Below are 82,162 nucleotides of genomic sequence, written 5' to 3'. Positions count from 1 at the left end.
CCCTAAGAGCAAACCACCCTTTTTAAGGGTGGTTCTGATTCAATGGAGCCAGCGACCGGGCTCGAACCGGTGACCCCCGCTTTACGAGAGCGGTGCTCTACCAACTGAGCTACGCTGGCGGCCATGTGGTGACGCAACTGAGGCGTCAACGGCTGTCTATAATACGGGACATCGCACATCCGCGCAAGTGTTCTGACGGCTTTTCTCACTTTAAATGCACTAATATTGGAGACGTGATGTCTGCGGCGTCCATTTGGCGCTTGACCTGCTATTGAGCTGGTGGCCGACGTCCCGCTCATATGGGTCTCAAACAGAATGGGGCAGCCATGGCTCAGCCCAAGATCCTTCTCACGCGTATTGATGACCGTTTCATTTACGGGCAAGACGTTGAGCTGTGGAACGAGACTGTGGGTTCCAATCTTGTCTTAATCGTCAACGATGAGATCGCGGCAGATTCGCGCCAATGGGCACCCATGAGGGTCGCGGCGCCCGATGGCGTGTGGACGCGGTTTTTCTCGGTACAAAGGACTGTCGACATCATTCATACTGCAACGCCGCGCCAATGGATTCTCATCATGGTGGCGTCGCCCGCCGATGCGCTCACGCTGGTCAAGGGCGGTGTGCCGATCACCAAGATTAGCATTGGCCATATGCAAGCAGGGGAGGGCAAGCGTCCCACAACGCCCGCAGTCGCCATAGACGATGCAGACGTCGCCGCCTTCAGAGAGTTGCAAAAGCTCGGCATAGAACTAGAAATCCGCTATCTCCCCAGTTCCGCCCCCGACCCCATCGGCAATCTGTTCAACTGATCCCTTGGGGACGGAGGAAAACGGATCATTTTGCCCTTGCGAGGGACGCGCGCGATACCGCCTGTTAAAAACTATGTCCATTTACTACGTTTGATCGGCTATCGCCGAGCATGTCGAATTTGAGAAAAACAAAACCGCAGGTAGACGGCTCGCGAATTTAACAAAAACCGGTGCATGGTCGAGCAACCCGGGCTAAAAGTAGTAAATGGGCATAGTTTTGATATGTCACTCATACAGTCACAGCGAAAATGAGCCCAAAAGATGAAAAAGCGCCCGTCGGCGGTGGTGCCGGCGGGCGCTGCTGTGCGATATGTTGTGTTATGGGCTTAGTGCCTCATAAAGTGGTATTCGATCACATTGCTGTAGGGGTGACCCGGGCCCACAATGCCCTGCGGGAACAGCGGCTGGTGCGGCGTGTCGGGGTACATCTCTGCCTCGAGGGCAAAGCCGGCGCCCCAGCTATAGTTGGCATCGTCCTTGGCGTGCTCGTCGCCCAGCCAATTGCCAGTGTAGAGCTGCACGCCCGGGGCGGTGGTGTAGTAGTCCAGCTCGCGGCCGGTCCACATCTCCTCGACATGCAGGGCGCGGCGCAGGTTGCGACCGTACTGATAGTCATCGATGCACAGGCAGTGGTCGTAGCCGCGTGCCTGCTTAATCTGTGGATCGTCGGCCTCCATGCCAGGCGCGACGGGGCGCAGCTCACGGAAGTCAAACGGCGTGCCCTCGACCGGAGCAATCTCGCCGGTGGGAATGTTCTGGTCATCAATGGGCAGGTAGTGGGCGGCGTTGGCGACAAAGAAATGTTCGCAGTCCATGCCGGCGTTATGGCCGGCAAGGTTAAAGTACGTGTGGTTGGTCATGGACACGTAGGTGGCGCGGTCGCTCTCGCAGCTATACTCGATGCGGAAGACGCCGGTGCGCGTAACGGTAAACACGGCCGTAAAGGTTCGGTTGCCGGGCAGGCCCAGCTCGCCATCCTTAAGCGAGGTGGTCATGCGCACAGCGTTATGGACCTCGTCGAGCTCAACATCCCACACGCGTTTATGCAGGCCGTGCTCAAGATCGCTGTGTAGGTTATTGGCGCCCTCGTTGGCGGGCATATGCCAGTCCGTGCCGTCGATGGTGATCGTGGCGCCCGCGGTGCGGTTTGCCACGGGGCCGATGGTCGCGCCAAAGCAGGCGGGGTTGTCAAAGTAATCCTCGAGCTTATCGAAGCCCAGCACCACATCGCGCACGTTGCCGGGAATGTCGGGCACATCGATACCCAGCACGGTGGCGCCATAGTCCATAATGCGAACGTAGATCTCGGGCCCGTTGAGGGTGTAACGATGAACGGGGGTACCGCACGGCGCGGTGCCGAAAAGCTCGGAAGTGATCATTTGGTTCCTAACATCGAGATATTTCGGACAAACTGTAGCGCGAACAGGCGAGATTATCACTACACCCCACTAAAGCTGGGGGTATTTTTCTCAAAAAAGTGATGATTGACTTACTGTGACGAAAAAAAGAAACCCGCCGGGATGCGACGGGTTTCTTCCACAGGGGATATGTGGCAATGAGTTAGGCGTTTGCCTTTGCGGACTCGGCTTCCTTGGCAGCCTTGAGGTCCTCCTCGGTAAACTTGCCGGTGGTGAGCGGCGAGAGGGTGCACTTGTCCTGCTTCGCGTACTCGATGTTACGAGCGATCATCTGCTTGCGATACCAAGCGAAGAGCGCGACGTACACGACGATGGCAACGACAGTGGCGATGATCATGGTCACATCGCCCGTGGTCGCCTTGCCCACGAAGAAGGCCAGGAACTTCTCGACAGGTCCTTCCATGGTGGTCTGAGAAATCAGGCCGGTAACGCCATCGGGGAAAGCGCCGACAGTCTTAGCGGTAAAGGTAACGAAATCGGCGACGAGGGTGCCAGCGCCCAGGAAGACGGGCAGCAGGACAGCGCCAATGACGACCATGCGAATCACGCGGCCGCGGGTGACAACGAGCAGTGCCGGCGTCAGACCCATGGCGATGATGCCACCGAGCGGCAGCAGGCCGTTCCAAGTGCCAGTCGGGGAGAAGGGGAAGGGAACGTTGGCGAGCAGCAGTGCCTCACCCAGCATGACGGGGGCAAGGATGTTGGCAGCAGCCCAGATCTCGGCGCGGCCGGCGATGAAGGGCCAGTCGAGGCCGACGTTGAGGGTACGGCCCTGGAGCCACTTGCTGTTGTTGGCAAAGTCGGAGATGCCCTGAGACAGCGGCTCGACGGCTGCGATGAACCAAGAACCGATCATGGAGAACAGCTCAAGGCAGGTTGCGGCGGTAAAGGCGAGCGTGCAGATCTGCTGCGGGGTCTGGTGCGAAAGAAGGCCGACGAAGACGCCCAGGTAGATACCAATAGCAAACTTGGAGCCCCAGAAGCCGATCATGTTGTTGAGCTTGGCAGCGTCGAAGTCGTACTTATCGAGGAAGGGGAGCACCTTGTCGATGATCTTGTTGAGCAGCATGGCCAGCGGGTTCATCATGTAGTTCATGTGAGTCGTGGTCATGGGGTTCTCCTCGGGAGCACCCAAAAGATCGTTGAACGTGGGCTTCATAAGGTCGGAGTTCATGATCTTCATAACGCCGACGAAGACGACGAGCAGCGTGGCGACGACGATGTTGGCGCCAAAGTAGATGCAGGCAAGGCCGACAAAGGCGAGGTGCCAAACGTCAAAGATGTCGACGTCGATGGTGTTGGTCTTGGCGAGCACGATCATCACGATGTTGACGATGACGAGGACCATCAAGAAGTACAGCGTGTAGGGAGAACCCCAGGTGATGGTGGCCAGCGGTGCCCAACCCACGTCGGTAACGGTGAGCTGAAGGCCGGTGGACTCAACGAACGTCGTCATGGCGCTCGAGAAAGCCGTCGTCAGAATGTTGATGATGGCGCCGATGCCGGTAATGGCGATGCCGAGCTTAAGACCGCCCTCGAGGGCCTTGGTAAACTTAACTTTGAAGAGAAGGGCAATAACCGTCAAAACGATGGTCATCATAGGGGCTGCGCCAAGGTCGATCAGCGGCTGAAAGACGGCATTAGCAAACCCGATTACTGCGTCCATGTCTCCCTCTTTCCTAAAAGAGTGTTTCCTTTTCCGTATGTTGCCTTAAAAAAGGAAGATGCCGTTCCCGGTCGTCATCTTCCTTAAAGCCAAAGATTGTGCAGAGCGAAGCTGCAAATGATTAGTTGAGACCCTTTTCCTTGATAATGGCCTCAATCTTGTCGTAAACCGGCTTAGCCATAGCAGGCATGCGATAGAGGATCGGGCCGGCGTCGACGATCGGAGTCTTAACCTCAAAGCCAAAATCGGTCTTGGCGATCTGGGCGAAGATGTCGTACTGAGAGAGCATCTCCTCGTTAACGTCCTTGATCATCACGGCGTCGCAGTGCAGGTTGTAGCCGCGATTCTTGAACTCGGACTCGATGGCGTCCTTGATCTGATGGCTGGAGTTAACACCGGCGCCACAAGCTGCGAGAACCTTAATCATGATGAATTCCTTTCTCTATGCGGGTTATTCCGCGGATTCCTAAGGGTGGTTGGCTAGTCGGCAGGAAAGTTGTCGACCAAGAACTGGTAGATGGCCTTGGCGTCGGTCATGGAGAACAGCTCCTTGACGCGATCGGTGCCAAGAGCGTTAACGAAGTCCATGATCTTGGCGAGGATGCCCACCTGGGCCTCCTTGTCGTCGTTGAGAATCATGAACAGGAACGAGACGGGGAAGGTCTGCGAGGGGTCGATCATAGAGTGCCACTCGACGGGGGTCGTCAGCTTGACGGGGACGATGCGACGGGTGTGAACGAACTCGACCTCGGTGTGAGGAACGGCAAAGCTGGGCAACTCGGGGTCGACGACGGACATATCCATGCCGGTGGGGTAGCCCTTTTCGCGCTCGATGATGTTCTCGAGAAACGCGGGCGCCACATAGTTTTTGAGTGACAACTTATTGGCGATCTCGGTAAAGACCTCTTCTTGCGTGGTGCGGTCGCAAACAAACACGGTGTCTTCGAAGAACAGATTGCTCTCTGCGGACATGTCTGCAACTCCTTCCGTTCCATGCAGATCGAACATGTTCGAATCTGTTTGTTTAAGTTCTCTGTTATTTAAGTCTAAGAGAATTAGTGTGTCAATCTGTTTTCTATTGTTCGGCAAAGTTCAATTTGCTTTATTGAGGCAACATTGGATTGAAATGATTTTAAAATCGCAGCTTTTTGCCTATGTATAGCTGAAGTTGATGTGTCGGATACATTCGATATTCAACGTTTGGCGTTTACTATCCTACCGTTCACCGGGAAAAACCGACCGTTTAGGGTGAGTGAGCATAAATGTTCGATTACTATAAATGCGAACAAAACCACTCAAAGGAGTAAAAATGATCAAGGCGGAGCGTCAGGATAAGGTTCGTCAGCTGCTCGAGGAACAGGGGACGGTCTCGGTAAAAGAGATTTCTGATGCGTTAGGTGTCTCGGACATGACGATCCGCCGCGACCTTGAGGAACTTGCGAGCCTAGGCGAGATCGAGCGCGTGCACGGCGGAGCCCGCAGTGCACAGGGCCGTCCCCACGCTATGCTGCGCCATGAGTATTCGCACAGCGAAAAGCGCACTAAGCATGCCGAGGAAAAGCTGCAGATCGCGCGCCGCGCTGTGGAGCTTATCGAGGAAGGCTCGACCATCTTCTTGGGTACGGGCACCACGGTTGAGCAGATGGCCTCGATGCTGCCGGCGTTTCGCCTGCGTATCGTGACCAATTCGCTTTCGGTGTTCAACCTGCTCGAGGAGCGCGAGGACTGCGAGCTGTGCCTCGTGGGCGGTATGTACCGCCGCCGCACTGCCGCTTTTGTGGGGCCGACGGCCGAGGATACCCTACGTGCGCTGGGCATCGATGCGGCGTTTATCGGCGCCAACGGTATCTTGGACGGTGACGTATCCACGTCCAACATGGACGAGGGCCGTATCCAGCAGCTCGCCTTTAGCAAGGCGGACTCGCGCTATCTGATCGCCGACTCCAGCAAGATCGGCAAGCGCGATTTCTATACCTTCTGTCGCCTGGACAGTTTAGACGCCGTGGTGTGCGAACCGGGTATTGCTGATGGAGATCGCGCCGCCATCGAGGAGCACACGCAGGTCATCTGCTAGTTCGTACTGCGGGAGATATCTTAGACCAAGCGGGCGTAGTCCTGTGACTGGTGAAAGACGTGGGCAATATAGATTGTTTCGTGCTCAAACTTGTATAGACACACGTAGTTGTTGACGGGAAACGATCGGTAATTACGTGCCGCCAGCTCTTGCATGTGTGAGAGAGGTCGTAGGAGCGGCTGCTCGCGAAGCAAATCAAGCTGATATTCAAACTCAGCGACAAAATTGCCCGCTGCGCGCGGATTCTTGAGGATTTGGGCAAGGTATCCGACGATACTCTCGTACTCATATCGCGCGCTTTTGAGTATTACGACGTTATAGGCCATATTTGTCTCGTATCGAGGTCACGAAGGTGTCATAGTCGCTGTAGTCGCCTTGCGATATTTCGTCTTCTGCCAACATCATACGAGACAACAGTTTTGCCTTGGCGATTTCTTCTTGCATGAGGCGATACTGGTCGCTGCTGATGCAGTGCATGGCCTCGTAGCCGTTCTTAGTTACGGTGACGTCGCGCTCAGACTCAACAAGTGCGGTGAATGTGGCAGTGTCCTTCATGTCTCGGACGGGCACACAAACTGACATGGGTACCTCCTTTGCGTTGGGACACAATTGTACCACGCCGTATCAAATAATCGGTACCGTCGAATTGTCTCAATCTGTAACAGTTGGGAGTAGAAAACCGGGTTAGATGTTACAGATCGAGACGGTGAGGCATAGCATCCGTTATGCGTAAAGCTCGGTATTACTGTATGTCTCAACCATTGCAATGGTCGGTATTTTTGTAGCTATAAGCTCATTTAAAGCTCGGTATTTTTGTATTATTAGATATATCTGAAGGTCGGTATTTTTGTAAACTAGCACGTAAATTATGCTGAGGTGAGATTATGTTTAAACGGAAGGCATATGATCGTCTGCAGGAGTGGAAAGAACGCTCGCAAGGGCGCACTGCGGTGCTTATTGAGGGTGCAAGACGCGTTGGCAAAACGACGCTCGTCAAGTGCTTCGCGCAAAATGAATACAAGGATTATCTGTACATTGACTTTTCGGCTGCTAGCAAAGCCACGCTCGATATATTTCTGAACCATCGTGAAGATGTCGATCTTTTTTTACGCATGCTTCAGCTGCAGTATGGTAAGGCCCTCGAACCGAGAGAGTCGCTGGTCATTTTTGATGAAGTGCAGCGGTTTCCCATCGCGCGCGAATACATAAAGCATCTTGTAGAAGACGGCAGATTTGATTACATCGAGACAGGCTCTCTTGTCTCCATCAAAAAGAATGTCGATAGCATTGTCATACCGTCAGAGGAAGAAAGGATCCCTCTCGAGCCCCTCGATTTTGAGGAGTATCTTTGGGCGACCGGAAAAGATCTTTATGCAGAAGAGATCCGTAAAGCGCGCGAATCTCGGACCGCGCTTCCGGACGGCGTTCATGCGACGTGCATGAGATTATTTGATGAGTATATGCTTGTCGGTGGTATGCCTCAGTCGGTCGACTCCTTTGTGGCAGAGAATGATTTTAGAGGATGCGACAGGGTTAAACGGCAGATTATCGCACTGTACAGGGAGGACATTGCCAAGTTTGGAGGTTCGGACGCTAGACGTGCGCGGGCGGTTTATGACGATATTCCGGGTCAATTATCTGCGGCAAATAAACGGTTCAAATTTGACAGCTTGGAGAAGGGGTCCCGTTTTGAGACATATGAGTCGGCGTTAATCTGGCTTGAGGATGCGCGACTGATTAACCGTTGCTATTTATGCAGTGATCCGAGCGTGGGTTACCGCCTGCACGAGGACGCGTCTTCGCTTAAATGCTATATGGCGGACACGGGATTGCTCGTGAGCTTGGCGTTTGATGATGGTCCGGACCTTATGGATGTTCATAGAGACATTCAATTTGGAAGAATTTCAATTAATAAAGGAATGCTAATCGAGAACATCGTGGCGCAGCAGCTTAAGGGTCTGGGGCATTCGCTTTTTTATTACAGCTGGCAGGAGCCTTCCAAAACAGAGGGGAGTCGGCCCAGAACGCGTGAAATTGATTTTCTTGTTTCGCGCGGCTTTGAAGACGCGGCTGGAAAACCGCGGGTCACTCCTGTTGAAGTTAAATCTTCCAAATCGTATTCAACAATCTCGCTTGACGATTTCGGCAGACGATTCGAACGACGAGTCGGAGAAGAGATAGTTCTTCACCCAAAACAGCTCAGGGCTGAAGGGCATAGGATATATCTACCTCTGTATATGACGATCTTTATCTGATCGACGGTATGCGGCCAAAAGGGGGCATGCGGCTGAGATTGTCAGCCCGGTCTATTTCATTTGTCTCGATCTGTAACAGCTAGGGGCGAAAACACAAGCTAGTTGTTACAGATTTAGATTGAAGGGATTGGCTCGCACGTTTATCTAAATCTGTAACAACTAGACGTCCAAAACCGGGTTAAGTGTTACAGATTTAGATATTTCGGCCCGGCCTCCACGTTTGTCTCAATCTGTAACAGGTGGGACCGAAAAACTCAGCTAGATGTTACAGATCGAGACAAATGGTTGCCGACCCGCTCAAAAACAAAAAGACCGGGGGCGGCGCGCCGCGTGACGTGCCGCCCCCGGCTGAGAAATGGGGACAAGTTATGTGAGCGGGGCAATTCCGCTCGTCGCAAGTCGCTAGTCCAGACGACGGGTCTGCGCCACGTGCTTGTACCAGTAGGCGCTTGCCTTGGGCGTGCGCTTTTGGGTTTCAAAGTCTACGTAGAAGAAGCCATAGCGCTTGTTGTAGCCGTTGGTCCAGGAGAACTGGTCCTGTAGACTCCACAGGAAGTAGCCGCCCACGTTGACGCCCACCTCTATGGCCTTGAGCAACCAGCGCAGGTGCTGCTCGATGTAGTCGATGCGCGGCTGGTCGTCCACAAAACCGTCCTTGTAGGGGTCCTTGTAGCCCATGCCGTTCTCGGTGATGAAGATCTGCTTGTAGTTGGGGTAGCGCTGCTTAATGTAGACGAGCAGATCGAACAGGCCCTCGGGATAGATGATCCAGTCCCAGTCGGTGGTGGGGATGCCGGGCTTGTTCACGTGCTCGCCAATGCCCTTGACGCGCCAGCGGCCGGTACCCTTCTCGCCCGTGCCGTTGTGGTGCAGGTCGTTCTCGCCGTCGTAAGCCTTGAGGAAGCGGCACTGGTAGTTGTTGACACCCAGGTAATCGTTGTAGAGCGCAGCCTCGCGCATGATTTCCAGATCCTCGTCCAGGATCTGGATGGTGCCGCCCGAGATGGCGGCCAGGCGGTTGGCGCACTCGAGGGTGTCGGGAGCATAGTCCCCGCGGAAGGTGGCGTCGAGCAGGAACTGGTTTTGCAGCACGTGCTCGTTATTGGCGGCCTTGATGTCGGCGGGGTCGTTCTCGTTGAGCGGATACTTAAACTCCAGCGATTGAATGACGCCGATCTTGCCCTTAAAACCGCCGTTGTGGAAGGCCAGCACGGCCTTGGCGTGGGCGAGCATCATGTTGTGCTCGCACTGGAAGGCCTCGGCCAGATGAGCTTTGACGCCGCCGGGGAAGGTACCCTCGATGTAGGTGTTGGAGGCGTCGGCCCAGATCTCGTTAAAGGTGAACCAATAGGTCACCTGGTCGGCGTACTCCTTAAAGCAGAAGGTGGCAAAGTCCACAAAGGCGTCGATGGTCTCGCGGTTGAGGAAGTCGCCCTTCTCAAAGAGGGGCAGCGGCGTGTCGAAGTGATGCAGCGTGACAAACGGCTCAACGTGGTGCTTGTGGCACTCGGCAAAGAGGTCGTGGTAGAACTGCACGCCCTCGGGGTTCACCTTGCCGGTGCCCTCGGGGAAGATGCGGCTCCAGGCAATGGAGAGGCGAATGCCGTTGATACCGAACTCCTCGCACAGCTCCAGGTCCACCGGATACTGGTTGTAGAAGTCGGAGGCGGGATCGGGAGAGAAGCGGCCCTGGGCCTCCAAGAAGTCGTCCCAGGCGACCTTGCCCTTACCGTGGGTGCGGGTCTCGCCCTCTACCTGGTAGGCAGCAGTGGCGCCGCCAAAGACAAAGTCCTCGGGGAACTGCGCGGGCGGGTTGGTGACGCTGGCGGGGTTAACGGACATGATGATCCAATCGTTTAAATCGAAGGGCCAGCCGGTCTTGGATAGTCGGCTGGCCCTAAGCGTTACTTACTTCGACAGCTGCTCGGAGACGAAGGCGAGAGACTTGTCGCCGTTCTGGGAGAGCTCGATGTACTGCTTACCACGGCAGGCGACGCACTTGTTGCCCACACGCTCGCAGTCCTTCTGCAGGTCGGCCAGGTAGCTGGCAGCCTGCGGGGCCAGGACGACCAGGTCAAAGTCGGGGAGCATGTCCACGTGGTTGCCATAGGCATCGGCAGCGGTCTCAAGATCGATGCCGCGCTCCTTGGCGGCCTTGGCCAGCGCGTTGGCGAGCAGGCCCGAGGTGCCGCCGCCCTGGCAGAGCACGAGTACGCGCTTGCCGTTGAGGTCGCTGGCGGCCGTAGCCTCGGTGGCGGCAGCAGCGGGGGCGGCGTCGGTCTTTACGACCTCGGCAGCGGCGCCGGCGGCAACACTCTTGGCGTCGGCCTTACCCTGGAAGGCGTCGTTGAGCTTGGCGGCCTTCTCGGCGTTCTTGGCGGCGAGCTCCTCCTGGGAGATCTCGGCCTCCTCGGCGCACTTCTGGGCGTCATAGGCACGGAAGAACGGATAGTACAGGACAAAGTCGACGACTAGGATGATGGCGAGCATCACAAAGGCGAGCGGCTGGAAGCCCAGGCCCATGATGGTGCCGATGGGGCCGGGGACGGTCCAGGGCAGGGTGTACATAAAGCCGTTCATGCCCAAGAAGTCGATAAAGACCTTGAGGATCCAGATGTTGGCGATCGGGGCAAAGACAAACGGGACAAAGAAGACGGGATTGAGCACGATAGGTGCGGCGAACAGCAGCGGCTCGTTGACGGCAAAGCACACGGGGACGATGGCGGCCTTACCGACGGCGCGCATCTCCTGGGACTTGGCCAGGAAGCAGAACATAAAGACCAGGACAAGCGTGGCGCCGGTACCGCCCATGCAGACGACGAAGTACTGGGCGCCCTGCGTCAGGACGGCGGTGGCGTGCTCGCCGGCCTGGAATGCAGCCAGGTTGTCGGTCATGTTGGCAACGAGAGCGGCGGCGATGGCGGGCTCGACGATCGAGGGGCCGTGGACGCCGACGAACCAGAAGAGGCTCATGGCACCGTAGATCACAGCGAGACCGATGTAGCCGTCGGCAGCGGTGAACAGGGGCTGGAACACCTGGATGACGCCCTGGGCAAAGCAGAAGCCAAAGGCAGCGCGGAAGACGATGTCAAAGACCCAAAAGACGGTGATGCAGACGGAGAAGGGGATGATGTCCTTAAAGGTCTGCGAGATGTTGGGCGGAACCTGCTCGGGCATCTTGACGGTGATGTTGCGCTTAATGAAGAACTTGTAGATGATGCCGGTCACAAACGCAGCGATGAAGGCAGTCAGCAGGCCCTTGGAACCAAGGTAGGTGGTGTTGAAGCCGCTGGCGGCGTCCGTGGCGATGGTGTCGCTCGAAAGGAGCAAGAAGCCGATGATGGCCGCGCACATGCACGAGATAAAGTTGATCTGGTTGTTCTTGGGCAGGTCGCGGTTCTGGGCGTCGGCGAAGTGCTTGGCCGTGGTGGCGGCACAGGCGATAGCCAGGATGCCCATGGAGTAGTTGTAGCACTTCCACAGGGCGTTGTTGATGTCATCGGGCCAGTAGAAACCCCAGATGTTGGGGACCGAGGCTACCAGGCAGAAGATGGACGAGAAGATGATGATGGGGATGACGGAGATAAAGCCGTCGCGAATCGCCTTGAGGTACTTGTTGCGGGCGATCGCGTTGAAAAAGGGCTGGCCTTTTTCGATGGTGGCGATGAGTTGCTCCATGCAATGCTCCTAAGAGTCGGTGGGTTAGCAACGATGGTAGCTTTTGACGTCTGGTTGCCAAAATGTTGACGTTGCCATTTTGCGACACAAAAAAGATGTGAATCGGTGGCCCCTGTGCCTGTAGACCGTCGATTCCTTGCGTGTAAACGATTGAGCCGCCCGGTGGCTCTGTGTTTGCACAATGGCAACGTTAACATTTGGGCGACAAAAGCCGTTCGGCGAAGCAGAATTGTCGGTGAACGGTAGGTTTTGGGTGGTAAGCGTATCGTTGGAGAGACGTTGGATATACTTAAATGTGTTCAAAATGACTGCGCAGGATGCCGTCAATGGCATCGTTGACATAGAAAGATCGACCTATGGCCGCTGTTAAAAAATCGGTTTCCGTTAAGGATGTGGCACGCCTCGCGGGCGTCTCGGAACAGACGGTCTCGCGCACCGTGCACGATTCGCCCAGCGTGCGCCCCGAGACCAAGGAGCGCGTGCGCGCCGCCATGCGCGAGCTGGGGTATCGCCCCAATTTTGCCGGTCGATCGCTGCGCCGCGGCAAGTTTAAGACCGTCGGCGTCGCCATGTTCAACATTACCGGCACCGGCAACCTCGACCGTATGGAGGGCTTTGCCGCCGCGGCCGACAAACATGGCTATGCCATCACCCTCACTAAAGTAGACGGGCATCCGTATACCCTCGAGAGCGCATCGTCGCGCATGAGCGCGCTGCCGGTGGATGGCATGGTTGTGATCATGAATCGCATGCCGGCGGACTTTGGCACCTTCGAGCCGCTGCCCGGTATGCAGACGGTGCTCGTTACCATGCTGGAGCACCCGCTGTGCTCGACGGTCGATAACGATCAGTTCGATTGCTCGCGCCAGGTGGTCGAGTACTTGCTGGAGCAGGGGCACAAGACCGTGCACTTTATCTCGTGCCCCGAGCGCTCACTTTCGGGCATGCGTCGCGAGGAGGGCTGGCGCGAGACATTGCGCGCGCATGGTATTGAGCCGCCGCGACTCGTCCGTGGCGATTGGACGGCACAGAGCGGATATGCCGCCGGCCAGGTGCTTGCGGACGATCCGAACTGCACAGCCATTTATGCTTCCAACGATGCCATGGCCTACGGCTGCATTCGCGGGCTCGAGTCGCGCGGGAAGCACGTGCCCCAGGACGTAAGCGTGGTGGGTGTTGACGATAGTTTGGGCGATATCGTGCCCGATCGTCGCCTGACTACGGTGCGCTTTAACAACAAGCGCGTCGGCATGTGGGCGGTCGACAAGATTGCCGGCGCCGAGGGCGCTGCACCCGGTGTGGAGCACATGCTGTTTCCGGGTGTGCTCGTCGAGGGCGATACGGTGCGCGATGTACGCTAGGGTACGGACCTGTTTGGGTTGCCGCTAATTGTGTTCGAGAATGTTCAGATTGGTTTAAAAACCGTTCACGGGTGAAAAGCAACCGTTCACAGCTCGAAATTACGTTTTGCGCTGTTCTTTTTTGTTTGAATGTTAATGTTCCTGCCATACACAGCGCAGCGCGTATGCCCGGACGCGATGCTCTCCGTTGGTTCATATGTGAAAGGAACGCAATATGGCAACCAAAGAAGAAATCTCGATGGTTGGATTCGAGATTGTCGCATACGCGGGCGACGCCCAGACCGATCTGCTTGCAGCGCTCGATGCTGCTCGCGAGGGTGATTTTGAGAAGGCCGAGCAGCTGCACAAGGATGCCAGCGATGCACTTATCGGCGCCCACGACACGCAGACCAAGCTGCTTTCGCAGGAGGCCGGCGGCGGTGAGATGGAGATGACCTTCATCATGGCTCACGCTCAGGATACTCTCATGACCACCATGATCCTGGAGAAGCAGACCCGCTTTACCATCGATGCCTATAAGCGCATCGCCGCACTCGAGGCTAAGCTCGCCTAACGAGCCTTCACAACCAAGTCCCCTTCCAAAAGCTCTGCCGCTACCCGCGACAGGGCTTTTTCTATATCCCATCTGTCTTGGTTGCGGTGAAATTTGGGTTGACAGGCCAAGATGCCCCGCTGTCCTCCGTCCCCCGAGGGGTAGTGGCGACGCTCGCCACGAAAATGGCCCATCTACTACGTTTAACCCGATACCCCCGAACACACCCGCGTTTCATGAAAAACCGCAAGCGTTCTACCTGCGGTTTTGTTTTTACGCCACGGGGCATGGTCGGGGATGGGCAGTTAAACGTAGTAGATGGGCCCATTTCGTGGCAAGCGGGTCATGCGGCGGCTCGTTGCGCCTCCTGTCGTTCGGTTTTTCGCTCGGTGGGTATACTTCCTTTCGCATTAAACGCTGGACTGGGGAGGTATCCAAATGCCGGATAACGGGTCAATACAAAAAAGAGATGCGCACGAGATGGCTCATGGGCGTCCTGTCCAGATAACCGAGCACACGACGGTAACCGAGCTGCAGCCCAGCCTGTCCGATGTCGTGTGCGCAAACAAAAAGCTGCAGATTGGCTTTATCGTTGCGCTCGTGGTGCTGGCGTTGCTGTCGGGATTTGTCGCACGCCCACATTTTGCCGATACCAAGACTTGGGACTCCACCATCGAGGTCATCGACCAAAAGAAAGGCAACGTACTGGCGCTCACGACCTCGTGCGTGGCGCTGTCTGCGGGCATTACCGCGCTGCCGGGTGATACGGGAACGCCGGTTGCCGAGCAGCTTGCGCAGCTTTCAGGCAACCTTGGTATCGTGCTTGCCGTGCTATACCTAGAGAAATACTTGCTCACGATTTTGTGGTCGGTTGGCTTGGGCATCTTAATCCCGTTTGCGTTGGTGCTCTTTGCGGTGTCGCTTGGCATTCACGGGCGCTGGAGCACGAGCGCCGTCCTGCGCCGTGTGGCGACGCGCGTGTTGGTGGTTGCCGTAATCGGCATGGCGCTTGTGCCCGCGAGCGTATGGGTGTCGCAGAAGGTCGATGAAACGTATCGCGTTAGCATCGAGGTGGCCGAGCAAAAGTCGGCCGACGCTGCGAGTGCGGCAGATAGCGACAGCTCCAAGGCAAGCAAGAAAAAGACCGAGTCCACAGAGTCCAAGAACGTGCTTGAACAGCTTGCCGACGGTGCCTCGAGCCTGGTCACGTCGGTAACCAGTGGTGCCAAGCAAATGACCGACGAGATCGTGCAACAGGTGACCGACCTAATTGAAGGCGTCATCGTGATGATCGTGACCTCGTGCGTTATCCCGCTGCTGGTGCTTGTGGCGTTTCTGTGGCTGGGCCACACCCTGCTGGGGATTGATATCTCCGGTCCCGCGAACTATCTGACGGGTCGTTTCTTGAGCGCTCCGTCCAAACATGCCAAGAAGAACAGGCAGTCTGAGTAGCTAAAACAGCTGTATATACCGGGGAATACCGCCGAAGGGGCGGCCGAGACACGTTCTCGGCCGCCCTTTTGTTTGTTGAACACATGGTCGCTACGTCTGCGCCGGGCTCAAACGGTCGGCAATCATCCGTGAACGGTATTTGTTCAAAAAAGAACAAAGTTAAACAAATAATGGTTGCACCCGATGTTTGAATGTGTTCAAATAAACATGAACAGTGAAGAACCGCACATTCAGATGCCCGGACCTGAGCGCGATTCAACACTTCCAAACAGAAACTACGCACCTGCGTATCTCTCAAGGAGGATGTCATGAGGGTTGTAATCGCTTCCGATGCCGACGGTATGTCGATGAAGGAGTCCATCAAGGAGATGCTCATCGCCGACGGTCACGAGGTCGTCGACTATTCCGAGACCCCTGCCGCGGACTTTGTCGATTCCGCGACCGCCGTTGCCAAGGACCTGCTGGAGCACAAGGATTCCCAGGGCTTCGCATTCGATAAGTACGGCGTCGGCTCCTATATGGCCGCCGTCAAGATCAAGGGCATGGTCGTCGCCAACATTTCCGACGAGCGTTCCGCCTACATGACCCGCGAGCACAACGGCTCGCGCATGGTCACCATGGGCCCGGGCGTTGTGGGCACCGAGGTCGCCAAGAAGATCGCCCGCGAGTTCCTGCGCGCCCAGTACGCCGGCGGCCGTCACCAGATCCGTGTCGACATGCTCAACAAGATGGCCTAACGAGAGCCACCGAGAACTCGAACTTCTATCTCAACTTGTGAATTCAGACGAAAGGACGTTCTGATGAAGAAGACCATCGCAATCGGTTGCGACCATATCGTTACGGACGAGAAGATCTATCTGGCCGACCGCCTGGAGCAGGCTGGCTACAAGGTGCTCGACTGCGGCACCTACAGCCACACCCGTACGCACTATCCCATCTACGGTAAGGCCGTGGGCGAGGCTGTTGCCAGCGGCAAGGCCGACTTTGGCGTGGCCCTGTGCGGCACCGGCATCGGCATCACCAACGCCGTCAACAAGGTTCCCGGCGCCCGCTGCGCCCTGGTTCGCGACATGACCTCTGCCCTCTATGCCCGTCGCGAGCTCAACGCCAACATCGTGGGCTTTGGCGGCAAGATCACCGGCGAGTTCCTGATGGCCGACATCATGCTTGCCTTCCTGGAGGAGCCCTACGAGAAGACTCCCGAGCACGACGCCCTGATCGCCAAGATCGACGCCTGCAACAAGGCCGACGCCGAGGCTCAGGCCGACCCGCACTTCTTTGACGAGTTCCTCGAGAAGTGGGACCGCGGCGAATACCACGACTAAGGGGTTCCGGCGTTCTACCGAACGCCGGACCGGCCGACGCTGCGCGGCGCTCAGGCACCCCATCTCGCTGCTCAAACCGTCGCTCGCGTACATGAAGTACGCGTCGCTCCTCTTTCGCGGCGACCTGGGGCACCTGAGCGCCGCTCGCTGACGTTGGGGGTATCTGCAGGGTTACCGCTGTTGTTGCGAAGCTTTCTGGTTCGGTAAGCTGCTCCGATAACACGTTTGCTTGCTTGGCTTGAGTGCTTCGCTCTCGGCTGTATTTGGCGATTTGCAGCTTTTCAATTGACGGCTCGCGTTTCTGTGAGGGGGCGCGGGCCGGTTTTCTATCAGCCCCACTGACTCGGCGGGCTGGCGTACGAAAGGGAAGGCTCCTATGGAGTTTGTTCTTGATAACGGTTCTGTTCGCGTGGCGTTGAGCGCGGCGGGCGGGTCGTTCACTTCTATTGCGGCCAACGGCCGTGAGTACCTGTGGCAGGGTGACCCGGCGGTCTGGTCGGGCCAGGCACCCATTTGCTTCCCGATTTGCGGCGGCCTTCGTGACGGTCGCGCGATGACCATGGGCGGCCGCGAGGTAAACCTCGCCCGCCACGGCTTTGCGCGCAAACAGGAGTGGAAGCTCGAGGAACAGAGCGACAACATGGTTGCGCTGAGCCTAAGCTCTGCCGACCATGCCGAGTTGCTCGAGCAGTACCCGTATCCGTTTAAGATCGTTGCTCGTTACACGATCGATTCGAAAAAGGTGGCCGTGTCGTACGAGGTGACCAATGAGGGCACCGAGGACATGCCGTTCTTTGTGGGCGGTCACCCCGGCTTTAAGTGCCCGCTCGACGAGGGCGAGTCCTATGACGATTATGAGCTTCGTTTTGAGCAGCGTGAGGCCACCGAGCTCTGTACTGCCGTTCCCTCGACGGGCCTGATTGATGTTGAGCATCGCAGCAAGAACCCCATGATCGGCCAGAACCTGCCGCTTACTCACGAACTCTTCGACTTTGCGGAGACCATCTTTGACGTGCTCGAGAGCCGTGTGGTTACGCTGACCAAGAAAACCGAGGACAAGGGCGTGCGCCTGACGTTCCCCGATATGCCGTACCTGATTGTGTGGAGCAAGCCCGAGGGCGACTTTGTGGCTGTTGAACCGTGGGGCGGCCTGTCCACCTGCTCCGACGAGGACGATATTCTGGAGCACAAGCGTGGCTGCCTGGTGGCCAAGCCGGGAGAGACCGTCACTCGCGGCTTTGAGATCGAGATCCTTTAACGAGTTATCGTATGTTTGGGGCGAGTTATGCCGCCCCGGAACAGGAGTTCAACATGATTCTGACCGTTACCATGAACCCGTCGATTGATACGCGCTATCAACTCGACAAGCTGATCATCGACGATGTTAACCGCGTGACGCCCGAAAAGACCGCTGGCGGCAAGGGCCTCAACGTGAGCCGTGTGCTGCTGCAGTTGGGCGACGATGTGCTCGCGACCGGTCTGCTCGGCGGCCACATGGGTGCCTATATGGCCGAGCTTATGGATGCCGACGGCGTCAAGAACGACTTTGTGCCCATCGCCGGTGAGACGCGCATCTGCCTGAATATCCTGCACGAGGGAAATCAGACCGAGCTGCTGGAGAGCGGCCCGCAAATCGCCCCGGCCGAGCTCGAGGCCTTTACGGCCAAGTTCGCCGAGCTTGCAGCGAAGGCGGACGTCGTGACGCTTTCGGGCTCGCTGCCGCGTGGCGTCGATGCCGGCTACTATGCCGAGCTCGTCAAGATCGCCGAGGAGGCGGGCGCCAAGGTGCTGCTCGACACCTCGGGTGCATCGCTGGAGGCTGCGCTGGAATCTGACGCTAAGCCTGAGCTCGTGAAGCCCAACCTGACCGAGATTAACGGCCTGCTGGGTACGTCCTTTACGACCGATGATGTCGATGCCCTGCGCGAGGCGCTTGCCGCCGATGGCCGCTTTGCCGGTATTCCCGGGGTCGTCGTCTCGATGGGCGCTGCCGGTTCGGTGGGCTTCCATGAGGGCCGCGCGTTCCGCGCCAAGACGCCCGCGATTGCGGCTGTGAACGCGACGGGTTCCGGTGACTCGACCATCGCCGGCTTTGCGCATGCCATTGCTGCTGGTGCCGACGACGTCACGGTGCTCAAGACCGCCAATACCTGCGGCAAGCTCAACGCCATGGATCCCAAGACCGGCCACCTGGTCATGGACCGCTGGGACGAGATCTACAGCAACGTTGAGGTCGTAGAGTTGTAGCGGTTGCGACTCCTAATAGAATGAGCGTGGATAATCTCCTGCTTTTGGTGCCCATGCGAGCTCAAAGTGGGAGATTTTCCACGCTCGAGTCATTAGCCATTGGGGACGTTCTTGTTTGACTAGTCGTTTAAGAACGTCCCCAATGGCTACACTCAAAAACGGCGCCCGTCGGCGATGTTGCCGGCGGGCGCCGTTGTCTTGAAGACGAAATAGTCCGTTTTCCTCCGTCCCCAAGGGATCATTACAGTGAGTCGATAAAGCGCTGTTGGGCGGCGCGGCCGGCTTCGTCCCACTTAAAGACGCCGGCGTTGTCGAGCACGTGGCCAAACACTACGCCGACTTCCTCGTGCAGGATGCCGATGGCGCTATCCGCCGTAAGCTCGTCGGCGCGGCGGGCATAGACGTCCTCGGCCCATGCGGCATGGCTGCGGCAAAGGTCGTCGCCCTCGAGCGCACTGGCAAGGTCGTAGCTGGTATCGGCTTTGGCTGCCAGCAGGTGCTCGCGGACAGCGCCGAGCTCGGGAACCAGGCGCGGCGGCAGAATGGCCAGGCCCATGACCTCGATCAGGCCGATGTTCTCCTTCTTAATGTGGTGATACTCGGCATGCGGGTGGAAAACGCCCAGCGGATGCTCGTCGGTCGTGATATTGCAGCGAAGCGCCAGGTAGGCCTCGTAAATCTCGCCGCCGGCGTTGCCGCGGGAGTCGACGCGGCGGATGACGGGCGTCACGGTGTTGTGCGCTACGCCGTCGGCCGTGTGCGCGATAACGCCCACAGACTCGTCGGTCCACTCGCGCCAGGCGAGGATAATCTTCTCGGCAGCGTCGAGCAGCTGAGCGCGGTCATGCGAGCGCAGGCGCAGCACCGAGAGCGGCCACTGCAGCACAGTGCCGGTGACCTGGTCAAAACCGGGCACGCTAAACTGCGAGACCTCGGCGGCATGCATCATGGGGAACTCGTGCGCGCCGCCCTGGAAGTGGTCGTGCGACAGAATCGAGCCGCCCACGATAGGCAGGTCGGCGTTGGAGCCGATGAAGTAATGCGGGAACAGGTCCACAAAGTCGAGCAGGCAGGTCAGGCCCTTGCGGTCGACGTGCATCGGACGATGCTCGGAGCTCATGGCAATGCAATGCTCGTTAAAGTACGCGTACGGGCTGTACTGGAAACCCCAGCGCTCGCCGTTGAGCTGGATGGGGATAATGCGCAGGTTCTGGCGAGCGGGGTGAGCGCCGCCGTCGGCTGCAGCGGAGCGTCCGGGATAGCCCTCGTTTTCGATGCAGAGCTGGCAGGCGGGATACTTCTCGCCCGTGTTCTTGGCGGCACCTGCCGCGGCGATATCGCGCGGGTCCTTCTCAGGCTTGGAGAGGTTGATGGTGATCTCAAGATCGCCCCAGTTGGTGGGGGTGCTCCATTTGATGTTGCGCGCGATGGCGGCACGGCGCACGTAGCCGGCGCCGCAGCACAGGCCGTAGAACCAGTCGGTTGCGGCGCGGGGCTCGTTGACGCCCATACGTCCGTTGAACTCCTCGTTTACAACCGAAGGCCTCGGCATGAGCGCACCCATGATGCGCATGGCGATGCGGTCGCGGCCTGACGCCGTGTCCTCGGCGGCACCGTTGGTAACGGCGGCCTCGGAAAGCGCGGCAAGCGTGCCTTCAAGATCAAAGTCGGGCAGGGTATTGGGGTGCAAGAGCGAGAGTTTCTCAACCTGGAGCGCCCAGGCCATATCGAGCGCGGGACCCGTAGCGCCGATGCACTCCAAAATGGTGTTGTATGCCCAGATGCGGTCGTCCTGTCCGATCATCGATCGGTGGATGGCGTACTCGATCAGGTTCTGCGCGGCCTCTCGCACGTCAGTCATTACAGCCATGCCGCGTAAGCCCCCTTGTCAGAGATGGCGTAGTGACGGGCAGAGCCCTCGCCCAGCCAGCCGTTCATCTTGGCAATGAAGGTGTCGACCAGATCGAGCGGCACGAAGGCCTGGATGGTGCCACCAAAGCCGCCACCGTGGATACGGACGGCGCCGCGGCCGTCGAGCACGTGCTCGGCCAGCGCCAGGGCATACATGGAAGGCTGCTCGGAACCCAGCTTGGCAACAACATTTTGCAGGTACATGGCAGAGCTGGCGCCGGACTCGCGCGTCAGGACCAGGAACTGGTCAATGTCGCCGGCGTTGAGCGCTGCCCAGCGCTTATCGACCAGGCCGTTCTCGTACCAGTAGTGAACGGCGCGCAGGCAGGCGCGGTCGCCCAGCTTGGCGCGCAGCTCGGGGAGCTTAGCGTCAAAGTCGGCAACGTCGACCTCGCACAGGCGCGCCTTGCCAAACTCGGCAGCGACGTCTTGCATCTCGCGCGGAACGGCGGCGTAGTCATCGGTGGCTGCCACGTGGTCGGCGCCCACTTTAACGAGCACAAGCGCATAACCGTGATCCTCAAAGTTGAGCTCGAGCTTCTGGGTCTTAGGCTGAGCCTGGTCCTCAAAGTCCATGTAGGCGAGGCCACCCAGGCACACGGCGGCCTGGTCCATCAGACCGCAGGGCTTGCCGTAGTAGTTGTTCTCGGTGCGCTGGCTCATCTGCGCGAGCGCGACGGGCTCAATGGCGGGCGCGCCCCAGAGCGTCTCCATGGCGCGGCCGTATGCGGCCTCGACGGCAGCGGAGCTGGAAAGGCCGCCGCCCGAGGGGACGGAGCAGGTGAAGGCGAAATCGAAGCCGTGAGGCTCAACGCCAAGGGCTGCAATCTCGTGGGCCATACCGCGCACGAGGCTTGCGGACGTGCCCTTCTCGGACTCCCGAACGTCTAGCGTGCCGGGCGCGATTTCAAACGTGGGATAGCCCTCGTCGGCTACGCGAACCTTGTTGGAATCGGTTGCCACGGCGATGCCGTCGACAGCGACATCGAGCGAGCCGGCGATAACGTGGCCACCCTCGTGGTCGGTGTGGTTGCCGCTGATCTCGGAGCGGCCGGGCGCGTGCACATAGAGCACCTGGCGATCGCCGATGGGGCCAAACTCCTCCTCAAACAGCTTGGTGAGCGTGGCGAGTGTCTTTTCGTCGGAGGTGGTCATGAGGGTCCTTTCCTTGGCGCGCACGGGTGAGTTTTGCGTTGTTATGAGTACGTTAACAACTTGAAGCGGCATGAACCAAGTGTTCACGATGCCGCACGTTACGGGCTATGTTAACGTACTCATAACACAACGCTTATCACTTTTTGAGAATCTGGTAATCGGTAGAAATTCAGCCGTGAACGGTATTGCCGTATGGACTTATAGAGCAGAAGAGTTGCGGATTGAAAAAGTAGAGTACGTTAACATGCGTCCGACGATAGCGGGCTTCGGCGCGGGGTGTGTTTCTGCCCGGGTCGGCATGCACGCTATTCAGATCTCGCAAGTGTGAAGGTGATCCTGTGGCAAGGCGCCCGTCCAACGATACAGGTACGCGTCCGGTCTCCATGGCCGACGTCGCCCGCGCTGCTGGCGTTTCGCAGCAGACGGTCTCGCGCGTCGCCAACGGCTTGCCCAACGTTAACGAGCAGACGCGCCAGCGCGTGCAGGCCGCTATGCAAGAGCTCGGCTTTCGTCCGAGTTATGCCGGTCGCTCGCTGCGCGACGGCCGTTACCATTCGGTCGGCCTATGCATCAACGATGTCACCAAGTTTGGCAACCTCTCAATGATCGACGGCATCGCCAGCGCTGCTCGTGAGCATAATTGCGCCATCACGCTGGTCGAGATGTCCAAGACCGAAGAGTTTTCGCTTGCCGAGGCCACGCGTCGTATGGCCGCACTGCCGGTGGACGGCATCATCATCGGCATGAGTCGTATGGCGCCCGATTTTGAGACGTTTGATCCGTTGCCGGGTATCGGCACGGTTATCGTCACCATGTATGCGCACCCACGGGTGACTACGGTCGACTCCGATCATTACGGCTGCTCGCTGCTGCTCATGGATCATCTGCTTGAGCTGGGACACGAGCAGATTCGCTTTATCGGCGGTCCGTCTTTCTCGGTCGACGAGCAATTTCGTCGCGCCGGTTGGCAGGATGCGCTCGAGCGTAAACACATCGAGCCGGCAGAGCCGCTCGAGGGCGACTGGTCTGCTAACAGCGGTTACGAGGCCGGCAGGTACCTGGCCGAGCATGACCGCGCCATGACGGCGATTTACGCGGCAAACGACCAGATGGCAAACGGCGCTATTGCAGCGCTGCGCGATAGCGGCCTGCGCGTGCCCGAGGATGTGAGCGTAGTGGGCGTCGACGATTCACTCGATGATTTTGTGGCACACAACGAGCTCACGACCGTGCGATTCGATCTACATCAGCGCGGACGCGAGGTGTTTGAGCATGCGGTTCCCGAGGCGGGTACGGCGGGCAAAACTGTTGCCATTCGTATTCCCGGTCAGCTCATCGTTCGACATAGTACGGCGGCACCGCGCGCATAGTTTCTGCAGGTCAACGGTGATATGTTGAACATCAATAACAATCGGTAAGGATGTCGGTAGATAGCTGTTGGGATGTAGCCGAGTGCTATGATAGACGGGCTCTTTTGTCTATCTAGGAGGCTTTGCCTGATGGAGATCACCAAGGATATCCGCTACGTTGGCGTCGACGATCACGACATTGACCTGTTCGAGGGCCAGTACGATGTGTCCGAGAACGGTATGGCATACAACAGCTACGTTATCTTGGGCGAAAAGATTGCTGTCGCCGATTCAGTCGACGGCGGTTTTGTCGACGAGTGGCTCGGTAACATCGAAGCCGTGCTCGACGGTCGCACGCCCGACTACCTGGTTGTCCATCATATGGAGCCCGATCACTCCGCTGGCATCGCCGCCTTTATGGAGCGCTATCCCCAGGCACAGATCGTGGCAAGCATGGGCGCTTTCCGCATGATGGTCAACTTCTTTGGCACCGATTTCCCCGAGCGCAAGATAGTCGTCAAAGAGGGCGACGTGCTCGATCTGGGCGGTCACAGCCTAACGTTTGTCGGCGCCCCCAACGTGCACTGGCCCGAGGTACTCTTCTCCTACGAGTCCACCGATAAGGTGCTCTTTAGCGCCGACGGCTTTGGAAAGTTTGGCGCCAACGACATCGAGGACCCCGAGGGTTGGGCTTGCGAAGCGCGCCGCTACTACTTTGGCATCGTCGGTAAGTTCGGCAAGTTCGTGCAGGCCGTGCTCAAGAAGGCCGCCGACCTGGACATCCAGATCATCTGCCCGCTTCACGGCCCCGTACTGACCGAGAACCTGGGCTACTACCTCGACACCTACAACACCTGGTCGAGCTATCAGCCCGAGGACGAGGGCATCACCATTGCCTATGCGAGCGTCTACGGCCATCTGAAGGCCGCCGTCGAGGAGCTCGCCGCAGCGCTCGAGGCTCGCGGCCAGAAGGTCTCCGTCTTTGACCTGGCTCGCGACGACATGGCCGAGGCCGTTGAGGATGCGTTCCGCTATGACCGCCTGGTGCTCGCCTCCATTACCTATCAGGGCGAGGTTTTCCCGTTCATGAGCACCTTTATCCACACGCTCGCCGAGCATGCCTACCAGAACCGTACCGTGGCGCTTGTCGAGGCCGGTTCCTGGGCGCCTGCAGCTGCCAAGGTTATGACCAAGGAGCTCGAGGGCATGAAGGACATCACCCTGGCGCAGAATAAGGTGACCGTCCTGGGTTCGCTCAACGACGCCTCGCGCGCTCAGATCGAGGCCCTCGCCGACGAGCTTTCCAAGTAGCGACACGTTCACTTTTGACGCTCAACCATCACAACCACCACAAAGGGGACAGGCACCTTTGTGGTGGTTTTTGTTTAAGCGCCGGCGATGACGAGATTTGGGCGGGCGTCGTCGGCGGTCTCGGCGATTGAGGTGGCGACGGCGCCATCGGGATCACGGTCCATCACGATGGTGTCGACATCGGTCAGCTCGGCAAAGCGGTACATGCCGCGTCCGTTAACCTTGCTGGCGTCCATAAGGGCGACGCTTTGACGGGCGGCACCGACCATAGCCGCTTTGGTCTCGGCCATCTGCGGAAAGTCGGTCGTAAAGCCGCAGCCGGGAACAAAAGCTCCAGGGCACATGACGGCAAGATCGGCGTGGACCATTTGGAGCGCCTGCATAGTGAGCGGTCCGTACAGATAACGATGGCCTTTGCGCAGCGCCCCGCCCGGCATGACGACATCGACTGAGGGCATGCTCTCGTCGATGTAATCGGCAATGGTAATGTCGGCCGTGATGACGGTGATACCATCGCGCTGATCGAGGAGCCGGACGAACTCGAGCGCCGTGGTGCCCGAGTCGACGAGCAGGGTGTCACCGCTGCCGACGAGTTCGATGGCACTTTGTGCGATGGCCTGCTTGGCGGCGACATTTACGTTGATGCGGCGATCTTGCGTGGAGACAGTTAGGCGTTTGTGGAGCGACACGGCGCCGCCATGCGTGCGACGCAGCTTGCCGGATTCGGCGAGCGCGTCCAGGTCGGCGCGGGCGGTGACGGAGGACACGCCAAAGGTTTGGGCGATGTCTGCCACCTGAACGGAGGCGTTATGCTCGAGCATTTCCATGATGGCGGCGCGGCGCTCATCGGCGAAAGCCCGGGTTGTTGCGTGGGCCATAGCTGCTCCATCCTCAACCTAAATTTGCAGGAATTGTGTTGAGTCTATTTTCGTTCATTTTCTTTTTAAGTAAGAAAACACCTTTCGATTACTTATCTTTTCTATAAAAGAAAGACAATTCGTGTGAAAACTTCAGTGTCGGATAGAGGAATTTGGTCCGAATCCCTTCCGTTTGCTTTTCAAAATCGAGCGTCTTGACCTGCGTGCCGGCGATATCTCATGCATGTAACACGAACGATTTTCATACAATGGGGGCAGCAAAACGCAAGGTAAAACGCCTTGCGGACACGTACGCCCGATGTCCAGATGCGGGCGAGGGAGAGGAGCAAACGCTCATGGCACTTGTTACCACCGAAAAGATGCTCAAGGACGCTCAGGCCGGCCACTACGCTGTTGGCGCTTTCAACGTCGAGAACCTCGAGTTTGTTATGGCCGTTCTAGCCGCTGCCGAGGAGACCAAGTCCCCCGTCATCATGCAGACCACCCCGGGCACCATTAAGACCGCTGGCCTGGACTACTTCTACGGCATGGTCAAGGCTGCCGCCGAGCGCGCTTCCGTGCCCGTCGCCCTGCACCTCGATCACGGCGATGGCTATGACCGCTGCATGCAGGCTTTCCGCACTGGCTACACCTCTGTCATGATCGACGGTTCGCATGAGTCCTTCGAGGACAACATCGCCCTGACCAAGTCCGTTGCCGACGCTGGCCGCGCCATGGGCGTGCCCGTCGAGGCTGAGCTCGGCAAGGTCGGCGGCAAGGAGGACGACGGTCCCGCGGTTGAGGGTGAGAGCCCCTACACCGATCCGGCCGAGGCCAAGGAGTTCGTCGAGCGCACCGGCTGCACCTCTCTCGCTATTGGCGTTGGCACCAGCCACGGCGTGTACACGAGCGATCCGCACATCGAGCAGTCCGTGGTCAAGGCCATCCGCGACGCCGTCGACGTGCCGCTGGTTCTGCACGGCACCTCCGGTGTGCCCGATGAGCAGGTTGCCGAGGCTGTGAAGAACGGCATCTGCAAGGTTAACTACGCCACCGAGCTGCGTCAGGCCTACACCAAGGGCTTCATGGCCTACATGGCCGAGAACCCTGCCTGCTTCGATCCCAAGAAGCCGGCCAAGGAGGGCATGCGTGAGATCACCGAGCTGGTTAAGATTCGCATGACCAACCTCAACTCTGTGGGCAAAGCAGAGTAACTGCAAGGGTACTCCGACTCGCTACATATCCCGGGGAGGGACGAGGACTTAGTTCCCCAATCGTCCTCGGGCATGCAAAAAGCCTCGCTGCGCACTTCGTGCGGCGAGGCTTTTTGCCCCCTGCGGAAAGATTGGAGAACTAAGCCCTCGTCCCTCCCAGGTTGACCTACTCGAGGTCGTCGCCCTTGTGGCGTTAGGTCTGAAAATAATAAGAAGCCTTCGCGCTGCGGAATGATTTTGGAAACTAAGTACGGGGACCCGCCCAAGCCGTCCTGCTCAATCGCCCTTGTGGCGTTGGGGCTGAAAGGGTGGGGCGCGGGGGTTACTTGGTTGTTAGGGTTAGTAGGTCGTTGGGGGTTTTGAGGTTGTAGGTGGCGTTTGGGATATCTTGGTGTGATCCCCATGCTGCTCGGGCAAAACTGACCCCTGCCGAAGTTGCGCATTGTTCGTCGTAGACGGTGTCGCCAACGTAGACGACGTTGCCAGGATTCGCGCCCGTACGCCGGAGATATTCGAGCATGGGAGCGGGTGCGGGTTTATGTTCGGTTGTGTCTTCGACAAGGATGATGTGCTCAAAATACTTATCGAAACCAAGGGGTGCAATTTCTTTTGCGTATTCGTCGCGCGCACGTGAGGAGACGATGCCAAGTTTGCAGCCGCTATCGGCGAGTGTTGCGATGACTTCAAGCAAACCTGGAAACACGCTGATGGTGCTTTTAAAGCTGGCGGCAACTTGGCACCAGCGATCCAACGTTGCCTGCGAGTAGATTCCAAGTTTCTCAAGGGCATCCTTGCCGGGTATGCCGAGGGCAAATTCAAGCTCGTGTCGGGGGAGCGTTTTGCCGGTCTCTTCTTGGACAATCTGGACAAGTGATGATAGAACGCTTTCTTCTGTATCTGCCAATGTCCCATCAACGTCAAATACGATATGGTCAAAGTGCTTCATATGATTGCTCCTCTCTGTTGTTTGCCTGCAAGTTTGATGCGGTGACAGAAGAAAGGCTAGCGGGATTTCTGCCTGGTGCTATCGAGATTCTGCCTCGCTGCTCGATAGCTCGAAGGAGTGCATCCCATTTGTTCTTTAAATACCTGGCCAAGATGGCTTGCTGTCGCAAAGCCGCATTGGCGCGCGACTGTCTGGACCGTTCGCGTGGTGTGTGTCAAAAGTTCGCAAGCACGGTTTACGCGGTATGCGCGCAAATATGCCGCCGGGGTCGTTCCTGCGCAAGCTTCGATAATGCGGTAACACTCTCTTTCGCTTACGCCGGCTGCAGATGCCATCTGGGGCACATCTATAGCGGCTGCATAGTTCGCGCGGATATAGTCCAGGATTGCCTTGAACTGTACGTCGCGGTTGGTCATCCAAGAGGCGTTGTCGGAGGAAAAGAGCGGTTCGGCCTTGGCGTAAATCTGAATCCAGAGCTCTGACAAGCTATTCCGAAGCGCCATCTCGTTCTGCGGCCGTTGAAGGTCGTGGTTAAAGGAACTCTTTAGCAAATCGATAAAGGGCATATCGTCGGGGTTGGTGGGCGACCATTTGAGCACATCGACGCCTCGACATTGCAGTAAAGGATTGATATAGCGCTTTTGAAGGCGTCCCGCGGGATCGCCGAGCATCGACGGCTGAAAGATATGCAACATTTGAATGGCTGGTGCCGAATTGGGTGATTGCAGCGTGCTGTGCAAAACGCCGCCGTTGATAAAGCCGGCGGACCCTTCCTCAAAGCGTACGTGCTCATGAGCCGCGCGCGTTCGATAGTCAATCGCTCCCTGCTCCATGTAGAAAAGCTCAACTTCGGAATGCCAGTGCCAGGGGACGGAATTGCCCGGATAGCGAGCGAATTCTGCGCGTTCGGCAATATAGGGCCAGTCATCGGCGGTCTCGGGAAACGCTTCCTCGCGTCCTCCGCGGTGCAATTCTATGTGATCCATGTTTCGCATGGCATCAGTATAAAGCGCGATGGGCTTAGATTGCTCTTGCCTGTTCGGGGAACGCCTTGTTTAGGGATGCTTGGAGCTTTTCGAACGATGCTCGCAAGTTGAGGTTCTGGTCGGTTGAGCGTTTTGCTTTTGTGGTGGGGGAGTCGAGGAGGCCATTTCTCTGTGTCGGGGGGAAGGAGAAAAGGTCTGCATGTGTTAGGGATGGCTGCTGTGTTGCGTCATTGGAAGAATGCATGCTTATGCGGCCTCCTCGATGTCCACCAAAAGGTTGCGCACAGGGTGTGCTGCTAGGTCCCGTGCGTTGGCAGTATTATGCAGCGGACCGTTCAAAGAAGCGCTAAAGAAAGGCTTAACCTGGTTTGGTGTTACGATGAAACCGCAGGTCAAGGCTATTGAGTAACACTCTTGAAAGGTTTTGGGCTTAAGGGCTTTCTAAGGTTTGTGACGTGGATGTGGCTCGCCTGTGTGGGGCGTGTGAATGCTCGCTGTTAGCGCTGCGGCTCTGCAGCCCGTACCTGCTCGATGACCTTTTCCATCGTGGCGTCGATGCGGTCTTTTTTGAGCTCGCATTCCCAGATGGTTATGGGTGTCCAGCCCATTTGAGTGAGTGCCGCCACGGCAGCGCGGTCGCGCTCGACGTTGCGACGGAACTTTGCCTCCCAAAAATCAACATTGCGCTTGGGCTGGCTCGGGTTGCACTTGGGGCAGCGGTGCCAAAAGCAGCCGTTGACGAAGATGGCGATCTTGCGCCCGGGAAAGGCGATGTCGGGCTTGCCGGGCACCTTCCATTCCAAACGATAGCCCGTGAGGCCGGCGGCCCGTAGGCGCTGGCGAACGAGCAGCTCGGGCTTGGTGTTGGCGCGTTTGTTGCCCTTCATGGACTTTTTGATGGCGGCTCGACGGCGGACCAGTTCGCGCTCGTCAGCGGAGAGGTCCGAGGTATCGATGCCGTCCAGCAGGCCGGGCTTGGGGCGCTTTTTGCTGTGGCGCTTAGGCTTGCGCTTGGGTTTGGTAGCGGGCTCGTCGGCCGTGGTCTCGGTATCGTTGGCAGCGCCATTAGCCTCAAGCCGGTCTTCCTTCAGCTCAATCAGCGCATCAATGAGCCCCTTGTCGGCGGGCATCCATTCCACCGTGGCAAGCGAGGTGCGCGGAATCCAGCGGATATCGAGCTGGCGGTCGTGCTTCTGGGGCTCATCGGATTCATCAGCCAGCGAGCAGTAGTAACACTCCATTGAGAGATGAAAATCGGGGTAGTCATACTCAACGGTGTAGAAATCACGTAGGTTGGTGACCTTTACCTGTAGCTCTTCCATAAGCTCGCGGCGCACAGCGTCTTCGGGTGTTTCGCCGCGCATGAGCTTGCCACCTGGGAACTCCCACAGTCCCTGCATGTCGCCGTAGCCGCGCTGCACGGCAAGCAGCTCGTCAGATCCATCCTTGCGAATGATCCCAGCGGCAACATGAACAGTCTTCAACAGGAGTCCTCTCTCCACATCAACACATGGCAGGCTACCCTTACCTTACACAACGGTAAGGCAAGCGTAAGCCATATCGATGGTAGCCGACTCGGCTCCTTGCGACTATAGATGCCGTAGACTAATCGCAAGAAAGGACTCGGTATGCAAACCACCCAAATGGCGACCCCGGTACTGGAGGTCGCGCATCTCGAAAAGGTATATGGAGCGCTGGGCAACGTGACCCGCGCGCTCAACGACGTCAACTTTACCGTCAACCGCGGCGAATTCGTCGGCATCATGGGAGCCTCGGGCTCGGGCAAGTCGACGTTGCTCAACTGCGTGTCGACCATCGATGCCGCCACGAGTGGCGCCATCCGCATCAACGGCCAGGATGTGACGCGCATGAAGCAGGCCAAGCTCTCGCAGTTCCGCCGCGAGGAGCTGGGCTTTATCTTCCAGGATTCCAACCTGCTCGATACGCTCACGGCACGCGAGAACATCGCCCTGCCGCTCACCATCGCCCGCGCAAACTCGGCAGAGATTTCGACCCGCGTGCAGGATGTGGCAGCGCGCCTGTCCATCAGCCAGGTGCTCGACAAGTATCCCTACCAGATGTCCGGTGGTCAGCAGCAGCGCGTTGCCGCGGCTCGCGCGCTCGTCACCGACCCCACTATGATTATGGCCGACGAGCCCACCGGCGCCCTCGACTCCAAAAGCGCTCGTCTGCTGCTCGAGAGCCTGGAGGCCCTGAATCGCCGCCTGCGCGCCACGGTACTCATGGTCACGCACGACAGCTTTGCCGCCAGCTACACGAGCCGTGTGCTGTTTATTCGCGACGGCAAGATCTTCACCGAGCTGCGCCGCGGCGATACCGACCGCCGAGAGTTCTTCGACCGCATTATGGAGGTCGTTGCCATGATGGGCGGTGAGGGCTCCGATGCTCTGTAAACTCGCTTGGGGCAACGTCCGCCGCGCCGGCCGCGATTACCTCGTCTACTTGCTGACGCTCACCCTAGGCGTCACGGTCTTCTATGCTTTCAACACCGTCTCGATGCAGGTCGACATTGCCGGCATCGAGGAAGAGGGACTGTCCGAGCTCATGGGCACCATGCTCGGTTACCTTACTTACTTTTTGGCTGGCGTCATGGCCTTTTTGATGGTGTATGCCAATAACTTCATCATGAAACGCCGTAAGAAGGAGTTTGGCCTGTACCAGGTGCTTGGCATGGGGCGCGGGCGCGTCGCCACGATCATGGCGCTCGAGACCGTGATCGTTTCGGTCGGCGCCTTTGTCGCCGGCATTGTGCTGGGCGTGGGGCTCTCCCAGCTCATGACGTTCTTTACGGCTTCGCTCTTTAAGACGCAGATCGCCGATTTTCACTTCTTTTTCTCGGTGCATGCGTTCAACCTGACCCTTGCCTGCATGCTCGTAATGTTTGTGCTCACGCTACTGCTGAACCTGCGCGCCGTGCGTCGTACCAAACTCATCGAGCTTATGGGTGCCGAGCGTCGCAACGAGAGCATCAAGACACGCAACCCCTGGATCGCGATTGCCATCTTTACCGTGGGCGTGCTACTTGTGGGCGTGGCCTATTACCGTCTGCTGCGTGATGGGTTCCCGCTAACCGAGACGGGCGACAAGCTGGACGGGGCCATGAGCCAGTTTGGCATTACGACCGCTATGGTTACGGTGGGCACCTTTGCCCTGTTCTGGGGACTCTCGGGCATGCTCATCAAGCTGCTGCAGAGCTTGCGCGGCGTGTATTGGCGCGGCCTCAATATGTTTACCGTGCGTCAGCTTTCGGCCAAGGTCAATACGGTGTGCTTTTCGATGGGCGTCATCGCGATGATTCTGTTCCTTGCCATTACCTCGGTGACGTGCGGTATGTCGATTGCCAACGTGATGAACGAGAATCTGGAGCGCTATAACCCTGTTGACGTGTCTCAGACGTATGTCTATTACACGCCCGAAACGCTCGACTACTACAAGGAGTATGTCAATCCGTCTGAGGCCGATCGCATGGTGCTGGCCGATGCAACGGTCGATTTGTACGCTGCATGGCATGGCGATCGTAAAGATCCCGATAACGTTGCAGACGGTATTAAGGGCAAGTCGGCGGACAACAACGACGAGACCGGCAAGAAGGTCAATATCGCCGATGTTGCCGGTGAGCATGTGCAGATCGATTCGTATCTGAGTTATCCGCTTGGCGGCTCGGGCCCCTCGGTGGTGGCGGGTGAGATGTGCAAGGCCATGGGCGAAAAGCTTCTCAAGGCGCTCGAGGGAAGCAACGCCGATGCGATGGGTCTGTATGTGACGCCGGCGAGCCAGTACAACAAGCTGCGCCAGATGATGGGCGAGGAGCCGGTGAGCATTGGCCGCGACCAGTACGTGCTTACGTGTGATATGGGCGGTGAGCTGGGCGACCTGTACACCAAGTATATGGCTGGCGGCCATACCCTCACCTTGGACGGGCATGAGCTCAAGCCCGCAACCGATAAGTCGGACGAGGACACGGCGGCCATCGCCAACTCGGCGATGGGCAGCAATCCCGGTACCGTGGTCGTAGCCGATGAGCTGCTGTCCCAGCTTAATCTGCAGCCGTATTCCAGTAATCTGCTCGTTAATTACAAACAGGGTATGGATACGACCGAGGCAGACGAGAGCATTAAATACACCTTGCTCGATAATCTGCTCGTTGACGGCAAGGAGCCGGGGTCGTGGGGAGTCTTCATCATGCGTTCCGAGATGTACACGCAAGCAGCGCAGATGAACGGCATGATTAGCTATCTGGCCATCTACATTGGCTTTGTACTGGTCGTTGCGTGCGCGGCGATACTGTCGATCCAGCAGCTCTCCAATGTGGCCGACGGCAGCCGCAGCTATCGTGTGCTGGCACAGATTGGCTGTGACGACCGCCAGATTCGCCATTCGGTGATGGCGCAGCAAGCGGTGTTCTTCCTATTCCCGCTGGCAGTGGGTCTGGCGCACTCCTTTGTGGCGCTTAAGGTGATCATCGAGCTGGTGAGCACGTTTGGCAACATGAGCATCGGCGGTACCGTGGGCCTCACCTGTGCGATCTTCCTGGCGGCCTATGGTGGTTACTTCCTGGTGACCTACCTCATGAGCACCGGCATGGTACAAGCTGCCATCGCCACCCGTTACAGCGAGTAGCAGACGGGCAAAACCGTCGCAAAACCAACGCAAACAACCGCCGCGGAGGGAGTCGGCCCCCTTCCGCGGCGGTTTTTGCCTTTCCGGTACGCCTCAGATGCAAGTGAGTAGACTTTTTTGGATCTGCCGAGCACATCGCGACAAATGCTCGGTAAAACCGCAGGTCAGCGCTGTGGCGATTTGGGGTGTGCTCTGCCTCCTGCAAGAAGTCTACTCACTTGGTTTTTGCTGCTAGAAGACCGCTGCGAGGGAAGGCAACTCCCTCGCAGCGGCCGACGTTTGTCCAGATAAAACCTGCCAAAATAAACCTGTCCCTTTTTGGTAGGTTATCGCTTCCAAAAGTGGAGGATCAACGTCGTGCGGTTTTGCTGCTCGGTTTTGACCAGGATGTTGTGGATGTGGGTCTTGACGGTGCCCACGGCAAGGAATAGCTCGTCAGCGATCTCTTGGTTCGATTTGCCCAGCACAACCAGACGCATAACTTCGGTCTCACGGTTGGAGAGCTTGTAGGCGTTGCGATAGAAGGGCATCTGCTCTTCGATGTGTCGATCAAGATCGCTGACGTTCTTTTCCTCGGGCGCCTCCTGCATGCGGATTGAAAGCACGTGGTAGGAGTGGATGATCAGCAGAATCGCAAAGTAGCAGGCAAAGACGTTTTCGCTAAAGTTGCGCTCGGACAGATATAGTTGCAGCCAAGAGGGCGCCAGACTCATGGGGACAATCAGAATGTTGTAGAAATCCTCGGCGACGATGCATCCGACCAGAATAGCGCCGATAATCAGGTGCTTTCGTTGGTTGTTAACGCGTGCCTTCAGCTCGACTTGTGTGCTCTTGCGTGCCGTCCAAAAGATATAGAGCCCCACAAATACAAGGAATGCCTGACGCATCGTGTAGTAGAGCCATTGATGCATGGGGCCGTAGGGGACAGCGACAATGATCAGCAGCTCGCTCAGGAAGAACGTTGCGACGGGAATAACAAACTGCTTTTTAGAATGCTTATCGAGCAGGTCCATGGCAATCAGCCAAATAAAAGCCTGTGAAGCGGTCGCCACAAGGGTCCGCATTACAGGCATGGTAATTGAGTAATAGTCACTGGCCGGAAAACTCTGGTTTTGCAACGTGTATTCAAAAAAGAAGATCTCGGTCATCTCGATGGCATAGCAAATAAAAACGCCGCTGCCATAGATAAAGAATCGGCGACGGGACGAGGCATAGGCGGCAAGCGAAAGCACTGCCGTCACAATACAGATCACGAGTATCGCTAGGGTATAGAAGAACATCAGAGTGTTCATCTGTCACCGTCCCATCTCATTTAATCTATGGCAAAGCCCTGTATGCCTTGTGGGGTATAGACGTCTCAACCCTTCGTTTCATTGCGGATTAGGCGCCGAGATACAGCATAGCCGTATACCGTTCGCGGTTCTAGATAGTAAACCCCCTGCAATCCCGCTACCTGCGGGTTTATATTGGTTTAGAGGGGGTGTAACTCCGTGAACGGTCTTTAATCCCGAATAAACTAGGTAAAAATTGCATACGGGTGAATGATGGTCTTGTCAACACGAGGCGTGATGTTCGAGCGCCTCATAGTAATAGTCGGCACGACCGGCGGAAAGGAAATCGACATGGCACTGCCTAAGGATTTCATCGACACCAACGACTTCACCAAAGAGCAGATCCTGGCTATCGAGGATCTTGGCCTGGCAATGAAGAAGGCCATCAAGGTTGACGGTTATTATCCGCACCTGCTCCGCAACAAGAGCCTTGGCATGATCTTCCAGCAGGTCTCCACCCGCACTCGTCTTTCCTTCGAGACCGCTATGACCGACCTCGGCGGCCATGCTCAGTTCTATGGCCCTGGCACCATCCAGCTCGGCGGTCACGAGTCCCTGGGCGACACCGCTCGCGTTATGGGCTCGCTGCTCGACATCATGATGGCTCGCGTTGACCGTCACAAGGACGTCGTCGGCCTCGCCGAGGGCTCCGCTGTGCCCGTCATCAACGGCATGTCCGAGTTCAACCATCCCACGCAGGAGATGGGCGACCTCATGACCATGCTCGAGAACCTCCCCGAGGGCAAGAAGATCGAGGACTGCACCCTGGCCTTCATCGGCGACGCCACCCAGGTCTGCGTCTCCCTCATGTTCATCGCCTCCAAGGTCGGCATGAAGTTCGTCCAGTTTGGACCTAAGGGCCACCAGATCCCCGACGGCGGCCTGCACGTTGGCACCGTCGAGGAGCGCGCCGAGTTCGGCAAGCAGATGATGGCCATCGCCGAGGAGAACTGCAAGGTCTCCGGCGGCTCTGTCGTCATCTCCGACGACATCGAGTGCATCAAGGGCGCCGACTTCATCTACACCGACGTGTGGTATGGCCTGTACGACGAGGAGGTCTCGGGCGAGAACTACATGGACGTGTTCTATCCCAAGTATCAGGTCACCATGGACATGATGAACTTCGCCGGCCCCAACTCCAAGTTCATGCACTGCCTGCCGGCCACCCGCAACGAGGAGGTCGTCGACGAGGTCATGGACGATCCCGAGCGCTCCCTGTGCTGGGTCGAGGCCGAGAACCGCAAGCACTCCATCCGTGCTCTCCTTGCCGCCCTGGGCAAGCGCACCCCGCTCAACGACGAGGGTGTCGAGTACTCCGCCAAGGCTGAGCTCCACGCCGCTCTCGAGGCTCTCGAGCAGCTCTAAGCCTCAAGGCTTCTAAAAGCACGTTTGCGGGCGGCGGATGCTCGTCTCCTGTCGCCCGCTCACCGAGGCCCAAGCAATTGCCTTAATACCTTAGGGCCTCGGATCTGTCCAAGACTGAGCGAAGGAGCTCATCATGAGCGACGGAAAGAAAAAGCTTTCCTTCTTGACGGTCATTTCGACCATCATCTGCGTCGTCTTCGTTTGCGAGGCCGCCGCTCCTGCTGCCGCCATTGGCAACCAGCAGTTCTTCTGGTGGATCTTCCTGATCCTGACCTTCCTGCTTCCCTACGGCATGGTTGTCGCCGAGCTCGGTACCACCTATGACGGCGAGGGCGGCATTTACGACTGGGTACGCGATGGCCTGGGCGACAAATGGGGCGCCCGCATCTCGTACTACTACTGGGTCAACTACCCGCTGTGGATCGCCTCGCTGGCTACCATGTTCCCCGACATTTTGGGCATGGTCTTTGGCATCGAGTTCAACTTGATCGCCAAGATGGGTATCGATCTTGCCTTTGTGTGGATCGTCTACCTCATGGGCCGCTCCAAGGCGGCCGACTCCGAGTGGGTCCTTAACGGTGGCGCCATCATCAAGGTCGCCGTCGCCGTTATCGTTGGCGCTTTGGGCATTTGGTATGCCATGGAGAACGGTTTTGCGAACGACATGTCCGCTGCCACCTTCCTGCCCGAGCTCACCAACACCAACGCTCTCGGCTACCTGTCGATCATCATCTTTAACTTCATGGGCTTCGAGGTCATCTGCACCATGACCGACGACATGGCCGATCCCGCTCGCGATATCCCCAAGGCTATTATCGTCGGTGGCCTGTCCATCGCCGTGATCTATCTGTTCGCTGGCTTTGGCATCGGCGCTGCTGTGCCGGCCGATTCCATCGACCCCGACTACGGCATGATCGTCGCAGTCCAGACCATGGTGGGCGACTCCATGATCTTTAAGGTCATCTGCATCGCCTTCCTGATCACCCTGTTCGCCAACATGGCCGCTTGGTCCTTCGGCGTTAACTCCGTTGCTCGCTACGCTGCCGAGCACGGCAACATGCCCAAGGTCTTCGCCTCGATGATCTCGGATGACGACATGCCCAACGGCGCCAACCTGGTCAACGCTGTCGTTGCCTCCCTGGTGCTGTGCCTGCAGCTCGTTCCCATCGACGCCATCTCCAACGGTGTCTTCTGGATGCTCTTTGGCACCTCTGTCGTCTTCCTGCTGTTGACCTACATCCCGATGTTCCCGGCGTTCCTCAACCTTCGTAAGAACGACCCCAACCGTGAGCGCATCTTCACGTTCCCGTTTAAGGGCGCCATGATGAAGGTCATGCTGGCCATCCCCTGCATCGAGCTGGTTCTTGCCATCGTTGCCACGCTGATCCCGTTCTCCGCTGCTGAAATTGGCGACAAGGTCCCGATGATCGTTATCTTCATCGTGCTCGTGCTCATCGGCGAGGTCGTCCGCGTCGTCAGCGCTAAGGGCCGCGAGACCGAGTACAAGGGTCTGACCCCTGAGCTCGCAGCCCAGCGTCTCGCTGAGGAGGCCGCCGAGGCCGAGGAGAACTAGAGCACCCGGTTCTGGGGCTCCAACCCTCCTCGTGTACCAACGCGCGCTTCGTCGGGCTTGTCGCTCCCGACTCCGGGCACTCTAGCCTCTTCGGAGGCGTGTCCAAGCGACAGGTTTGCTAACCATTCCCCCGGGGTGGGTGTGAGCGATAGCTCCGGTAACCACCGCCCACCCCAATCTCTCTTCCGTATCCTTCGTGCGTTTTGTCTCCGCGCACTTGGTTACGTCGTCGCTTGCCGGTGCGATTCCGTGAAAACCGGCACCGGGCGCCCCGACCTTTGCCGGGGAACGGGCGCCTACCATCTCTTGGTTTTAGGCTGCGGGTAACCCGCCCGCAGCAAGCGATCGTTCGATTTGGAGGAAATCTTATGCGTACGATCACCGAGTCCGAGTCCACCCCCAAGGCCGACGGCTTCTTCATGCCCGCCGAGTTCGCCCCGCAGGATCGCGTGTGGATGGGCTGGCCCCACCGCACCGACACCTGGGCCCACGGCGCCAAGCCGGCCCAGAAGCAGTATGCCGCCATCGCCCGCGCCATCTCCGAGTTCACCCCGGTCTATATGTGCGCCAACCAGGTCGACTACGCCAACTGCAAGGCCGTCTTCGAGAACGACGAGAACGTCACCGTCATCGAGATGACCACCGACGACGCCTGGTTCCGCGACACTGCCGCCACCTACGTCATCAACGGCAAGGGCGAGAAGCGCGCCAACCACTGGCACTTCAACGCCTACGGCGGCCTCGTCGACGGCCTGTACTTCCCGTGGGACAAGGACGAGCAGATCGCCCTCAAGATGGCTGAGCTCTCCGGCTGCTGCCGCTATCGTCCCGACGACATGATCCTCGAGGGCGGCTCCATCACCGTCGACGGCGAGGGCACCCTTGTCGTGACCGACCAGTGCCTGCTTTCCCCGGGCCGCACCTGCTCTGCGGTTCTGGAGGAGGAAGAGGATCCCGAGTCCATCTGGCCCAAGTACCGCAAGAAGTTTGAGCCCTGGAGCGAGGAGCTTCGCGCCTACATGGACGAGCACCTCAAGGATTACCTGGGTATCGAGAAGGTCATCTGGGTCAAGGAGGGCATCGACCCCGAGGAGACCAACGGCCACATCGATGACGTCGCCACGTTCATCGCTCCGGGCGTCATGGCCTGCATCTGGACCGACGATCCCGAGTATCCGTTCTACGAGCAGTGCCACGCTGCCTACGAGACCCTCTCCAACGCCGTTGACGCTAAGGGCCGCAAGATGAAGGTCTACAAGCTCTGCATGCCCGTGAACCCGCTGTTCATGGACCAGGCTTCCTGCGACACCATCGACGCCGACGAGAACGCCGAGCCGCGCGTCCCCGACGAGCCGCTGATCGCCTCTTACATGAACTACCTGGTCACCAACCACGGCGTTATCGTCCCGCAGTACGGCGACGAGAACGACCAGCTGGCCGTCGACACGCTCCAGAAGATCTACGACGAGGTCTGGGGCGAGGGCGTCTACAAGTGCGTCGGCGTCCAGTCCGAGCAGGTCGTCTTCGGTGGCGGCAACATCCACTGCATTACCCAGCAGGAGCCCTCGGCGTAACTCAGGCACGCCACCTTGGCGTTCACTCGTCGCTTACGTAGCGTCAGTACGCTACGCTCCTCGTTCGCGCCAATCTGGCGCACCTGAGCACGCCGAGTAAACGTCTGACTTTCCGAGCCGTGATGCTTCGGGAACCCAGCCGATCAATCGGACGGTCGGTGAATCGGACCATCTCGGGGCATTGATGGTCGGTTTATTCGATGTCTTGGTCGGTTGGGTTTTTCTTTGGGCACTCCGTTGCCTCCACTTCGGAGTGCCCTTTTCTTTGATTGAGTACGCGTCTGGCCTGGGATTTTTTGCGGGTTAGGCCAATTGTTCGCTTGAATTTCCCAGGTCAGACGCGTCTTCAATTGCCGAAAGTTATCGGTCGTGAACGCGGCCGTTTTGATCGGAGTATCTATGTACCAGCGTATCGTTATCTACACGCGCCTGTTCCGCGAGCGTTGGTCCAACAAATGCATCCTCTCCTCTCTCTGGGATGGCACCTGCACCGGTGACGCGGCCTGCAACCCTACCTTGGGCTGCGCCTTCGGTACAGATGCCATCCTTTTTGCTGTAGGGGGCGCGCGCCATGGCAGGTAAAAAGTTCTCCCTGATCGAGGTCATCCTTTCGGTTATCTGCGTCGTGTTTACCATCGAGGCGGCGGCTCCGGCATCTGCCATGGGTAACGTACAGTTCTTCTGGTGGATTTTCCTTATCATTACGTTTTTGCTTCCCTATGGTCTGGTGGTGGCCGAGCTGGGTACGGCGTTTGATTCCGAGGGCGGCCTGTACGATTGGGTTCGCTTGGGCCTGGGCGACCGTTGGGGCGCCCGTTGCTCTTGGTGCTACTGGGTTAACTTTCCGCTGTGGGTGGCAAGTATCGCCTGCATGTTCCCCAGTGTCATTAATGCGGTGTGGGGTATCGAGTTTTCACTCGGGATCCGAATTGCCATCGAGATTGCCTTTGTGTGGGGCGTCACGGTCATGGCAATGCAGCCGGTGGCGGAGGCCGATTGGGTTATGGACGGCGGCGCCGTCATCAAGGTGCTCATTACCGCTGCGGTGGGAATCGTCGGCATTTGGTTTGCCTGCAATAACGGCTTTGCCAACGACATGTCGTTTAAGACCTTCATTCCAGATCTGGGCGACACCAATTCGTTGACGTACCTATCGATTATCCTGTTCAACTTTATGGGCTTCGAAGTGGTCGCGACCTTTGCCAGCACGATGAAGAACCCGTCGCGTGATATCCCCAAGGCGGTTATTGCCGGTGGCGTGGCCATTGCGGCGATCTACATCATCTGTGGCATTGGCATTGGAGCCGCGGTTCCCACCGAGCAGCTTTCACTCGATTCGGGCATTGTGGACGCAGTCGCCGCTATGGTGGGGCGCACCCACCCGCTGACGATGGTCGTGGGCGTGGCCTTTTTGGTGACGCTGTTCGCCAACATGATCTGCTGGAGTTTTGGCGTCAACAACGTGGCGAGCTATGCCGCGCGCCACGGCAACATGCCGCGCCCCTTTGCGCTGGTGTCCAAGAAGACCGGCATGCCCAACGGCTCAGCACTCATTAACGGTTGTTTTGCCAGCTTGGTGCTGCTTCTTCAGATTCCGCTGGGCGAAGGTTCCGACGTCTTTTGGGTTTTCTTCTCGATGAACGTCGTCTTTCTGCTCATGAGCTATATCCCGATGTTCCCGGCGTTTTGGCGTCTGTGTAAATACGACGGTCGCCCGCGTGTGTTCCGCGCGCCCTTCGAGGGCAAGGTGCTTGCGGTAGCGCTTGCGGTGCCGGTGGTAGAGCTCGTGCTTTCGATTGTTGCGACAATCGTGCCGCTTAACAGCTCGCCCGCCGAGATGTCAAAGTTGCCGATCCTCATGGGTGTGGTGATCGGCGTGTTGCTGGGCGAGGTTTCGCGCCTCATATCGCGCCGCGGCCGCAGCATCGACAATCCCGGCGTTGGCGCAAGGGGGACAGGTCGCTTTGCACCAAAACAGTAGCGCCGCGAGTTGTGCGGTGCTAGATGCATCTTGGATTACTGCTCACGCTGCTCGGGATCAGATGCGAGCTTGGGTGCAAAGTAGGGGACGTGGCCCAGGTAGGGGCAGCTGTCCTCGCGTGATTCGACGACGCAGGGGATATCTTCGTAGGTGAGTGAGTCGCTCAGGCGGGCGATGGTCTTGGCGGCAGGAGCGACGAGCATCTTGAGCGGTGCGATAGGCGCCATGGCATCTCCTTTCCTGTATGCGACCCGTGCTTTGGCGCGAATGTATATGCCGCAAGTCTAGCATCCCGCCCAGGAGAGCTTCAAACCACCACAAAGGGGACAGGCGCCTTTGTGGTGGTTTTGGCGTTTGCCCAGATGAAACCCGCCAAAATGAACCGGTCACCAGGAGAGGAAATGGCGTTGGGCGAGAATTTGGTTTGTTAAATAGGGTCCCGACCTGGGCTACTTATAGATTGTGGAAAACTCTACTGTCAGATTATGGCGAATGCTGCTGTAGGATTATGACATGCGCTACTACAGCCTATGGCAACGTACCTCATGAGCGCCGGTATGGTGCGAGTTGCCATCGCCACTCGCTACAGCGAGTAGCAGGCGGGCAAAACCACCGCAAAACCGTCGCAAAACCGCGATGAACAACCGCCGCGAAGGGGGACGGGCCCCTTTCGCGGCGGTTTTTTGCCTGCCTGGTGCGTCTCGGATGCAAGTGAGTAGACTTTTTGGGATCTGCCGAGCACATCGCGACAAACGCTCGATAAAACCGCAGGCCAGAGCTGCGGCGTTTTGGGGTGTGCTCGGGATCCCGCCAAAAGCCTACTCACTTGGTTTTCACGGTTAGTAAACCGCCGCGAGGGAAAGCAGCTCCCCCGCGGTGGTCTTAACGTTCGCCCAGATACAACCTGTCACCACAAGGGGGATGGGCGCCTTTTGTGGTGGTTTTGGTACTTGCTTAGCGGGTTATCCCTGCGTGTCGCCTCCGTACATGTAGACGATAAAACCGTCGCCGGTGTCTTGACTGTGATCCTCCAGGATGCGCTTCATGTTGAGGTGCTCGTAGAACTGCCAGTCGGAGTTGCAGTCGCTCATCAGGAAGAACTTGGTGCAGCCTGCCTTGGCGAGCTCGGCGCGCGCAAGGTCGATAAGCGCGCGGCCGAGCCCCTTGCCCTGCCACTCGGGCACGATGATGATCAGGTTGAGCTGGCCCTGGGCATACTCGTTGCCTGTGGCGGCAAAGCGATCCGCCGTGGCCTTTTCGCGACTGTCGCCGAAGAGCGAGCCCTCGAGCTTGGCGTCGGCAGCCTTTGCCATTTCGGTTGCCTGGGCGAGCATCTCGTTGTAGCAGGACTCCCACGTGGGGTTGGTGCGCGGCTTGCCGTTCTCGAAGATGCCGATGCAGCAGGCGGCGATAATGCGGCCCTCGGCCTCGGCGACAAGCGCGATAGGTGAGCGTTGCAGCTGCATAGCGATGTTAAAGCGCGCGCAGAAATCGGCAGCTTCGACGTCGCCGCGGTTGCGCAGCGTGTTGCACCACAGCTGGTTGTAGATGGCGGCGATGCCGGTCAGGTCATCAAGTGTGGTGGCGCGCAGGGCTACGTTGTCAAGGCTCATGGAGGCTCCTTCCGGGTTGGGTCAGGCCACCTCTGAGTGTGACATGGCCGCAGGGCCGCCGCATCAACCATTCGGTAGACGACCCCCGATCCCACGGGGGCGGAGAGATAGTCATTGGGGACGTTCTTAAACGACTGGTCAAACAAGAGCGTCCCCAACGACTACCTCAAGGAATGTCCCAGACTGCCGGCAGAAAAGGAACGTCCCCAACTGCCGCATCCGGAGCAAGACAACGCCGCAGGTAGAGGACGGACAGCGAGCGGGTTGCATTTGAGACAAGGTGACGTGAAACGAAAGGGCGCCGACCTTCTGGTTGCGCCCTTGAAGTTGAACGTCAGATTGTCCAAATGCGGCCCGCGTAACTAAATACGCTCTGCGATCTCGTGGATGAGGTAGTCGGTCTTTTCCCAGCCTAGGCACGGGTCGGTGATCGACTTGCCAAAGACGCCGCCGTCGACCGGCTGGTTGCCGTCCTCCAGGTAAGACTCGATCATAAAGCCCTTGACCAGCTTGGAGATGGACTCGTTGCGGCGGCAGCTGTCGAGCACTTCCTTGCAAATGCGATACTGCTCCAGCGGACGCTTGCCCGAGTTGTCATGGTTGCAGTCGATGATCGCTGCCGGATTGGCATAGCCGGCATGCTCGGTATAGCGCTCGGCCAGGCGCTCCAGGTGCTCGTAGTGGTAATTGGGGTAGGTGCGCCCATCGAGGCCGATGTAGCCGCGCATGACGGCGTGCGCGAGCGGGTTGCCATCGCACTCGACCTCCCAGTTGCGGAAGATGAAGCTCTGGTGCGCCTGCGCGGCGTAAATAGAGTTGAGCATGACGGTGGTGGAACCGGCGGTGGGGTTCTTCATGCCCACGGGCACCGAAATGCCGCTCGACACCAGGCGATGCTCCTGGTTTTCGACCGAGCGCGCGCCCACGGCAACATAGCTCAACAGGTCAACGAGGTACTGGTAGTTGGACGGATAGAGCATCTCGTCGGCGGTGAAGAAGCCCGTTTCCTCAATAACACGCAGATGCATATGGCGGATGGCCTTGACGCCCTCGAGCAGGTCGTCGGGAGCCTCGGGGTTGGGGTTGTGCAGAAGGCCCTTGTAGCCGGTGCCCTTGGTACGCGGCTTATTGGTGTAGACGCGCGGAATGATGATGAGCTTGTCCTTGACCTCCTCGGCGGTCTTGACCAGGCGGTTCATGTACTCAAGCACCGAATCCTCGCGGTCGGCAGAGCACGGGCCGATGATGAGCACCTTACGTGCGTCCTCGCCGGTAAAGACTTTGGCGACCTCGGCGTCAAATGCCTGCTTTTTGGCGGTAAGCTCGGCAGAAAGCGGCATTTCCTCGCGGATCTCCATGGGAATCGGCAGCCTGCGTTTGAATTCCATGGCCATACGGGGCCTCCTTTATCAATTAACAGCAACAATTGGCGAATTCTCGAATGCTCGGCATTATCCGCTGTCGCACGCTAAAGTGCAAGCGAAACCTGCCGAAAAGGGACAGGTTTATTTTGGTCGGTTTTATCTGGGGAAATGTCGGCACTCGCCGGAAGGGGGGACCGGCGTACGACATGCTGGAGCAAGTTGGATCTTCTGCGGCATACCCCGTGGACAAAAAATGGCAAATATGAGTACTGTTGCTAGCTTAGTATCATATCGACCTTATAAGATATTAGACACAACAGTAAATATGTTTATTAACGTTGGCACACAGAAGCATGCTACCGGGCATTTTGATCAATTTGAAGGCATATCTAGGCCGCAATGAGGTCGTTTGGGGCAGTTTTGGCTGTTACTAAAAAGGTGACAGTACTCATATTTGCCATTTTTTGTCCACGGGGCCTTGAGGGAGGGCGTCAATCAGGTCCCAGGGGAGGCGGTTCGAGGGCCGCAGAATAAAAAACGGGGGCGCAGGCTGTCCTGCGCCCCCGTTCTCGGGCGTTATTCGTTCCCTGCGGCAGAATTTACGCCGCTTCGTCGAACTGCGAATTGTACAGGTCGGCGTAGAAGCCGCCTTGGGCGAGCAGCTCGTCGTGCGTGCCCTTCTCGACGATGTCGCCGTCGCGAATCACCAAGATCACGTCGGCGTTGCGGATCGTGGACAGGCGATGCGCGATGACAAAGCTCGTGCGGCCCTGCATCAGCGCATCCATGGCGCGCTGAATAAGCTCCTCGGTACGGGTATCGACGTTGGAAGTCGCCTCGTCCAAAATCAGCGCCGGACGGTCGGCCAAAATGGCGCGGGCGATGGTCACGAGTTGGCGCTGGCCCTGTGAGAGGTTGGTGCCCTCCTCATTGATCATAAAGTCGTAGCCGCCGGCGAGCGTATGGATAAAGTGGTCGCAGCGTGCGGCGCGTGCGGCGGCCTCGACCTCGGCGTCGGTCGCATCGGGGCGTCCGTAGCGGATGTTCTCGCGGATGGTGCCGTTAAACAGCCAGGTGTCCTGCAGCACCATGGCAAACTCGCCGCGCAGCGCCGCGCGGTCCCAGTCGCGCACGTCGACGCCTTCGATGCGCAGCGAACCGCCGTCCACGTCGTAAAAGCGCTGCAGCAGCTTAATGAGCGTGGTCTTGCCGGCGCCGGTGGGGCCGACGATGGCAATGGTTTGGCCGGGCTGCGCCTCGCAGCTAAAGTCGTGGATGATGGTCTTGTCGGGCGTGTAGCCAAACTTGACGTGGTCGAACTCAACGTGGCCGGGGCGCTTCTCGGGAATCTGCGCGTCGGCCTTCTGCTCCTCCTCGGGCGCGGCCAGGAACTCAAACACGCGCTCGGTGGCGGCGGCCATCGACTGCATCGTGTTGCTCACGTTGCCCAGCTGCTGCACCGGCTGCGTAAAGTTGCGAACGTACTGGATAAAGCTCTGGATGTCGCCGGGCGTGGCATTGCCGGTCAGCGCGAGCTGTGCGCCCACCACGACAACGCCCACGTAGCCCATGTTGCCCACCAAGCTCATAAGCGGCATCATCAGGCCCGATAGGAACTGCGAGCGCCAGCCACTAATAAAGAGACGGTCGTTTTGACGGTCGAACTCCTCGATTGAGGCCTCGGCGCGGTCGAACACCTGAATAACGTTCTGGCCGGCAAAGTCCTCCTCGATAATGCCGTTGACGGCGCCCAGGACTTGCTGTTGCTCGCGGAAGTACGGCTGCGAGAAGTGAATCATCACGGTCAGGATAATCGCGGCAGCCGGCAGCGTGAGCACGGTGACGCCGGTGAGCGGCAGACTGATCGACAGCATCATGACGAGCACGCCGATAATCTGCGTCACCGATGTGATGAGTTGTGTCACGCTCTGGTTGAGTGACTGACCCAGCGTGTCGACATCGTTGGTGATGCGGCTGAGCACGTCGCCCTTGCTGTGGCCGTTGAAGTAGCTCATCGGCACGACAGCGATCTTGGCGGCGATCTCCTTGCGCATGCGGTAGCAAATCTTTTGCGTGACGCCGGTCATGAGCCAGCCCTGGATGAGGCCGCAGACAGAGCTTGCCAGATACAGGCAGAGCAAAAAGCCGAGCGTCTTGGCGATCCAGGCAAAGTCAACGTCGCCGGTACCGTTGACCTTGGCAACCAGGCCCTCGAACAGCTTGGTCGTAACCTGGCCGAGCACCTTGGGCCCCACAATGTTAAAGATGACCGAGCATACGGCAAAGGCGACGGCGGCAAACACGGCAATCTTGTGCTGGCCGATATAGCCGAGCAGCTGCCTCATGGTGCCCTTAAAGTCCTTGGCCTTTTCGCCGCGGCCCATACCACCCATGCGGCCCATGGGACCGCGCCGGCGGGTGGGCTTGGGAATCTGAGTCTTGGTCTCGTCTGCCATTAGCGCTCGCCTCCTTCCATGACGGCTTCAATCTCTTCTTGGGTAAGCCCCAACTCCTCGGCGGAAAGCTGCGACTGTGCGATCTCCAGGTATGCCGGGCAGTTGTGCAGCAGTTCCTCGTGCGTGCCGGTGCCCACTACGTGGCCGTCGTCGAGCACGATGATCTGATCGGCGTGCATGATGGTCGCGATGCGCTGGGCCACGACCACGAGCGCGGCGTCGGTAACGTTTTTGGCAAGCTCCTCGCGCAGGCGCGCGTCGGTCTTGTAGTCGAGGGCGCTAAACGAGTCATCGAACACCACGACCTCGGGCTTTTTGGCCAACGCGCGGGCGATGGCCAGGCGCTGGCGCTGACCGCCCGAGACATTGGAGCCGCCCTGGCTGATGGGGGAGTCGTAGCCGCCCTCGCGCTCGGCGATAAAGTCCTCGGCCTGTGCGATGCGTGCCGCCTGGCGCATGTCATCATCGCTCACCATGTCGCCGGCAAATTTGAGGTTGCTCTCGACAGTGCCCGAGAACAGACGCCCCTGCTGCGGGATATAGCCAATGCGGCGGCGAAGCTCGGAAAGGGTCATATCGCGCACGTCGATGCCGTCGAGCGAAATGCTGCCGCCGGTGACGTCGTACAGGCGCGGGATGAGCTGCACAAGCGTGGACTTGCCCGAACCCGTGGAGCCGATGATGCCGAGCATCTGGCCGGCGTGCGTGGTGAAGTTCACACCGCTGATGACATCGGCGTGGGCATCGGGATACTGGAAGCTCACGTCGTGGAAGGCGAGCTCACCGCGCGGCGCGTTGGCCGCGGGCAGTTTGGGCGAGACGGGGTCGTTGATGCTCGTGGGACAGGTGATGACCTCTTCCACGCGCTCGGCTGCGACCTCGGCGCGGGGCAGGATGACCGAAACCATGGTGAGGATCATAAACGCCATGACGATCTGCATGGTGTAGGAGATAAACGCCATCATGTTGCCGACCTGCATCACGCCGTCGGACACGCCCTGCGCACCAAACCAGACGATAAGCACGGTGATGCAGTTCATGACGAGCATCATGAGCGGCATCATAAAGCTCATGGCGCGGTTGGTGTAGAGCTGCGTGGTCATCAGGTCGAGGGACGCCTGGTCAAAGCGCTCGAGCTCATGCTCCTCGCGGTTAAACGAGCGGATGGGCATAAGGCCGTCGAGCAGCTCGCGGGCGGTAAGGTTCACGCGGTCCACAAAGCTCTGCATCTTTTTGAACTTGGGCATGGTGAGGCCCATAAGCACGCCGACGACGGCCGAGACCGCGATGATGGCCACGGCGATGGTCCACTCCAGGCCGGTGTGGTTGGCCAGGACGCGCATGACGGCGACGATGCCCATGACGGGCGCCATGAGGCACATGCGGATAAACAGGGTTGCGGCCATCTGAATCTGCTGAATGTCGTTGGTGCAGCGGGTGATGAGCGAGGCCTGGCTAAACTTGCCCACCTCGGCCGGCGAGAAGTGCATAACCTTGTTGAAGGTCTCGCGGCGCAGGTCGCGGGCGATGGAGCAGGCGGTGCGCGAAGCCACGGCACCGGTCAGGATGGTGGCGACCAGCGACACCAGACACAGACCAAACATCGTGGTCGCCATGCGGCCCAGGTAGGCGTTCTGCACGTCGGCGGGGTCGATACCCTGTGCCTTGTACTCGTCCTGCACATAGCTCACGGCGCGTTGGGTCACGATGGAGCCCGACATGGAGCCCATTTTGTCCGCCATACCGTTGGCGCCCTCGACGAGCTTGCCTTGGTCGATTAGGCCGCCTTCAACGCCTAGACGCAGGCTCTTCATGGTGATCTTGCCGCCGTCGGCATCAATCTGCTTTTGCATATTCTGCGCCGCTGCGGCCTTTTGCTGCATCTTGGCGAGCTGGTCGGGCGTCATCGCTGCCATTTGCTCGGGCGTGGGCATGGCTTGGGCGTCGCTGTTGCCTTTCTCGCTGGACGCGCCCATCATGTCGCCCATGGAGCTGGCGTCGATGCCTTGGTTGAGCGAAAGGACGACGGTCTCGGGCAGGCTCATGATATCGGCAATCTTGCCGCCGTCGGCGCGCTCATCCTCGGTTCCCCTGTACGTGCGAATGCCGTTTTTGTCTGCCCTGCCAAACGCAGCTTCTACTGTCTTGGCGTCTTTGGCGCTCATAAAGAGTTCGAGGTCGTCGAGCGATTCGGCACGAATGGTGTCGGGCACGGGCGAGGCGATGCCGCCTTGCTGCACACCCACGTCGACGATGTCGCTCATATAGGTAGGCAGTGCCAGGTCGGCGTTGCAGCTGATTACGATAAGTACGATAGCTGTGAACAGTGCCGGAATATGCTTTTTAAAGAGCTTGAGAATCCTCACTCGGCATCTCTCCTTTCTTGATTGCGGTCGATAATTTCGTTGGCACGTCTAAGAAGGCGCACCATCTCTTGGGTATCTGTTTCGCCGAGCTGCTCGAGGAAAGCCGCGGTGCGGTTCTCGAATTCCCGACGTTTGATTTCGAGATCCTGGAATCCCTTGTCGGTCACCGTGACGTGTACGCGACGACGGTCGGTCTTTGAGTGTTCGCGCTCGACCCAGCCCTTGGCTTCGAGAGCGCGTAGGATATTGGCGATGCGGGCGCTCGAGACCCAGGCGCGATCGGCGAGTTCGCTCGGCGTGAGCGAGCCGCCAGCGAGCATGAGGGCGCGCATGACAGCCATCTCGCCGCCGAGAGCTTTGTCCGCAAAGCGCGAAATGCGCTGATGCATGCTGCCAAACTCAGTTAAGAGCTGACGCCCAAGCTCATGGAAATCGGTATCTTCCACCGAAAACCCCTAACACTAGAAACTATTTTCGGTGAAAGATGATACCCACATACGCGGGCCTCATGCGGTGAGCAATTTAAAGAGCGCATAAAGAATTAAAATCTTTCAAGAATTGCAGCGTTTCAAAGAATTATCATGCACGCGGTTAGGCGAGGGGTTGTCACCACCATGACGACTGGGACTCATTTATCGCCACGTGCGATGCTCCAACTTCCCGCAAGGAGACACCTTATATAAAGGGGGATGGAGTCATGGCATTTGACTTCACGGGCAAGACCGCGATTGTCACGGGTGGCACTCAGGGCATTGGCCTCGAGATCGCCAAGGGCATCGTCGCGGGCGGCGGACACGTCGCGCTCATCGCAAGGAACGCTGCCAAGGGCGAGGCCGCTGTGGCCGAGCTTGGCGAGGGCAACAAGTTCTATCAGCTCGATGTTGCCGATGCGCCTAAGGCGCGTGAGACCGTCGAGCAGATTTTTACGGACCTGCCGCAAACCAACATCCTGATCAACTGCGCTGGCGTCATCAGCACCAAGAAGTTCGACGAGATCGATGACACCGAGTGGCGTCGCACCATCGACATCAACCTCAACGGCACCTTTACCATGATGAACGCCGTGTACCCGCACTTTAAGGCGGCCCATGCCGGCACTATCGTCAACGTGAGCTCTGTTGCTGGCAAGATCGGCGGCGGCCTGCTCGGCACCGCTGCCTACGCCAGCTCCAAAGCCGGTGTTAACGGTCTAACCAAGGCAGTCGCCAAGGAAGGCGGCAAGTTTGGCGTCCGCTGCAACGCCGTGTGCCCGTCGCTCACCCTTACCGATATGACCTCGATTCTCTCTGACGAGAACTCTCAGCGCATCATCAACGGTATTCCTCTGGGCCGCGCCGCCCAGGCCAGCGAGCCTGCGCAGATGGTGCTCTTCTTCGCTTCCGACCTCGCTAGCTTCGTGAACGGCGAGATCGGTGACTGCGACGGTGGCATCGTTCTGGACGGGTAATACCCCGCGACGTTAATTCGGCGACGGCTCCTGCGACTCGGGACCGTCGCCTTCTTTCTGACAAAGGCGCGTGCGGCTACGATTCGCATGCATCCAAAGGAGATATATATGAGTGAATCGACTGCGGTGGAGGCGCCGGCGGCAAAGGAGCCGTTCTTTAAGATGTCCTCCATCCCGGGTGCCAATATTTTGGTGCCGCTTTTGTTGGGCTGCCTGCTCAACACGCTGTTCCCCGATCTGTTCAAAACGCTCGGCAGCTTTACGCTCGGCATGACCCAGCAGGGCGCAGGCCCGCTTGTTGGCGCTTTTTTGCTCATCGTCGGTACGACGATTTCGTTTAAGAGCGCTCCTGCCGCCGCTGCCCGCGGCGCCATCATCATCGCCGTCAAGCAGATCGTGGTCGTTGCCGTGTCGCTGCTCATCCTTTATGTATTCAACGACAACCTGTTTGGCATCTCTGCCATGGTGATGCTGGCCGCTTGCACCGGCGCCAACAACGCTATGTACGCTGGTCTGATGGGCACCATGGGCAATGAGGCCGAGCGTGGCGCCGTCGCCATCACCACGCTGGTTGTCGGCCCTCCGGTCACGATGATCGTGCTCGGCGCTGCCGGTCAGGCTCCGATCGGCTGGTCGCTCGTGGGCGCCATCCTGCCGATCGTCGTCGGCATTATCCTGGGTAACCTCTTCCCCAGCTTTAAGAAGATGATGGCACCGGCACTTTCCGCCATCATCGTGCTCGTCTTCTTTGCCATGGGATCGACCATGACCTTTGGCCAGCTTATCAACGGTGGTCTTCCCGGCATCCTGCTCGGCGTGATCTGCTCGGTGGTCTTTGCAATTCCCGTCATCGCGGTCGATAAGCTCACGGGCGGTACGGGTGTCGCAGGTGCGGCCATTTCGAGCTGCGCCGGAGCCAATGTGGCCACGCCTGCTGCCATGGCAAGCGTCAACGAGGCCATGTACGGCGGCGCGGTGCTCGCGACGGCTACGGCGCAGGTCGCAGCATGTGCTATCGTGACGGCCATTTTGACCCCGCTGGTCACCAGCTGGTGCTACAAGCATTTTGAGGGCCAGGGCCACAGCAAGGCAACGACCGACAAAGCCGCCGCAGCCGCCTAATGCCAAGCGGCAATCAAAGCTAAATAACTAGCCATGCCACAGGGCGGCCCCGGGGGAAATCCCGTGGCCGCCCTGTAGTTTCTGTGGGGTCTCTGGGGTACTTTACCCTGCTAAAGCTGGCATAACAGCTAGAGTGAAGGACGTATAAAGGCAAGGGGAAATATCAAATAATTCGGTGAACGGTAGATGATGACGGGCGCGTTTCCTGCGGATTTGTTGAAAACGCTCTCATGACACAAAAAAAGGAACATATAACAGCCCTGATGAAGGGGGTGGCTATGTTATCCTTCACTAACGGGTGAAATCTTGGGTTTAGGGTTGCAAGACCAAGGTGAATAAACGTTTTTCCCTGCGCTAACGCGCGACGGAAGGCGAATGAAGCCGGTCATGCAGGTCTAACATTCAAGAATTCAATAAGCAGCGGTGTGAGAGTGCGCCGCATTACACGTAACTAGGAGCGTGGTTACACAATGCAGGAGGCATGGGAAGGCTTCAAGGAAGGCATCTGGACGGGAGAGGTTGACGTCCGAGACTTCATCCAGAAGAACTACACCCCCTACGAGGGCGACGAGTCGTTCCTCGCCGGCCCGACCGAGCGTACCAAGGAGCTGTGGGGCGAGGTTCTCGACCTGCTGCTCAAGGAGCGCGAGCAGGGCGGCGTCCTCGATATGGACACCAAGACCGTCACGGGTATCGTGAGCCACCCCGCTGGCTACATCGATAACGCCCATCGCGACAAGGAGACCATCGTCGGCCTCCAGACCGACAAGCCGCTCAAGCGCGCGCTGCACGTCAACGGCGGTATCCGCATCGCTTGCCAGGCTGCCAGCCAGCACGGCTACAAGATCGACGAGAACGTTGTCGAGCGCTACACCTTCGAGCGCAAGACCCACAACGCCGGCGTCTTCGATGTCTACACCCCCGAGATGCGCGCCTGCCGTTCGGCCCACATCATCACCGGTCTGCCCGATGGCTATGGCCGCGGCCGCATCATCGGCGACTACCGTCGTGTCGCCCTGTACGGTGTCGACTACCTGATCAAGGACAAGGAGGCCCAGAAGGCTTCCACCCCGACGGTCATGACCGCCGACAACATCCGCGATCGTGAGGAGCTGCAGGAGCAGATCCGCGCCCTCGGCGAGCTCAAGATGATGGCCGAGACCTATGGTTTCGACATTTCCAACCCTGCTACCAACACGCAGGAGGCCATCCAGTGGATGTACTTCGCCTACCTCGCTTCCGTCAAGGAGCAGAACGGCGCCGCTATGTCCATCGGCCGTACCTCCACGTTCATCGACATCTACGCTGAGCGCGACCTTGCCAACGGTACCTTCACCGAGGAGCAGATCCAGGAGTTCGTGGATCACTTCATCATGAAGCTCCGCATGGTCAAGTTTGCCCGTACCCCCGAGTACCAGGCCCTGTTTACCGGCGATCCGCAGTGGGTCACCGAGTCCATCGGCGGCATGGGTGTTGACGGCCGTACGCTCGTTACCAAGATGAGCTACCGCTACCTGCACACGCTCGAGAACATGGGCACCAGCCCCGAGCCCAACATGACCGTTCTGTGGTCGACCCGTCTGCCCGAGAACTTCAAGAAGTTCTGCGCCAAGACTTCTGTTGCCAGCTCCTCGATCCAGTACGAGAACGACGACCTCATGCGCGTCTACCACGGCGACGACTACGGCATTGCCTGCTGTGTGTCCTCCATGCGCATCGGCAAGGAGATGCAGTTCTTCGGCGCCCGTGCCAACCTGGCCAAGTGCCTGCTGTACGCACTCAACGGCGGTGTTGACGAGGTCTCCAAGAAGCAGGTCGGCCCCAAGTATCGCGCCGTCGAGGGCGATACGCTCGATTACGACGACGTTGTGGCCAAGTACAACGACATGATGAAGTGGCTCGCTGGCGTGTACGTCAACTCGCTGAACATCATCCACTACATGCACGACAAGTATTGCTACGAGCGCATCCAGATGGCTCTGCACGACAAGCACGTGCACCGCTGGTTCGCTACGGGCATTGCTGGCCTTTCCGTCGTGGCTGACTCCCTGTCCGCCATCAAGTACGCCAAGGTCCACCCCGTCCGCGACGAGAACGGCATCATTGTCGACTTCGAGACCGAGGGCGAGTTCCCCAAGTACGGTAACGACGACGACCGCGTCGACCAGATCGCTCACGACGTTGTGCACCAGTTCATGGAGTACATCCGCATGAACGACACCTACCGCAACTCCGTGCCCACGACCTCGGTTCTGACCATCACCTCCAACGTCGTGTACGGCAAGAAGACCGGTTCTACGCCTGATGGCCGCAAGGCTGGCCAGCCCTTCGCCCCGGGTGCTAACCCCATGCACAAGCGCGATAGCCACGGCGCCATCGCTTCGCTGTCTTCGGTTTCCAAGCTCCCGTTCCGCGATGCTCAGGACGGCATCTCCAACACCTTCTCCATCATCCCGGGCGCGCTCGGCAAGGAGGACCAGGTGTTCTTTGGCGATATCGACCTTGATCAGCTGGGCGAGTAACTATTGTTAGTGCTATACTAACAATAACGATTACTGATTAGCGTGCCGGTTTCGGCCGGCGCCTATTAATCGAAGGAGACACATTATGAAGGTTTCTGAAGTTTCCGAGACTCAGGCCGATAACCTGGTCCACATGCTCGACGCTTACGCCGAGAAGGGTGGCCACCACCTGAACATCAACGTCTTCAACCGTGAGACGCTGCTTGACGCTCAGGCTCACCCCGAGAAGTACCCGCAGCTGACCATCCGCGTTTCCGGCTATGCCGTGAACTTCCACACGCTCACCAAGGAGCAGCAGGACGAGGTCATTTCGCGTACCTTCCACAACAAGTTCTAAAGGGGTTTAACTCCCGCAGGATCGCCGGGGCTGTTTGAGCTACCTCCCAAAACGTCCTCGGACATGCAAGAAGCCCTCGCTGCGCACTTTGTGCGGCGAGGGCTTCTTGCGTCCTGCGGAATATTTTGGGAGGTAGCTCAAACAGCCCCGGCGGGGTCCTGTGTAGTCACCCTTTAGGCGGAACTCTCCTAATGGGTTGAGCGTTCTGGATTCTTGCTTGCTACCGTTTATCGCATATAGCTACCGTTTGCGGAGTAAGTAACACTCATTACCAAACCGTGTAGAATCTCATGCAAGCACGGAGTATTTCAGGGAGACGCTGTCCTTTGTTGTGGCGAAGGGCGGCGTCTCTCTGGTGCTTGGGAGTCGTTGTTCAATTGGGCGACGGGCGTGCGCGCGTAATAAATAACCAACGTCGAGATGGGTCGTGATGATAATGGGCAAGTACGTAATCGTGGTTGAGTCTGGTTCGGATGTGACACCGGAGCTCTGCGAGCGCTATGGCATCGTGCGTGTGCCCATGCATGTCACGATTGGTGACGAGACCGTCGAGGACGGCTCGATCGATCCGCTTGAGATTTATTCGCGCTGCAACGAGTTTGGCGTGATGCCCAAGACCAGTGGCTGCGCGCCTGCGGATTTTGCTCACGTGTACGACCGCATCCATGCCGAGCAGCCCGACGCGACCATTTTGCATCTCGCATATTCCGAGGCCACGACCTGCTCGCATCAGTCCTCCAAGATTGCAGCTAAGGGCCGCGACTACGTCTTCTCTATGGACACGCGTTTTGTTTCGGTTGGCCAGTCGCTCGTTGCCGTCGAGACCGCCAAATACATCGAGGCTCACCCCGATGCCACCGTCGATGAGATTTTTGCTTTTACGAACTCCGTCATGGACCGCGTGCTGCTGGGCTTTGTTCCTACCGACCTTGCCTTCCTTAAGGCGGGCGGTCGCTTGTCTAACGCCGCGTTCCTGGGCGCTCATCTGCTCAAGATTAAGCCCTGCATTGAGGTGACGGGTGGCAAGTTCGTGGCGACCAAGAAGCTCCGCGGCTCCATGCTCAAATGCGCCCGTGCCTTTATTGACCACATGGTTGCCAAGGGCGATATTGATTACTCGCACATTGGCTTGGCGTATTCGGTGGGCCTTTCCCAGGAGCTGCGCGACGACATGGAAGTCTATGCGCACGACCTGGGCTTTGAGGACGTTACCTGGACGCAGGTTGGCGGCGTCATCTCGAGCCATTGCGGCCCGACCGCCTTCGGCGCGGTGCTCACGCTTAAGGCGTAAAGGCCGCAGGCGAGCGTTCTCCAGCCTGACATCTCGACGTAGCCCCCCAGCCATGGTGATGGGGGATAGATTAAAACGTGCCGTTCTAGTCCGAGACGTTTAAACGCAAACGCATGGGCTAGAATGGCTCTGGCATTTTAATTGGTTGCATCCAAGGAGAGGCAAGGTAGCGCGAATGGCAGAAATGACGCTTGAGGGTGTGGACGCTCGTCCCGAGGACTCTGCGTATGCCCTGGGTCGCGTGCATTCGATCGAGACGATGGGAACGGTCGACGGACCCGGCATCCGCTTTGTGGTGTTTGTTCAGGGCTGTCCCATGCGCTGCGCGTATTGCCACAATCCCGATACCTGGTCTGTTAACGGCGGCACGATGGTGACCGTCGAGCATCTCATGGACGAGTTCCAGAGCAACCATGAGTTCTACCGTAGCGGCGGCATTACCGTTTCGGGTGGCGAACCGCTCCTGCAGCCCGAGTTTTTGGCCGACCTGTTCCGTGCAATGCACAACAATCCCGATGGCCGTGTGCATACCTGCCTAGATAGCTGTGGCTATGCATTTGATCCCAAGCATCCGGAGAAGTTCGATGCTGTTCTCAACGAGACCGATATGGTGCTGCTCGACATCAAGCATGCCGATCCGGTTGAGCATAAAAAGCTGACCGGTTGCGATCCTGCGCGCATCCTGGCGTTTGGCGATGAGCTTGCCCATCGCAAGATTAAGGTTGTTATTCGCCATGTGGTGGTGCCGGGTATCACCGACACGGCGGAGGAATGCGAGAAGCTCGGTCGCCTGATCGCTCCATGGCACAACGTGGTGGGCCTGGAAATGCTGCCGTATCACACGATGGGTGTCGTCAAGTACGAGCAACTGGGTATTCCCTATAAGCTCGAGGGCGTGCCCCAGATGGATACCGCGCGCATGCCCGAGCTGCGCAACGCCGTCATGGCCGGCATGAAAAAGCGCCGTGCGGAGCTCAGGTCGGCCATCGGCTAACAAGCCCGTCCCAAATTGACTACCCTTTAAGATGTGCAACAAGGCAGGCTGGATTAGCGAGGACGGTTACTATTCGACATGCGATGCGGGCCTTATCGACATCGATGGCCGTACCTATGTCATGAGCGTCATGACATCGATGCCGTGGAGCGACCGCTCGAGTGAGGTTACGGCCGTGATTGCAAAGGCGCTGTTTGATACGCGAGCTGCACTGGCTTAGCGTGTTCGTTTGGCGAGGTCAAACAAAATGCTGGTACCATACCGTGGTTGAGAATTTCGTATAGGTTTGGGGAATGGTATGGCTACCATCGCGATTATCGGTGCGCTCGAAAAAGAGATCATGCAGATTAAGGAAGAGCTGAGCGACGTTTGCGAGGCACGGGAGGCAGGCTTGACCGTTGTGAGCGGCGAGCTCGACGGCCTGACAGTTGTCGCCACAACGGCGGGCATGGGCACGGTGAACGCCGCCGCTGCAACACAGCACCTCATTAGCAAGTATGCTCCGCAGGCTGTTGTGTTTTCGGGCATTGCGGGCGGTTTGAACCCCAAGCTCCATATCGACGACGTGGTCATTGGCAAACGCCTGCGCTATCTGGATACCGATACCGCGCTTATCGCCGAGTCCGCACCGGGGCTTGAGGAGTTTGGTTCGACGCCCGCGCTGGTCGATATTGCCGTCGACGTGCTTGCTGAGCGTGGGTTCGTTGACGCTTCGACAAATGCAGTCGCTTCGAACGAGGGCACCAAACAGTTCTTGGTCGGCACGATTGCCACGGGTAACCGCTTTGTGACGGGCGCCGCCATGCGTAGCGACGCTATCGAAGCGACACATGCCGATTGTGTCGGCATGGAGGGCGCGGCGATTGCTCATGTCGCAACCAAAAATGGTGTCGATTGCCTGGTGTTGCGCGCTATCAGCGATAATTGTGACGAGGCGTACGATGCAATTTGCGACCGAGAGTTCGATCTGTTCGAGTACGCGCGTGTCGCAAGTAACATCACGCTCGATATCGTCCGCCGCATTGCCGCCGCGCAATAGCGCGCTCTTTTGTAAGAACCTACGACCAAGGAGTGTCCATGGCCGATTCCATTAACTACCAGCTTGCCAAGTTCGTCGCCAGCTACGGCAAGGTTTCGCAGATTCCCGAGTCCACCTGCCCCGAAGTGAGCTTTGTCGGCCGCTCCAATGTGGGCAAGTCGTCGATTATGAACAAGCTCTTTGGCCGCAAGAACCTGGTCAAGGTTTCGAGCACACCGGGCAAGACAAGCAACATCAATTTCTTCGAGGCCGACGACGTGCACTTCGTCGACCTGCCGGGCTATGGTTTCGCCCGTCGTTCTAAGGCCGAGCGCGACCGCTGGGCCGAGCTTATCGGCGACTTTTTCGACTCCGAGCGCAGCTTTAACTTGGTCGTCTCGCTGGTGGACATTCGTCACGACCCCAGCAAGCTCGATCATGACATGATCGACTACCTGCAGGGCAACGAGTTCAACTTTATCGTCTGCCTCACCAAAGCCGACAAGCTCAGCCGCACCCAGCAGGCCCGCCAGGCGGCAGCCATCAAAAAGCAGCTCAACGTCCCGGCCGAAAACGTAATCATCACAAGCTCCCAGACCGGCACCGGCATCGATGAACTCAAGCGCCGCATCGCCGAGGCCTGCCTCTAATCGAGCTGCAACCCCTCAAAAGCTCTTATCTATATCACCTCAGTGATAGTTATTGGTAAACTATCACTGTGGTGATATTTTTTAGGAGGCCGATATGGAGCTGTGGCACGGGTCGGAGGTTGTTGTCGAGCATCCGTCGCTGGATAGATGTAAGCAGTTCAACGACTATGGACGTGGGTTTTATTGCACGCCACATGAGGAAATGGCGATGGAATGGGCATGCCGGACCGAGTCCGATGGTATCGCGAATCGATATGAGCTCGATATGGATGGTCTCGCGGTCTTGGATTTGGAGTCCGGGGAGTTTTCAATTCTTAATTGGCTTGCGATTTTGGCCGACAACCGGGAGTTTAATGTCTCGACGCCGCTGGCACGCGAAGGACTTCGCTATCTGCTGGATAACTGCCTGATTGATATTTCTCCCTATGATGTTATTCGAGGCTATCGCGCCGACGATTCCTACTTTTCGTTTGCAAGACAGTTCGTTAACGGCATGATCTCGCTCAGGCAACTGCAACTCATTATGCGTTTGGGCGATTTGGGCATCCAATACGCTCTTATGAGTGAGCGCGCGTTCTCGGCGATCAGGTTCCGCGATTGGAAGCAGGCCTCGGGAGCTGAGTTTTATCCCAAACGATTTGAGCGAGAACAGAATGCTCGACGTAAGTATCTGGATACGATAAACGGATTTGACACCGAGGGTGTCGACATTAGGGATTTGATGGCAGGGAGGGTTGATTTAAATGATCCAAGAGTTAACGGATTGTGGGCCGAGTAGGACATATCCCGTCTATTACCTCGAGGACGCAATGAACAACCTAGGCGACTGCTTTGACTATGCCGTTAATGATTATGGAGCAGAGGGATCGGAAGTTGCTGAACTCTTTTGCCTCAGCGGCGTAGCTCGCGAGTTCGAACGCGGCAACGCATGGGTCGTATCGGGAAAATCGGGCGTTGAGCTGTTCGCGCTTATCGCTGAAAGATCGGGCTATCAAAACAGGCCTATACCGGACTGCACCTATCGATTTGAGAAGACGCCGGAATATTGGGCGGGCTGGATGCTGGCATACCTGCAGTGGCGTTTAGGGGAGTCTTTCGAAGATCTGCTGCATGTCGTTCCATTTGATGCGCTGCGCGGTCTGTACTATCCCTGGCATGAAGCCTCAGAGGAACGTGTGGCGCGTCTTATTTGCGATATGGCGAAGAAAACACCTCGTCAAACTAAACTGGCGCAAGCAAGAAAGAGGCTCAAGAAAACCCAACAAGACCTGGCATACGAATCGGGCGTATCACTCCGCTCAATCCAAATGTACGAGCAGCGCCAGAGAAACATCAATGAAGCTTCGGTTACAAGCGTAAGAGCCATAGCAAAAGCCCTCCACTGCAACATCGAAGACCTCCTAGAACCAGTCTTCGAATACAAAGAAACCAGCGCCGCCTAAACCAAGCACACAGCCGATGCCCGCCTCTAGGAAGTGCTCCAGCCTAGCAAGAGCCCCTACCAATAAAAAGCCAAACTATCAGCCCGGCGCCCTTTCAAAGCGTGGGTCCCTGTAGACATCGCCGGCAATGTTGTTGTAGGGCCGCCCAAGGGCGTCCCCTTAAAAACATTCCGCAGCACGAGGCCCGCTTATCCGCAGCTCCGAAGGAGCGGGATAAGCGGGCCTCAAGTGCGAGGACGTTTTTAAGGGGATGCCCCTGGGTGGCCCGGACAGACCGATCGGCGATGTCTACAGGTACTCGATTTGAGCGCCCTCGGTGTCGCACGTCAGAATGTGCGTGTCGCATTTGGGGAACTGCTCGCGCAGCTTGACCTGCAGGAACTTGGCTACGATAGTGTCATCGGTTACAGCCATAAGGGTCGAGCCGGAGCCACTGATCCAGATGGTCTTGGCGCCGCCGTTAAGGCAGGTGTCGCGCACAGCGTTGTAATCGGGAATCAGGCGGCGGCGATAGGGCTCCTGGATGCGGTCGTCGTTGGCGGCGGCAATCAGGTCAAGGTCGCCGGTCTCCAGGCCGCGCGTCATGCCGGCGATGCGGCCCATCTGCCACACGGCGGTGGAGAGTGGAATCTCCTGCGGCACAACCTTGCGAGCCTCGCTCGTATGCACCTCGTAGGGCGGAATCACAGTAATAAAACGAAGCTTGTCGCTCACCTCGTAGCGCAGGCACTGGGGGAGCGAATCGGTCGGCGTAAAGGAACAGACGGCGCCGCCCAGGATAGCGGGGGCGACGTTGTCGGGATGGCCCTCGACCTCGGTGGCGATGCGGACGAGCTCGGCGCGGTCGACGGTGTGGCCCGTCAGCGCGGCGGCTGCCATGATGCCCGCGACGACGCAGGTGGAGCTGGAACCCAGGCCGCGGGCGACGGGTACATCGGTCTGAATGTCGATAGCGACGGGAAAGGCCGGCTCGCCCCAAGCGGCCAGAGCATCGACAAAGCTCACATAGACCAGGTTGTTCTCGTTTTGGAACTCCTCGGGGCAGCCCGTGATGGTGAGCTTGTCGGTACGCTCGAAGGTGAAGTGCGAGTAGAGGCTGACGGCCATGCCGAGGGTGTCGTAGCCGATGCCTAGGTTGGCGCTGGTTGCTGGGACGGTGATTTTGATCATGTGGGTCCTCCTGGGCGGGTCTGGCCGTTTAGTTCGCTGCTCGGGCAGTCCTGGCTCGCTCGGAAAGCACATTAAGTGCTTTCCGGCTCGTGCGGAACTCGCGACGAACTAAACGGCCAGACCCGCTCGCATGCTCGTCATCATCCCGAAAGCTTAATAAAAAGAAGGTGCGCCGGCTTTCGCCGGCGCTTAATAAGGGGTTTAGTTGGTGCTCATTCGTTTTGCTGCAGACTCGACGTAGCTTGCCATCTCATCGACGTCGCAGACGTCTTCGAAGCGGACGGGCTTGGACTCGAGTTCGGCGAGCTGGGTCGGGGCGACCGTGTTGGTTGCCTGCTCGAGCACGCGCATAGCCTCAAAGTCGTCTTCGGGAACGTCGAGCCCCAGCGCGTCGCAGCAGGCGCGCGGGAACTTGTAGGGGCTGGCGGTCGAAAGCAGCACGCGGGCCTTGGCGCCCTCGGCGGGGGCGACCTTTTCAAAGACGTGATAGCCGCAAGCGGTGTGCGGGTCGATCACATAGCCGTTTGCATCCCAGCAGTTCTTGATGGCAGCGCGGACCTCGTCCTCGCTGGCCCAACCGCAGCCAAACACGCTCTGGATCTTTGCCAGCAGCTCGGCGGGCACCTCGTAGCGACCCGTCTGTGCCAGCTGCTCCATAAGGCCGGCTACGAGCTCGCAGTCGCCGTCGGATAAGAAGTAGAGCATGCGCTCCAGATTGGAGCTAATGAGAATGTCCATCGACGGCGAGATAGTCGTGAAGAACGGACGGTTGCGGTCGTAGACGCCGGTGGTCAGGAAGTCAGCGAGCACGTTGTTCTTGTCGCTCGCGACGATGAGCTTGGCGACGGGCAGACCCATGCGCTTGGCGTAGTAGCCGGCCAGGATATCGCCAAAGTTGCCAGTCGGCACGCAGAACTCAACGGCGTCGCCGGCCACAATGGCGCTGGCGCGCAGCAGCTGCGCATAGGCGGCAAAGTAGTAGACAACCTGCGGCACCAGGCGGCCGACGTTGATGGAGTTGGCGCTCGAAAGCACCGTGCCGGCGGCCTCCAAGCGCTCGGCAAGTTCCTTATCGGCAAAGATGCGCTTGACGGCACTCTGGGCGTCGTCGAAGTTACCGCGGATGCCGCAGACGGCGACGTTATCGCCCTCCTGTGTGGACATCTGCAGATTCTGCACGCGGCTGACTTTGCCTTCGGGATAAAAGACGGTGATGCCCGTCCCCGGAGCGTCGGCAAAACCGGCGAGTGCGGCCTTGCCGGTGTCGCCCGACGTGGCGGTGACGATCATGATGCGCTCGGCGCCGCCGTCCTTGGCGGAAGTACGGGCCATGAGGCGGGGGAGCATCTGCAAGGCGACGTCCTTGAAGGCGCTTGTGGGGCCGCCAAAGAGCTCCATCACATAGGTCTGAGGGGCGTCGGCGCCCGGTGCGGCATCGAGTTTGACGAGCGGCGTAACCTCTTCGCTCGCGAACGTGCCGCGGTATGCTTCGTCGACACACGCCGAAATTTCTTCGGTCGTGTAATCATTCAGTAACATTCCCAACACATCTTGAGCGATTTCAAAGTACGATTTATCTGCAAGCGAGCTGATATCGACCTGCTGGGTGCCGAGCTCGTCCGAGACAAACAAACCCCCGTCGGGAGCGATGCCAGTACGGATTGCCACCTTACTTGAGCACGATAAAGTGCGTCCTCGTGTACTATGATAAGTTCCCATATAACACTGCTCCTCGGATGCCTTGGTCCCAATCGGTGAAACCATGGTATCAGAGCGCGCAAAATAGGTTCGCAGAGGCTTTTTAGAAAGGTAACCTCCAGCCCATGATTAAGATTGCCAAGTTTGGCGGCTCGTCGGTCGCCGACGCCGAACACTTCAAGAAGATCAAGGCCATCGTCGATGCCGACCCGGCTCGCCGTTTTGTGGTGGTTTCCGCCTGCGGTCGCCGTTTTAAGGGCGACACCAAGGTGACCGACCTGCTCTACCTGGTCAATGCGCACGTTAAGTACCACGTGTCGTGTGAGGAGCTGCTCGAGGACATTGGCCAGCGCTATTTTGATATCGCTGACGAGCTGGAGCTCACCTATCCCATCCGTGAGGAGTTCGCGGCCTTTGCCGAGCGCGCCCGCTCCGGTGGCTACTCTACTGAGGAGCTCGTAAGCCGCGGCGAGTACTTTACCGCGCGCCTGATGGCTGAGTACCTGGGCCTACCGTTCCTGGACGCCGCGACGGTTGTGGCGTTCCATCACGACGGTACGCTCAGCATGAATCGCACCTCCGAGCTGGTGCAGGAGTACGGTCAGCAGGGCGGCTTTGTTATGCCCGGTTTCTACGGCGCGACGCGTGAGGGCCAGATCAAGCTGCTCGATCGTGGCGGCGGCGATATCTCGGGCTCGATCCTGGCCAAGTGCCTGGGCGCCGACCTGTATGAGAACTGGACTGACGTCTCGGGTTTCTATTCTGCCGATCCGCGTATTGTTCCCGAGGCCCAGCCCATTGCGCGCGTTACCTACGAGGAGCTACGCGAGCTTTCGTACATGGGCGCAAGCGTCCTGCACGAGGAGGCCGTGTTCCCCGTGCGCGAGGCGGGTATTCCGCTGGTCATCAAGAACACCAATGCGCCGCAGGACCCCGGCACCATCATTAGCGAGACGGCTGATGAAGGCGAGGCGGAGCCTATCATTACCGGCGTGACCGGCAAGCGCGGCTTTGTCGCCATCAACGTGGCCCGCGACCGCACCAAGCCCCGCGTCGGCTTTATGCGCCGCGCGCTTTCGGTTTTCGAGCGCTATGACGTTTCCGTTGAGCATATGCCCACCGGCGTCGATCGCTTTGGCGCCGTGGTGCAGGAGCAGGATGTGCGCGATTCGCTGTACTCGCTCGTGGGCGACATTCAGCAGGAGGTCGAGCCGCTCGAGATCGAGGTTGTTGAGGGCCTGGCGCTCATCGCGACCGTCGGCCGCAACTTGCGCGGCCGCGCCGGTATTTCCGGCCACCTGTTTGGCATGCTCGGCCAGGCCGGCGTGAGCGTGCGCATGATTTCGCAGAGCTGCGACGAGATCAACATCATTATCGGCGTGGAGGAGAAGGACTTCGATCTGGCGATCCAGACCATTTACCGCGCCTTCTCCGACGAGAACGGCATTGTGAAGGTCTCCGACCTGGAGGCTCCCGCGCCGGTCGATCCCGCCCTGTCCGCTCTCAAAAAGTAGCGACTGCTCGGTAGATTTTTGGGTCATGTCAAAAAATCTACGGCGGGGCGTTTCGTTTCGGTTTCGTTTCGACGGGGCGGGTTTCGTGCCTGCCCCGTTCTTGTATACACTGGCAACAATAATCGGCCTGCTTGGCGTGCGGGCGATAGCCACAACCTTTAAAGGGGGAAGCATGAAACAGTACACGGTTGCTATTTTGGGCGCGACGGGAGCCGTGGGCACCCAGATGCTCGAGTGCCTGAACGAGCAGGAGTTCCCGGTCGGCAAGCTCAAGCTGCTGGCGAGCGCACGCTCTGCGGGCAAGACCGTCGAGTTCCGCGGCGAGCAGGCTGTGATTGAGGAGGCTTGCCCCGAGGCTTTTGAGGGCTGCGACATCGTGCTCGGCGCTGCCGGCGACGATATCGCCAAGGAGCTGCTGCCCGAGGCCGTCAAGCGCGGCGCCGTCGTGGTCGACAACAGCCATGCCTTCCGTATGGATCCCGAGGTACCGCTGGTCGTGCCCGAGATTAATGCCGACGACATCAAGTGGCATCACGGTCTTATCGCCAATCCCAACTGCGCGACCATTATCGGCCTGGTTCCCACGTGGCCGCTGCATCAGTTCGCTGGCGTGAAGCGCATGATCGTCTCGACGTACCAGGCGGCTTCGGGCGCTGGTGCCCCCGGCATGGCCGAGCTTGAGGCCCAGCTGGCCGCCCTGGGCCGTGGCGAAGAGATTCCCGAGCCGCGCGCGTTTGCCGCCCAGCTGGCGAGCAACCTGATTCCGCAGATTGGCGGCGTCAAGGAAGAGGGCTTTACCTCCGAGGAGATGAAGCTGCAAAACGAGGGCCGCAAGATCATGCACCTGCCCGAGCTGCGCGTGAACTGCACCTGCGTGCGCGTGCCCGTGCTGCGCTCGCACTCCGAGAGCATTACGCTCGAGTTTGAGCGCGACATCACGGTGGAAGAGGCCCGTGCTGCGCTGGCTGCCGCTCCGGGCGTCAAGCTGGTTGACGACATGAGTGCCGAGGATGCGCACGATCGCTTCCCCATGCCGATGGACACCTCCGACCAGGACCTGATTTGGGTCGGTCGCGTACGCCGCGACATCTCGAACCCCGAGGCCGCACGTGGCATTACCTTCTGGTGCTGCGGCGACCAAATCCGTAAGGGCGCGGCAACCAACGCCGTCCAGATCGCTAAGCTGCTCTGCGAGTAGCGGTGGACCTGTCCGGCGGGGGCCGGGCTTGGTTTTCAGAACGTCCTCGACCATGTGTGGCGCCTTGTCCTGCTCCTTCGGAGCTGCGGACAAGGCGCCACACTGGTCTGCGGAATGTTCTGAAAACCAAGCCCGGCCCCCGCCTGCGGTGACTCGGCTGCGAGCGGCCTGCGATGGGGCCGTTGCTGGTTGGGGCCGCTGGGCTGATGTGGGGGCACGTGGTTGTTGCGGGCCCTAGTCCCGGCGGCGGCCTCGGCGCTTCGCGCCTGCTGCCTGGGGTGACTTTGGGCTTGGTGCGAATTGAGGTCTAATACTTTTCCCGTGAAGTGAACGACCTTATTTGGACCCCCGAAGCATTGGCATTTTTTGATTGCTATGTCCTGCGGTTTTGCAGCGCGAATCCTGCGGTTTTGCGGTCTAAAGGTGTGGATGCTCCGGGACTTCGTTTTTACTCGTTCACTTCTCGGGAAAGTATTAGAGCTCGGCTGACAGGGGTACCGCTCTGGTGTCGATGCCCTGCGTCTTTTTCGCTTGATTAGGGAAAACAGTCTCGCTTAAGTAATTGCGAGCCCGCCCAGACGTATCTGCGGGGTTGTCTGTACAATTCGCGGTATTATGTTGCGGAGTTTTGAAGGGAGCCGCTGGTGGTCACGACGACGTTTGCTTCGCCTTTGGGCGAAATCTTGCTTGCCGCTGATGGCCGCGGTCTGACGGGGCTTTGGTTTGAGGGGCAGGAGCACTTTGGTTCCACGCTTCTTAAAGAAAGCGCCGAATACGTTGAGGGCACCGATGCAGTTTCGGGTGCCGGGGGCATGCAGACGGTAAATCCGGCCAATGGCGCGGCTTCTTCGGTGCTAGAGCGTTCTTGGGCTTGGCTCAACGCCTATTTTGCGGGGCAGGAGCCTCGGTTTACGCCGCCGTTGCATTTGATTGGCACGGCGTTTCAGCGTGAGGTTTGGTTTGAGCTACTTTCAATTCCGCGTGGCGAGGTCGCTACGTATGGCGAGATCGCCCAGCGTGTTGCGGCTCGACATCGTGTGCCGGGAAATGAAGCGCCCGTTGTATCTCCTCGCGCGGTGGGGGCTGCGGTCGCTCGCAACCCTATTTCGATTATCGTGCCGTGCCATCGCGTGGTCGCGGCCGACGGATCGCTCAACGGATACGCCGGTGGACTGGATCGCAAGGAGTGGCTGCTGCGCCTCGAGGGTGCCTATCTATAAGCTGCAGGCGGCCGCAACGCCCATGCGGCAAGCGCGCTCGCTGTACGGGCGTTGTTTGCAGGGCGAGATGTGAAGCCGCCCGTTCCTTAAGTCCGACTAAGCTATAACCTTGCTTTTTTAAATATGCTCATCGACCTGCTAAGGCAGCACTAAGGCGAGTGCGGGTGCGCTATTATCGGCGCTCACGGAGCGCTTGGTGTTCTTGGCATGCATGGACGAGGGCTCGGCGGGCTTTACCATGGCGTCGATCGATCTTTCGGAGGCGGTGAACAAGGCGGCGGCGCCGTTTAAGTCGGTGGTGGTCTCAGGCGGTAAGCGCCTGTCGACGTCGATTGCGACCGGCGTGCGGACCCATTCCGATGCCGCGGCGGTGGCGCAGGTGGTTGAGTTGCTACTGGACAACGCCACGCGCTATGCGAGCGAGGGCAGCGTGATTGAGCTGAGCCTGTGCGCCGTTTCGCACGGCAAAGGCAAGGGCGCCGCCGAGCTTGTCGTATCGAACGCCGTGGACGAGCTGCCCGAGGGCGACCTGGACCGATTGTTCGATCGCTTCTATCGTGCGGATGCGTCGCGCAGCTCCAAGACGGGTGGCTCGGGCGTGGGCCTGTCCGTGGTGCGTGCCATCGCCGAGGCCCATGGAGGCGCCGCCACCGTATCCGGTCACGGCAACCAGATCACCTTCACCGTTTGCCTTTAAAACCTGCCAAAAAGGAACAGGTTTATTTTGGCAGGTTTTATCTGAGGAAACGTCCGCAGGAGAGGGCATGGGCGGTGTGAACATATGCATCTCTACCTGCTAAAATATAGGCATCGTTATTCGGCTCCTGAGTGGAAAGGAGACGGTCATGCAGTACGAGATCGGCGGAGGGGCTTTCCCGGTTGTTACGTGCAACCTTAGCGATGGCGAATCCATGATCACCGAAAGCGGCGCCATGGCTTGGATGACCCCCAACATGGAAATGTCTACCTCGGGCGGTGGCATCGGCAAGATGTTCTCCAAGGCTTTTTCGGGTGAGGCATTGTTCCAAAACATTTGGACCGCGCGTGGCGATGGCATGATCGCGTTTGGCTCCTGCTTCCCCGGCCGCATCGTGCCAATCGAGATCGGTCCGGGCAAGAGCTGGATTTTGCAGAAGCGTTCGTTCCTTGCCGCGGAAAGTGGCGTCGAGTTGAGCATTCACTTTAACAAGAAGGCAAAGGCCGGCGTCTTTGGCGGCGAGGGCTTTATCATGCAGAAGCTCACGGGCTCGGGTGTTGCTTTTGCCGAGATCGACGGCGACCTGGTTGAGTACGAGCTCGCTGCTGGCCAGCAGATGATTGTGGATACCGGCAACGTGGCCGGCTTTGAGGAGACCGTGAGCATCGACGCTCAAATGGTCAAGGGCGTCAAAAACATCATGTTTGGTGGCGAGGGCGTGTTCAACACCGTGCTCACCGGTCCCGGTCGCATCTGGTTGCAGACGATGCCCATTTCCAATCTTGCGGCAGCAGTGGCCTCGATGACCAACAACAATAACTAGTCCGCATAGGATAGCGCGCGGCGGGCTTACCCTGTCGCGCGCTTTTTTGCTGGCAAACGCCTCGCTTATAGAGTGTGGCTGCGCTGCTACAGCGAGCGTCGTCATCTCGTCACCCTGATAGCTTGCGGCAAGCGTGGCAATGAGGAGTGAGAATTTGAGTGCTCAGTCCCAAGGCATAATGGCGGCCATGCCAACAAGCAAAAACGAGTTGCCGGTGTCACGGAAAGGCAGGCGTCGGTCGATTCCACGTGAGACGGCTGTGCCGATCTGCACGGCCGCCCCTGCGCGTCCCGCGCTGCCCCCAAAGAGGTACGTTTCCCCATATAAAACCTGCCAAAATAAACCTGTCTCTTTTTGATAGGTGCGAAATGGGTAATACTAAAGAGTTATCCGACCAGATGGGAACCGATCGATGGCCTATATCGAATTTAAAGACGTCATCAAAGCATACGGCGAGGGCGATGCCCGCATTCACGCGCTCGACGGCGCGAGCTTTACCGTTGAGCGTGGCGAGCTTGCCATTATCTTGGGCGCTTCGGGCGCCGGTAAAACCACGGCGCTCAACATTCTGGGTGGCATGGATACGGCGACTTCCGGCACCGTGACGGTGGACGGGCGCGATGTGAGCTCCGCTAACGAGGCGCAGCTCGTGGAATACCGCCGCGCCGACGTCGGCTTTGTCTTCCAGTTCTACAATCTGGTCCCCAACCTGACGGCGCTCGAAAATGTTGAGCTTGCGGCGCAAATCTGCCCCGATTCGCTCGATGCCGAGCAAACGCTTTGCCAGGTTGGCCTGGGCGACCGCCTTGCTAACTTCCCCGCGCAGCTATCGGGCGGCGAGCAGCAGCGTGTGTCCATTGCCCGCGCGCTGGCCAAAAACCCCAAGCTGCTTCTATGCGACGAGCCCACGGGCGCCCTCGACTACAAAACCGGCAAGCAGATCTTGCAGCTGCTGCAGGACACCTGTCGCAAGCAGGGCATTACGGTCATTATCATCACCCACAACTCTGCGCTGGCGCCCATGGCCGATCGCCTGATCCGCTTTAAGAGCGGCCGCGTGGAGAGCGAGACGGTCCAGCAAAATCCCGTGTCTATCGAGACAATCGAGTGGTAGCGCCCATGGACCAGGACCGCCAAAACAGCCAAAACCACGATACGGAGCACGCGGGCCGCGACCGGGAGTTCGCGACCTACCGTACCGCCCAAAGCTCAAACGATATGGTGCCGATGGTATTTCGCCGTGGCATCTACCGCACAATCCGCGGCAGTCTTAAGCGCTTCCTATCTATCGTGGTCATCACCGCGCTCGGCGTGAGCGTGATGTGCGGCCTCAAGGCGGGTTGCGAGGATCTGTGCGATTCGGTCGACGCCTACTTCGACCAGCAAAATGTCTATGACATTAACGTGCAGTCGACCTATGGCCTGACTGACGATGATCTCGACGCCATCCAAGAGGTCGATGGCGTCGAAACGGCCGAGGGCATCTACGCCGAGACCGCCTACACCGCCGTGGGCACAACGCGCGAGCGCGTGGTCGTGCAAAGTCTCTCCAAGGAGAACATCGATCAGCCGGTGCTCGTGAACGGCGATTTGCCCGAGAGCGCCGATGAAGTCGCGGTGACTTCGAAGTTCCTGAAGGCTTCGGGCAAAAAGCTCGGCGATACGGTGAGTTTTGCCGCCAATGACGCGAGCTCGTCGAACCAAAGCGCCAAGGATCAGTTTGCCGCGGGCGATTACACCATTACGGCCGAGGTCCTCGATCCCACTGATGTGAGCTCCGACTCGACAGTCAACGCCTTTCGCGCTGCTTCGGCGGCGGACTATAAGTTCTATGTGAGCGAGGACGCCGCGATGTCGTCGTCCTATTCCGCAGTCCACGTAGTCGTCGAAGGAGCCAAGAGCCTCAACTCCTATTCGGATGCCTACGCGGCAAAGATCAACAAGGTCAAGGGCAATATAGAGAAGATCCGCGAGGAGCGTGAGAAGGCGCGCGCTCAGGAGCTGACAGTCGACACGCCGGCAAGCTTGGATGCGGCCGAGCGCCAGGCGAATATGCTCTTTGGGATTGAGCAGGACAACATCAATCGCATGGCCCAGGGCAGCGAGGAACGCGTCCAGGCTCAGGCCGACCTGGATCAGCGCCGCGCCGCCGCCGACCAGCAGTTTGCCGATGCCCGCGCCGAGCTTTCCGATTTGGGTGAATGCACGTGGTACATCCAGGACCGCGACAATATCGCAAGCTACTCAAGCGTGGAGAGCGATAGCTCGTCAATTGAGGCTATTGCGACGGTGTTCCCGTTCATCTTCTTTATCGTCGCCGTGCTCATCAGCCTCACCACCGCCACGCGTATGGTCGAGGAGGAGCGCACGCTCATTGGCCTGTACAAGGCGCTCGGCTACTCGCGCGAGCGCATCCTGTCCAAATACGTGGACTATGCGCTGTGGGCGTGCCTGATTGGCGGCGTGCTCGGCAATATCATCGGCTTTGTGGGCCTGCCGCTGTTCCTGTTTACGGTGTTCGACGACATGTACTCGCTGCCCCAGATGCTGCTTTCGTACGACATCGTGTCCTCGATCGTCTCGGTGGCGCTGTTTGCCGTGGGCGTGGTGGGCGCCACAATTATCGCCTGCCGCCACGAGATGGCCGAGACCCCGGCCTCGCTCATGCGCCCCAAGGCCCCGCGCGCCGGCTCGCGCATCCTACTTGAGCGCATCGGCTTTATCTGGCGCCGCATGGGCTTTTTGAACAAGGTGGCTGCGCGCAACCTGTTCCGTTACAAAAAGCGTGCCTTTATGACCATCTTTGGCATCGCGGGTTGCACCGCGCTTGTGATCTGCGGTATGGGTATTCGCGATACGTCGGTGGCGCTTTCGCCCAAACAGTACGGGCATATCACGCGTTATGACTTGCTGGCGGTCGCCAACCCCGATGACTTTACGCAGACGTGCGCGGCGTTGGATGAGCGCAGCGCGGCCAATGATTCCAACGTGACCGTGACTTCGACGCTGCCGATTATGACCGACAACGTCACCTTTACGTTTGGCGGCAAGAGCGAGACCGTGCAGCTGATCGTGGTGCCCGATGACCGCACGAACGACCTGGACGACTATGTGCGCCTCGAGGACGAGTCCAAAGAGCCGCTGTCTTTGCGTGACGGAGACGTGTATCTGAGTAAGAGCTCTCAGCTGGTGCTGGGGATCAAGCCGGGTGACACGGCTCACGTCCAGGATTCGTCGCTCAATGTTGCCAAGGTCAAAGTCAGCGACATCTCGCTCAACTATCTGGGCAATACGCTTTACATGACGCAGGGCACCTATGAGCGCGCGTTCGGTCGAAGCGCGCGCCTTAACGGCATCCTTGCGCTGCTTAAGGGTTCGTCGGCCGATCAGATTGCGTTTACCGACCGTCTTAAGAGCGATGGTTGGATTACGCTGTCGAGTACCGCCGAGCATTGGGAAAACTATGAGGCAAACTTTACGATTATCAATTCGGTCGTGGTGCTTGTGACCTTTATGGCGGCGTGCCTGTCGTTTGTGGTGGTATTTACGTTGTCTAACACCAACATCTCGGAGCGCGAGCGCGAGCTGGCGACTATCAAGGTGCTGGGCTTCCGTCGCGGCGAGGTGCACCACTACGTCAACAAGGAGACGTTAATCCTCACGGCGATTGGCGCCGCGTTGGGCGTGCCGCTGGGTAGCCTGCTGGCCGAGAGCTTTACGTACATCTTGCAGATGCCGTCATTGTACTTTGACGTTGAGGTCGAGCCGCTGAGCTACGTGCTGTCCGTTCTGCTGGCCTTTGCCTTTACGTTTATCGTCAACCTCGCTACCAATCGCACCCTCAATAAGATCGACATGGTCGGCGCCCTCAAGAGCGCCGAGTAACCTGCCAAAAAGGGACAGGTTTTTTGGCAGGTTTTATCTGGGCAAACGCCGGACAACCATTAGGTGGCCCGGCGTTTGCCCCGTTTTACTGGGGATGTCTGTCGTTCAGTGCTCTTACTGCCAATCCAGTGTTGCGCATAGCTCTTAATGTCCTCGGTAAAACCGTCAAGGTCGTCAAGGGTGATCACGCTGTCGATAAGCAAATTGGCTATCTCGCGGTGCATTGTGCTGCGGCGAATGTCGTTTGCAATTACGCCTGAGGACAGCTTGTCTCTATTGAGGCGCTCTTCTAGTGCCCAAAATCTACTGGACGCTTCACTGTCGCCGTTCAGTATCTCAACATACTGGCCGATGAGCTTTTCCATATAACGTTCTTGCCATTGAGGAAGCATTTTCTTAAACAGCTTCCAGTCGCTTTCGGCTACGTCGCGCATATGTCCTCCGCTCGTTAAACGGGCTTTTCCATTTGCCTTTCATTCTATTTGGTTTTCGCTCGCAGGCGTGGATGAGAGACTCTCTTTGGCCTTCGAGATTGGGCTTGTATGGGTCGTATGCCACAAAATGGGCCTATCTACTACGTTTGCTACCACACCCTCGACCGTGACAAAGATTATGAAATTAAAACCGCAGGTAGATGGCTTGCCAGTTTTCGGAAAAGGCGGGTATGGTCGGCCCTCTCGAGTTAAACGTAGTAAATAGGCCCTTTTCTTGGCGCGCGGTCAGCTCAATGCTAATCTCCGTGCCGGAACTGACCCAGTTGTTTGTAAGTTGCGGTGATATACGGACTGTTTGGCGCTTTGGAGCTTCAAAACAGTCCCTATCTCACCGCAACTTAGGAGAAGGGCGGGGGCGGTTGGGTGCTGGTGGGTCGGAGCGTGTTAGGCCTGTTTGCGGTGCTTCCATTGTTTGCGACACCAGCGCATGAGCGCCTTTACGATGGGAATCGTGATGAGGATGATCCATGCAGGATGGGGCTGTCCCAAACAGAGCCACATGTAGAGGAACCAAGCGATGGCGGCTGCCGGGTAGATGACCTCGATCAGCTTAGACAGGTGGCGTTGGTCGATAAAGTCGCCAATCGCGTAGTAGACGGGAACCAAAAAGACGAGGAAAAGCCCCATGCCCCATGTGCCGTAGACAATGCCGAGCACCAAATAGGCGAGGGCGACAAGCGCGGGGAAGGGGAATTTGTTCCATGCACGTCCGACCTTGGTGTGGAAATGCTTGCCATGATGGTCGAGCTTGTCGTGTGCTTCCTTCCAGCTGGAAAACGTCTCGCCGTCGATGGTGACGGTGCCGTCGTCATTGGTGCGTACGCTATGTCCATCGTCCTCAAGCGTATCGATATGCACGCCGTCCGGCCCCACATGCACCTCTTCGCCCTTGCGCTCGTTGGTCACATGGATGCCGCTCCAACCAACATGGACTTCCTCGCCTTTATTGGGATCAATGACGTGGATACCGCGCGCGAGGGAAATATCGACAAGTGGCTTATCGCTGCAATCAGCGTGCTCAGTAGAAGCCTCAGCCTCTTCAGCCTTATCTGAAGCTTTGGTGCCGGCGTTGCTGTTCTGTGCCTCATCATCAGCCTGTGAGTCATCAGCGCTAGCCACCGCCTCCCCATATAACAGCTCGTCCAACGACACGTCATACAGCGCGGCGAGCGCAATGAGGTTATCGGTATCGGGTGAGGACTCGCTGCGCTCCCATTTACTAACAGCCTGGCGGCTTACGCCCAGCTGGGCAGCAAGCGCCTCCTGAGAAAGGCCGGCAGCTTTACGGCGATCGACGAGGCGCTGTGCCATCGCAAGATCCATGGTGGTTCCTTTCGTTTGATGGTCGAATCGAATGAGCCGAGTATGCCGAGAACAACCGGTAGCGACCACCATTTCTAGTTAGAATCTGCCCCAACCCTACCGCAACTACCGGTAGCAACCCCTAACGACCAGCCATTTCAGGACAAATGTCAGTGCTACTCTCAGCTAAGAGCCTGCAACATCCCAAAATCTCAGCCCACGCACCCGCAGCAAGAAGACGAATAGCCTCGGCCTCCCTAGTTACCGCAGGAGGCCTCAGGGCTTACATCCCAAATCTTTCCGCAGGACGGAAGGACCCCGCCGCGCGAAGCGCACGGCGGGGTCCTGACATGTCCGAGGACGATTTGGGATGTAAGCCCTGGGGTCTCCGATGAGAGCAGTTTCGGCCGAGGCTATTCGTCGCCGAAGCTGATGCCCAGCGCCTTGGCCTCGCGCACCAGATCGCTCTGGGGGTCGACATATTTGAGCTTGCCGGCGACCTCCTCGAGCGGCATGTGGCACATCTTGCCGTCACGCAGGGCAATCATGTAGCCAAACTCGCCGCGTAGGCAGCCGAGCGCTGCCTCGACGCCGCACTGGGTCGCAAAGATGCGGTCCTGGGCGTCGGGCTGGCCGCCGCGCTGCGTGTGGCCGGGGATGGCGACGCGGGTCTCGCGACCGGTCTTGGCCTCGATCTCCTTGGCGATGTCGTAAACGATCGACGGGCTCGTGCGCTCGGCAAGCTTCTTCTTGTACTCCTTCTTGGACAGCGCCGCGTCCTCCTTGGAGATAGCGCCCTCGGCGACGGCTACGATGGTAAAGCGGCTGCCGGTCTCCATGCGATGCTCGATGGTCTTGATGACGTTGTCCATGTCGTAGGGGATCTCGGGAATCAGGATGACGTCCGCGCCGCCCGCGACGCCGGCATACAGCGGAATCCAACCGACCTTGTGGCCCATGATCTCGATGACAAACACGCGGCCGTGACTCGAGGCAGTGGTGTGGATGTCGTCGATGCACTTGGTGGCGACGTCGATGGCGCTCGTAAAGCCAAACGTCAACTCGGTGCCCCAGGTGTCGTTATCGATGGTCTTGGGCAGGGCGATAACGTTGAGGCCCTCTTCGCGCAGGCGGTTGGCGGTCTTGGTGGAGCCGTTGCCGCCCAGCATAAACAGGCAGTCGAGCTGCAGCTTATGATAGGTGTGGACCATTGCGGGCACCTTCTCGACGCCGTCGGCCTCGGGAATGTCCAGGCGCTTGAACGGCGTGCGGCTCGTGCCCAGGATGGTGCCGCCGCGGGTGAGGATGCCGCTAAAATCGGCGGGCGTCATGACGCGGAACCTGCTGTAGATAAGGCCCTGGTAGCCGTCCTCAAAACCATAGATCTCAATAGGCTCTTCGCTATTGGTCATAAGCGTTTTGACAATGCCGCGCATGGTAGCGTTGAGCGCCTGGCAGTCGCCGCCACTGGTAAGAAGACCGATCCTAAGCATGATGAATCCTTCCGGGCAAGTTATAACATGCGCATAAGTTTACCCCCGCACACTGTTGATACGGGGGTAAAACGTGTTAGCTCAAGCGTATAGAAATGTAAGCAACGTCAGGCGAGCGTAAGGTCGACGGGCCTGGCTCCTTACAGTGCGAAGGCGTCGACGTCGCCCCAGTGGCGGCGCAGCGTGATGGCGGCAGCGGGCTCGGTGTTGTCAAAGACGACCGACCACTGCGTGTTGCTGGTGATGTCTTCCGGATTGGGCTCTTGCGCTGCAGCGCGTAGGGCCTTCCAAGCGACTGCCTCATCTTGGGCGCCGGCATGGGCGTCAAGGACACCGGCGATTGCGACGGCGCGCTCTTTACCATGGCCCAGCTCGCCATTCTTTTGGTTGGGCAGCACTTCGTCGTCATAGCAGGCATAGAAGTTCGTAACCTGGCGCACAGGAGTCGCTTTGAAAGTGCGGTCCGGATCGCGCGGATCCCACTCCACCACCCGCGCGTCACCGGCGGCGTCGTTGACAAAGAAGTGGTAATCGCGTCCTGCCATGGCGTGCATGTCGTAGGCGGAAAGCAGGTCGACAGCTTCTTGCGTGGTGGCGGCACGGTCGAGCACCAGACGGATGGCGAGCGAGGTATTGATGACGGGGCGTTGCGTGTCCTGGTCACAGGGCTTGGAATCCAGGGTGAGTACGGCAATGGACACGCCACATTCGTTAACACCATCGAGCTGGGCAAACGGGCCCATGAGTGCGGCGGCGCGTCCGGCGACGGAGTCAAGCGGAGTGTTATCGCCCAGGTTGTTAAGGGCGGCAAACCCGATGGAGGCATAGCCGTCGCGCGGGTGATTGCGCACCAGCAGCGCCGAGGTGTCGTCCTTAAAGTCGTAATTGCGACCGGTGCGCACGCGGCCTTCGACATCTACGGCGACAAAAGCGCTGCAGGCAAACTGGGGCGCCTGGACATGTGCCGGCACACCGGGCAGCACCTGCGCCACCACGGCATCGATGTAGGCCTGGTCGTCGCACACGCCAGCGGCGATGATGCGATCAAGATCGTAGTCGTAGGCGATGTCGATTGCGTACAGGTCATAGCCATCCGCGTAGCCGGTCAAGCGTTTGAGCGACGCAGCGGACTTGATTTGCTTGTGATAAACGATACCGGTGGCAGCGGCAAGGCCGACGGCGACACCCGCGACACCGCAGGCGATGGCAATGTTACGTGGCTTCATGACGGCTCCTCTCGTCCTGTTAGCGCAATTGTCGCAAAAGGAGCGCGGGCATGATGGCTCAACTTGGTGAGCGGCGCGGAATTAAGCACGGAATGAAGAGTGCGGCGCTGGCGCGGCGGGGTATGCTGGAGGGGACCATCAACCCAGCGAAAGGGGAGAGCATGACGGATCAGGAAACGCCCGAGCGCGCGCATGTGACGGCCGACGATATCGAGGCCGCTAACGACCTTATCGACTTTATCGAGGCATGCCCCAGCATGTTTCATATGGCGGCGACCATTATGGCCGAGCTCGACGAGGCGGGTTTTACCTACCTGCCCGAGAACGCGGCGTGGGACATCGAGCCGGGCGGGCGTTATTACACGCAACGCAACACCTCGAGCGTTGTTGCCTTTAAAGTGGGCGAGGACCTGGCCGCGACGTGGGGCGAGGGCGGCGTTGCCGGTGACTATCATTTTCAGCTGACGGCGTCGCACAGCGACTCGCCGACGTTTAAGGTCAAGGCTGTGCCCGAGCTCGATGGCGCAGGCGAGACATTGCGTCTGAACACCGAGGCCTACGGCGGCATGATCGACTACACCTGGTTCGATCGCCCGCTGGCGCTCGCGGGCCGCGTGCTGGTGCGCGAGGGTGACCGCATTGAGAGCCGCCTGCTTGCCACCGAGCGCGAAGTCGCCATCATCCCGAGCCTTGCCATCCATATGAACCGCGGCGTTAACGAGGGCTTTGCTCCCAATCGCGCCGTCGACCTGTGCCCGCTCATCAGTGCCGGTGACCTTAAGCAAGGCGACTTTGACGCCCTGATCGCCGACGAACTGGACGTTGAGCCCGAGCAAATTTTGGGCCGCGATCTGTTCCTGGTCAATCGTCAGGATGCGCGCATTTGGGGCTGGGCCGACGAGTTTATCTCGACGCCCAAGCTCGACGACCTGGCCTGCGCCTACACCTCGCTGCAGGCATTTTTGGGTGCCGAGAACGCGCACGACGTTTCGGTCTTCTGCTGCTTTGATAATGAGGAGGTTGGCTCCGAGACCAAGCAGGGCGCCATGTCGACGTTCTTGGCCGATGCACTGCGCCGCATTAACGGCTCGCTGGGCTTTGACGACGAGTCGTACCACCGTGCGCTTGCCGCTTCGATGCTCGTGAGCTGCGACAACGCGCATGCCGTGCACCCCAACCACGCCGAGAAGTGCGACGCCCGCAACCAGGTTGTGCTCAACGGCGGCATCGTCATCAAGGAGGCCGCCAACCAGCACTACTGCACCGATGCCTTTAGTCGCGCGGTGTTCCAGGCCATCTGCGATGACACTGACGTACCCACGCAGGCCTTTGCCAACAAGAGCGATATGGCCGGCGGTTCTACCCTGGGCAATCTGTCCAATATGCAGGCGAGCATGCATGCCGTGGACGTGGGCCTGCCGCAGCTTGCCATGCACTCGAGCTACGAGACCGGCGGCGTGCGCGACGTGATGTACGCCATCCGCGCCCTCACCGCCTTCTACGAGCGCAACCTAACCATCAACGGCGCCGAAAGCGTGGAACTCTAAATGCGAGCCGAAGAAATGAAGGCCGAGCGTGGGGCTCAGCTTATTGATCGGGGTTTACAGCTGTTCGTCGCCGCTTGCCATGAGTCAGGGGTCGACGTGTCCAAGGCGCGACCAACGAGTGCTGAAGAACTCAAGCGTAACGCCTATTCGGACCGCTATGACGAGGAGACGGACTGGCTCTAATAAGCGAAGTGTCGAAAACGCTAGATGTATGTTTGATATCACTTTGGCGAGAGTGTCGCAGACAGAACTACCGGTATGGCGCAAGCCAACCTGACCCCATTGCGCCAAACCTACCAAAAAGGGACAGGTTTATTTTGGCAGGTTTTATCTGGGCAAATGCCACAACGCCAACGGCAAGACGGAACTGCTAAGGCTTGCAGATGAAGCCGATGCCAGCGAAACGCCGCAGGTAGAGCGCACGCCAGCGAGAGCCCGCCGTTTGAGCCAAGGTGCCGTGAAATGAAAAGGCGCTGACCTTCTGGTCGCGCCTTTGAAATTGAACGGCAGATTGGCCAAACGGCGGGCTCGCAGCGTCGAGTGGTCCGCCGTTCGTTAGAACGGCGGAACCTAAGAGCGCAGCGTCGAGGGGTTCCGGCGTTTGGTAAAACGCCGGAACAAATCAGTGCTCGATCCAACAACGTAAAGTTTCGCCGGCCTGCAGGTGACGCAGATTCTCCGCGGCGATGTCGACCACGTTGTTGAGCGTGGCTGCCAGGTGGAACCAGCCGGAGACGTGCGGCGTGATGAGCATGTTGGGCGCATCCCACAGGGGGCTTGTCGCAGGCAGGGGCTCGGGGTCGGTGACGTCGACCGCAGCGCCGGCAAGATGTCCCGACTCCAGGGCGGCAACCAAGTCGTCGGCGACCACAAGATCGCCGCGGCCGCCGTTGGCAAAGAAGGTGCCCGGCTTCATCGCGGCGAAGAACTCGGCGTTCGCCAGGCCGCGGGTCTCGGGTGTGCTGGGCATAAAGGATGCGACGACGTCGGCCTCGGCCAGGCGCTCGGGCAGGGCGTCCATGCCGTCCATGTCCTCAAACACAATGGGGTAGACGAGCGGATGGCGCTTGATGCCGCGGACGTGCGCGCCCATGCTGCGGCAGAGCGTGGCAAAGTGGCCGCCAATGTCGCCCGCGCCCAGCACCAGCACGTTGGCGTTTTTGAGCGAGGTGACCGGACCTAAATCCTCCCAGCGATGTTCGCGCTGCAGGTCCTGGTAGCCGGGCAGGTGCTTCATCATTGACAGCACCATGGCAAACATGTGCTCGCTTACGGCCTGACCGTAGGCGCCGATCGAGCAAGACAGCTTGGCGTCGGCCGGCACGGTGCCGGCGGCAAGGTAGTCGTCATAGCCGGCGGTCTGCAATTGCAACAGCTGGAGATGCTCGCATGCCGTGAGCATGTCAGGGTCGATGTTGCCCAGGATCACGTCGGCATCGGCGACCTGCTCGCGCGTGGCGGCGTCGGAGCTCGTGTAGATAAAGTCCTCGCCCGGAGCGCTCGACTCAAGAATTGCGCGATGGCGGTCGTTGACGGGCAGCAAAACCAGGATGTTCACAAGCAGTCCTTTCCGCTCGACCTGCCAAAAAGGGACAGGTTTATTTTGGCAGGTTGTATCAGGCAAAACGTTCAAATAAAACGCCGGGTGCAAGACGAGCGTGCCCGTCAGCATCCGGCGCATCCGCGGCTACCAGCTCAGCAGCTCGTAGCCGTCCTCGGTCACCACGAGCTGTACCTCGCACTGGGCCGAATCGCTGCCGTCCTTGGTGCGCACGCACCAACCGTCATCCTTGCTAATCTTGATGTCGGGCGCTCCGGCATTGACCATGGGCTCGATGGTAAAGACCATGCCCGGAGCCATGATGGTGTCCACATCGGGCGCCTCGGTGGTAAAGCCTACAAACGGGTCCTCGTGGAACTCCTTGCCAATGCCGTGTCCGCCGTACTCGCACACCACGCTAAAACCGGCGTCCTCGACCGTCTTTTGCACGGCCTCGGCCATAACAGAGAGCGGCAGCCACGGCTTGACGGCGGCCAGGCCCGCTTCCACGCTGGCGCGGGTCACGTCGACTAGGCGCTGGCGCTCGGCCGAGACCTCGCCGATGCAGAACATGCGGCTCGAATCGCTAAAGTAGCCGTCCAGAATCGTGGAGCAGTCCACGTTGATGATATCGCCCTCGTGCAGCACGTCCGTATCGCAGGGGATGCCGTGACAGACCACATCGTTGATCGAGGTGCATACGCTCTTGGGATAGCCCTCATAGTTGAGGTCGGCCGGCGTGCCACCGTGCTCGATGGTGTAGTCGTAGATCATCTGGTCGATCTGGTTGGTGGTCATGCCCGCGGCGATGTGCTCGCCCACGTAGTCGAGCACGCCCACGTTGATGGCGGCCGAACGCTTAATGCCTTCGATATCGGCGGGCGTTTTGTAGAGTGTGCGGGGCAGAACCTCCCAGCCCTCTTCCCACAGGCGCTCGAGGCGCTCGTCGAAGGCGCTATGGCATTTCTTATATTTTTTGCCGCTGCCGCACCAGCAAGCATCGTTGCGGCCGGGCACGGGTCCGTTGTCAAACATGGCTAACTTCCTTTCATTCGCAGCTAGTATAGCCCACCCACGCGTCCATAAAAGTTGCGGTGATATAGTTCCGATTTAAGCGGTTTAACAGCATAAATAGGAACTATATCACCGCAACTGATGGAGCGGGATGGCGGGCACTAGCTGCTGCGTGGTTTCGCTAGTAGCTCACCTGGCAGGGGATGCCGAGGGCGCGTACGCGCGCGGCAATGGCGTCGAGCACCTCGGGCGCAGCTTTGGCAAGGCCGGCGACCGGCGTCTCGCGCGCCACCGTGTAGATGGTCGCTTCTTGTGGGCGAATGCGCTCAAGTGCCGCGAGCCAGGGGGCAACGTACTCCTCGCCGGTGTTGTCGATGGGCTTGCCCTGATACTCGCCGGTCAAAAAGATCGTCTGGATAATAACGTGACCGTCAAAGCTTGCGAACGTCTCGATCTGGTGCTCGACGTCGTAGGCGCCAACGGGCTGGTCGAGCAGCTGGATAAACGCCGGGTCGACGATATCGAGCTTGAGGATGTTGTCGTCGACCATCATGAGCGCGTCGTGCACTTCGGGGCGGTCGGCGCGCGTGCCGTTGGAGAGCACGGCGATCTTGGAGTTTGGGGCAAGCTCGTCGCGCAACGCGACGGCGCCGGCGATGGCCTGCGGAAACTCCGGTGCGGCGGTGGGCTCGCCGTTGCCTGCGAACGTGATCACATCGGGGAGCTCGCCCTCGGCTGCCATCTCGCGCAGCTTTGCCTCGAGCGCGTCGAGTACCACGGCAGCCGTGTTGTACGGCTCATGACAGGGGCGCTCGGCGTTGAGGCCGTTTTCGCAGTAAATGCAGTCGAACGTGCAGATTTTGCCGCTGGCCGGCATCATGTTGACGCCGAGCGAGAGGCCAAGGCGACGGCTGCGAACGGGCCCAAAGATGGGGCTGGCATTCAAAAACGTAGACATAGGCATATGCTCCTCAAGACAATTGTGCCTAAGCATAGCATCGGCTCCAAAGCAAGGTGTGGGCTCTTGCTTTACAAGTTTCGTTTTTTCACGTCGCTCATTATGCCGTGCCATGAAAAGCCTCGGGTCGGGTACAGTTAATCTGTTAACAAGGCGTAAGGCAATGCGGGTCCATCCAACCGCACTGACGTGCAACTGGATGAGCATTGATGATGGGGGCACAACATGGATTTTACGGTCGAGAACGCGGGCACCACGATTGCCTGTCGCGAATATGCCGGCCCGGATGTGTCGCCTGATACTCCTGCCTTGGTGTGCGTGCACGGTGCTTGTGTCGACGGCACATTTTTTGACGGTATCGCTTGTGAGCTCAGCCGCAACTACCGCGTAATTGCCTACGACCGCCGCGGCTGCGGTGGCAGCAGCGATGCGGCAGACGGCAGCTATGATCTTGCCGCTCAGGCCGCCGACCTGCAAGCCGTGATCGAACACGTTGGCGCTCCGGCAAATGTGCTTGCGCATAGCGCCGGTACGTTGGTGGCGCTGGAGCTTCTCCGCACCGAACCCCATCTCGTCGCCCGTACGATTCTGCATGAGCCGGCTGTGTCGGCCGAAGGCGTCGGTATGGGCGCAGCTCCGGTTTTGCTCGATATGATTGCGGCTGGAAAGGTTTCAAGGGCGCTCCGGCTTTTCTTGGGAGCCCTCGGCGACTTGGACCCCGAGGCTCCTGGGACGACCGAAGCGGAAGTC

The 82,162-nt window shown here is 58.7% G+C and carries 71 protein-coding genes, 1 tRNA gene and 1 pseudogene (1 of these 73 running past the window's edge); 41 read left to right on the top strand and 32 right to left on the bottom strand.

Annotated features, from left to right (window positions below; genetic code table 11):
* Positions 1-43: 43 nt before the first annotated feature.
* Positions 44-119: transfer RNA gene (locus tag DW003_RS02440), tRNA-Thr, on the bottom strand.
* Positions 120-326: 207 nt separating this feature from the next.
* On the opposite strand from DW003_RS02440, the gene DW003_RS02435 reads away from it, so the two are divergent.
* On the top strand, positions 327-809 hold the full coding sequence (locus DW003_RS02435; protein WP_118387320.1) for a PTS sugar transporter subunit IIB: 483 nt from the start codon (positions 327-329) through the stop codon (positions 807-809).
* Between the two features lie 326 nt (positions 810-1,135).
* Here the strand turns inward: DW003_RS02435 and DW003_RS02430 are convergent, their stop codons facing one another.
* The 4 genes from DW003_RS02430 to DW003_RS02415 all read right to left on the bottom strand — a co-directional run bounded on the left by DW003_RS02430 (position 1,136) and on the right by DW003_RS02415 (position 4,865).
* The gene (locus DW003_RS02430; protein WP_118387318.1) at positions 1,136-2,188 is read right to left on the bottom strand and encodes an aldose epimerase family protein; all 1,053 of its coding nucleotides are present in this window, start codon (positions 2,186-2,188) and stop codon (positions 1,136-1,138) included.
* 181 nt (positions 2,189-2,369) lie between these two features.
* Positions 2,370-3,893, bottom strand: coding sequence for a PTS transporter subunit IIC (locus DW003_RS02425; RefSeq protein WP_117855623.1), 1,524 nt, complete (start codon positions 3,891-3,893; stop codon positions 2,370-2,372).
* 121 nt (positions 3,894-4,014) lie between these two features.
* Positions 4,015-4,320: a PTS sugar transporter subunit IIB gene (locus DW003_RS02420; RefSeq protein ID WP_117716300.1), complete on the bottom strand. Its 306-nt coding sequence runs from the start codon at positions 4,318-4,320 to the stop codon at positions 4,015-4,017.
* 53 nt (positions 4,321-4,373) lie between these two features.
* Positions 4,374-4,865, bottom strand: a complete 492-nt coding sequence (locus DW003_RS02415) for a PTS sugar transporter subunit IIA (protein WP_117716301.1) — start codon at positions 4,863-4,865, stop codon at positions 4,374-4,376.
* A gap of 337 nt (positions 4,866-5,202) precedes the next feature.
* On the opposite strand from DW003_RS02415, the gene DW003_RS02410 reads away from it, so the two are divergent.
* Entirely contained in the window at positions 5,203-5,967 is a 765-nt protein-coding gene (locus tag DW003_RS02410; RefSeq protein WP_118387316.1) for a DeoR/GlpR family DNA-binding transcription regulator, read from the top strand.
* A 20-nt stretch (positions 5,968-5,987) separates the two neighbouring features.
* On the opposite strand, the gene DW003_RS02405 is transcribed toward DW003_RS02410, so the two are convergent.
* Positions 5,988-6,293, bottom strand: a complete 306-nt coding sequence (locus tag DW003_RS02405; RefSeq protein WP_118387314.1) for a type II toxin-antitoxin system RelE/ParE family toxin — start codon at positions 6,291-6,293, stop codon at positions 5,988-5,990.
* The gene (locus DW003_RS02400) at positions 6,283-6,549 is read right to left on the bottom strand and encodes a type II toxin-antitoxin system Phd/YefM family antitoxin (RefSeq protein WP_118387312.1); all 267 of its coding nucleotides are present in this window, start codon (positions 6,547-6,549) and stop codon (positions 6,283-6,285) included. The genes DW003_RS02405 and DW003_RS02400 overlap by 11 nt, the downstream gene beginning before the upstream one ends.
* Positions 6,550-6,851: 302 nt before the next feature.
* Between DW003_RS02400 and DW003_RS02395 the strand changes: the two genes are divergently transcribed.
* On the top strand, positions 6,852-8,222 hold the full coding sequence (locus DW003_RS02395; RefSeq protein WP_118387310.1) for an ATP-binding protein: 1,371 nt from the start codon (positions 6,852-6,854) through the stop codon (positions 8,220-8,222).
* Between the two features lie 402 nt (positions 8,223-8,624).
* On the opposite strand, the gene lacG is transcribed toward DW003_RS02395, so the two are convergent.
* Complete coding sequence (gene lacG, locus DW003_RS02390) at positions 8,625-10,064, bottom strand: 6-phospho-beta-galactosidase (protein WP_118387308.1); 1,440 nt, start codon at positions 10,062-10,064, stop codon at positions 8,625-8,627.
* A gap of 66 nt (positions 10,065-10,130) precedes the next feature.
* Positions 10,131-11,900, bottom strand: a complete 1,770-nt coding sequence (locus DW003_RS02385) for a PTS transporter subunit EIIC (RefSeq protein WP_118387306.1) — start codon at positions 11,898-11,900, stop codon at positions 10,131-10,133.
* 356 nt (positions 11,901-12,256) lie between these two features.
* Between DW003_RS02385 and DW003_RS02380 the strand changes: the two genes are divergently transcribed.
* The 7 genes from DW003_RS02380 to DW003_RS02350 all read left to right on the top strand — a co-directional run bounded on the left by DW003_RS02380 (position 12,257) and on the right by DW003_RS02350 (position 18,817).
* Positions 12,257-13,261 carry a LacI family DNA-binding transcriptional regulator gene (locus DW003_RS02380; RefSeq protein ID WP_118387304.1) on the top strand — a complete coding sequence of 335 codons (1,005 nt, stop codon included), beginning with the start codon at positions 12,257-12,259 and terminating at the stop codon, positions 13,259-13,261.
* Between the two features lie 214 nt (positions 13,262-13,475).
* The gene (locus DW003_RS02375) at positions 13,476-13,814 is read left to right on the top strand and encodes a PTS lactose/cellobiose transporter subunit IIA (RefSeq protein ID WP_089572387.1); all 339 of its coding nucleotides are present in this window, start codon (positions 13,476-13,478) and stop codon (positions 13,812-13,814) included.
* A 459-nt stretch (positions 13,815-14,273) separates the two neighbouring features.
* A complete protein-coding gene (locus tag DW003_RS02370) occupies positions 14,274-15,245 on the top strand; it encodes a hypothetical protein (RefSeq protein ID WP_118387302.1) in 972 nt (323 codons plus the stop codon).
* Positions 15,246-15,553: 308 nt separating this feature from the next.
* A complete protein-coding gene (gene lacA / locus DW003_RS02365) occupies positions 15,554-15,982 on the top strand; it encodes a galactose-6-phosphate isomerase subunit LacA (protein ID WP_006234830.1) in 429 nt (142 codons plus the stop codon).
* A 63-nt stretch (positions 15,983-16,045) separates the two neighbouring features.
* A complete protein-coding gene (gene lacB, locus DW003_RS02360) occupies positions 16,046-16,570 on the top strand; it encodes a galactose-6-phosphate isomerase subunit LacB (protein ID WP_006234831.1) in 525 nt (174 codons plus the stop codon).
* Positions 16,571-16,946: 376 nt separating this feature from the next.
* Entirely contained in the window at positions 16,947-17,828 is an 882-nt protein-coding gene (locus DW003_RS02355) for an aldose 1-epimerase family protein (RefSeq protein ID WP_118387300.1), read from the top strand.
* 53 nt (positions 17,829-17,881) lie between these two features.
* Positions 17,882-18,817, top strand: a complete 936-nt coding sequence (locus tag DW003_RS02350; RefSeq protein WP_118387360.1) for a hexose kinase — start codon at positions 17,882-17,884, stop codon at positions 18,815-18,817.
* A 241-nt stretch (positions 18,818-19,058) separates the two neighbouring features.
* On the opposite strand, the gene DW003_RS02345 is transcribed toward DW003_RS02350, so the two are convergent.
* Positions 19,059-20,687: a UDP-glucose--hexose-1-phosphate uridylyltransferase gene (locus DW003_RS02345; protein ID WP_233545454.1), complete on the bottom strand. Its 1,629-nt coding sequence runs from the start codon at positions 20,685-20,687 to the stop codon at positions 19,059-19,061.
* Entirely contained in the window at positions 20,678-21,883 is a 1,206-nt protein-coding gene (locus DW003_RS02340) for a galactokinase family protein (protein ID WP_118387296.1), read from the bottom strand. The genes DW003_RS02345 and DW003_RS02340 overlap by 10 nt, the downstream gene beginning before the upstream one ends.
* A gap of 383 nt (positions 21,884-22,266) precedes the next feature.
* Between DW003_RS02340 and DW003_RS02335 the strand changes: the two genes are divergently transcribed.
* Both DW003_RS02335 and DW003_RS02330 read left to right on the top strand, forming a co-directional pair.
* Positions 22,267-23,253, top strand: a complete 987-nt coding sequence (locus DW003_RS02335; protein ID WP_118387294.1) for a LacI family DNA-binding transcriptional regulator — start codon at positions 22,267-22,269, stop codon at positions 23,251-23,253.
* Between the two features lie 129 nt (positions 23,254-23,382).
* Positions 23,383-24,543, top strand: coding sequence for an FprA family A-type flavoprotein (locus tag DW003_RS02330; RefSeq protein WP_118387292.1), 1,161 nt, complete (start codon positions 23,383-23,385; stop codon positions 24,541-24,543).
* 74 nt (positions 24,544-24,617) lie between these two features.
* Here DW003_RS02330 and DW003_RS02325 read toward each other — a convergent pair whose 3' ends face one another.
* Complete coding sequence (locus DW003_RS02325; RefSeq protein ID WP_118387290.1) at positions 24,618-25,421, bottom strand: DeoR/GlpR family DNA-binding transcription regulator; 804 nt, start codon at positions 25,419-25,421, stop codon at positions 24,618-24,620.
* A 335-nt stretch (positions 25,422-25,756) separates the two neighbouring features.
* Here DW003_RS02325 and DW003_RS02320 point away from each other — a divergent pair, with 335 nt between their 5' ends.
* A complete protein-coding gene (locus tag DW003_RS02320) occupies positions 25,757-26,614 on the top strand; it encodes a class II fructose-bisphosphate aldolase (protein WP_022095149.1) in 858 nt (285 codons plus the stop codon).
* Positions 26,615-26,936: 322 nt separating this feature from the next.
* On the opposite strand, the gene DW003_RS02315 is transcribed toward DW003_RS02320, so the two are convergent.
* From DW003_RS02315 to vsr, 3 genes are all read right to left on the bottom strand, one after another.
* Entirely contained in the window at positions 26,937-27,560 is a 624-nt protein-coding gene (locus DW003_RS02315) for an HAD family hydrolase (protein ID WP_118387288.1), read from the bottom strand.
* Positions 27,561-27,616: 56 nt separating this feature from the next.
* Entirely contained in the window at positions 27,617-28,546 is a 930-nt protein-coding gene (locus tag DW003_RS02310; protein WP_158551686.1) for an AraC family transcriptional regulator, read from the bottom strand.
* A gap of 497 nt (positions 28,547-29,043) precedes the next feature.
* Complete coding sequence (vsr, locus tag DW003_RS02305) at positions 29,044-30,030, bottom strand: DNA mismatch endonuclease Vsr (protein WP_118384932.1); 987 nt, start codon at positions 30,028-30,030, stop codon at positions 29,044-29,046.
* Positions 30,031-30,174: 144 nt separating this feature from the next.
* Here vsr and DW003_RS02300 point away from each other — a divergent pair, with 144 nt between their 5' ends.
* Positions 30,175-30,960 (top strand): ABC transporter ATP-binding protein, encoded by a 786-nt coding sequence (locus DW003_RS02300; protein WP_118289364.1) that lies wholly within the window; start codon positions 30,175-30,177, stop codon positions 30,958-30,960.
* On the top strand, positions 30,950-33,187 hold the full coding sequence (locus tag DW003_RS02295; protein ID WP_118387286.1) for an FtsX-like permease family protein: 2,238 nt from the start codon (positions 30,950-30,952) through the stop codon (positions 33,185-33,187). Before DW003_RS02300 ends, DW003_RS02295 begins: the two co-directional genes overlap by 11 nt.
* A 326-nt stretch (positions 33,188-33,513) precedes the next feature.
* On the opposite strand, the gene DW003_RS02290 is transcribed toward DW003_RS02295, so the two are convergent.
* Entirely contained in the window at positions 33,514-34,479 is a 966-nt protein-coding gene (locus DW003_RS02290; RefSeq protein WP_118270745.1) for a response regulator transcription factor, read from the bottom strand.
* Between the two features lie 330 nt (positions 34,480-34,809).
* Here DW003_RS02290 and ptcA point away from each other — a divergent pair, with 330 nt between their 5' ends.
* The 5 genes from ptcA (at position 34,810) to DW003_RS02265 (ending at position 41,011) form a co-directional block, all read left to right on the top strand.
* On the top strand, positions 34,810-35,883 hold the full coding sequence (gene ptcA / locus DW003_RS02285) for a putrescine carbamoyltransferase (RefSeq protein WP_117583532.1): 1,074 nt from the start codon (positions 34,810-34,812) through the stop codon (positions 35,881-35,883).
* Positions 35,884-36,016: 133 nt separating this feature from the next.
* A complete protein-coding gene (locus DW003_RS02280) occupies positions 36,017-37,456 on the top strand; it encodes an APC family permease (RefSeq protein ID WP_118387284.1) in 1,440 nt (479 codons plus the stop codon).
* 368 nt (positions 37,457-37,824) lie between these two features.
* The gene (locus tag DW003_RS02275) at positions 37,825-39,030 is read left to right on the top strand and encodes an agmatine deiminase family protein (RefSeq protein WP_118387282.1); all 1,206 of its coding nucleotides are present in this window, start codon (positions 37,825-37,827) and stop codon (positions 39,028-39,030) included.
* A 399-nt stretch (positions 39,031-39,429) separates the two neighbouring features.
* Entirely contained in the window at positions 39,430-39,612 is a 183-nt protein-coding gene (locus DW003_RS02270; RefSeq protein ID WP_117637033.1) for a hypothetical protein, read from the top strand.
* The gene (locus DW003_RS02265; RefSeq protein ID WP_118387280.1) at positions 39,602-41,011 is read left to right on the top strand and encodes an APC family permease; all 1,410 of its coding nucleotides are present in this window, start codon (positions 39,602-39,604) and stop codon (positions 41,009-41,011) included. Before DW003_RS02270 ends, DW003_RS02265 begins: the two co-directional genes overlap by 11 nt.
* Positions 41,012-41,046: 35 nt before the next feature.
* On the opposite strand, the gene DW003_RS02260 is transcribed toward DW003_RS02265, so the two are convergent.
* The 6 genes from DW003_RS02260 to DW003_RS02235 form a co-directional block, all read right to left on the bottom strand.
* Positions 41,047-41,238: a hypothetical protein gene (locus DW003_RS02260; protein WP_117629864.1), complete on the bottom strand. Its 192-nt coding sequence runs from the start codon at positions 41,236-41,238 to the stop codon at positions 41,047-41,049.
* Positions 41,239-41,973: 735 nt separating this feature from the next.
* Complete coding sequence (locus DW003_RS02255) at positions 41,974-42,624, bottom strand: GNAT family N-acetyltransferase (RefSeq protein WP_118387278.1); 651 nt, start codon at positions 42,622-42,624, stop codon at positions 41,974-41,976.
* 362 nt (positions 42,625-42,986) lie between these two features.
* Positions 42,987-44,018, bottom strand: a complete 1,032-nt coding sequence (locus DW003_RS02250; RefSeq protein ID WP_118387276.1) for a 3-deoxy-7-phosphoheptulonate synthase — start codon at positions 44,016-44,018, stop codon at positions 42,987-42,989.
* A 569-nt stretch (positions 44,019-44,587) separates the two neighbouring features.
* The gene (locus tag DW003_RS02245; RefSeq protein WP_118387274.1) at positions 44,588-46,444 is read right to left on the bottom strand and encodes an ABC transporter ATP-binding protein; all 1,857 of its coding nucleotides are present in this window, start codon (positions 46,442-46,444) and stop codon (positions 44,588-44,590) included.
* Positions 46,444-48,810, bottom strand: coding sequence for an ABC transporter ATP-binding protein (locus DW003_RS02240; RefSeq protein WP_118387272.1), 2,367 nt, complete (start codon positions 48,808-48,810; stop codon positions 46,444-46,446). Before DW003_RS02240 ends, DW003_RS02245 begins: the two co-directional genes overlap by 1 nt.
* Positions 48,807-49,256 carry a MarR family winged helix-turn-helix transcriptional regulator gene (locus DW003_RS02235; protein WP_118081164.1) on the bottom strand — a complete coding sequence of 150 codons (450 nt, stop codon included), beginning with the start codon at positions 49,254-49,256 and terminating at the stop codon, positions 48,807-48,809. The genes DW003_RS02240 and DW003_RS02235 overlap by 4 nt, the downstream gene beginning before the upstream one ends.
* A 251-nt stretch (positions 49,257-49,507) precedes the next feature.
* On the opposite strand from DW003_RS02235, the gene DW003_RS02230 reads away from it, so the two are divergent.
* From DW003_RS02230 to DW003_RS02180, 11 genes are all read left to right on the top strand, one after another.
* Positions 49,508-50,257: an SDR family NAD(P)-dependent oxidoreductase gene (locus DW003_RS02230; RefSeq protein WP_006234857.1), complete on the top strand. Its 750-nt coding sequence runs from the start codon at positions 49,508-49,510 to the stop codon at positions 50,255-50,257.
* Between the two features lie 108 nt (positions 50,258-50,365).
* Positions 50,366-51,379, top strand: a complete 1,014-nt coding sequence (locus DW003_RS02225; RefSeq protein ID WP_117564719.1) for a 2-keto-3-deoxygluconate permease — start codon at positions 50,366-50,368, stop codon at positions 51,377-51,379.
* 470 nt (positions 51,380-51,849) lie between these two features.
* Complete coding sequence (pflB, locus tag DW003_RS02220) at positions 51,850-53,901, top strand: formate C-acetyltransferase (RefSeq protein ID WP_117758359.1); 2,052 nt, start codon at positions 51,850-51,852, stop codon at positions 53,899-53,901.
* An 85-nt stretch (positions 53,902-53,986) separates the two neighbouring features.
* Complete coding sequence (gene grcA3, locus DW003_RS02215) at positions 53,987-54,238, top strand: autonomous glycyl radical cofactor GrcA3 (protein ID WP_055252439.1); 252 nt, start codon at positions 53,987-53,989, stop codon at positions 54,236-54,238.
* A gap of 436 nt (positions 54,239-54,674) precedes the next feature.
* A complete protein-coding gene (locus DW003_RS02210) occupies positions 54,675-55,529 on the top strand; it encodes a DegV family protein (RefSeq protein ID WP_117736115.1) in 855 nt (284 codons plus the stop codon).
* 175 nt (positions 55,530-55,704) lie between these two features.
* The gene (gene pflA / locus DW003_RS02205; protein WP_117716956.1) at positions 55,705-56,523 is read left to right on the top strand and encodes a pyruvate formate-lyase-activating protein; all 819 of its coding nucleotides are present in this window, start codon (positions 55,705-55,707) and stop codon (positions 56,521-56,523) included.
* A 31-nt stretch (positions 56,524-56,554) separates the two neighbouring features.
* Positions 56,555-56,743, top strand: a complete 189-nt coding sequence (locus tag DW003_RS02200; RefSeq protein WP_118387270.1) for a hypothetical protein — start codon at positions 56,555-56,557, stop codon at positions 56,741-56,743.
* A gap of 78 nt (positions 56,744-56,821) precedes the next feature.
* Positions 56,822-57,562 carry a 5'-methylthioadenosine/S-adenosylhomocysteine nucleosidase gene (mtnN, locus tag DW003_RS02195; RefSeq protein ID WP_118387268.1) on the top strand — a complete coding sequence of 247 codons (741 nt, stop codon included), beginning with the start codon at positions 56,822-56,824 and terminating at the stop codon, positions 57,560-57,562.
* 38 nt (positions 57,563-57,600) lie between these two features.
* Complete coding sequence (gene yihA / locus DW003_RS02190; RefSeq protein WP_055252447.1) at positions 57,601-58,191, top strand: ribosome biogenesis GTP-binding protein YihA/YsxC; 591 nt, start codon at positions 57,601-57,603, stop codon at positions 58,189-58,191.
* A 94-nt stretch (positions 58,192-58,285) separates the two neighbouring features.
* On the top strand, positions 58,286-58,969 hold the full coding sequence (locus tag DW003_RS02185) for a DUF3990 domain-containing protein (RefSeq protein WP_117564732.1): 684 nt from the start codon (positions 58,286-58,288) through the stop codon (positions 58,967-58,969).
* Between the two features lie 31 nt (positions 58,970-59,000).
* On the top strand, positions 59,001-59,633 hold the full coding sequence (locus DW003_RS02180; protein ID WP_118387358.1) for a helix-turn-helix transcriptional regulator: 633 nt from the start codon (positions 59,001-59,003) through the stop codon (positions 59,631-59,633).
* A 288-nt stretch (positions 59,634-59,921) separates the two neighbouring features.
* Here the strand turns inward: DW003_RS02180 and thrB are convergent, their stop codons facing one another.
* Complete coding sequence (gene thrB, locus DW003_RS02175; protein ID WP_118387266.1) at positions 59,922-60,803, bottom strand: homoserine kinase; 882 nt, start codon at positions 60,801-60,803, stop codon at positions 59,922-59,924.
* A 201-nt stretch (positions 60,804-61,004) separates the two neighbouring features.
* Positions 61,005-62,522: a threonine synthase gene (thrC, locus tag DW003_RS02170; RefSeq protein ID WP_118387264.1), complete on the bottom strand. Its 1,518-nt coding sequence runs from the start codon at positions 62,520-62,522 to the stop codon at positions 61,005-61,007.
* A gap of 104 nt (positions 62,523-62,626) precedes the next feature.
* Between thrC and DW003_RS02165 the strand changes: the two genes are divergently transcribed.
* The 5 genes from DW003_RS02165 (at position 62,627) to DW003_RS02145 (ending at position 67,953) form a co-directional block, all read left to right on the top strand.
* Positions 62,627-64,015, top strand: a complete 1,389-nt coding sequence (locus DW003_RS02165) for an aspartate kinase (RefSeq protein ID WP_118387262.1) — start codon at positions 62,627-62,629, stop codon at positions 64,013-64,015.
* Positions 64,016-64,187: 172 nt separating this feature from the next.
* The gene (locus DW003_RS02160) at positions 64,188-65,213 is read left to right on the top strand and encodes an aspartate-semialdehyde dehydrogenase (RefSeq protein ID WP_118387260.1); all 1,026 of its coding nucleotides are present in this window, start codon (positions 64,188-64,190) and stop codon (positions 65,211-65,213) included.
* A 644-nt stretch (positions 65,214-65,857) separates the two neighbouring features.
* Positions 65,858-66,433, top strand: a complete 576-nt coding sequence (locus DW003_RS02155) for a methylated-DNA--[protein]-cysteine S-methyltransferase (protein ID WP_233508860.1) — start codon at positions 65,858-65,860, stop codon at positions 66,431-66,433.
* A 196-nt stretch (positions 66,434-66,629) separates the two neighbouring features.
* On the top strand, positions 66,630-67,130 hold the full coding sequence (locus DW003_RS02150; protein WP_118387258.1) for a cell wall metabolism sensor histidine kinase WalK: 501 nt from the start codon (positions 66,630-66,632) through the stop codon (positions 67,128-67,130).
* 148 nt (positions 67,131-67,278) lie between these two features.
* Positions 67,279-67,953, top strand: a complete 675-nt coding sequence (locus DW003_RS02145; RefSeq protein WP_117629922.1) for a TIGR00266 family protein — start codon at positions 67,279-67,281, stop codon at positions 67,951-67,953.
* A 162-nt stretch (positions 67,954-68,115) separates the two neighbouring features.
* On the opposite strand, the pseudogene DW003_RS10130 reads toward DW003_RS02145, so the two are convergent.
* A pseudogene (locus DW003_RS10130) lies at positions 68,116-68,256 on the bottom strand (hypothetical protein); the annotation flags it as partial.
* Between the two features lie 109 nt (positions 68,257-68,365).
* On the opposite strand from DW003_RS10130, the gene DW003_RS02135 reads away from it, so the two are divergent.
* On the top strand, positions 68,366-69,067 hold the full coding sequence (locus DW003_RS02135; RefSeq protein ID WP_117758371.1) for an ABC transporter ATP-binding protein: 702 nt from the start codon (positions 68,366-68,368) through the stop codon (positions 69,065-69,067).
* Between the two features lie 5 nt (positions 69,068-69,072).
* A complete protein-coding gene (locus tag DW003_RS02130) occupies positions 69,073-71,838 on the top strand; it encodes an FtsX-like permease family protein (protein WP_233545453.1) in 2,766 nt (921 codons plus the stop codon).
* 59 nt (positions 71,839-71,897) lie between these two features.
* On the opposite strand, the gene DW003_RS02125 is transcribed toward DW003_RS02130, so the two are convergent.
* The 4 genes from DW003_RS02125 to DW003_RS02110 all read right to left on the bottom strand — a co-directional run bounded on the left by DW003_RS02125 (position 71,898) and on the right by DW003_RS02110 (position 76,353).
* On the bottom strand, positions 71,898-72,272 hold the full coding sequence (locus DW003_RS02125; protein WP_187361875.1) for a multidrug transporter: 375 nt from the start codon (positions 72,270-72,272) through the stop codon (positions 71,898-71,900).
* Positions 72,273-72,716: 444 nt separating this feature from the next.
* The gene (locus tag DW003_RS02120; RefSeq protein ID WP_118387256.1) at positions 72,717-73,655 is read right to left on the bottom strand and encodes a helix-turn-helix transcriptional regulator; all 939 of its coding nucleotides are present in this window, start codon (positions 73,653-73,655) and stop codon (positions 72,717-72,719) included.
* A 392-nt stretch (positions 73,656-74,047) separates the two neighbouring features.
* Entirely contained in the window at positions 74,048-75,127 is a 1,080-nt protein-coding gene (locus tag DW003_RS02115) for a 6-phosphofructokinase (protein WP_118387254.1), read from the bottom strand.
* A 140-nt stretch (positions 75,128-75,267) separates the two neighbouring features.
* Positions 75,268-76,353, bottom strand: a complete 1,086-nt coding sequence (locus DW003_RS02110; protein WP_118387252.1) for a carcinine hydrolase/isopenicillin-N N-acyltransferase family protein — start codon at positions 76,351-76,353, stop codon at positions 75,268-75,270.
* Between the two features lie 161 nt (positions 76,354-76,514).
* Between DW003_RS02110 and DW003_RS02105 the strand changes: the two genes are divergently transcribed.
* On the top strand, positions 76,515-77,900 hold the full coding sequence (locus DW003_RS02105; protein ID WP_187361874.1) for a M18 family aminopeptidase: 1,386 nt from the start codon (positions 76,515-76,517) through the stop codon (positions 77,898-77,900).
* Positions 77,901-78,083 carry a hypothetical protein gene (locus tag DW003_RS02100; protein WP_117640212.1) on the top strand — a complete coding sequence of 61 codons (183 nt, stop codon included), beginning with the start codon at positions 77,901-77,903 and terminating at the stop codon, positions 78,081-78,083.
* A 439-nt stretch (positions 78,084-78,522) separates the two neighbouring features.
* Here the strand turns inward: DW003_RS02100 and DW003_RS02095 are convergent, their stop codons facing one another.
* The 3 genes from DW003_RS02095 to DW003_RS02085 all read right to left on the bottom strand — a co-directional run bounded on the left by DW003_RS02095 (position 78,523) and on the right by DW003_RS02085 (position 81,412).
* Positions 78,523-79,458, bottom strand: coding sequence for a D-2-hydroxyacid dehydrogenase (locus tag DW003_RS02095; protein ID WP_118387250.1), 936 nt, complete (start codon positions 79,456-79,458; stop codon positions 78,523-78,525).
* Between the two features lie 129 nt (positions 79,459-79,587).
* A complete protein-coding gene (gene map, locus DW003_RS02090) occupies positions 79,588-80,475 on the bottom strand; it encodes a type I methionyl aminopeptidase (protein ID WP_118387248.1) in 888 nt (295 codons plus the stop codon).
* A 160-nt stretch (positions 80,476-80,635) separates the two neighbouring features.
* The gene (locus DW003_RS02085) at positions 80,636-81,412 is read right to left on the bottom strand and encodes a radical SAM protein (RefSeq protein WP_117775921.1); all 777 of its coding nucleotides are present in this window, start codon (positions 81,410-81,412) and stop codon (positions 80,636-80,638) included.
* Between the two features lie 225 nt (positions 81,413-81,637).
* Here DW003_RS02085 and DW003_RS02080 point away from each other — a divergent pair, with 225 nt between their 5' ends.
* Positions 81,638-82,162 carry the 5' portion of an alpha/beta fold hydrolase gene (locus DW003_RS02080; protein WP_118387246.1) on the top strand. 273 nt of this gene lie beyond the right edge of the window, so only the first 525 of its 798 coding nucleotides appear in the window; it begins with the start codon at positions 81,638-81,640; its stop codon lies off the right edge, out of view.

This window comes from Collinsella sp. AF36-3AT (assembly GCF_003475205.1).
In the GTDB taxonomy this organism is placed as follows: Bacteria; Actinomycetota; Coriobacteriia; order Coriobacteriales; family Coriobacteriaceae; genus Collinsella; species Collinsella aerofaciens_AF.
Note: the sequence above shows the minus strand (reverse complement) of the source record. Positions and strands in the feature narration are given on the sequence as shown.

What these genes read in the sequence shown, in the direction of transcription:
- DW003_RS02435 (WP_118387320.1), top strand. Translation starts at nt 327, where the DNA reads ATGGCTCAGCCCAAGATCCTTCTCACGCGTATTGATGACCGTTTCATT.
- DW003_RS02430 (WP_118387318.1), bottom strand. Translation starts at nt 2,188, where the DNA reads ATGATCACTTCCGAGCTTTTCGGCACCGCGCCGTGCGGTACCCCCGTT.
- DW003_RS02425 (WP_117855623.1), bottom strand. Translation starts at nt 3,893, where the DNA reads ATGGACGCAGTAATCGGGTTTGCTAATGCCGTCTTTCAGCCGCTGATC.
- DW003_RS02420 (WP_117716300.1), bottom strand. Translation starts at nt 4,320, where the DNA reads ATGATTAAGGTTCTCGCAGCTTGTGGCGCCGGTGTTAACTCCAGCCAT.
- DW003_RS02415 (WP_117716301.1), bottom strand. Translation starts at nt 4,865, where the DNA reads ATGTCCGCAGAGAGCAATCTGTTCTTCGAAGACACCGTGTTTGTTTGC.
- DW003_RS02410 (WP_118387316.1), top strand. Translation starts at nt 5,203, where the DNA reads ATGATCAAGGCGGAGCGTCAGGATAAGGTTCGTCAGCTGCTCGAGGAA.
- DW003_RS02405 (WP_118387314.1), bottom strand. Translation starts at nt 6,293, where the DNA reads ATGGCCTATAACGTCGTAATACTCAAAAGCGCGCGATATGAGTACGAG.
- DW003_RS02400 (WP_118387312.1), bottom strand. Translation starts at nt 6,549, where the DNA reads ATGTCAGTTTGTGTGCCCGTCCGAGACATGAAGGACACTGCCACATTC.
- DW003_RS02395 (WP_118387310.1), top strand. Translation starts at nt 6,852, where the DNA reads ATGTTTAAACGGAAGGCATATGATCGTCTGCAGGAGTGGAAAGAACGC.
- lacG (WP_118387308.1), bottom strand. Translation starts at nt 10,064, where the DNA reads ATGTCCGTTAACCCCGCCAGCGTCACCAACCCGCCCGCGCAGTTCCCC.
- DW003_RS02385 (WP_118387306.1), bottom strand. Translation starts at nt 11,900, where the DNA reads ATGGAGCAACTCATCGCCACCATCGAAAAAGGCCAGCCCTTTTTCAAC.
- DW003_RS02380 (WP_118387304.1), top strand. Translation starts at nt 12,257, where the DNA reads ATGGCCGCTGTTAAAAAATCGGTTTCCGTTAAGGATGTGGCACGCCTC.
- DW003_RS02375 (WP_089572387.1), top strand. Translation starts at nt 13,476, where the DNA reads ATGGCAACCAAAGAAGAAATCTCGATGGTTGGATTCGAGATTGTCGCA.
- DW003_RS02370 (WP_118387302.1), top strand. Translation starts at nt 14,274, where the DNA reads ATGGCTCATGGGCGTCCTGTCCAGATAACCGAGCACACGACGGTAACC.
- lacA (WP_006234830.1), top strand. Translation starts at nt 15,554, where the DNA reads ATGAGGGTTGTAATCGCTTCCGATGCCGACGGTATGTCGATGAAGGAG.
- lacB (WP_006234831.1), top strand. Translation starts at nt 16,046, where the DNA reads ATGAAGAAGACCATCGCAATCGGTTGCGACCATATCGTTACGGACGAG.
- DW003_RS02355 (WP_118387300.1), top strand. Translation starts at nt 16,947, where the DNA reads ATGGAGTTTGTTCTTGATAACGGTTCTGTTCGCGTGGCGTTGAGCGCG.
- DW003_RS02350 (WP_118387360.1), top strand. Translation starts at nt 17,882, where the DNA reads ATGATTCTGACCGTTACCATGAACCCGTCGATTGATACGCGCTATCAA.
- DW003_RS02345 (WP_233545454.1), bottom strand. Translation starts at nt 20,687, where the DNA reads ATGGCTGTAATGACTGACGTGCGAGAGGCCGCGCAGAACCTGATCGAG.
- DW003_RS02340 (WP_118387296.1), bottom strand. Translation starts at nt 21,883, where the DNA reads ATGACCACCTCCGACGAAAAGACACTCGCCACGCTCACCAAGCTGTTT.
- DW003_RS02335 (WP_118387294.1), top strand. Translation starts at nt 22,267, where the DNA reads ATGGCCGACGTCGCCCGCGCTGCTGGCGTTTCGCAGCAGACGGTCTCG.
- DW003_RS02330 (WP_118387292.1), top strand. Translation starts at nt 23,383, where the DNA reads ATGGAGATCACCAAGGATATCCGCTACGTTGGCGTCGACGATCACGAC.
- DW003_RS02325 (WP_118387290.1), bottom strand. Translation starts at nt 25,421, where the DNA reads ATGGCCCACGCAACAACCCGGGCTTTCGCCGATGAGCGCCGCGCCGCC.
- DW003_RS02320 (WP_022095149.1), top strand. Translation starts at nt 25,757, where the DNA reads ATGGCACTTGTTACCACCGAAAAGATGCTCAAGGACGCTCAGGCCGGC.
- DW003_RS02315 (WP_118387288.1), bottom strand. Translation starts at nt 27,560, where the DNA reads ATGAAGCACTTTGACCATATCGTATTTGACGTTGATGGGACATTGGCA.
- DW003_RS02310 (WP_158551686.1), bottom strand. Translation starts at nt 28,546, where the DNA reads ATGGATCACATAGAATTGCACCGCGGAGGACGCGAGGAAGCGTTTCCC.
- DW003_RS02300 (WP_118289364.1), top strand. Translation starts at nt 30,175, where the DNA reads ATGCAAACCACCCAAATGGCGACCCCGGTACTGGAGGTCGCGCATCTC.
- DW003_RS02295 (WP_118387286.1), top strand. Translation starts at nt 30,950, where the DNA reads ATGCTCTGTAAACTCGCTTGGGGCAACGTCCGCCGCGCCGGCCGCGAT.
- DW003_RS02290 (WP_118270745.1), bottom strand. Translation starts at nt 34,479, where the DNA reads ATGAACACTCTGATGTTCTTCTATACCCTAGCGATACTCGTGATCTGT.
- ptcA (WP_117583532.1), top strand. Translation starts at nt 34,810, where the DNA reads ATGGCACTGCCTAAGGATTTCATCGACACCAACGACTTCACCAAAGAG.
- DW003_RS02280 (WP_118387284.1), top strand. Translation starts at nt 36,017, where the DNA reads ATGAGCGACGGAAAGAAAAAGCTTTCCTTCTTGACGGTCATTTCGACC.
- DW003_RS02275 (WP_118387282.1), top strand. Translation starts at nt 37,825, where the DNA reads ATGCGTACGATCACCGAGTCCGAGTCCACCCCCAAGGCCGACGGCTTC.
- DW003_RS02270 (WP_117637033.1), top strand. Translation starts at nt 39,430, where the DNA reads ATGTACCAGCGTATCGTTATCTACACGCGCCTGTTCCGCGAGCGTTGG.
- DW003_RS02265 (WP_118387280.1), top strand. Translation starts at nt 39,602, where the DNA reads ATGGCAGGTAAAAAGTTCTCCCTGATCGAGGTCATCCTTTCGGTTATC.
- DW003_RS02260 (WP_117629864.1), bottom strand. Translation starts at nt 41,238, where the DNA reads ATGGCGCCTATCGCACCGCTCAAGATGCTCGTCGCTCCTGCCGCCAAG.
- DW003_RS02255 (WP_118387278.1), bottom strand. Translation starts at nt 42,624, where the DNA reads ATGAGCCTTGACAACGTAGCCCTGCGCGCCACCACACTTGATGACCTG.
- DW003_RS02250 (WP_118387276.1), bottom strand. Translation starts at nt 44,018, where the DNA reads ATGGCCATGGAATTCAAACGCAGGCTGCCGATTCCCATGGAGATCCGC.
- DW003_RS02245 (WP_118387274.1), bottom strand. Translation starts at nt 46,444, where the DNA reads ATGGCAGACGAGACCAAGACTCAGATTCCCAAGCCCACCCGCCGGCGC.
- DW003_RS02230 (WP_006234857.1), top strand. Translation starts at nt 49,508, where the DNA reads ATGGCATTTGACTTCACGGGCAAGACCGCGATTGTCACGGGTGGCACT.
- DW003_RS02225 (WP_117564719.1), top strand. Translation starts at nt 50,366, where the DNA reads ATGAGTGAATCGACTGCGGTGGAGGCGCCGGCGGCAAAGGAGCCGTTC.
- pflB (WP_117758359.1), top strand. Translation starts at nt 51,850, where the DNA reads ATGCAGGAGGCATGGGAAGGCTTCAAGGAAGGCATCTGGACGGGAGAG.
- grcA3 (WP_055252439.1), top strand. Translation starts at nt 53,987, where the DNA reads ATGAAGGTTTCTGAAGTTTCCGAGACTCAGGCCGATAACCTGGTCCAC.
- DW003_RS02210 (WP_117736115.1), top strand. Translation starts at nt 54,675, where the DNA reads ATGGGCAAGTACGTAATCGTGGTTGAGTCTGGTTCGGATGTGACACCG.
- pflA (WP_117716956.1), top strand. Translation starts at nt 55,705, where the DNA reads ATGGCAGAAATGACGCTTGAGGGTGTGGACGCTCGTCCCGAGGACTCT.
- DW003_RS02200 (WP_118387270.1), top strand. Translation starts at nt 56,555, where the DNA reads ATGTGCAACAAGGCAGGCTGGATTAGCGAGGACGGTTACTATTCGACA.
- mtnN (WP_118387268.1), top strand. Translation starts at nt 56,822, where the DNA reads ATGGCTACCATCGCGATTATCGGTGCGCTCGAAAAAGAGATCATGCAG.
- yihA (WP_055252447.1), top strand. Translation starts at nt 57,601, where the DNA reads ATGGCCGATTCCATTAACTACCAGCTTGCCAAGTTCGTCGCCAGCTAC.
- DW003_RS02185 (WP_117564732.1), top strand. Translation starts at nt 58,286, where the DNA reads ATGGAGCTGTGGCACGGGTCGGAGGTTGTTGTCGAGCATCCGTCGCTG.
- DW003_RS02180 (WP_118387358.1), top strand. Translation starts at nt 59,001, where the DNA reads ATGAACAACCTAGGCGACTGCTTTGACTATGCCGTTAATGATTATGGA.
- thrB (WP_118387266.1), bottom strand. Translation starts at nt 60,803, where the DNA reads ATGATCAAAATCACCGTCCCAGCAACCAGCGCCAACCTAGGCATCGGC.
- thrC (WP_118387264.1), bottom strand. Translation starts at nt 62,522, where the DNA reads ATGGGAACTTATCATAGTACACGAGGACGCACTTTATCGTGCTCAAGT.
- DW003_RS02165 (WP_118387262.1), top strand. Translation starts at nt 62,627, where the DNA reads ATGATTAAGATTGCCAAGTTTGGCGGCTCGTCGGTCGCCGACGCCGAA.
- DW003_RS02160 (WP_118387260.1), top strand. Translation starts at nt 64,188, where the DNA reads ATGAAACAGTACACGGTTGCTATTTTGGGCGCGACGGGAGCCGTGGGC.
- DW003_RS02145 (WP_117629922.1), top strand. Translation starts at nt 67,279, where the DNA reads ATGCAGTACGAGATCGGCGGAGGGGCTTTCCCGGTTGTTACGTGCAAC.
- DW003_RS02135 (WP_117758371.1), top strand. Translation starts at nt 68,366, where the DNA reads ATGGCCTATATCGAATTTAAAGACGTCATCAAAGCATACGGCGAGGGC.
- DW003_RS02130 (WP_233545453.1), top strand. Translation starts at nt 69,073, where the DNA reads ATGGACCAGGACCGCCAAAACAGCCAAAACCACGATACGGAGCACGCG.
- DW003_RS02125 (WP_187361875.1), bottom strand. Translation starts at nt 72,272, where the DNA reads ATGCGCGACGTAGCCGAAAGCGACTGGAAGCTGTTTAAGAAAATGCTT.
- DW003_RS02120 (WP_118387256.1), bottom strand. Translation starts at nt 73,655, where the DNA reads ATGGATCTTGCGATGGCACAGCGCCTCGTCGATCGCCGTAAAGCTGCC.
- DW003_RS02115 (WP_118387254.1), bottom strand. Translation starts at nt 75,127, where the DNA reads ATGCTTAGGATCGGTCTTCTTACCAGTGGCGGCGACTGCCAGGCGCTC.
- DW003_RS02110 (WP_118387252.1), bottom strand. Translation starts at nt 76,353, where the DNA reads ATGAAGCCACGTAACATTGCCATCGCCTGCGGTGTCGCGGGTGTCGCC.
- DW003_RS02105 (WP_187361874.1), top strand. Translation starts at nt 76,515, where the DNA reads ATGACGGATCAGGAAACGCCCGAGCGCGCGCATGTGACGGCCGACGAT.
- DW003_RS02100 (WP_117640212.1), top strand. Translation starts at nt 77,901, where the DNA reads ATGCGAGCCGAAGAAATGAAGGCCGAGCGTGGGGCTCAGCTTATTGAT.
- map (WP_118387248.1), bottom strand. Translation starts at nt 80,475, where the DNA reads ATGTTTGACAACGGACCCGTGCCCGGCCGCAACGATGCTTGCTGGTGC.
- DW003_RS02085 (WP_117775921.1), bottom strand. Translation starts at nt 81,412, where the DNA reads ATGTCTACGTTTTTGAATGCCAGCCCCATCTTTGGGCCCGTTCGCAGC.